The 115,343-nt window shown below is 52.8% G+C and carries 111 protein-coding genes and 1 tRNA gene (2 of these 112 only partly in view); 91 read left to right on the top strand and 21 right to left on the bottom strand.

Going from position 1 to position 115,343, the window contains the following annotated elements; all coding sequences use genetic code 11:
- From MKY96_RS15480 to MKY96_RS15465, 4 genes are all read left to right on the top strand, one after another.
- On the top strand, positions 1-443 hold the 3' portion of the coding sequence (locus tag MKY96_RS15480; protein WP_340941449.1) for a hypothetical protein. It extends 106 nt beyond the left edge of the window; 443 of the gene's 549 nt are visible here — the last part of the coding sequence; its start codon lies beyond the left edge, outside the window; its stop codon occupies positions 441-443.
- A 268-nt stretch (positions 444-711) separates the two neighbouring features.
- Positions 712-1,017 (top strand): hypothetical protein, encoded by a 306-nt coding sequence (locus tag MKY96_RS15475; protein WP_340941448.1) that lies wholly within the window; start codon positions 712-714, stop codon positions 1,015-1,017.
- Between the two features lie 76 nt (positions 1,018-1,093).
- On the top strand, positions 1,094-1,453 hold the full coding sequence (locus MKY96_RS15470) for an Imm8 family immunity protein (RefSeq protein WP_340941446.1): 360 nt from the start codon (positions 1,094-1,096) through the stop codon (positions 1,451-1,453).
- Between the two features lie 25 nt (positions 1,454-1,478).
- Complete coding sequence (locus MKY96_RS15465; protein ID WP_340941445.1) at positions 1,479-1,655, top strand: hypothetical protein; 177 nt, start codon at positions 1,479-1,481, stop codon at positions 1,653-1,655.
- Between the two features lie 112 nt (positions 1,656-1,767).
- On the opposite strand, the gene MKY96_RS15460 is transcribed toward MKY96_RS15465, so the two are convergent.
- A complete protein-coding gene (locus MKY96_RS15460; RefSeq protein ID WP_076086938.1) occupies positions 1,768-2,961 on the bottom strand; it encodes an IS256 family transposase in 1,194 nt (397 codons plus the stop codon).
- Positions 2,962-3,305: 344 nt separating this feature from the next.
- Here MKY96_RS15460 and MKY96_RS15455 point away from each other — a divergent pair, with 344 nt between their 5' ends.
- The 12 genes from MKY96_RS15455 to MKY96_RS15400 all read left to right on the top strand — a co-directional run bounded on the left by MKY96_RS15455 (position 3,306) and on the right by MKY96_RS15400 (position 12,578).
- Positions 3,306-3,512, top strand: a complete 207-nt coding sequence (locus tag MKY96_RS15455; RefSeq protein WP_340941444.1) for a hypothetical protein — start codon at positions 3,306-3,308, stop codon at positions 3,510-3,512.
- A gap of 72 nt (positions 3,513-3,584) precedes the next feature.
- A complete protein-coding gene (locus MKY96_RS15450) occupies positions 3,585-3,818 on the top strand; it encodes a hypothetical protein (RefSeq protein ID WP_340941443.1) in 234 nt (77 codons plus the stop codon).
- Between the two features lie 37 nt (positions 3,819-3,855).
- Positions 3,856-4,065, top strand: a complete 210-nt coding sequence (locus MKY96_RS15445; protein WP_340941442.1) for a hypothetical protein — start codon at positions 3,856-3,858, stop codon at positions 4,063-4,065.
- A 38-nt stretch (positions 4,066-4,103) separates the two neighbouring features.
- The gene (locus tag MKY96_RS15440) at positions 4,104-4,370 is read left to right on the top strand and encodes a hypothetical protein (protein ID WP_340941441.1); all 267 of its coding nucleotides are present in this window, start codon (positions 4,104-4,106) and stop codon (positions 4,368-4,370) included.
- Positions 4,371-4,494: 124 nt separating this feature from the next.
- Positions 4,495-4,701 (top strand): hypothetical protein, encoded by a 207-nt coding sequence (locus MKY96_RS15435; protein ID WP_340941439.1) that lies wholly within the window; start codon positions 4,495-4,497, stop codon positions 4,699-4,701.
- A 114-nt stretch (positions 4,702-4,815) separates the two neighbouring features.
- Positions 4,816-5,025 (top strand): hypothetical protein, encoded by a 210-nt coding sequence (locus MKY96_RS15430; protein ID WP_340941438.1) that lies wholly within the window; start codon positions 4,816-4,818, stop codon positions 5,023-5,025.
- Between the two features lie 228 nt (positions 5,026-5,253).
- The gene (locus MKY96_RS15425; RefSeq protein ID WP_340941437.1) at positions 5,254-5,778 is read left to right on the top strand and encodes a hypothetical protein; all 525 of its coding nucleotides are present in this window, start codon (positions 5,254-5,256) and stop codon (positions 5,776-5,778) included.
- Positions 5,779-5,792: 14 nt separating this feature from the next.
- The gene (locus MKY96_RS15420; RefSeq protein WP_340941436.1) at positions 5,793-6,020 is read left to right on the top strand and encodes a hypothetical protein; all 228 of its coding nucleotides are present in this window, start codon (positions 5,793-5,795) and stop codon (positions 6,018-6,020) included.
- Positions 6,021-6,219: 199 nt separating this feature from the next.
- Positions 6,220-9,597 (top strand): X2-like carbohydrate binding domain-containing protein, encoded by a 3,378-nt coding sequence (locus tag MKY96_RS15415; protein WP_340941435.1) that lies wholly within the window; start codon positions 6,220-6,222, stop codon positions 9,595-9,597.
- Between the two features lie 177 nt (positions 9,598-9,774).
- Positions 9,775-10,368 carry a sigma-70 family RNA polymerase sigma factor gene (locus MKY96_RS15410; protein WP_340941434.1) on the top strand — a complete coding sequence of 198 codons (594 nt, stop codon included), beginning with the start codon at positions 9,775-9,777 and terminating at the stop codon, positions 10,366-10,368.
- Entirely contained in the window at positions 10,347-11,333 is a 987-nt protein-coding gene (locus MKY96_RS15405; RefSeq protein ID WP_340941432.1) for a hypothetical protein, read from the top strand. Before MKY96_RS15410 ends, MKY96_RS15405 begins: the two co-directional genes overlap by 22 nt.
- Before the next feature lie 555 nt (positions 11,334-11,888).
- Positions 11,889-12,578, top strand: a complete 690-nt coding sequence (locus MKY96_RS15400) for a hypothetical protein (RefSeq protein ID WP_340941431.1) — start codon at positions 11,889-11,891, stop codon at positions 12,576-12,578.
- 268 nt (positions 12,579-12,846) lie between these two features.
- On the opposite strand, the gene MKY96_RS15395 is transcribed toward MKY96_RS15400, so the two are convergent.
- Entirely contained in the window at positions 12,847-13,464 is a 618-nt protein-coding gene (locus MKY96_RS15395; protein ID WP_340941429.1) for a nitroreductase family protein, read from the bottom strand.
- Between the two features lie 323 nt (positions 13,465-13,787).
- On the opposite strand from MKY96_RS15395, the gene MKY96_RS15390 reads away from it, so the two are divergent.
- The 10 genes from MKY96_RS15390 to MKY96_RS15345 all read left to right on the top strand — a co-directional run bounded on the left by MKY96_RS15390 (position 13,788) and on the right by MKY96_RS15345 (position 22,853).
- The gene (locus MKY96_RS15390) at positions 13,788-14,225 is read left to right on the top strand and encodes a DUF1641 domain-containing protein (protein ID WP_340941428.1); all 438 of its coding nucleotides are present in this window, start codon (positions 13,788-13,790) and stop codon (positions 14,223-14,225) included.
- A 31-nt stretch (positions 14,226-14,256) separates the two neighbouring features.
- A complete protein-coding gene (locus MKY96_RS15385; protein WP_340941426.1) occupies positions 14,257-15,435 on the top strand; it encodes an NAD(P)/FAD-dependent oxidoreductase in 1,179 nt (392 codons plus the stop codon).
- A 164-nt stretch (positions 15,436-15,599) separates the two neighbouring features.
- On the top strand, positions 15,600-16,229 hold the full coding sequence (locus tag MKY96_RS15380) for an SGNH/GDSL hydrolase family protein (RefSeq protein ID WP_340941425.1): 630 nt from the start codon (positions 15,600-15,602) through the stop codon (positions 16,227-16,229).
- Positions 16,230-16,325: 96 nt separating this feature from the next.
- The gene (map, locus tag MKY96_RS15375; protein ID WP_340941423.1) at positions 16,326-17,072 is read left to right on the top strand and encodes a type I methionyl aminopeptidase; all 747 of its coding nucleotides are present in this window, start codon (positions 16,326-16,328) and stop codon (positions 17,070-17,072) included.
- 235 nt (positions 17,073-17,307) lie between these two features.
- Positions 17,308-17,556 (top strand): carboxymuconolactone decarboxylase family protein, encoded by a 249-nt coding sequence (locus MKY96_RS15370; RefSeq protein ID WP_340941420.1) that lies wholly within the window; start codon positions 17,308-17,310, stop codon positions 17,554-17,556.
- A gap of 146 nt (positions 17,557-17,702) precedes the next feature.
- Complete coding sequence (locus MKY96_RS15365; protein WP_036695058.1) at positions 17,703-18,125, top strand: Rrf2 family transcriptional regulator; 423 nt, start codon at positions 17,703-17,705, stop codon at positions 18,123-18,125.
- A 339-nt stretch (positions 18,126-18,464) separates the two neighbouring features.
- A complete protein-coding gene (locus tag MKY96_RS15360; RefSeq protein ID WP_340941418.1) occupies positions 18,465-18,860 on the top strand; it encodes a hypothetical protein in 396 nt (131 codons plus the stop codon).
- A 30-nt stretch (positions 18,861-18,890) separates the two neighbouring features.
- Entirely contained in the window at positions 18,891-19,556 is a 666-nt protein-coding gene (locus tag MKY96_RS15355; RefSeq protein ID WP_340941416.1) for a DUF4085 family protein, read from the top strand.
- Between the two features lie 219 nt (positions 19,557-19,775).
- Positions 19,776-20,642 (top strand): VOC family protein, encoded by an 867-nt coding sequence (locus MKY96_RS15350; protein WP_340941415.1) that lies wholly within the window; start codon positions 19,776-19,778, stop codon positions 20,640-20,642.
- A 180-nt stretch (positions 20,643-20,822) separates the two neighbouring features.
- Positions 20,823-22,853 carry a Na+/H+ antiporter gene (locus MKY96_RS15345; protein WP_340941413.1) on the top strand — a complete coding sequence of 677 codons (2,031 nt, stop codon included), beginning with the start codon at positions 20,823-20,825 and terminating at the stop codon, positions 22,851-22,853.
- Between the two features lie 112 nt (positions 22,854-22,965).
- Here MKY96_RS15345 and MKY96_RS15340 read toward each other — a convergent pair whose 3' ends face one another.
- The 4 genes from MKY96_RS15340 to MKY96_RS15325 form a co-directional block, all read right to left on the bottom strand.
- The gene (locus MKY96_RS15340) at positions 22,966-23,403 is read right to left on the bottom strand and encodes a threonine/serine exporter family protein (protein WP_340941411.1); all 438 of its coding nucleotides are present in this window, start codon (positions 23,401-23,403) and stop codon (positions 22,966-22,968) included.
- Between the two features lie 27 nt (positions 23,404-23,430).
- Positions 23,431-24,198: a threonine/serine exporter family protein gene (locus tag MKY96_RS15335; protein ID WP_081751313.1), complete on the bottom strand. Its 768-nt coding sequence runs from the start codon at positions 24,196-24,198 to the stop codon at positions 23,431-23,433.
- A gap of 99 nt (positions 24,199-24,297) precedes the next feature.
- Positions 24,298-24,879, bottom strand: a complete 582-nt coding sequence (locus MKY96_RS15330) for a YitT family protein (protein WP_076074206.1) — start codon at positions 24,877-24,879, stop codon at positions 24,298-24,300.
- A gap of 134 nt (positions 24,880-25,013) precedes the next feature.
- Complete coding sequence (locus MKY96_RS15325) at positions 25,014-25,886, bottom strand: helix-turn-helix transcriptional regulator (RefSeq protein ID WP_340941408.1); 873 nt, start codon at positions 25,884-25,886, stop codon at positions 25,014-25,016.
- A 169-nt stretch (positions 25,887-26,055) separates the two neighbouring features.
- Between MKY96_RS15325 and MKY96_RS15320 the strand changes: the two genes are divergently transcribed.
- On the top strand, positions 26,056-28,056 hold the full coding sequence (locus MKY96_RS15320) for a glycoside hydrolase family 127 protein (RefSeq protein ID WP_340941406.1): 2,001 nt from the start codon (positions 26,056-26,058) through the stop codon (positions 28,054-28,056).
- A 92-nt stretch (positions 28,057-28,148) separates the two neighbouring features.
- Here the strand turns inward: MKY96_RS15320 and MKY96_RS15315 are convergent, their stop codons facing one another.
- Both MKY96_RS15315 and MKY96_RS15310 read right to left on the bottom strand, forming a co-directional pair.
- Positions 28,149-30,584: a GH36-type glycosyl hydrolase domain-containing protein gene (locus tag MKY96_RS15315; protein WP_340941405.1), complete on the bottom strand. Its 2,436-nt coding sequence runs from the start codon at positions 30,582-30,584 to the stop codon at positions 28,149-28,151.
- A 115-nt stretch (positions 30,585-30,699) separates the two neighbouring features.
- On the bottom strand, positions 30,700-31,755 hold the full coding sequence (locus MKY96_RS15310) for a LacI family DNA-binding transcriptional regulator (protein WP_340941404.1): 1,056 nt from the start codon (positions 31,753-31,755) through the stop codon (positions 30,700-30,702).
- Positions 31,756-32,016: 261 nt separating this feature from the next.
- Between MKY96_RS15310 and MKY96_RS15305 the strand changes: the two genes are divergently transcribed.
- The 7 genes from MKY96_RS15305 to MKY96_RS15275 all read left to right on the top strand — a co-directional run bounded on the left by MKY96_RS15305 (position 32,017) and on the right by MKY96_RS15275 (position 41,292).
- Entirely contained in the window at positions 32,017-33,825 is a 1,809-nt protein-coding gene (locus MKY96_RS15305) for a sensor histidine kinase (protein ID WP_340941403.1), read from the top strand.
- Positions 33,800-35,437, top strand: coding sequence for a response regulator transcription factor (locus tag MKY96_RS15300; protein ID WP_340941402.1), 1,638 nt, complete (start codon positions 33,800-33,802; stop codon positions 35,435-35,437). Before MKY96_RS15305 ends, MKY96_RS15300 begins: the two co-directional genes overlap by 26 nt.
- Positions 35,438-35,501: 64 nt before the next feature.
- The gene (locus MKY96_RS15295) at positions 35,502-36,416 is read left to right on the top strand and encodes a carbohydrate ABC transporter permease (protein WP_340941401.1); all 915 of its coding nucleotides are present in this window, start codon (positions 35,502-35,504) and stop codon (positions 36,414-36,416) included.
- 3 nt (positions 36,417-36,419) lie between these two features.
- Positions 36,420-37,259: a carbohydrate ABC transporter permease gene (locus MKY96_RS15290; protein WP_340941400.1), complete on the top strand. Its 840-nt coding sequence runs from the start codon at positions 36,420-36,422 to the stop codon at positions 37,257-37,259.
- A 30-nt stretch (positions 37,260-37,289) separates the two neighbouring features.
- Entirely contained in the window at positions 37,290-38,615 is a 1,326-nt protein-coding gene (locus MKY96_RS15285) for an ABC transporter substrate-binding protein (RefSeq protein WP_340941398.1), read from the top strand.
- A gap of 78 nt (positions 38,616-38,693) precedes the next feature.
- A complete protein-coding gene (locus tag MKY96_RS15280; RefSeq protein ID WP_340941397.1) occupies positions 38,694-40,343 on the top strand; it encodes an MGH1-like glycoside hydrolase domain-containing protein in 1,650 nt (549 codons plus the stop codon).
- A 40-nt stretch (positions 40,344-40,383) separates the two neighbouring features.
- Positions 40,384-41,292, top strand: coding sequence for a glycoside hydrolase family 43 protein (locus tag MKY96_RS15275; protein ID WP_340941396.1), 909 nt, complete (start codon positions 40,384-40,386; stop codon positions 41,290-41,292).
- Between the two features lie 113 nt (positions 41,293-41,405).
- On the opposite strand, the gene MKY96_RS15270 is transcribed toward MKY96_RS15275, so the two are convergent.
- Positions 41,406-42,680 (bottom strand): hypothetical protein, encoded by a 1,275-nt coding sequence (locus tag MKY96_RS15270; RefSeq protein ID WP_340941395.1) that lies wholly within the window; start codon positions 42,678-42,680, stop codon positions 41,406-41,408.
- 245 nt (positions 42,681-42,925) lie between these two features.
- On the opposite strand from MKY96_RS15270, the gene MKY96_RS15265 reads away from it, so the two are divergent.
- The 7 genes from MKY96_RS15265 (at position 42,926) to MKY96_RS15235 (ending at position 46,424) form a co-directional block, all read left to right on the top strand.
- The gene (locus tag MKY96_RS15265; protein WP_340941393.1) at positions 42,926-43,060 is read left to right on the top strand and encodes a hypothetical protein; all 135 of its coding nucleotides are present in this window, start codon (positions 42,926-42,928) and stop codon (positions 43,058-43,060) included.
- 83 nt (positions 43,061-43,143) lie between these two features.
- Positions 43,144-43,815 carry a stalk domain-containing protein gene (locus MKY96_RS15260; protein WP_340941392.1) on the top strand — a complete coding sequence of 224 codons (672 nt, stop codon included), beginning with the start codon at positions 43,144-43,146 and terminating at the stop codon, positions 43,813-43,815.
- 186 nt (positions 43,816-44,001) lie between these two features.
- Positions 44,002-44,547, top strand: a complete 546-nt coding sequence (locus tag MKY96_RS15255) for a hypothetical protein (RefSeq protein ID WP_340941391.1) — start codon at positions 44,002-44,004, stop codon at positions 44,545-44,547.
- 309 nt (positions 44,548-44,856) lie between these two features.
- A complete protein-coding gene (locus MKY96_RS15250; RefSeq protein ID WP_143803504.1) occupies positions 44,857-45,354 on the top strand; it encodes a hypothetical protein in 498 nt (165 codons plus the stop codon).
- Positions 45,347-45,874 (top strand): accessory gene regulator ArgB-like protein, encoded by a 528-nt coding sequence (locus MKY96_RS15245; protein ID WP_340941390.1) that lies wholly within the window; start codon positions 45,347-45,349, stop codon positions 45,872-45,874. Before MKY96_RS15250 ends, MKY96_RS15245 begins: the two co-directional genes overlap by 8 nt.
- 2 nt (positions 45,875-45,876) lie before the next feature.
- Positions 45,877-46,011, top strand: coding sequence for a cyclic lactone autoinducer peptide (locus MKY96_RS15240; RefSeq protein WP_081751311.1), 135 nt, complete (start codon positions 45,877-45,879; stop codon positions 46,009-46,011).
- Positions 46,012-46,028: 17 nt separating this feature from the next.
- Complete coding sequence (locus MKY96_RS15235; protein WP_340941388.1) at positions 46,029-46,424, top strand: LytTR family transcriptional regulator DNA-binding domain-containing protein; 396 nt, start codon at positions 46,029-46,031, stop codon at positions 46,422-46,424.
- A gap of 89 nt (positions 46,425-46,513) precedes the next feature.
- On the opposite strand, the gene MKY96_RS15230 is transcribed toward MKY96_RS15235, so the two are convergent.
- The gene (locus MKY96_RS15230) at positions 46,514-47,044 is read right to left on the bottom strand and encodes a GNAT family N-acetyltransferase (protein ID WP_340941387.1); all 531 of its coding nucleotides are present in this window, start codon (positions 47,042-47,044) and stop codon (positions 46,514-46,516) included.
- A 196-nt stretch (positions 47,045-47,240) separates the two neighbouring features.
- Between MKY96_RS15230 and MKY96_RS15225 the strand changes: the two genes are divergently transcribed.
- The 6 genes from MKY96_RS15225 to MKY96_RS15200 all read left to right on the top strand — a co-directional run bounded on the left by MKY96_RS15225 (position 47,241) and on the right by MKY96_RS15200 (position 52,386).
- Complete coding sequence (locus MKY96_RS15225) at positions 47,241-47,783, top strand: hypothetical protein (protein WP_340941386.1); 543 nt, start codon at positions 47,241-47,243, stop codon at positions 47,781-47,783.
- Between the two features lie 146 nt (positions 47,784-47,929).
- On the top strand, positions 47,930-48,799 hold the full coding sequence (locus MKY96_RS15220) for an Rpn family recombination-promoting nuclease/putative transposase (protein ID WP_445671485.1): 870 nt from the start codon (positions 47,930-47,932) through the stop codon (positions 48,797-48,799).
- Between the two features lie 904 nt (positions 48,800-49,703).
- Positions 49,704-49,775, top strand: a tRNA-Val gene (locus tag MKY96_RS15215).
- A 237-nt stretch (positions 49,776-50,012) separates the two neighbouring features.
- Positions 50,013-50,435 carry an NUDIX hydrolase gene (locus MKY96_RS15210; RefSeq protein ID WP_340941385.1) on the top strand — a complete coding sequence of 141 codons (423 nt, stop codon included), beginning with the start codon at positions 50,013-50,015 and terminating at the stop codon, positions 50,433-50,435.
- Positions 50,436-50,467: 32 nt separating this feature from the next.
- A complete protein-coding gene (locus MKY96_RS15205; protein ID WP_340941384.1) occupies positions 50,468-51,277 on the top strand; it encodes a helix-turn-helix transcriptional regulator in 810 nt (269 codons plus the stop codon).
- A 155-nt stretch (positions 51,278-51,432) separates the two neighbouring features.
- A complete protein-coding gene (locus tag MKY96_RS15200) occupies positions 51,433-52,386 on the top strand; it encodes an aldo/keto reductase (RefSeq protein ID WP_340941383.1) in 954 nt (317 codons plus the stop codon).
- Positions 52,387-52,427: 41 nt separating this feature from the next.
- Here the strand turns inward: MKY96_RS15200 and metG are convergent, their stop codons facing one another.
- Positions 52,428-54,146 carry a methionine--tRNA ligase gene (gene metG / locus MKY96_RS15195; RefSeq protein ID WP_340941382.1) on the bottom strand — a complete coding sequence of 573 codons (1,719 nt, stop codon included), beginning with the start codon at positions 54,144-54,146 and terminating at the stop codon, positions 52,428-52,430.
- 505 nt (positions 54,147-54,651) lie between these two features.
- Here metG and MKY96_RS15190 point away from each other — a divergent pair.
- From MKY96_RS15190 to MKY96_RS15165, 6 genes are all read left to right on the top strand, one after another.
- A complete protein-coding gene (locus MKY96_RS15190) occupies positions 54,652-55,728 on the top strand; it encodes a site-2 protease family protein (protein WP_340941381.1) in 1,077 nt (358 codons plus the stop codon).
- 70 nt (positions 55,729-55,798) lie between these two features.
- Entirely contained in the window at positions 55,799-56,014 is a 216-nt protein-coding gene (locus MKY96_RS15185) for a hypothetical protein (RefSeq protein WP_340941380.1), read from the top strand.
- A 123-nt stretch (positions 56,015-56,137) separates the two neighbouring features.
- Complete coding sequence (locus MKY96_RS15180; RefSeq protein ID WP_076074267.1) at positions 56,138-56,581, top strand: GNAT family N-acetyltransferase; 444 nt, start codon at positions 56,138-56,140, stop codon at positions 56,579-56,581.
- Positions 56,582-56,672: 91 nt separating this feature from the next.
- Positions 56,673-56,909 (top strand): DUF3892 domain-containing protein, encoded by a 237-nt coding sequence (locus MKY96_RS15175; RefSeq protein WP_036695032.1) that lies wholly within the window; start codon positions 56,673-56,675, stop codon positions 56,907-56,909.
- Between the two features lie 258 nt (positions 56,910-57,167).
- The gene (locus MKY96_RS15170; RefSeq protein WP_340941378.1) at positions 57,168-57,722 is read left to right on the top strand and encodes a copper amine oxidase; all 555 of its coding nucleotides are present in this window, start codon (positions 57,168-57,170) and stop codon (positions 57,720-57,722) included.
- A gap of 83 nt (positions 57,723-57,805) precedes the next feature.
- On the top strand, positions 57,806-58,129 hold the full coding sequence (locus MKY96_RS15165) for a DUF1292 domain-containing protein (protein ID WP_019911532.1): 324 nt from the start codon (positions 57,806-57,808) through the stop codon (positions 58,127-58,129).
- Between the two features lie 77 nt (positions 58,130-58,206).
- Here MKY96_RS15165 and MKY96_RS15160 read toward each other — a convergent pair whose 3' ends face one another.
- Positions 58,207-59,682, bottom strand: coding sequence for an aminotransferase class I/II-fold pyridoxal phosphate-dependent enzyme (locus MKY96_RS15160; RefSeq protein WP_036729506.1), 1,476 nt, complete (start codon positions 59,680-59,682; stop codon positions 58,207-58,209).
- Positions 59,683-59,826: 144 nt separating this feature from the next.
- On the opposite strand from MKY96_RS15160, the gene MKY96_RS15155 reads away from it, so the two are divergent.
- The 4 genes from MKY96_RS15155 to MKY96_RS15140 all read left to right on the top strand — a co-directional run bounded on the left by MKY96_RS15155 (position 59,827) and on the right by MKY96_RS15140 (position 64,418).
- A complete protein-coding gene (locus MKY96_RS15155) occupies positions 59,827-61,116 on the top strand; it encodes an MFS transporter (protein WP_340941377.1) in 1,290 nt (429 codons plus the stop codon).
- A gap of 329 nt (positions 61,117-61,445) precedes the next feature.
- Entirely contained in the window at positions 61,446-62,042 is a 597-nt protein-coding gene (locus MKY96_RS15150; RefSeq protein ID WP_340941376.1) for a hypothetical protein, read from the top strand.
- Between the two features lie 264 nt (positions 62,043-62,306).
- Positions 62,307-63,719, top strand: a complete 1,413-nt coding sequence (gndA, locus tag MKY96_RS15145) for an NADP-dependent phosphogluconate dehydrogenase (RefSeq protein WP_340941375.1) — start codon at positions 62,307-62,309, stop codon at positions 63,717-63,719.
- A 192-nt stretch (positions 63,720-63,911) separates the two neighbouring features.
- The gene (locus MKY96_RS15140; protein WP_340941374.1) at positions 63,912-64,418 is read left to right on the top strand and encodes a shikimate kinase; all 507 of its coding nucleotides are present in this window, start codon (positions 63,912-63,914) and stop codon (positions 64,416-64,418) included.
- A gap of 42 nt (positions 64,419-64,460) precedes the next feature.
- On the opposite strand, the gene MKY96_RS15135 is transcribed toward MKY96_RS15140, so the two are convergent.
- Positions 64,461-64,766, bottom strand: coding sequence for a rhodanese-like domain-containing protein (locus MKY96_RS15135; protein ID WP_340941373.1), 306 nt, complete (start codon positions 64,764-64,766; stop codon positions 64,461-64,463).
- 126 nt (positions 64,767-64,892) lie between these two features.
- Here MKY96_RS15135 and aroA point away from each other — a divergent pair, with 126 nt between their 5' ends.
- From aroA to MKY96_RS15095, 8 genes are all read left to right on the top strand, one after another.
- Positions 64,893-66,185, top strand: a complete 1,293-nt coding sequence (aroA, locus tag MKY96_RS15130) for a 3-phosphoshikimate 1-carboxyvinyltransferase (protein WP_340941372.1) — start codon at positions 64,893-64,895, stop codon at positions 66,183-66,185.
- Complete coding sequence (locus MKY96_RS15125; protein WP_340941371.1) at positions 66,173-66,760, top strand: GNAT family N-acetyltransferase; 588 nt, start codon at positions 66,173-66,175, stop codon at positions 66,758-66,760. The genes aroA and MKY96_RS15125 overlap by 13 nt, the downstream gene beginning before the upstream one ends.
- A gap of 149 nt (positions 66,761-66,909) precedes the next feature.
- Entirely contained in the window at positions 66,910-67,344 is a 435-nt protein-coding gene (locus MKY96_RS15120) for a CoA-binding protein (protein WP_340941369.1), read from the top strand.
- Positions 67,345-67,556: 212 nt separating this feature from the next.
- The gene (locus MKY96_RS15115) at positions 67,557-68,228 is read left to right on the top strand and encodes a hypothetical protein (protein WP_340941368.1); all 672 of its coding nucleotides are present in this window, start codon (positions 67,557-67,559) and stop codon (positions 68,226-68,228) included.
- A gap of 453 nt (positions 68,229-68,681) precedes the next feature.
- Positions 68,682-70,568 (top strand): glucose PTS transporter subunit IIA, encoded by a 1,887-nt coding sequence (locus MKY96_RS15110; protein WP_036729487.1) that lies wholly within the window; start codon positions 68,682-68,684, stop codon positions 70,566-70,568.
- Positions 70,565-72,331: a phosphoenolpyruvate--protein phosphotransferase gene (ptsP, locus tag MKY96_RS15105; RefSeq protein WP_340941367.1), complete on the top strand. Its 1,767-nt coding sequence runs from the start codon at positions 70,565-70,567 to the stop codon at positions 72,329-72,331. The genes MKY96_RS15110 and ptsP overlap by 4 nt, the downstream gene beginning before the upstream one ends.
- Before the next feature lie 213 nt (positions 72,332-72,544).
- Complete coding sequence (locus MKY96_RS15100) at positions 72,545-73,069, top strand: sigma-70 family RNA polymerase sigma factor (protein ID WP_340941366.1); 525 nt, start codon at positions 72,545-72,547, stop codon at positions 73,067-73,069.
- A gap of 1 nt (position 73,070) precedes the next feature.
- A complete protein-coding gene (locus MKY96_RS15095; RefSeq protein ID WP_340941365.1) occupies positions 73,071-74,477 on the top strand; it encodes a DUF4179 domain-containing protein in 1,407 nt (468 codons plus the stop codon).
- Between the two features lie 84 nt (positions 74,478-74,561).
- Here the strand turns inward: MKY96_RS15095 and MKY96_RS15090 are convergent, their stop codons facing one another.
- Complete coding sequence (locus tag MKY96_RS15090) at positions 74,562-75,086, bottom strand: type 1 glutamine amidotransferase domain-containing protein (RefSeq protein ID WP_340941364.1); 525 nt, start codon at positions 75,084-75,086, stop codon at positions 74,562-74,564.
- Positions 75,087-75,318: 232 nt separating this feature from the next.
- Between MKY96_RS15090 and MKY96_RS15085 the strand changes: the two genes are divergently transcribed.
- The 3 genes from MKY96_RS15085 (at position 75,319) to MKY96_RS15075 (ending at position 77,876) form a co-directional block, all read left to right on the top strand.
- Positions 75,319-75,756 (top strand): hypothetical protein, encoded by a 438-nt coding sequence (locus MKY96_RS15085; protein ID WP_340941363.1) that lies wholly within the window; start codon positions 75,319-75,321, stop codon positions 75,754-75,756.
- 319 nt (positions 75,757-76,075) lie between these two features.
- Positions 76,076-77,086: a catabolite control protein A gene (gene ccpA / locus MKY96_RS15080; protein WP_036695017.1), complete on the top strand. Its 1,011-nt coding sequence runs from the start codon at positions 76,076-76,078 to the stop codon at positions 77,084-77,086.
- Positions 77,087-77,180: 94 nt separating this feature from the next.
- Positions 77,181-77,876, top strand: coding sequence for a 5'-methylthioadenosine/adenosylhomocysteine nucleosidase (locus MKY96_RS15075; protein WP_340941362.1), 696 nt, complete (start codon positions 77,181-77,183; stop codon positions 77,874-77,876).
- Positions 77,877-77,897: 21 nt separating this feature from the next.
- Here MKY96_RS15075 and MKY96_RS15070 read toward each other — a convergent pair whose 3' ends face one another.
- Positions 77,898-78,530 (bottom strand): GNAT family N-acetyltransferase, encoded by a 633-nt coding sequence (locus MKY96_RS15070; RefSeq protein WP_340941360.1) that lies wholly within the window; start codon positions 78,528-78,530, stop codon positions 77,898-77,900.
- Positions 78,531-78,690: 160 nt separating this feature from the next.
- Between MKY96_RS15070 and acsA the strand changes: the two genes are divergently transcribed.
- Complete coding sequence (gene acsA / locus MKY96_RS15065) at positions 78,691-80,415, top strand: acetate--CoA ligase (protein WP_340941358.1); 1,725 nt, start codon at positions 78,691-78,693, stop codon at positions 80,413-80,415.
- Positions 80,416-80,510: 95 nt separating this feature from the next.
- On the opposite strand, the gene MKY96_RS15060 is transcribed toward acsA, so the two are convergent.
- Complete coding sequence (locus MKY96_RS15060; protein WP_340941357.1) at positions 80,511-83,456, bottom strand: transglycosylase domain-containing protein; 2,946 nt, start codon at positions 83,454-83,456, stop codon at positions 80,511-80,513.
- 380 nt (positions 83,457-83,836) lie between these two features.
- Between MKY96_RS15060 and MKY96_RS15055 the strand changes: the two genes are divergently transcribed.
- Complete coding sequence (locus MKY96_RS15055; protein WP_340938697.1) at positions 83,837-84,967, top strand: IS4 family transposase; 1,131 nt, start codon at positions 83,837-83,839, stop codon at positions 84,965-84,967.
- A 407-nt stretch (positions 84,968-85,374) separates the two neighbouring features.
- On the opposite strand, the gene rpsD is transcribed toward MKY96_RS15055, so the two are convergent.
- The gene (rpsD, locus tag MKY96_RS15050; protein ID WP_340941356.1) at positions 85,375-85,974 is read right to left on the bottom strand and encodes a 30S ribosomal protein S4; all 600 of its coding nucleotides are present in this window, start codon (positions 85,972-85,974) and stop codon (positions 85,375-85,377) included.
- A gap of 473 nt (positions 85,975-86,447) precedes the next feature.
- On the opposite strand from rpsD, the gene MKY96_RS15045 reads away from it, so the two are divergent.
- The 5 genes from MKY96_RS15045 (at position 86,448) to MKY96_RS15025 (ending at position 91,597) form a co-directional block, all read left to right on the top strand.
- A complete protein-coding gene (locus MKY96_RS15045; RefSeq protein ID WP_340941355.1) occupies positions 86,448-88,454 on the top strand; it encodes a sensor domain-containing diguanylate cyclase in 2,007 nt (668 codons plus the stop codon).
- A gap of 200 nt (positions 88,455-88,654) precedes the next feature.
- A complete protein-coding gene (locus MKY96_RS15040) occupies positions 88,655-89,518 on the top strand; it encodes a hypothetical protein (protein WP_340941354.1) in 864 nt (287 codons plus the stop codon).
- Positions 89,519-89,615: 97 nt separating this feature from the next.
- On the top strand, positions 89,616-90,731 hold the full coding sequence (locus MKY96_RS15035) for an aminopeptidase (RefSeq protein WP_340941353.1): 1,116 nt from the start codon (positions 89,616-89,618) through the stop codon (positions 90,729-90,731).
- A gap of 139 nt (positions 90,732-90,870) precedes the next feature.
- Complete coding sequence (locus MKY96_RS15030) at positions 90,871-91,113, top strand: HPr family phosphocarrier protein (RefSeq protein WP_036695008.1); 243 nt, start codon at positions 90,871-90,873, stop codon at positions 91,111-91,113.
- 181 nt (positions 91,114-91,294) lie between these two features.
- The gene (locus MKY96_RS15025) at positions 91,295-91,597 is read left to right on the top strand and encodes a YlaN family protein (RefSeq protein WP_036695007.1); all 303 of its coding nucleotides are present in this window, start codon (positions 91,295-91,297) and stop codon (positions 91,595-91,597) included.
- A gap of 158 nt (positions 91,598-91,755) precedes the next feature.
- Here the strand turns inward: MKY96_RS15025 and cax are convergent, their stop codons facing one another.
- Entirely contained in the window at positions 91,756-92,826 is a 1,071-nt protein-coding gene (cax, locus tag MKY96_RS15020; RefSeq protein ID WP_076074340.1) for a calcium/proton exchanger, read from the bottom strand.
- 154 nt (positions 92,827-92,980) lie between these two features.
- Between cax and MKY96_RS15015 the strand changes: the two genes are divergently transcribed.
- On the top strand, positions 92,981-93,346 hold the full coding sequence (locus MKY96_RS15015; protein ID WP_036695005.1) for an Asp23/Gls24 family envelope stress response protein: 366 nt from the start codon (positions 92,981-92,983) through the stop codon (positions 93,344-93,346).
- A 101-nt stretch (positions 93,347-93,447) separates the two neighbouring features.
- On the opposite strand, the gene ftsW is transcribed toward MKY96_RS15015, so the two are convergent.
- Both ftsW and MKY96_RS15005 read right to left on the bottom strand, forming a co-directional pair.
- Complete coding sequence (ftsW, locus tag MKY96_RS15010; RefSeq protein WP_340941352.1) at positions 93,448-94,716, bottom strand: putative lipid II flippase FtsW; 1,269 nt, start codon at positions 94,714-94,716, stop codon at positions 93,448-93,450.
- Positions 94,713-95,060 carry a YugN family protein gene (locus MKY96_RS15005; protein ID WP_076074345.1) on the bottom strand — a complete coding sequence of 116 codons (348 nt, stop codon included), beginning with the start codon at positions 95,058-95,060 and terminating at the stop codon, positions 94,713-94,715. The genes ftsW and MKY96_RS15005 overlap by 4 nt, the downstream gene beginning before the upstream one ends.
- 240 nt (positions 95,061-95,300) lie before the next feature.
- On the opposite strand from MKY96_RS15005, the gene MKY96_RS15000 reads away from it, so the two are divergent.
- The 10 genes from MKY96_RS15000 (at position 95,301) to MKY96_RS14955 (ending at position 105,876) form a co-directional block, all read left to right on the top strand.
- The gene (locus tag MKY96_RS15000; protein WP_340941351.1) at positions 95,301-96,482 is read left to right on the top strand and encodes an amidohydrolase; all 1,182 of its coding nucleotides are present in this window, start codon (positions 95,301-95,303) and stop codon (positions 96,480-96,482) included.
- 185 nt (positions 96,483-96,667) lie between these two features.
- Positions 96,668-98,380, top strand: coding sequence for a DNA repair helicase XPB (locus tag MKY96_RS14995; protein ID WP_340941350.1), 1,713 nt, complete (start codon positions 96,668-96,670; stop codon positions 98,378-98,380).
- On the top strand, positions 98,380-100,602 hold the full coding sequence (locus MKY96_RS14990) for a helicase-associated domain-containing protein (RefSeq protein WP_340941349.1): 2,223 nt from the start codon (positions 98,380-98,382) through the stop codon (positions 100,600-100,602). Before MKY96_RS14995 ends, MKY96_RS14990 begins: the two co-directional genes overlap by 1 nt.
- Positions 100,603-100,648: 46 nt before the next feature.
- Positions 100,649-101,086, top strand: a complete 438-nt coding sequence (locus MKY96_RS14985) for a YlbF family regulator (RefSeq protein ID WP_340941348.1) — start codon at positions 100,649-100,651, stop codon at positions 101,084-101,086.
- A gap of 42 nt (positions 101,087-101,128) precedes the next feature.
- On the top strand, positions 101,129-101,392 hold the full coding sequence (locus tag MKY96_RS14980) for a YlbG family protein (RefSeq protein ID WP_036694997.1): 264 nt from the start codon (positions 101,129-101,131) through the stop codon (positions 101,390-101,392).
- Positions 101,393-101,456: 64 nt separating this feature from the next.
- Positions 101,457-101,942 carry a MarR family transcriptional regulator gene (locus tag MKY96_RS14975; RefSeq protein ID WP_340941346.1) on the top strand — a complete coding sequence of 162 codons (486 nt, stop codon included), beginning with the start codon at positions 101,457-101,459 and terminating at the stop codon, positions 101,940-101,942.
- A gap of 159 nt (positions 101,943-102,101) precedes the next feature.
- On the top strand, positions 102,102-103,343 hold the full coding sequence (locus tag MKY96_RS14970) for an MFS transporter (protein ID WP_340941344.1): 1,242 nt from the start codon (positions 102,102-102,104) through the stop codon (positions 103,341-103,343).
- Between the two features lie 170 nt (positions 103,344-103,513).
- Positions 103,514-103,900 (top strand): hypothetical protein, encoded by a 387-nt coding sequence (locus MKY96_RS14965; RefSeq protein WP_340941342.1) that lies wholly within the window; start codon positions 103,514-103,516, stop codon positions 103,898-103,900.
- Between the two features lie 92 nt (positions 103,901-103,992).
- Positions 103,993-104,892, top strand: coding sequence for a selenium metabolism-associated LysR family transcriptional regulator (locus MKY96_RS14960; protein ID WP_036729432.1), 900 nt, complete (start codon positions 103,993-103,995; stop codon positions 104,890-104,892).
- Positions 104,893-104,964: 72 nt separating this feature from the next.
- Positions 104,965-105,876 (top strand): PHP domain-containing protein, encoded by a 912-nt coding sequence (locus MKY96_RS14955; protein ID WP_340941340.1) that lies wholly within the window; start codon positions 104,965-104,967, stop codon positions 105,874-105,876.
- 461 nt (positions 105,877-106,337) lie between these two features.
- Here MKY96_RS14955 and MKY96_RS14950 read toward each other — a convergent pair whose 3' ends face one another.
- Positions 106,338-108,224 carry an Rqc2 family fibronectin-binding protein gene (locus MKY96_RS14950; RefSeq protein WP_340941339.1) on the bottom strand — a complete coding sequence of 629 codons (1,887 nt, stop codon included), beginning with the start codon at positions 108,222-108,224 and terminating at the stop codon, positions 106,338-106,340.
- A 191-nt stretch (positions 108,225-108,415) separates the two neighbouring features.
- Between MKY96_RS14950 and MKY96_RS14945 the strand changes: the two genes are divergently transcribed.
- From MKY96_RS14945 to MKY96_RS14925, 5 genes are all read left to right on the top strand, one after another.
- Positions 108,416-111,226: a calcium-translocating P-type ATPase, SERCA-type gene (locus MKY96_RS14945; protein ID WP_340941338.1), complete on the top strand. Its 2,811-nt coding sequence runs from the start codon at positions 108,416-108,418 to the stop codon at positions 111,224-111,226.
- Between the two features lie 115 nt (positions 111,227-111,341).
- A complete protein-coding gene (dapF, locus tag MKY96_RS14940; protein WP_340941337.1) occupies positions 111,342-112,178 on the top strand; it encodes a diaminopimelate epimerase in 837 nt (278 codons plus the stop codon).
- Positions 112,179-112,335: 157 nt separating this feature from the next.
- Complete coding sequence (locus MKY96_RS14935) at positions 112,336-114,003, top strand: spore germination protein (RefSeq protein WP_340941336.1); 1,668 nt, start codon at positions 112,336-112,338, stop codon at positions 114,001-114,003.
- The gene (locus MKY96_RS14930) at positions 113,993-115,198 is read left to right on the top strand and encodes a Ger(x)C family spore germination protein (protein ID WP_340941334.1); all 1,206 of its coding nucleotides are present in this window, start codon (positions 113,993-113,995) and stop codon (positions 115,196-115,198) included. Before MKY96_RS14935 ends, MKY96_RS14930 begins: the two co-directional genes overlap by 11 nt.
- A 40-nt stretch (positions 115,199-115,238) precedes the next feature.
- Positions 115,239-115,343: the 5' end (the start) of a GerAB/ArcD/ProY family transporter gene (locus MKY96_RS14925; RefSeq protein WP_340941333.1), read on the top strand. 996 nt of this gene lie beyond the right edge of the window; 105 of the gene's 1,101 nt are visible here — the first part of the coding sequence; the start codon lies at positions 115,239-115,241; the stop codon falls past the right edge of the window.

Genomic DNA, 115,343 nt, shown 5'->3' with positions numbered 1-115,343 from the left:
ATGTTTTTCCTAAACAACTAACTGAACTAGAAGCGCAGGGAGTTGATTTTTCAATATTATATTTAGAACATGAGGATCAAATATTGATGTTTTTTCAGAAAATATATGAATTAAACAAAAGTTCTATTTATGTTAAGTCAACTCGAATTATTAATACTAGCGATGGCTATCTAATTCAAAAAGGTTTTACCAAAGATGATATTGAATTTATTGAAAAATTCCTTTGTTACGAAAATAAATTATTACAGTTGAACCATTTTGAAGAATTAGCAAGAATTATAACACTATCTACACGGGAAGTTGTATTTTCAAATTTTTATACAGAAGATACAGCCATTCAAGGGAACTTTGATCTCTCATTTCCAGTGTATTTTCTTTCAGAACAATCAAAAAAACTTTTAAATGAGTATGCATCAGAAGTTAATTTATATATAAGGTGGTGAAACACAATGAGGCTTTAACTCCGTATTGCGGTTTCTTATAGGAAAGGGCTGAACTCATATTTTCCAAATGAAGTTAACATTCAAGAAGCGAAGTTCAGTGGGGATTCTAATTTGTATATGTAAGGCGGTTGAAATTTCTTGCAGTAGTCGCACTGAATGGGTGCCTGAACCCAGTTCTATAGTTATGACTAAGGCTGAAGTTTCAAATATGTGATATCTAAATCGTAAAACTTCGGAAATTAAAGAATTAATAAGGAGTGTTTTTATATTGGTGTTCGAAGAAATAGATTTTTATCCCGGCAATGTTACATACGAAGACTTTAATATCGATATCAGCAAACCGCTTGATTATGATGATGATGGATTAAAGGAAGATATGTTTAAAGTACAATATCCTTACAATTATATCTTAGACATTGGATGGTATGATGGAGTTCATAAATTCATTATTTATGTTATTAAAGATTTCGATTGGGATAATCCAGTAATAAGAAAACAATGTGATTTAGTGCATCTCCGTCACAATACTGAAATTTGTGCGCTTTTTATTAGAGAGTTATTATCAAAGAAATAATCATTTCATTTCGATTTATAGTCAGATTGCTAATAGCTCTTCACATCAAGTTTACATAAGAGATGGAGGTGTGGATGTGGTTACCCCAGTACTTAAAGGTATAGATATGATTGAAAATCAATATGGATTAAAAGGTACGGCTTATATTGCGGAAGAAGACGATAGGGGTTCGGATTGCTTTCACTTTCAAGTCTTGACTCCAGAATTAGTGTTAAACAGTCTGCGTGAAAATAAGATACTAAGTGGGAGAGGGATTTTCATAGTTCAAAATTACTCGGAGGAGTTGCTTGTGTCAGAGATAAATAAAATACTCCAAGATTGTATTCGTCCTACATGGGATGAAGCGGCAATAGCTATTAACCGTTATCTGAACTGGGAATACGACAATATTCGTTACATTACGGAAAGGGAGATATTATCGAGCCTTGAGATTTAATTCAATACAAGGAGTGATTTAGTATATGGATACAGATAAGTTGAAAGAATTTGAGATGAAATATGATTGTTTCCCAAAAGCTATTGATTGTTTTTGGAAGTATGTTAACTCATGGAAAGCTGATGAACCCAATGAGTTCTATGAAGCTTTTACGACTTTCAATATTTCAAAAATAATATTAGAGAAAGAGAAAATTTGGTAGCGTCAAGAAGTTTGTGTAAATGAGTAGAAGTACCTCCCCGGGGTTACGGGTTGGGGGTGTAGTGTTTCTGGGGGGAGGGGGAACCCCGACCCCCAGAAACTGGATTCATTAGTTACTCTTCTTCGGCTGTCGGCAACGAAGGGTAGCGGGCTTCATAGAGCTGGCTGAGCTTCTTTTTCACCGTGTCCACCCCAAAGCCAGGGGTGACTCGCTGCCCAAACCTTTCGTTGTAGCCTAACATCTCCAGATACACGATTTTTTCTGCCGCATCCATGTTGGTCAGACTATTCATCGGCTTCAGGCGTTTACGGATTTCCTTGTTCATTCGCTCGATGGGATTGGACGTGTAAATCGCTTTACGCATCGGTTCCGGGTACTTGTAGAACGTCAGTAACGTCGAAAGCTGCTCCTCCCAAGACCGCATTTCCTTCGGGTATAACGCATTCCACTTCGCTTTCACCGTGTCAAAGTTCGCCCGGGCCACGACCTCATCCGGCGCATCATACACGGTCTTCAGGGCTTTAATCACATCGGTTTTGTGCTCCACCCGGATTTTGGGTAACGTGGCTCGTACTTTGTGCACCACACAATGCTGCACATCCGCCTGCGGGTAGGTTTCTTTAAAGGCCGCATCTAGCCCCGGCAGTCCGTCAAATACACCTAGCAGCACTTCCTGGGCCCCGCGTGCGTACAGATCTTTGAGCACCTCCCGCCAGCCATTCGAGCTCTCTTGACCCCCCACGTAGAACCCCAGGATTTGACGCTGACCTTCTTCGTCGATTCCCATGGCAAAATAGACGACTTCGCCCCGGACCGTGCCCCGTTTCAGCTTCACGTACAGCCCATCCAGGTAAATCACAGAGTAGCGCTTGCTCAGCGGACGTTTCTGCCACTGGTGAATGTCCTCCAGCACCGTAGCGGTGATGTTACTGATGGTGGTGGGCGAGTAATGGCTGCCGAACATGCTTTCAATAAACCGGGCCACATCTCGGGTACCCATGCCGGATTTATACATCTGGATCACCGCCTCCTCCAGCCAGCCCTCCCGCCGCTGGTACGGTTCAAACATCTGAGTTTGAAAGAGACCCTGGCGGTCCCGGGGAACCTGAAGATCCTCAATATGGCCGTATCTCGTGTGCAGATCCCGTGTATAGTATCCGTTACGGCTATTGCTGGCACCGGCTTCTTCACTCGCCATAAACCCTTGGATTTCGGCACGCAGGAGCGATTCCATATTCTCTTTCATGAAGTCTTTAACAAGTTTTTCAAATAGATTATTTAGCATATGTTCGGGTACAATAGTCATCGAGTAGGGCTCCTTCTTGGTGTTGTGGTAAACCCGAGGATACCCTACTTTTTTGGTGCCTGGCTAGGCTCCAAATTGTGGTACACAACTTACTTTACGCCATCGAAAATTTCCCTTGTTATAAATTATAGGTTTGATAATCCAATTGAATATGTAAATACTACAATAAAAGTAATTTTTATGGGGAGATCTTTCGCTGAATATTATCTTCTTCAAAATTTGAATGGAGAAATTATAGATGATGGATTAAGTTTTATATAAAGGGAAAAGAGTATCAGATAAGTGGCTACGAGTTAAATTATACTGAATGTTTGAAATAGACATTATATAGGAGGGAGCTTTTCATGGAAAAACAAGAAATATTTATGGAGGGTTATTTGGATAGACCTATTCAGATAACATTTCTGGATAACTTATATGTAACGGGTACATATGTAGATTATCATTATTCTAATAATGTTATAGTCATAATGCCTGAAGATAAAGGTGAAGACGCACGTCTTTTCATTCCGCTAAGTGCAATAAAATCTATATCCCCTTGGCTTTATTAATAAACACACACTTAATTGATAATTAAGTCTCCAATATAAAAATTCGCATGGAAAAGATTAGGGGGCCTAAGAATGGGTAAGCTAGAAATATTTATGAAAGGGTATTTAAATGGAGGAATAAAAATTACATTCTTGGATAATTTGTTTGTAATAGGTGCATATATTAATTACGATTATAATAATAATGTAATTGTTATATTACCAATGGGAGGACCTGTTGATAGGGAGCTTTTCATTCCATTAAGTGCAATAAAAACTATAGGACCCTGTTCTATCAATACATATGATTGTTTGGAAGATGATTAATTTGAGTCAGAAATGAAAAAAACTTTAGGAGGCCATTATGGAACAAGAAGTGATTTTTATGAATGAGTATTTATATAAAGGTATTAAGATAACATTTCTTGATAATTTACATGTAATAGGAATGTATATGAATTATTACTCTTTCAACAACACTATAGTGATAATGCCTGAGGAAGATCATGATGATACACGCTTGTTAATTCCGTTAAGTGCCGTAAAAACCATTGAGCCATGGCCGATTGATTAGTGAGCATCTAAGATGAGCGATTATGAATAGAAGAGCAAATGGAAAATTTCAGTTATGCAATAACAGAAGAAGCGCAAGAATTTTGTGAAGGCATTGTGATGGAGATGATTCAATTATTTAATATAAGCGAGGAAGAGACATGGGGTAGAGTGAATGATTTCTGGAAAAGACCTTTTAATGAAGAATACGACATTAGATATCATGAGGCATCTAACTACTGGGCAAATACCATATATTTTGGTCCGGAAACTAACTGGTGGAAGAGAGAAGGTGATCCAACATTAAGGCCAATACCATATCCATAACAGAATTAATATTAAAAGTGCAGTGCCTTGTATAGTATTTGAGGCACTTTTTGCAATTCTATTCGAGCTTTTAAAAAATTATTGCAGGTTGGTCATGTTCAGTTTTACCTTAGGAGGGGTTTTCATGGAAATGCAAGAGGTATTTATGAAAGGTTACTTAAATAAACTTATCCGGATAACTTTTCTTGATAACTTACATGTAATAGGAACCTATGTAAATTATTATTATTCTAACAACGTTATTGTTATAGTGCCTGAAGGTGAAGATAGTGATGCCCGTCTTTTTATTCCGCTAAGTGCAATAAAGACCATCTCTCGTTGCCTGTATTAATCAATTTTACTTTACTGATGATTAAGTGAGAGCCGACAATTATATATACTTGTACACTGATTTTTCGTTAGCTGCTTTGAGATGAAGGTTACTTATAATATTAGGAGGAGTATTATGGGAAAACAAGAGGTCTTTATGGAGGGTTATTTAGATAAATATATTAAGATAACATTTCTTGATAATTTACATGTAATAGGAATGTATCTTAGTTATTATTCATTCAACAATACTATTGTTATTATGCCAGAGGAAGATCATGATGATACACGCCTGTTAATTCCGTTAAGGGCAGTAAAAACCATTGAGCCATGGCCGATTGATTAGTTTTCATCTAGGTTGAATAAATTGGTTAGACCACGTGTGAGCTTAAACACTCCATGTGGTCTTAATCATTTCTTTAAATCTTGACTAGTGACCGATAATGATTGCTGTGTTGTGAGACGGTTATTTTAACAGAACTATTTTGTAAAAATAAAGTCTATCGCCTATGAGAGTATTTAAAGTCATTTTGATATAAACATATAATAGCATGATTTAGCTAGTAGATATTTATTGAGCGAGGTGATCCCGATAGCCGCCAACTTCAACATCGTCCTATATTCCCGGAACCTTATTGACCCGGATAAATTGTTGAGCATTGTGCGAGACAAGGGTTTAGAACCTGTTATCAATCATATCGAATCAATAAGAAATTGGGAATATGAAGATGCAAGAACTCACACGATTCAGGGAATGCTGGCAGCCCCTTTTGCTGCTCTTCTTGAGGAAGGACGAATTATTTGGATACAGGGAGAGGCCAAACTGAACAGGTTTGTAGTGCTTTTGAGCAAGTCGGAAGAAGTGTATGAAACAAGAATTTCAATCGATACCCGCCATATAGATTACCTGGATGATACGCTGAACGAACGTAACAAACCCTTCTATGATGCACTTTCAAACCTGTTGTTATCTTCCGGACTGGTGAATGATTTCCTTGTTGCCGCATTAGGTGTGGAAGTGGTGGTGGACTACCATATCGACCCAAACAAGATGATGCGCAATAGCCACAATGTGCTGAAGTGGGTATTTAAACCATAAAGGAGGCCCCCCAAATGTCCCTATCCCGACAACAACTAATCGCTCTCGTAACCAAGATCGTGAACGCCGAAGGAACAGAGGCGGAGTTGGATCAATCTCTCGAGACTGTTATGAGCAACGTGCCTCATCCGCAGGTGAGTGACCTCATCTTCTGGAATGAGCCGGAGCTGACGCCGGAGGAGATTGTTGATGCTGCGCTGGGTTATCAGCCGATTGTATTGCCGCCCCCAATGGAGAACTAGCTCTGAACTGCCTTGCGATTAAAGATCGCGAGGTTTTTTCAATTACAGACCGCCCCAATCCCCAATTTCGTCAAGTGTGAAAATGGTGCGCTAATTGCTGACAAAATTCCCGCATAATCAACCATTTTCTCTCACAGCAAGGGCGAAACCTGCTCTATAATGGAAGCGTTACCAAAGTATGCTTGGGGAGGTAAGGATCATGAGTCGAAAACGTATCCGAAGACTGGGAACACTCGTCCTGCTGGCAGCGATGTCAGGCTCTTTGTTTAACGTTTCTCCCGCAGTAACCCATGCCGCAGCCAGTGAAGATTACAGCTGGAATAGTGTGGTTACCGGTGCGGGCGGCGGTTTTGTGCCGGGGATTATTTTCAACCAGAGTGAACCGAATCTGATCTACGCGCGGACGGATATAGGCGGGGCTTACCGCTGGAACGAGGCGGACGGGAGCTGGATTCCGCTGACTGACACGGTCGGCTGGGCAGATTGGAACAAGAACGGCGTAGACGCGCTGGCTACCGACCCGGTGGATCCGGACAAGGTGTATATGGCAACCGGGACGTACACGAATTCATGGGACGGCAATGGTCAAATTATGCGTTCCAGCGACCGTGGGGATACCTGGCAATCTACGCCGCTACCGTTCAAGGTTGGCGGCAATATGCCTGGACGTTCAGCCGGGGAACGGCTGGTCATTGACCCGAATAAGAACAGCATCCTGTTCTTCGGGGCGCGGAGCGGCAACGGCCTGTGGAAGAGCGTGGATTCCGGGGTAACCTGGTCCAAGGTCACCTCTTTTACGAACGTAGGGACGTACGTCCAGGATCCGGGGAATGAGTATCAGAGTGATATCGTGGGCTTGTCCTGGGTTACTTTTGATAAAAGCACGGGCTCTGCCGGACAAGCTACCCAGACGATCTATGTCGGAGTCGCGGATACCGCCAAAAGTGTGTTCCGCAGCACAGATGGAGGTGCAACCTGGTCAGCGCTGCCTGGACAGCCGGTAGGCTTGCTTCCGCATCATGGGGAGCTGTCGGCAACCGGCGAACTGTACATTACCTATAGTGACGGGGTCGGGCCGTATGACGGACGCAAAGGCGAAGTCTGGAAATTTAACACAACCAGCGGCGTCTGGAAAAACATCAGCCCGACTACAGGAGCCGACAACTTCTACGGCTTCGGGGGGCTTGCGCTGGATGCCCAGCATCCGAATACGCTTATGGTCGCCAGCCTCAATGCCTGGTGGCCGGACGAGGTGATCTTCCGCAGCAAGGACGGCGGGGAGACCTGGAGCCGGATCTGGGATTGGGGCTTTTATCCGGAGCGCAACTATAAGTTCGAGATGGACATCACGGCGGCCCCTTGGCTTGATCATGGACTCTCATCGACATCACTTGATCCTGCGCCTAAGCTGGGCTGGATGATGGGCGATCTTGAGATTGACCCGTTCAACTCGGACCGGATGATGTATGGCACCGGCGCTACGATCTACGGTACGAATAACTTGGGAGCCTGGGACACCGGCGGCAAGGTTAAGATATCCGTGATGGCCAAAGGGGTAGAAGAGACCGCAGTGCTCGGGCTGATCAGCCCGCCAACGGGTGCCCACCTGATTACCGCGCTTGGCGATGTATCCGGCTTCCGGTATGAGGATCTGACAGCGGCACCAGTCAAGTTCCAGACCAGCCCTTCCTGGGCCAGCACGAACAGTATCGATTATGCGGAGCTGGACCCGGCCTATGTTGTCCGTGTCGGCGGTGTGGACAAAGAGAAATATCCGAACGGTAAGTCGATTGGGATCTCGAATGACAACGGCAAAAACTGGTACATGCCGAATGCAGAACCCTCCAAAGGCGGCAGCACCACAGTAGGCCAGGGTCAGGTAGCTGTATCTGCCAGTGGGAATGCGCTGCTGTGGAGCACCTTGGATATCGGGGTCTTTTACTCCAAGTCAGGCGGCAACTCCTGGACGGCGAGCAGCGGAATTCCTGCCGGAGCGAAGATAGCTTCCGACCGGGTGAATCCGAATAAATTCTATGGCTTCTATGAGGGCAAGCTCTATGTCAGTACAGATAGCGGAGCCACCTTCACAGCTACGGCTGCGACCGGCTTGCCTGCCAATAACGTAAACGGGCTGCAACCGAACCAGGCGCAAGTGAGCCTGAAGGCCATGCCGGGCGTGGAAGGCGATATCTGGTTTGCCGGAGGACACCCGCTGGATAAGTACGGCATCTGGCATTCTACCAACTCAGGTGCCAGCTTCACGAAGCTGAGTAATGTGGAAGAAGCGGACCTGATCGGGTTCGGTAAGGCCGCACCGGGTGAGAATTACATGGCACTCTATACGGTAGCCCAGATTGATGGCGTTAGAGGAGTCTTCCGTTCGGATGACGCCGGAGCCAGCTGGGTGCGGATTAATGATGATAATCATCAGTATGCCAGAATTAATATGGCGATTACAGGCGATCCGCGGATCTATGGACGCGTCTATCTCGGGACCAACGGACGCGGGACCTTATATGCTGATCCGGTGAATCCTCCGGCAGCAGGCTCCGTTATCACGCCGGTCACGGCCAGCTTCGATAAGAAGACAGCGAATCAGAACGACATCGAAGTGACGATGACCTTGAACGGGAATACCTTGGATTCCATTACCAATGGTGCTTCTGTATTATCCGCTGGAACGGATTATACAGTCAGCGGTTCCACAGTGACGATCCATAAGGCTTATCTGGCGGCACAGGCTGTGGGAACAACCACCCTAAGCTTCCATTTCAGTGCCGGAGCGGCTAAGACCTTAACGGTTACGGTAGCGGATACGACAACAACGGCTAATGATTCAACCATCACACCGGTCACGGCCAGCTTCGACAAGAAGACAGGGAACCAGAACGACATCGAAATAGCGATGACCTTGAACGGGAATACTTTAGCTTCTATTAAAAATGGTTCGGCGGCGTTAACCGCCGGAACGGATTATACGGTGAGCGGATCGGCTGTGACGATCCGCAAAGCTTATCTGGCGGCACAGCCGTTGGGGACAACCACGCTGAGCTTCCAGTTCAGCGCCGGAGCCCCGAAGACGCTGACGGTTACAATAGCCGATACAACTGCACCGGTGAATGGCGGTCTGAAGGTCCAGATGTTCAACAGCAGCACGGCCGCTGCTGTCAATGCCCTCAGCCCGCGCATCAAGCTGGTGAATACCGGGACGGCTGCGCTATCCCTCGCCGATGTGAAGCTCAGATATTATTACACCAGTGACGGCGAGCAGGCGCAGAATTTCTTCTGTGACTGGTCGCAGGCAGGGAGTGCCAATGTGACAGGGTCGTTCGTGAAGCTTCCGGCACCATTGAGCGGAGCGGATCATTATCTGGAGCTGGGCTTCACAGCTGCAGCAGGCACGCTTGCTCCGGGAGCCAGTATCGATATCCAGATGCGGGCGTCCAAGGTAGACTGGACCAATTATAACCAGTCCGATGACTATTCCTTCAATTCTACAGGCACAGCTCCTGCGGATTGGGCCAAGCTTCCAGCCTATATCTCCGGCAGTCTGGTATGGGGCAATGAGCCCTTGTAAGCTGTAATTCATATCCGGGCAGTTTCCGGCAGCAGTAGAATCACCGGTTGCACATGATGAAATTCATGGGCAGCCGGTTTTTGATATGTCAGGATGTAATAAATTGCATACCAAGGGAACCTTCTACCGCTAGCGGACCAATATAGAGTGTAAGCAAGATAGAGAGGGGAGAGGAAGATGACAGAAGAAGAGCTTGGGGAATGTCTGCAAAGGCTGGAACAAGGAGATAAAGAGGCCTTCACCTTACTACATAACACCATTAGGCAGCAGGTGTACGGAACCGTCAGTCTGCTGGTGAACCGGCAGGCTGATGTGGCTGATGTAGTCAATGAAATCTACATCGAGCTATTCCGCTGCTTGCCGCAGTATGACGGCAAACGGCCTTTCGGAGCCTGGCTGAACGGTATGATCGTCAGGCAATGCAGCAACTGGAACCGCAAAAGCTGGCGCAGGCTGCGGCTCATGAACCGCAGCCGGGAGCATGCATCTGAGAGTCTGTATCCGGGGGCGGACGCGCAGCTTCTGGTCCAGGAACAGCAGGGAGAGCTGATGCAGCTGGTCAGCGGACTGCCGCCTAAGCTCCGCAGCGTAATTGTCCTGCGTTACTATGGGGAGTGCAGCTATGATGAGATTGCCTCAGCCTTGGGCATACCGCTGGGGACAGCTAAGTCCAGGCATCATAAAGCGCTGCGTAAGCTGCGGCAGCATTCGGCATTTACAGCGGACGATGAGATGAAGGAGGAATGGACATGTCTGTCGAGAGTCAACTGAAGCAGGAGTTCAACAGGTATAAACAACATACAACGATGCCGGAGCCGCTGGAGCAGCGGTTAGCGGCGGGCTTTGAGCAATTTCATCAGCCGCAGCAAAGGGGAAATAACGGTCGGCCGGTACGTGTACGCGGGACAGCCCGGATCGCCCTGGTACTCTGCGGACTGATGCTCTTCGGAGGTGTGGTCTATGGCGCGGAGCGGTTGTGGAAGGTTACTTATGGTGCAACCGGACTGGAAGTGAACATTCAACAGGACGCTAATGAGTCTGCAGCCTTTGCCAGCCAGACCCGGCGGGTGATTGCAGACATTCAGTCTCAGCTGGCCGTAAATGAATCGGCTATGCTGTTAATTGCCAGGACAAACGGAATGAAAGAGCTCCGTATGATTAACCGTCCGCAGATATTCAAGGATATCGAGAGCTGGAGGAAGGCTATAGAGCCTGTCGCTGGTAAGCTGAGCGTGCCGGGCAGATTGCCGGAAGGATATCATTTTGCCGAAGGAAGATCCGACAGTACGGTGGGCATTACCGATGACTCCTGGGTTAAAAAATACACCAATGTTCTAACCAAACGGCTGAAGCCCGGTGAGCATTATGCCTGGATTAAGAGCTTCAATGTACCCAACCAGCTGGCTGGGACGGTAAGTCCTGAGCTGGTATATCAAGGTCCTAAGGGCGAGAATGATTTCATCTCCGTTACCTATTCCCCGCTTACACCGTGGGCACAGCTAACATCTGATGTTTGGACGGATACAAAGGTTGAGCATCTGAAGGTAAATTCTGAGGAAGCCCTGTATGTGGAGGATCACCAGGCCTATGAGAATAACAGCAATGGCTATTATGCTTATATCCGCTGGATTGAGCTGCGGGAGAACGAGGAGAGAAATATAATGCATGAGGTAGGGACCGGATCGCCTGAAGTCACCAGAGAGATGCTGCTAAAAGTGGCGGAAGGCCTGCGTTAACCTAGAGCGGCGGTAAGACCGTGCAGACACATATAAACCTCTATCGTTGATCAGTACATCAACAATAGAGGTTTATATTGTTACCACTATACCCATGTTAGTCTCAGACTCCTTATCCTATCCTTTGTACTCAGCCGGGTAGAAATGGTCCGAGGTGGCAGTATATTTGCCTATCCTGCACATTCAAACTGCTCTCAACTGATCCGCTTACCACGATAGGATGGGATTGTGAAGCCTGTGAGCTTTAAGAAGCTCATACCGTTTCGTGCAGGGACTCACTTCAGGCGGGAATGCCAGGATCAAAGATATAGTCTCAGTCACAAGGAGGAGCGCTGCTTAAGATTAGCTGCCAGAGATTCTGCCCTGGCTTATGTTCTTCCTGCAGTGTCTGTTTCCTTGAGCTGATACCTGAATTATACCGTCCGTGCGGGGAATAGTAAAAAGCCAAAATTTTTTAATTTGTACTCCCAACTTGGAAAAAGGTATTGTAAGCGCTATTATTCTGCGTTTTCCTTAGAATCTGCCGAATTCAAATCCCACTGCCTTTGCTGTATAATGAAAAGGATGGTTTCAATGCTGCGCAGACTCCGGCAGCTTTGCCTGGAGGGAAAGGATACGGAAATGAGCTTGTATGGGGTGAAGCTTGAGGAACTCGGCAGCGGGCTGCTGAAGTCCTTTTTGGAGGATAATTATATATGTGCAGGTTATCCCGGTACGGGTGATCTGGAGAAGCATAGCAGAGAAGAGATCAGCAGCAAGTTAGCTGCCGCCGGCTATCGCGGGAGGGAACTGGAGGGGGCAACACATACCTTAGACATCTTCGTCAATGCGATGCAGGATGGGGATTACGTGCTGATCGCCGATGAAGAGTGGGTATATCTCGGGGATCTTGGCGATTACTTCTATGATACCCGGCACAGCGGCCCAGAGGATAGTACAGCCCACCGGCGCGGTGTCACCTGGCTGAAGAGTCTGCCCCTCGCAGCGGTTAATCCGGCTGTAACAGAGCTGCTTGCTTCTGAGAGCAGAATAACTGCCTATTCAGGAGTGCTGCCCGCAGCCCGAATGGATCTGTGGCTTGGGAATCAGGCAGGGGATGGCGGGAGTAACGCCGGGGCCTGTTCCGTTCAGGTGGATGAAGCTACAGTAGCGCACGCGCTGGATGTTCTGAAGGCGGCCCTGCACAGCACGGATGTGGAGCGGCAGGAGCGTGCGGCTGTGGCGATTTTGCAGTTTGCCCGGTGAGTGTGGGATGAAGAATACGGCAGGATGATATAAATAAGGGTCTTCCGGTTTATTAGCCGGAGGACCCTTTTTTAAATATTGAAATTTATATGCTTCCCGCTTAAACAGTGGAGAGAACGGACTGATTGTGGAAAAGCGGCAGCGGTCGCCTTGGTCTCCGGATTTTCACCGTATAGGGAATGAAAAAAATCTGGAGAGCACAGCGATTGGAACAACGGTCCGTTCGCGGAGCGTCCACCCAAGTGAACACGTACATCCTTACTCCATATTAGATAAATTCAACAAATTCATTAACCGGCTTGCGGTAGCCGCGCGGTCTGATCTTGTGCTGGTTATCCTTGCCGATCGTAATCAGCATTACCGGAACCATATGGTCGCCGAAACCGAGAGTAGCCTTCACAGCCTCCGGATCGAAGCCGATCATCGGGCAGGTATCCCAGCCCTTATCCTTGGCAATCAGCATGAACTGCATCGCCGACAGAGAAGCGTTGCGGATGGCTTCATCCCGCTGGAATGCATCGTTCCCGGTATAAGCATCGTTGATGGATTGAATGGTTTGCTCGTATGCATCCTCGCTCATCGCTCCCAGCAGCTTAAGCCCGCTATAGATTTCTGGAGCCTGCAGGTAGGCATTCTTGTCACCCAGCACGACAATAACAGCAGAAGCAGTGTGGATCTTGTATTGGCCATACGCGTCCTTGCGGATGGCTTCCTTCACGCTGTCATCGCTGATCACCTTGTAATGGGTGTGCTGAAGATTATAAGCCGAGGGAGCCAGACGGGCGAGGGAGAACATCTCTTCGAGCTCACTCTGCGGGATGGTAACACCTTCCACGAAATTATTAGCCGATCTGCGGGCCTGCACCAATTCGGAAAAAGTACTCATAAGTCTTTACCTCCATCTAATATGTATGCTGCTTAGTAATAATCAATTGCTGATATTAATTAATAAACTTACATTTAGTTACTTGCTTAAGATATCACGACCATCTGTATACGTCAATGATTAAAAACATAATAATTTGTAAATTTAACCTGATTAAACGGCTGACTTCAACAAAACCGATGAGGAAGTGATAATAATCACAAAAATAGGTTGCAAAGGCAAAAAGATTGTGACAATAATAACAAATAGAGTGTTATAATAGTCACATAGTTTCACCTGGATGTCATTAAGTAAGAATACGATTTGTAAAAGGAGACTTCGATATGTCACAAACCGTTACCCAAAATCTTCCTGAACAAGAAATACCAGAAGCAGCTCTTCCCAAAGAGGATGTGCTGAAAGAGCTCTTGAAGCCGGAGGTTCAACAATCTCTGATGGTACTGGTCGAGCAGCTGCCGCAGATCACACAAATGGTTAGTGTATTGTCCAAATCACTAGATTTTGTGCAGTCGGTTGCCACGGATGAAGTACTTAAGAATGATACAGTCGGTGCGATTAAGGAAATGGCGGGTCCTGTGGTGGGCACTGCCAAGAATCTGGCGGCTACAGTCATTGAAGCGAAAGACCGCGCGGAAGCAAGCAGCGAAACAGTCAGCCTGTTCGGCATGATGAAGATGATTAAGGACCCGCAGGTACAGAAGGCTCTCCGGTTCATGAATGCCTATCTGCAGGTCAGCGGTGAACGTCAATCGGGCAAATAAGCCCGTAATACTTAATGATGGAGGAATGATCATGTCAAAACATATAGTGATTCTAGGTGCAGGCTACGGCGGCCTGCTTAGTGCCTTAACCGTTCGTAAATATATGAGCAAAGCGGAAGCCAAAATAACAGTAGTCAATCAGTATCCGACACATCAGATTATTACGGAATTGCACCGGCTTGCAGCGGGCAGTGCGTCTGAACAGGCGGTTGCCATGCCGCTGGCGAAGCTGTTCGCCGGTAAAGATATTGATCTGAAAATCGCCAAGGTCAATTCGTTCTCCCCGGAGAACAAGCAGGTTATTCTCTCGGACGGCGTCATGCTGACCTATGATGCTCTCGTTGTCGGTCTGGGCAGCACCACCGCATACTTTGGTATTCCGGGACTTGAAGAATACAGCATGGTGCTGAAATCAGCAGCAGATGCGCTGCGGATTCGCCGTCATATTGAAGACCGGATTCGTGACTATTCCAAAACCCGCAACGCAGCAGATGCTACGATTCTGATCGGCGGCGGCGGGCTGACTGGCGTAGAGCTCGTAGGCGAAATTGCCGATATTCTGCCTAAGCTGACGAAGCAATATGGAGTGAATCCTGCTGAGATCAAGCTTCTGCTCGTGGAAGCGGGTCCGAAGATTCTCCCCGTCCTGCCGGATCATCTGATTGAGCGCGCTACGGCTAGCCTGGAGAAGCGCGGGGTGCAGTTCCTGACGGGTCTTCCGGTTACGAAGGTATCCGACAATATGATTGATCTGAAGGATGGGCAGCAGATTGTGGCGAACACCTTCGTCTGGACCGGCGGGGTACAGGGCAATCCGCTGGTTGGCGAATCCGGTCTTGAAGTCAACCGTGGCCGGGCCACGGTGAATGAGTTCCTGCAGTCCACTTCACACCCTAATGTATTTATAGCCGGAGACAGCGCTGTTGTCTTTGCACCGGATGGCCGTCCTTATCCGCCAACGGCACAGATCGCCTGGCAGATGGGTGAGCTGATTGGCTACAATCTGTTCGCATATCTTAATGATAAACCGCAGGAGGCCTTCAGCCCGGTCAATTCCGGCACACTCGCCAGCCTCGGACGCAAAGACGGGGTAGCCATTGTCGGCGGTAACTCCACTCCGCTGAAGGGTCTGCCGGCCACGCTGATGAAGGAAGCCAGCAACATCCGTTACCTGACTCATATCCATGGCTTGTTCAGTCTGGCCTATTAATCATTTATCCTAAGATCCCCCTGAGGCTGCCATGTGGCAACCTAAGGGGGATTTCTATTAAATAGAAGGAATAATTTTCAATGAAAACGTGTCCGCAGGAAAGCTGATTTGCTATAATGATCATGTTTACATACTACAGATGTTTTCATAGGAGGATTTCAGGCATGCCATTTCAAAAGAACGATATCATCCTGTTCCAGGGGGATAGTATCACGGATTGTGGACGCAATTACGCCGATGCTTCATCGCTTGGTGTAGGTTACGCGCTGATGGCGGGCGCCCGTCTTGGCCTTCAGTATGCGGAGAAGAATCTTACGTTCCTGAACCGCGGAATCAGCGGCAACCGGGCGGTCGATCTGCAGGAGCGCTGGGAGAGGGATTGTCTTGCGCTGAAGCCAACCTGGGTGTCTATCTATATAGGCATAAATGATACCTGGCGGTGGTATGATTCCGGGCAGGAGACTACTGCGGCTGAATTCGAGTTGTCCTACCGTGATCTGATTGAACGGACCAGGGAGCATCTGGATGCCAAGCTGGTGCTGGTGGAGCCGTTCGTATTGCCGGTGCCGGAAGACCGCAAGGGCTGGCGTCAGGATCTGGACCCCAAAATCCACGTGGTCCGTGAGCTGGCCCGTGAATACGGCGCTGTACTGGTGCCGCTGGACGGCTTGTTCGCAGCAGCATCCGTTAAGGCTGAACCTGCCTTCTGGGCGGGGGATGGCGTGCACCCTTCGCCTGCCGGACATGCCTTAATCGCCGAAGCCTGGATGAAGGCTGTAGGTGCAATAAGCTAAGAGGTACGTTCATTTCACTCTGCGTAGCAAGGCTGTTATACTTGTAGGATACATACTCAAGGTGAAGCTTTGATAACGAGAGGAATGTGAGCAGGGATGACGAGCGAGACGCTCCAGGATATGCAAGGACTGAAAGCGGCGGGTGCAGTGGTAGGCCACACCATCGCCGAGATGAAGAAAAGTGTAGTTCCCGGAATGACGACTGCGGAGCTGGATGAAGTGGGGGCGAAGATTCTGAGCCGTTTTGGCGCCAAATCTGCTCCAAAGGTAACCTACAACTTCCCCGGAACGACCTGTATCAGTGTCAATGAAGAGGTAGCCCATGGAATTCCGGGACAACGTGTAATTCAGGCCGGAGATCTGATCAATATCGATGTCTCCGCCGAGCTGAACGGTTATTTTGGCGATGCCGGGGTATCGTTTCAACTGCCGCCTTATAATGAGAAGCTGGTCCACCTCTGCCGGAGTACGGAAGAGACCATGATGAGTGTGATTAATCATCTCCGGGCGGGCATGAAGGTGAACGAGATCGGCCGGGTTATGGAGTCGGAAGCACGGAAGCGCGGCTATAAAGTCGTGCGTAACCTGTGCAGCCACGGCATCGGCAAAGCGTTGCATGAGAAGCCGTTTGAGATTCTGCCCTTCTATAATCCGCGTGTAACGACGGTGCTGAAAGAAGGACAGGTCATTACCATCGAGCCGTTTCTGTCCACAGGCGCTGATTTTGTAGAGCAGCAGCCGGATGGCTGGACACTCAGCGTGGCCGACAACAGCCGCGTGGCCCAGTTTGAGCATACGATTGTGGTCACCAAGGGCAAGCCGATTATTTTGACTAGTGCGTGAAGTTAGATAAGACGCAGCGGCCGGAAGTCCAAATGTTCACCGCAGCGACGACCCAGCTTAGAGTTTGAACCTTAAGTGCATCTTATATATAGGAATATTTAACAGTTGTAATGTATGCATTACGCAAGAAACCCTCATACTAAAGATGATGTTATGATATGGAATGCAAGAATCTGTTTCCAGAATCGGAGGGTTAATTAAAGTGGATAATGTACCGCAAGTCAGTCATGCCTTTATGACATTTATGAAGGAAGCGCCGGAGCAGCAAAAGGCCCTTGGCGAAATTGTGAAAAAGCTGGATGCCGCAAGCAGCCTGGATGCCAAAACCGAGGAGATTGCCTATATCTCCGTACTCGCGGCGGTACGGCTGGAGAGCGGGCTGCCCTTTCATGTCAAGCATGCCAAAGCGCTCGGCGCAACCCGTGATGAGATCATCAGCGCAGTGCTGCTGCCCCTTCCGGCAGTGGGCAATGTGGTGATTTAGGCCTTGCCGGTGGCATTGCAGGCGTATGACAGTGAGTAGTGTTCTGTTGACTGCAAACTCCCCACGGGATTGACAATTGCTCTAAATGTAACTATTATAGTTGCATCTGGCGGAAGCATTCCGGCTAGTGTGAAGGAGTGATTGTTATGAACATTAGCACGCGGTTTGCGGTTGCTATTCATATTCTAACCTTAATTGACAGCAACAAAGACGGCAAAAGCACCTCCGAGTGGATTGCCGGCAGCGTGAATACGAACCCCGTAGTGATTCGCCGCCTTACGGGTATGCTGAATAAGGCAGGACTTGTGGAGGTTCGTCCCGGTGTGGCCGGAGCGAAGCTTGCCCGCAGTGCAGCTGATATTACGCTGCTGCAGATTTATAAGGCGGTGAATGCCGTGGAAGAGGACTCCCTGTTCTCTGTCCATGAGCATCCGAACCCGGAGTGTCCCGTAGGCAAGAACATTGCAGGGGCTATTGTTCCAGTGTTCTCTCTTGCTCAGAAGGCGATGGAGAATGTGCTGCAGGAGGTCACCCTGGATCAGATCGTACATCAGATTCCAGTGGCTTGAGACAGGAATCTGATGTACGTAAATTTAAGGAAACCTTCAGCCCCGTTTTATGTTTTTTTAAGGTTCGGGGAGTATAGTGAAGTTCTCCACCCCCCAGTGGAACCATTTGTGGAAGACCCCGCCGTGCCTCGGCAGGGTCTTTCTTTTTCCTGAGTGTATTCTGGCATTTTCATTAAACCTTTATGTGTTTTTCATCTGGCCTTAAGCTTCGCTCAGTATAGTAAACACATGACCCCCTTACAATAGACTTTGGCCCTGCCGGTTGCCCGGCGGGGCCACTTTTTTGAAGAGTAGGTGCTTGGGAATAACTTTACACATACATATAAGGAGATTTTGCCCATGAAGAACAATTATACCATCCTGGGAGCTGCTCTGATTCTGGGCCTGTGTCTGGTTACCAGCAGTTTCGTGATCGGCGATCGGATTAGAGCGGGTTATGAGTTACAGCACCAGACACCTGCCGGAGCGCAGACGGAAAGCCAAGCTGAGGACCATCCGTTGATGACACTTGCAGAGACTGCGCAGTTCCTGCGTCTGAGTGAAGATCAGGTGAAGAATATTATGAAGGCGGAGAATGCAATGTTGCGTAATGACGGACCCTTCGAGGGGACGAAGCTCCCGTATCTCAAAGTAGATAGCGAGTTACTGTTCAGCAAGCAGCAGTTAACCGTCTGGATTCTGGCCGCTTCGCAGGAACATAGGGTATACGCGGGGGAGAAGCTAGCCGGGAATTAAGGATCGCTACAGAGTGGAGGAAGCTTCAGAATGAAATTTTTTACTATACCCTGGTATGAAGAAATGCAGGTTCGGGGGTTCATGGTCTTCCCGGAGACGGAGCAGGACTGGCTGGAGGATGTGGCCTGGCATGTGGCGGAAGGGATCAGCTATGAGGAGCGGGCCAAGGATTTTCTGGAATATATGAAAAAAGATCTGCTGAAATATCTTCCCGGGTACTTCCACGCTTCGATACATGACGGAACCATAAATTCCACCTATCCTGCGCCTGAGTTCAAGGAACGGGCGTTACAGTGGAGTAGGGAGTATGACGAACGGCTGCAAGCTAATTTCAGAGAATACCGCAAAGGGTATGAAGCTATTAAGGATAACCTCCCGGCCAATGCCGTACAATTAGTAGAGAATAATCTGCATGATGCCAGAGTAATCTCTTATGCCATGCCTGCAGCAGGTGTGCTGGAGATGATTCTGGACTGCGGCGGGGCGATGCATTACCAGTGTGAGATTAAGCTAACCTTCAGCGGTGTGAGCGGACTGCACTTGCCGGAACCGCTTGAGAAGAAATATTGGCTGTATGACGAGATCTATGCTGTTGAGCAGGGGTTCGAGCTACGGGTTCTGATGGATTCCCCGCCAAGTGAACTAAGAATTACTGCACAGGATGTATCAATAGAGATCCTTGGTGAATCTCAATAACGAAATGACTGCTTCGGAGTCTGGCCTGTCGGCCGGGCTTTTTTGTTGGACATGATGTGTATTGTAAAAGTAATTGACAAACATATAGAGTGCAACTATACTTAAGTAAGTTAATGTGTAACGGAAATTGAAATTGCCTTTGCATGGACATGACAGGAACAGTCAACACTAACCGTTATTATGTGGATTTGGTATATATTTATTTCAGGAGGGATTCCTATGACAGCAACAGCTATATTACCGCAAGCACTGGAAATTGGACTTGTACAGATTCGTGTAAGTCATTTGGAGCGCTCGCTCAGCTTTTATCAGAATGTGATCGGACTGAAAATCCTGCGGCAGCAAGGGCGCACGGTGGAGCTGACGGCGGACGGCCAGCAGGTGCTGCTGGTTCTGCGGGAGATTGAGCAGGCTCAGGTGCTGCGCCGGAACTCGGTGGCCGGACTGTACCATTTTGCGATTCTGCTGCCGGACCGGCCTTCTCTGGGACTGGTGCTGCGCAATCTGATCGACTCCGGCATATCGGTGGGCCAAGGGGATCATCTGGTCAGTGAAGCCCTGTATATTGAGGACCCTGATCATAACGGAATTGAGCTGTACCGCGACCGGCCCCGTGACACCTGGAAGTATGAAGCAACAGGCAACGTGGTCATGACCACCGATCCGGTGGATGTGGACGGTCTGCTGGCTGCATCGGAGGGCCTGAGCTGGACCGGGCTGCCTGCCGGCACTGTAATGGGTCATGTTCACTTCCATGTGGGCGATCTGGCAGAGGCCAAGAAATTCTACGTGGATGCGCTTGGATTCGCGGTGACTGCCCATTACGGCGATGCGGCCATGTTCATTTCGGCTGGGGGTTATCATCATCATATGGGACTGAATACCTGGGCTGGCAAGGGGGCTCCGGCGGCTCCGGCGAATGCGGCGGGCATCGATTATTTTACACTGCTGCTCCCGGACATTCAGGATGTGCATGAAATCGCTGAACGTGTGAAGCGTGCCGGATACCATGTGGAAGAAGAGGGCGGTATCATCACTCTAAGGGACCCGTGGAATATAGGCATACAGCTGCTAGTGAAACGCTAAAATAACAGGGTGGACAGCATCGAGTTACTATTTACTGCTAGACCAGCGGCGGAAGCCGTGAATGATAAGGCAACGGAAGGTACGGGCGGAGATTGTAATTTCCGCTGTGCCTTCCGTTTGTTGACGTTAGCCGGGTCACTGCCATATTATAATTGATTATCAGACGGGGAGATGATGGACTTGGAGACTTTTCTGGCTGTGCTGTTGATGCTTGGATTAATCGCCGTATCGAATATATTGAACCGCTTCATTCCGTTTGTCCCGGTTCCCCTGATTCAGATCGGACTAGGAATCATTGCTGCACTCATTCCGACGGGAATACATATGCACTTCGAGCCTGAGCTGTTTTTTGTATTATTCATTGCTCCGCTGCTCTTCAATGACGGGCGGCGGACGCCGCGCGGTGAGCTGTGGAACCTTAGGGCACCGATTCTGCTGCTGGCACTGGGACTTGTATTTGTCACGGTATTTGTGGCGGGCTATGCGATTAACTGGATGATTCCCTCGATTCCGCTGGCAGCGTCCTTCGCACTGGCGGCTATTCTGTCTCCTACCGATGCGGTAGCGGTAAGCGCACTGGCTGGACGGGTTCATCTTCCCAAAAGCATCCACCGGATTCTCGAAGGAGAATCGCTGATGAACGATGCCTCCGGCCTGGTCGCCTTTAAATTTGCAATTGCAGCCATGGTTACCGGAGTGTTCTCTCTGCCTAAGGCCTCGCTTAGCTTTGTGCTGATTGCTGCAGGAGGACTGCTGCTTGGTGCAGTGCTGTCATTCCTGCTGATCCGGCTCAGCGTGTTCATCCGCAGGTTCGGCATGGAGGATGTGACGATCCATGTTCTGCTGCAGATCCTTACCCCGTTCATTATATATTTGATCAGCGAGGAGATCGGGGTCTCAGGCATCCTGGCCGTTGTGGCAGGAGGTGTCATGTACGCCATTGAGAAGGACCGGGCAGTCTCTCCGCAATATAAGCTTCAACTGGTATCCGCCAGTACCTGGTCAGTGCTGCTGCTGGTGCTGAACGGGCTGGTCTTCCTGATTCTCGGCGTGTCCGTTCCGGATGTGGTCGAGGTGATTTACCGGGATCAGACGCTGAACAACTTCATGGTTGCCGGCTATGTTCTGGCGATCACGGCGCTGCTGATTGTGCTGCGGTTTCTGTGGGTCTATGGTTACTCCTTATGGGAGAGCAAGCGGCTGAAGGCAGAGAAGGCTCCGCTGAAGTCACAGATTATTACCTCGATCTCAGGGGTGAGGGGAGCGGTTACCCTTGCGGGTGCCTTCTCCATTCCGCTGGTGCTTGGGGACGGGGTGACACCCTTTCCGGAGCGGGATCTCATTATTGCGCTGGCGGCAGGAGTGATTCTGATGTCGCTGGTCATCGCCAGCATCTTCCTTCCGCTGCTTGCGGACAGTGAAGAGACCGTAGTTCAGAGCGCCGGAGCTGTGCACGGGAATACGGAGCTGGCGGCCAGAAATGTGGTCATTGATGCCGGGATGTCGATGCTGCGCAGCCTGGTCTCTGAGAGCACGGAGCGCTCAACACAGCCTGTGCTGCTGGAATTCACAGATAAGGTTGACCGGCTGTGTGCTGCAAGACCGGATCATGACCCGGCCCATGAGCAGTTCCTCCGTCTGGGTGTCGAGGCACGCAAGAGTGCGCTCGAGGCCGAACGCACGGAGCTGCGGCGGATCATGGAGAACGGGGCGCTGCCGGAGCCTGTTGCCCTGAAGATGGAGGAGCTGCTGGACCATACGGAGTCTCTGCTGTGCAAACGGCTGAATACCCAGATTAAATTCTCTTTAACGGAAATTCAGCGGCTGTTCTCTGGACTGTTCTCAGGTAAGCTCAGCGGGGCAGAGGGACAGCTCGCCCTGCAGAATGCCGAAAGTGCGCGGACGGCGAAGATTGCGATGTGCCAGGCGGCAGTATCCGCCGTTAGTGCAGGAATGAGTGATGAGAACCGGCTCGCCTCACAGAAGGTCATCGACAAGTACGAACGGCTGGAATCCAGGCTGGAGCAGGGGGAAGGCTGGAGCAATGACGGCGTACTGGATGATGACAAGCTGGAGCTGAAGCTGCAGGCGATTCAGGAGCAGCGGAATACCGTGCAGGAGATGTATCAGAACGGGGCAATTAATCTTAAGATTGCCGGCAGGCTGCGGCGGTTCGTCGACCAGCTCGAAACCTCAATCTGGGAGGATTAGACTGTTAGGGCGCCGGTGTTGCAATATATTTTACCTGATACAATAGACAAAGCCCGCTTGCGCAGGGACCCGGGGTCCTTGCTGCAAGCGGGCTTGTCTGGGGAATGGAGCGTTACGGTTGTTTGGGCAATTTCTTGATACGCAAAACCATCTGCCCGAGCACCTCGCTTAGCACCAGACCGGCCGCAATGGCTCCGGACAGCAGGAGCGCCTGAACCCCATACTGGATGCCGAGGTTATTATCATTCTCCACGAACCTCCGCATGGCATCATACGCAAGACCGCCCGGTACAAGCGGGATGATGCCGCCGACACTGAAGATAATGACCGGCATCTTGAAGGAACGCGCAAAAAACTGGCTGATCAGTCCGACCACAACGGTAGCACCAAAGGTTGCGACGACAGTATCGGAACTGTAATCCAGCAGCAGGTACAGCATCCAGCCGATCATTCCGGCGAAGCCGCATTGCAGCAGCGCGCGCACCGGTGCATTGAATAGAATGCAGAAGGTTGAGGCAGCGATGAAACTGGTGATCAATTGCAAAATCATGGCAGGAAGACCTCTTTCAAGTGGGTGTTAAAAAATGGACAGGACCAGCCCGATGCCGGTCCCGATGGCGAACGCAGTCAGAAAGGCGTCGGCCCCTTTGGAGATGCCGGATACCAGATGCCCGGCCATCAGGTCACGGACCGCATTGGTGATGAGCAGCCCCGGTACGAGCGGCATTACACAGCCGATGATAATCTTGTCCATCTCCCGTCCCACGCCGAGCTTGACGGAGAAGAAGGCCAGCAGGCCGATAATGAAGGAAGCAATGAATTCCGCGAAGAAGCGAAACTGCACCAGACGATGAAGATAAGTGGCCGCTGCGAAGCCTGTACCGGAGATCAGCAGCGACGGCAGAGCATCCTGCAGGCTGCCCTTGAACATGACCGTGAAGCAGGCTCCGGTCAAGGCTGCCGCTGCGATCTGTACCCATACCGGGTAAGCATGCGCGGCGTCATCGACCACGCCGAGACGCTCACGCGCTTCGGCGGCTGTCAGCTGGCGTTCGGTCAGCCGCCGGGAGATGTCATTGACCTCGGATACCTTTTGCAGGTCTGTCGTCCGTTCGGCGATCCGGAACAGCTTTACCGGCTCGGTCCGGCTGGTGGTGAACATAATGACCGTCGGCGTGACATAGCTATGCGCACCGGGGAAGCCGAGTGCCGCCGCCATCCGGCTCATGGTATCCTCCACACGGTAGGTCTCTGCACCGCTCTGCAGCATGATCTTGCCTGCCAGCAGGCACAGATCGACAATGTCGTGTATGGAAGTGTTGCTATTCGTGCTTGTACTATCCAACTTCGCTAATCCTCCCCGGGAATGTTATCTATTCGATTGTCGCCTGAAAGTCTGAAAATTTCAACCTTTATTCCATAGCATCCGGCAAATTCCGGGTTTTTACTCTTCCAGTGTGCATAATCCCGTAGCCACACCTCCTGAAACAATCGTCAGAATCGAATGGAAAAAGGTCTCCTTGGAGATGAGAATACCGCCAGCTCCGATGATCAGGAAGTCCGTCAGGAAGATGATCAGGCCGACATTCAGCGGAAGGTAGCGTTGGATGAATCTGGCGAGGAGGTCGGTCCCGCCTGTACTGGCTTTGAACCGCAGCATCAGCCCGAGTCCGGTGCCCATCAGGAAGCCGCCGATAATGGCGCTTGAGATGGAGCCCAGCTCAATGTAGTACAGGAAGTAATACTGGAGCGGAAAGAGCAGCTCGATCAGCAGGGAGGAAGCCAGCAGACCGAGAATGCTGTTGTAGAAGATCTCCCGTTGCCGGAACCAGGCCAGCAGGAAGATAGGCAGACTGCATAGCATAATGCAGAGTCCGATTTTGGCACCGGAGATATAATTAATAATGAGGGCAATGCCGATAATTCCTCCATCGAGGATTTTATAGGGGACCAGGAAGAAGTTCGTTCCTGTTGCAATCAGCAGGCTGGCCAGCAGAATAATAACATAGCTTGGGAAGGATCGCATAGTCAACATCTCCGGAATTGAGGCATGTCTTAATCTTTATGCGCCCATCTGGAAAAAAATAGCTAAAAAATCTGCGCTGTCCGAATCAATTGACCATGAACCTTGTCCCGGTGTCCGCTCTAGTGCATTCATGCTCAGCGGGAAAAACGCTTGCGGAAGCGCAGCGGAGAGATTCCAACCTTGCGGCTGAAACGCCGGGAGAAGTAAGCCGCACTCTCGAAGCCGGTGCGCTCTGCGATTCCTCCGACCGGGATCTCTGTCTTAAGCAGCAGCAGCTTGGCCTGCTCCAGCCGGTAATCGGTCAGGTACTCCATGGGCGTAAGCCCGTAGACACGCTTCATGCAGCGGGCCAGGTAGTTGTAGTGAAAATGCAGGGCGTCCGCCAGTGAGGTGTTCGTGACCTCTTCCGCATAATGATTCCGCAGATAGGCCTCCGTCAGCTCGGCAATCTCATCCGTCTGGCTTCCGGCCGTATCCTGCCGGGCCAGATCCATCGTCCGCAGCATCTCCTCGAAGATGCGCTGCTGCTGCCATACAGCACTTGAGCGCCTGCCCTGGTTCAGCTGCAGCAGCTGTCCGGCCTGTCCGCTTCGGGCGAAGGGGGCGGGGAGCGGTCCGAACTGGGGAATACGGATGGTATAGGGATGGGTAAGGAACTGCCGGAAATGTCCCTCCCGGTCTGCATACACCGGCTCACCCGCAGATTCCGTCCACTCTCCTACCGTGTGAAAATGAACCCAGGTAAAGATCGTCTCAGCCTCACACGGCCGGACAGAATAATGGTAGCGGTCAGGCAGCAGCAGCAGGGTATGCCCGGCGCCTACCGCCCATTCTGTATGCTCCTCTCCAAGGTACAGACATCCCTGCTCCACGATAATCAGATCGAATTTGCCCATACGGCTGCGGTTCGGATGCTGGTCTCCGGGCAAATATACGGTTCGGCCACACTCCAGGAAGTAAGGGAAGGGCGGCGCAGCGAGATGAATATAGGAAGGATTAAATGTCATTAGAGTCTCCTTAACATAGGCTTATTTTCTGGTCCAGCTTCGCTAAATGTTAGATAGAAGTTGTGTGAAATAGTACAAAAACAGAGTTGCTTATGATTCTGTTTTTGTTCCATTGTACCGTCTATAATGGCAATTAGCGAGGAAGATATGCTGAGGAGGAGATACAATAATGAGCGAATTTGCAGGTACAGAGATCGGTACAACCGTTCAACCAGGGCAACCGGATCAACCGGGTTATCCAGAGCTGTCAGGCCAGAGAGCATCCGTTCAGGATGAGTTCTGGGAACGGTACATCCGGCTGGTGCAGGATACGGTTATTCCTTATCAATATGAGGCGCTGCATGACCGGGTGGCAGGGGCTGAACCGAGCCATGCTATTGCCAATTTTGAAATCGCTGCCGGAAGAAGAGAGGGCAAGTTCGGGGGCATGGTCTTCCAGGACAGCGATGTTGCCAAGTGGCTGGAGGCGGTGGGGTATTCACTCCGCATCCGGCGTGACCCGGAACTGGAGCGCCAGGCGGACGAAGTGATCGATCTGGTGGGTGAAGCGCAGCAGGCTGACGGATACCTGAATACTTATTTCACCGTCAAGGAGCCGGGGAAGCGCTGGACGAATCTCCAGGACTGCCACGAGCTGTATTGTGCCGGTCATTTCATCGAAGCGGCGGTGGCTTATTATGAAGCGACCGGCAAGGACAAGCTGCTGAATGTTATGCGCCGGATGGCCGACCATATCGACTCCGTGTTCGGACCGGAGGAAGGGAAGCTGAAGGGCTATGACGGTCATCAAGAGATTGAACTGGCACTGGTGAAGCTGCACCGGCTGACAGGGGAAGAGAAGTATCTGAAGCTCAGCCTGTTCTTCATTGACCAGCGCGGGCAGGAGCCGAACTTCCTGCGCCGGGAGTGGGAGAACCGGGGCCGGGTCTCGCATTGGTCGGGCCGGACAGATCACCTGGACACAGCCTATAATCAAGCCCATATTCCGGTCCGTGAGCAGACGGTGGCCGTAGGCCACTCCGTCCGCGCCGTCTATATGTATACGGCCATGGCCGATCTGGCCCGGCTGACCGGAGATGAAGCACTGCGCGAAGCCTGCGTGCGCCTGTGGAACAATATGACGGAGAGGCAGATGTATATCACCGGCGGAATTGGGTCCACACATCACGGCGAAGCGTTCACCTTTGATTATGATCTGCCTAACGATACGGTCTATGCGGAGACCTGCGCTTCTATCGGGCTGATCTTTTTTGCCAGACGCATGCTGGAATTGGCTCCCGAAGCCCGCTATGCCGATGTGATGGAACGGGCGCTCTATAATAATGTGCTCGGCTCGATGGCGCAGGACGGCAAGCATTATTTCTACGTCAATCCGCTGGAGGTCTGGCCACAGGCCTGCACCTGCAATCCCGGCAAACAGCATGTGAAGGCGCAGCGCCAGGGCTGGTTCGGCTGTGCCTGCTGCCCGCCGAATGTGGCGCGTCTGCTGGCCTCATTGAACCAGTATATTTACACTGTACACAGCGATACACTCTATACGAACCTGTATATCGGAAGTGAGCTTAAGACCACTCTGGGAGGAACAGAGGTGAAGGTCACTCAGTCCAGTAAGCTTCCATGGGAGGGTACGGTCACGCTGAAGGTTGATCCGGCGGAGGCCGGAGAGTTCGCTATCGCCCTGCGTATTCCATCGTGGAGTGCTGCCGGGAAGATCCGGGTGAATGGGGAGCCGGTTCCTGTTGCTGAAGTTGTGGAGCGGGGCTACGCGGTGATCCGCAGGGAGTGGCAGGCCGGTGACACTGTCGAGCTGATTCTTCCGATGGAAGCGCACCGCCTATATGCTCATCCGAATCTGCGGGAGAATGCCGGGAAGACGGTGATCCAGCGCGGGCCGCTGGTCTATTGTCTGGAATCTGCGGATAACGGCGAGCCGCTAAGCTCAATATCTCTAAGCAAGGAGGGCAGGTTCACGGAAGCTTACGATGAAGAGCTGCTTGGCGGAGCGGTAGTAATCCGGGCGGCGGGCTACAGGGTGGAGGAGCAGAGCTGGAGCGGCGGACTCTACGGCAGCACCAGGACGGCGGTACAGCCGGTGGAAGTAACGGCAATTCCGTATTATCTGTGGGGCAACCGGGGCAGCGGAGAGATGAAGGTGTGGATACCGGAGTAATCCCGGCGGCCGCCTGTCCATGAACGAACAACCCGGTTGTACCGCCTAAGCGGACAACCGGGTTGTTATGCTTTTATAGGAGTGCCAGGTTATTAGCCGAGAGTGACGACAACCTGGTGTACTGCACCGTCGCCCACAGGAGCGATAATATTGCCTTCCACGGCAGCGCCGTCGAGGGTCAGGCTGGCTACACCTTTGGAGACATGGTTCGGGTTTTGGATCGAGATCACATAAGTGTCGCCACGGAAGACGCGGGTAATCTCGAAGCCGTCCCATTCTGCTGGGATACAAGGGTCAACCTTGAGCCCGGCGAAGTCCGCCTGAATTCCCAGGATAGACTGCGTGATCGCTACATAGTTCCATGCCGCTGTACCCGTCAGCCAGGAGTTTTTCGCTTCCCCGTGACGTACGGCATCTTTACCGGCGATCATCTGGGAGTACACGTAAGGCTCCATCCGGTGCACTTCGCTGATGTCCTCCAGGTAGGCCGGAGCGATTTTTCGGTAAATGTCAAAAGCTCTGTCGCCATGTCCAAGGACCGTCTCCGCAATCATAATCCACGGGTTGTTATGGCAGAAGATTCCGGCATTCTCTTTGTAGCCCGGAGGGTACGTGGAGATTTCACCCAGGTTCAGATAGTACTTGGAATACGGAGGCTGCTGCAAAACGATACCATAGTCCGTATCCAGACGTTCCTGCACGGAAGTCAGGGCGCGGGCTGCTTCACCGTTCTCTACACCGATTCCAGCCATTACGCACATGCCCTGCGGCTCAATGAAGATCTGGCCTTCTTCGTTCTCCTTGCTGCCGATCTTGTCGCCATAATGGTCATAAGCGCGCAGGAACCAGTCGCCGTCGAAGCCGTGGGACAACGTGATGGCACTCATGTTCTCGATCTTGGCAACAGCATCAGCGGCTACATCATCCAATCCGCGCATCCGGCAGATCTCGGCATAGTCCGGTCCAACGAAGACGAACAGACCTGCGATGAATACAGATTCCGCTACGCCGCCAGCGATATTCTCCGTGGTCTGGAACGATTCGCCCGGCTCGGTGGAGAAGCAGTTCAGGTTCAGACAGTCATTCCAGTCCGCGCGTCCGATCAGCGGCAGGCCGTGAGGCCCGAGGTTGTTCGTGACATGCTCGAAGCTCAGCTTCAGATGCTCGAACAGGGTTGCTGTGTGATCCGGATTGCTGTCAAAAGGAACCTGCTCATCAAGGATCGAATAATCGCCGGTCTCCTTAATATAGGCTGCTGTACCCGAGATCAGCCATAGCGGATCGTCGTTGAAGCCGGAGCCGACTTCATTGTTGCCCTTCTTGGTTAGCGGCTGGTACTGGTGATACGCACTGCCGTCAGGGAACTGGGTAGCGGCGATATCAAGAATCCGTTCTCTGGCACGCTCAGGAATCTGGTGGACGAAGCCGAGCAAGTCCTGGTTGGAGTCGCGGAAGCCCATACCCCGGCCAATCCCGGATTCGAAGTACGATGCGGAACGGGACATGTTGAAGGTCACCATACACTGGTACGGATTCCAGATGTTCACCATCCGGTTCAGCTTGTCGTCCCCGCTCTTGATCTGGTATTTGGACAGCAGGTTATCCCAGTGCGCAGCCAGAACGGCAAGGGCGGCATCCACCTGGGCATCAGTAGCGAACTGATCGATGACAGCCTGGGCCGGCTTTTTGTTAATAACGTTCAGAGCTTCCCATTTCTCATCCTCAGGGTTCTCGATGTAGCCGAGCACGAAGATGAAGCTTTGGGCTTCGCCCGGCTCCAGCGTGATGTCAAGTGCGTGGGAGCCGATCGGCGACCAGCCGCTGGCGACAGAGTTAGTAGGCTCACCGGCAGCAACCGCCTGCGGAGCATCCAGGCCATTGTACATGCCCACGAACGATTCGCGGTCCGTATCGAAGCCGGCAATTTCCTTATTTACAGAATAGAAGGCGTAGTGGTTTCTGCGCTCGCGGTATTCTGTTTTGTGATAAATGACGGAATCCTTCACTTCTACTTCGCCGGTGCTGAGGTTACGCTGGAAGTTGGTCATATCATCGTTGGCATTCCACAGGCAGAACTCGGCAAAAGAGAACAGCTTCACGGTCTTTTTCACATCGCCTGTGTTCTTAACAACCAGACGGTGAACTTCCGCATTGTGGCCCATCGGTACAAAAGCAAGCTGATTCACGGAAATGCCGTTACGCTCTCCTGTAATAGAAGTGTAGCCAAGGCCGTGGCGGCATTCGTAGAAGTCGAGGTCCCGCTTCACCGGCATCCAGCCCGGCGTCCAGAAGTCCCCGCCATCGTACAGGTAGTAGTAGCGGCCGCCGGTATCCAGCGGAATATTGTTATACCGGTAACGGGTAAGTCTTCTCATCCGCGCATCGCGGTAGAAGGTATAGCCCCCGGCAGTATTAGAGATGAGGCCGAAGAACTGCTCGTTGCCGAGGTAGTTAATCCAGGGATAAGGGGTTTTGGGGGTGTTGATTACATACTCTTTACGGGTGTCGTCAAAAGTTCCGAATTTCATGAGAGACAAGTCTCCTTTCGATTGTGAACGCGCGTTTACAGGGCGGGGAAAAAAGTCCCTCGGGGCAAGGGATTTTTCTGAATCGGTCTGTATCAGTCTAAATCGGAGTAAAGCTCTACTTCTTCGGCGGCTGACAGGAATCTCTGGTGATCAGACGCGCCGGGAAGCTGATGGTGCTGAAGGTCGGCTGCTGTGAATCGCACAGCTCAATGACCTTCTCGACAGCGGCTTTGGACATTTCATAAATCGGCAGACGGACGGAGGTTAGCTTGGGATGAATCCGCGCAGCAAGCTGCACATCGTCGAACCCCGCAATGGAGATATCCTCCGGCACGGAAATGCCATGCTCCGAGAACGCTTCCATCGCCGAGATAGCCATATCGTCATTGGAAGAGAAGAAGGCGGTCGGTAGCGGGCCGCCGGAATCCAGCAGCTTCTTCACTTCCTGATAGGCAGTCTCCTTGAGAAAATCACCCTGAAGGACGAAGTCCTTCTGCAGGGCAAGTCCATGGCGCTTCAGCGTATTCTCGTATGCCATGTAGCGCTCCCGCCCGGAATAAGTATTCATCCGTCCGCAGATCATGCCGATCTCCTGATGGCCGAGACCGATTAAGTACTCAATCGCTTCCACTGTACCTTCATAATCCTTGGAATTCACAATAGCGAGATGATTGCGGTCCAGATGCTCTGACATAATCTCGGAAATGTCATAATCGATCAGCACCAGCGGAGCGCTGAGACCGACCATTTCCCGTACAATCCCGATATCCTTCTGGGTGCCGACAATGATGCCGCCGTCAATCCGTTTCTGCAGGAAGGCCTGCTTGACCTTCAGGAAGTCGTCGGGAGAATAGACGGTGTGAATCAGAACATAACAGCCGCGGGCATTCGACGTATCTACCACAGCATCGACGAACGGGGCAAAGTAATTATTCTGATAGATCCGCGTCGCATTCTCCTTCTCGTTCATGCTGATGGCAAACAGCCCGATCGTGTCGGTCTTCTTGCCGGCCAGCGCCCGGGCGAAGCTGTTCGGCTCGTACTGATGCTGTTCAATTACCTTCAGCACCTTGGCCCGGGTCTCTTCAGGGACATTGGAATAGTTGTTGATCACACGGGATACGGTGCTTCGCGAAACCCCGGCTAGCTTGGCAATATCTTCGCTTCGCATAATGTACCCCCTCTAATGTAAACGCGCGTTTATGAACTTATTGTAGAATAAATCTGCCCAGCGGTCAATCGTCCGCCGCAACATTTTTGCCATGCAATAAGAGCGGTTTCACTTGCCGGATTCTCCGATCTGCGTTACAACTAGAGGCATCAGTCAAATAGAGACAGGAGAAAGGACACCGCTCATGATAAGACAAATGATGAGACAAACACCGGCTTCACAGATCTGCGGGGAGAAGGAGGGCTTGCTATCTTTTACTCGTTGAAAAACCGCCTGATCGCATTCTTCGTTGTGCTGCTTGTCTTGTCCTTCGGCACGATGTCGCTGCTGCTGTTCAATCAGGCGCGCTCGATTATCCGCTCTTATATCGAAACGTCGGCACTGGAGAAGATGGACGAATACGGGTCCTTTATTCATATGGCGCTCCAGCAGAGCTATGACTTGTCCTCTCTGGTCTATAACAGCGATATCACCCAGAAGTGGGATGCGATACTTACCCATCCGGCTTCCACCGAAGGGCAGAGGATGCTGGCCAGCATCAACATGAGCAAGTTCCTGACCCAGACGACGAATAATTATTCAATCGTCTCCTCGGTCAACATCTACCGCAAGGAGGGATTGCGGATCGGGGCAGAGAATCAGGTGGTGGCAGATAGCTCGTTCAGGCAGGAGGACTGGTACCGCAACTTCATCGAACACAGCAATCACTGGGTTCCGGCCCATACCGATGAGGCGGAGATCAAGGGGGCGAGACCGTACGAGGTGGTGAGCCTGCTGCTGCCCATCGGGATCTTCGAGCCGTCGCTGGCGAGGAATGTGATGAAGGTCAACATCAAGGCGGACTTCCTGCTGGAGCCGCTGAACCGTATACATCTTGGTGAAAGCGGTACCATCTTCCTGCTGAACGAGCAGGGCAGTCCCATTCTCTCCCAGCAGGAGTACAGCACGCATCCGGAAGCGGCGAAGGAGGTGGAGCGGGTGCGGGCAGCACGGGACGCGCAGGGGGTAGTATATCTGAAGGATAAGCAGGGAGCATCCCACATTCTGGTCTACAAAAAGCTGGCCATCACCAACTGGCTGCTGGTCGGCTTCGTCTCGGAGCAGGACCTGTACGCCAATCTGTTCAAGCTCCGAAACAGCATTATAGTGTTTGCTTCACTGATGCTGGCGGCCGCCTTTGCACTGGCCTACTGGATCTCATCGGGCATTACGAGGCCGCTCTCGCGGCTGGTCTCCGCCATGCGCCATGTGCAGAAGGGCGACTTCGCCCAAGCCGAGCGGCTGACCCTGCCGGAGCGCAGAATCCAGAGCGAGGTGGACTATGCCACCGTCACCTTCCGCAATATGGTCAAGCAGCTATCGCATCTGATCCGCACCGAGTTTGAACAGAAGCTCCTGCGCCAGCAGGCTGAATACAAGGCGCTCCTGATGCAGATCAATCCGCATTTTCTGTTCAATACGCTGGAGCTGATGAGCAGCCTGGCGATCCAGCAGCGGACGAAGGAGACGGTCACGGTCATAGAATCGCTGGGTAAAATGCTCAGGTTCTCGCTGCGGATCAGCGAGGATCTGATCCCGCTGCGCGAGGAGCTGAAGGTCGTGCGCTATTACATGTCCATCCTGGAGGTCCGCTTCGGTGCGGGGCTGGATCTGCGGCTGGACGAGGAGGAGGCGCCTTACGATCTGGAGATCGTCAAGTTCCTGCTGCAGCCGCTGATTGAGAATGCAGTGAAGTACAGCTTCATTCACCAGGCTAAGGCCAAGGTACGGATTACCGTCAGAGCGGACAAGGACCGGCTGGTTCTCTCCGTCGCGGACAACGGAATCGGAATGGACCCGGAGCTGCTGCGCGAGCTGAAGGATCAGGCGATGCACCAGCAGCCGGAGCAGTTATTGCAGAGCATGACCCATCAGATTGGACTGCGCAATGTACTGGCCAGATGCCGGCTGTATTACGGAGGGCTCTTCACCCTAAGCATAGAATCAGGCAAGGAGGCGGGCACCTGCATCACGCTGGGCCTGCCCCTTCAGAGGAGGAATGACCATGTACCGCGTATTGATCGTGGATGATGAGCCGGAGATCCGCCAGGGCCTGCGGCTCAAGGCTGACTTTGCAGCGCTGGGCCTCAGTGTAACCGGAGAGGCGGGCAACGGCATGGAGGCGATGGAACGGCTGGCAAGCCAGGCGGTCGACATTGTCATTACGGATATGAACATGCCGGTGATGAACGGCGTATCGTTCCTCGACGATTGCCGCAGGCTCTACCCGGAGCTGAAGCTGGTAGTCATTACAGGCTATGAAGATTTCCATTATGCCAAGGCAGCGATCCGCAATCAGGCGCGTGATTATCTGCTCAAGCCGGTGGCCGCCGATGAGCTGACGGCCGTGCTTCAGAAGCTGAAGGACGAGCTGGATCAGGAGCGCAATGACCGTGACCGGCAGGCGGTGAATGAGTGGCGGCTGTCCCAGTACTACAAGGAGATGAAGGAGCATTTCCTGGTGCAGCTTGTCAAAGAGGAAGTGGAGCCGGTCCATGCGCTGAAGGAGCGCGCTGCGCTGTTCGAGCTGGATGGATGGGACCTGACGGAGGTGCGGTTCGTAACGGCCGGACTCCGTGAGCGTGCGGGGGAGGCGGCGGTGCCGGAGCCTGGGCACGGCAAAGGTTCAGCGCTGCCGGAGCGTACGCCGGGCAAGCTGAGGCTGCCGTTCGAGCTGCTGACCAGGGAATTCGCGGGCAGCTCCGGGGAGCGATGCCAGGTGCTGCGGGACCCGAGCTATCCGGGGCTGGTCCACTTCATCCTCCAGGATGCGCTCACTGATATAGACCGCTTCTGTACAGAGCTGGCGGAATGCGTCGCCGTCCATCTGGGCTTCAAGCCGGTGATCGGCTACAGCGGCGGCAAGCTTGGATTCCTCCGCTGGAAGGAAGGCTGCCTGGAATCTCTGCTGGCCTGGAACCTCTCGGAGAATGCGGCCCAGCCGCCGGCCGAAGGAAGAAGCGAGCCGGGACTGGCGCTTACGGAGGAATTGACACGGACCCTGCGCAGGCTTCTGATTCAGGGGGAGTGGGACGCCTTCGGGCAGAGCATCCGCCATGAGCTGCAGCAGGCGTTCTCCCAGTCCCGCTCCTGCCTGGTGAAGCTGATCTTCCAGCTCTGCCTGCTTGTGGACGGGGCGGGTGCAGAGGCCGCAGACGGAGACATTCAGGCCCAGGAGCTATGGCTCTATCCCGAGATGGTCCACAAGCTGGATTCGGTGGACAAGGCCGGGCAATTCCTGCTGGAGCGGGCGGCCTCTGTGTACCGCACGATGCAGGAGGCCGGCGATGCCGAGGATTCGGTCATCCGCACAGCGACGCAATATATCGACAGCAACTACATGTATGATCTTAACCTGACCCAGCTTGCCAGACGGTTCAATTACAATTCCTCCTATTTCTCGGAGCTGTTCAAGGCCAAGGTGGGCCGGAGCTTCATGGTCTACCTGACCGACATCCGCATGGCCCAGGCCACGCATCTGCTGTTGACGACAACGCTTAACCTGTGGGATATCGCCGAGCTGACCGGCTTCTCGAATGCCAGCTACTTCAGCTCCAAGTTCAAAAAAATGTATGGAACCTCCCCGTCGGACTTCCGCCAGCATCCACCTGAAAAATTCAGTAGTCAACAGCCGAAGAAATAGCATTCAACCAAGCTGCGTTGCTTTCTATAATGAGCCTATATCCACGAAGAAGGAGAAGGCGCATATGAAGACAGCACACAGATCGGCGATGTGGAGAAGGAGCGGTACCGCTTACCTGTTCCTGCTTCCCTGGCTGATCGGCTTTTTCGGACTGACACTCGGACCTATGCTGGGCTCCTTGTATCTGTCCCTGACCAAGTACGACCTGCTCAATGCCCCGCAGTGGCTGGGACTGAACAATTACAGGCACATCTTCACGGCAGACGAATACTTCTACAAGTCTCTTACCGTGACGTTCAAGTACGTGCTATTCTCGGTTCCGCTCAAAATGGCCTTTGCCCTCCTGGTCGCCATCGTCCTGAACAAAGGCATCCGGGCGCTGGGCATCTACAGAACGGTGTATTACATTCCGTCCCTGCTGGGAGGAAGTGTGGCAATCGCCATCGTCTGGCGGCAGATTTTCGACGGGGAAGGGCTGATTAATCACTTCCTGGCCTGGTTCGGGATCGAAGGCCCGTCCTGGATTGCCCATCCCAGCTATATTCTCTCGACCATCGTCACGTTGTCCGTCTGGCAGTTCGGCTCCGCGATGGTCATCTTCCTGGCCGGCATTAAGCAGATTCCTGCGGACCTGTACGAAGCGGCGCAGGTGGACGGAGCCGGGAAGCTGCGCCAGTTCGGCCGGATTACGCTGCCGATGCTCTCCCCGGTGATCTTTTTTAACCTGGTCATGGGGATTATCAATTCCTTTCAGGTGTTCACTCCGGGATATGTCATTGGGGACGGGCGCGGCGGTCCGGTGAATTCCACCCTGTTCTACACGCTGTATCTGTATCTCAAAGGCTTCTCCTTCTTCGATATGGGGTATGCCGCCGCTCTGGCCTGGATCATGCTGATCATCATCGGCCTGTTCACCTCCATAGTGTTCGTGACCTCCAAATTCTGGGTGTTCTACGGCGACGGAAAGGACGGGCGATAATTCATGACAGACGGCAAAATGATCTTTAGGCTCGGCAAGCATGGCGTCATTATTCTGTTCGGGCTGCTGATGCTGTATCCGGTGCTGTGGCTGCTGTCCAGCTCCTTCAAGCCGAATGCGCTGATCTTCTCGGAACCGGGGCTGTGGCCGGGGAGATTTACGCTGGAGAACTACGTGAACGGATGGAAGGGGCTGCAGGGCATCTCGTTTAGCCGCTTCTTCCTCAATTCTGCCACGATCTCTGTACTGTCGGTCATCGGGAACATACTGACCTGCTCGCTGGCGGCTTACGCGTTCGCCCGGCTGGAGTTCCGCTTCAAAAGTGTGCTGTTTGCCTGCATGCTGGTGACCATTATGCTGCCTTACCATGTCGTGCTGATTCCGCAATATATTATTTTCAGCAAGCTGGAGTGGGTCAACACCTATTTGCCGCTGATCGTGCCGAAATGGCTGGCGCATGACTCGTTCTTCATTCTGCTGATGATCCAGTTCATCCGCGGCATCCCGAAGGAGCTGGACGAGAGTGCCACGATTGACGGCTGCGGCCAGGGCCAGTTGTACTTCCGGATCATTATTCCGCTGCTGGTTCCGGCGCTGATTACAACGGCGATCTTCACCTTCATCTGGTCGTGGGATGATTTCTTCAGCCAGATGATCTACCTCAGCCGGATCAATCTGTTCACCGTGCAACTGGGCATACGCTCGCTCTATGATCCTTCGGGCTCCTCCGATTGGGGCGCGCTGCTGGCGATGTCGGTGCTGTCACTGGTGCCGATTATGACGATCTTCATGCTCTTCCAAAAGCATTTCCTGGAGGGCATCGCTACGACGGGCCTGAAATGAGCAAGCGATTACAATTATTCTTGGGGGGATATGTTTATGAAGAAAAGCTTAGGTCTTACGCTGAGTGTCCTGCTGATGGCAGCCACAACTGCCTGCTCGGGCGGCAATAACGGCAAGCCTGCGGCGGCCGGCAACTCCGGCGGTGCGGGAGCTTCTGCGGATCAGGTGGAGCTGCGGATTATGTGGTGGGGCGACCAGAAGCGCGCAGATAAGACGAACGAGGCGCTGCGGGCCTTCGAGTCGAAGCACCCGAACATTAAGGTGGTCGGGGAGTTTGCTCCGAACTCCGGGTATTTCGACAAGCTTAACACCCAGCTCGCTTCGGGCACAGCGCCTGATGTGTTTTTCCTGGGAGGGAACGTAACTGATTACGCCGCGAAAGGTGTGCTGCTGGACTTACAGCCCTATGTCGGCCAAGAGCTGGATCTGACGGATATGGACCAGACGATGGTGGAGTACGGAACGCTGGGAGGCAAGCTGGTGCATATCTCAGCCGGGGCGAATGCCCGGGGGATGGTACTCAATACGGAGCTGTTCAAGAAGGCTGGAATGGAGGTTCCGGCAGACGGCTGGAGCTGGGAGGATTACGCCCGCATCAGCAAGGAAATCTCCGGTAAGCTGGGCAAGGGTTATTACGGCACCTACAACTTTACCGTTGAGGGGATGGACATCTATATGAAGCAGCGCGGCAAGCAGGTCTATGATATGGAGAAGGACGCGCTGGGCTTCGGGCAGCAGGATGCAGAGGAGTGGTTCAACTACTGGCACGGGATCACTAAGAACGGCGGAATGGTCACTCCATCCCTTCAGGTATCCAATCCTCCGGGAGACACAAGTAAATCCCTGGTCGTTACCGGCAAGGTGGCGATGAGCCTGATTCCGTCCAACCAGTTCGCTGCTCATCAGAATCTGACTCAGGATAAGCTGACCATGATTCAGGTGCCGCGCGGGCCGAAGGGAACGGGGGTTGTCTTTGAATCCAGTCAAGGGTTGTCCGGTTATGCCAAGACTAAGCATCCGAAGGAGGTCGCGGAGCTGATGAACTTCTGGATCAATGATCCCGATGCCGCGCAGATTCTGGGCAGTGACCGCGGCGTGCCGGTTACCTCCAAGATGCGTGACCTGCTGATGAAGGAGGCTACGCCGCTGGAACAGACCGTGTACGACTTCACAAGCCGTGTATCCGAAGCGACGAAGAAGGAGCCGTTTGCCGTCAGCTATAACCCGCCGAATTTCACCGAATTCACCAAGCTGGCGGAGACCGCTGTACAGGAGATCGGTTTTGAGCAAAAGGATGTCAAGCAAGGGGTAGAGGATTTCTATACAGGCGCGACGCAGTTATTCGGAGCCCAGTAGTCATATCCCGGAAGCGGGCTGCCCCCGGCAGTCTGCTTCTCTGTCTGGAGAGCAACTAAAGTTACAGGAGGGAAAGGAATGACGGGTAGTGTACTGGAGAGACTGCGGAGGATAGCGGTGGACGACCGGATTAGAGGGCTTAAGAAAGCGGCGGACCGGGATTCGCTGGAGGAGTGGAAGCAATCGGGCGTGGCCTTCGCGGCTTCATCGGAGAACATGGAGAATGTCTATTACTCTGCGCTGCACAAGCTGCTGGACTGTATCGTGCCGATGGACGGAGGAGGACTAGTGCTGCATGAAGGAGGGGTCTATCTCGGGAGCTGGCTGGAGAGCACGGGCACGATCAGCGCTGAACGGCTGTCGCGCTTCATGCCGGGGGTGGCGGGAGCGACCTTCCGGCTGTTCGCCGACCAGCAGCGGCAGGATGGGCTGATGCCCTACAAGGTGACGCCTGCGGGACCTGCCTACCGGCAGATTCAGATGGTGACGCCGCTGGCCCGCAGCGTCTGGAATCATTATCTGGAGAACGGGCGGGACAAGAGCTTCCTTCGCTCCATGTATCAGGCGATGGGCCGGTTCGACCATTGGCTGCATATGCACCGCAACACCAGAGGGACCGGCTGCGTCGAAGCCTTCTGCACGTTCGATACCGGACATGACCTCTCCCCGCGCTTCTGGCATGTCCCCGACACGCCCCATCTGGAGGATGCGGGACAATATAACCCGGATTCGCCGCTGCTGCCTTTTCTGGCCCCGGATTTAACGGCCAATGTCTACTGCCAGCGGCTCTACCTGTCCAAGATAGCGGTGGAGCTTGGCGGGAGCGGGGACGAATGGCGTGCCCGGGCAGCGGCGAGCAGCCACAGCCTGTTCAGCCATTGCTATGACGAAGAGGATGAGTTCTTCTATGACCGGGATCGCGGAGGCCGGTTCGTCCGTGTACAATCGGATGTTCTGCTGCGTGTGCTGGCCTGCGAGGTGGGGGACGGGGTGTTTTTTGCGTCAGCCCTCCGCCGTTACCTGCTCAATACCGGCAAGTTCTTCGCCAAATATCCCTTCACCTCCATTGCGATGGACGATCCCAGGTTCGACCCTTTCTCCAGCTATAACACCTGGGGAGGCTCGTCGAACTTCCTCAGCCTCATCCGTGCGCCGCATGCCTTCGAGCAGCACGGGCGTTATGTCGAGCTGACCTGGGTCATCCTGCCGATCCTCGCAGCGTTCTCGCGGATGACCCGATTCGGGCAGACGTTAAGCCCATGGACCGGGGAAGAGGGATATACGGAGACCTATTCACCGGCGATTCTCTGCCTGCTGGACTATATGGAGCGGCTATGCGGGATCGTGCCGGTAGCCGGAGAGGAGCTATGGTTCACCGGCCTGCTTCCCTATGACATGGATCATGGCCACGAGGTGGCCCATGAGACCGGATACCGTCGGATCGTGGACGGCACGGTCTTCGAGCTGGTTACTACGCGTGAGCGGTCTGTAATCTACCGTAATGAAGAGGAGTACCTGACCTTTCCATATGGTGTGCGTGTGGTCCTGGGCCGGGGCGGACAACTGCTGAAGCTGATCGGCATGAGTGTCCGCCAGATCGAAGGGAGTCTGTGCTATGAGGGCCAGACGCTCCCGTTCACCATCAAGGGCAACGAGCAACTGGAATATGCGGACGGCGGCTTCGTGAGCGTCAGCGATATTGGAGTGGTACTGCCGGAGTACAGGTAACTAAGCATGCAGAGTGTGCGGGAAGAAAGGAGAGATGTACATGATAAATAACAAAAACCTGCAAATCAGAGATCCGTATGTGCTTCCGCTGGCCGGACAGGAACAGGAGCAGGAGCAGGGCACCTACTATTTATATGGCAGCACGGACAGCAATATCTGGGGCCCGGGCACGGGGTTCAACGCCTACACCGGCACAGATCTGGAGCACTGGGACGGCCCGTTCCCGGTCTTCCGGCCGGAGCCGGATTTCTATGCGGAGCGGAATTTCTGGGCACCGGAGGTCTATGGTTATGGCGGCAATTACATCATGTTCGCCACCTTCCGGCGCAAGGACAATGATCTGCTGGGCACCGCCGTTCTGATCTCGCTGCATCCGCTGGGCCCGTTCATCCCGCATAGTGAGGGGCCGGTGACTCCGCGGGAGTGGAGTTCACTGGACGGAACGCTGTATGTGGACCGGAAAGGCCAGCCGTGGATGGTGTTCTGCCATGAATGGCAACAGACCGGGGACGGCGAGGTCTGCGCCATGCGGCTAACAGAGGACCTGCGGAGTGCCGCTGGGGAACCTGTTGTTCTGTTCCGGGCATCGGAAGCTCCATGGACAACACCGTTTAGATCGGAGCGGTATGCGGATCAGCTCAATTATGTAACGGATGGGCCATTCCTGTTCCGGTCAAGCGACGACGATGCGCTATATCTGCTGTGGGCCAGCTTCATTAATAATACCTACGCGCTGGGTATCGCCCGTTCCGGGAGCGGAGAGATTACCGGACCCTGGCTTCATCAGGAGGAAGCGCTCTACCGGCAGGACGGCGGCCATGCCATGGTGTTCCGCGCCTTCGGCGGTCAGCTGATGCTGGCCATCCACACGCCGAATCAGACACCGGAGGAGCGTCCGCTGTTTGTGGAGCTGGAGGAGCAGGACGGTGAGATGAGGGTGAAGGCGTAGGCACTTACGCGGGCAGGCGGGCAGGGGGAGGCTAATCTCTGCCTTTAAAAGAAAACGATTGCCCTCCTTTAAAGAGTGGCAATCGTTTTGGGGTGCGGTTAACCTAAGGAAGCTTATTCGATATCAATGCTCCATTGTCCGTCTGCTTCCACGGAAAAGACATAAATTCCGTCGGATTCGATTTTTTCCGCTGTGGAGCCGGAGTAGTTACCAATTTCATTAACCAGCAAGAGGCTATCATTCACTTTGACGGCAAAATTGGATTCACCCGTGTGCTTGGATGTGAACCGGGTCAGCTTGCTTTGCAGCCTTGCAAACACAACATCGTTCCCCTTACCGGATAATTTAACCGGTGCGCTCTTGACGTTCTCGGGGATGCTCTGCTTAATATCTGCTTTCCACGAGCCATCCGACTCCACCTTCAGCATATATTTCCCGCCGTCAGGAATCACAGCTAGTGATTTTCCTTTGTAAGGCCCAATTTCATTCACGAGCATTTTTTTGGTATCTCCTGTTTCATCGTACATATAGATCACAAAGTTAGAATCCCCGTTGTCTGTTGCCTCCAATATAGCGATCCCGCTGTTCAGATGGAAGAACTCTGTAGCCTGGTCCTTTTTCCCTTTGAGATGTATGACTTCGTCCTTTGCTGGCGCTGGCGTAGCGTTTGCCGTTGCTGAACTAGGTAAGCCTTGGTATAACGGCAGCAGTTCAGCGTATAGCTTCTCAACAGTAGCCTGGTCATCCTCTTGAATGGCAAGGGCCATTTCCTTGAATTTGCTTTGATTTTCCTTATTTATAAACTCCAGACTATTGAGAATAACTGCTAATACTTCATCTCTAAGTTCTTGGGTGAGGTTCTTTTCCAGATAGCTTTTGGCTAAATTAAGTGATCTGGCTCCTAGCTCCTGGTTTGCTTCATCAAAGGTGTTAATAGTATCCCCGCCAGAGGGTACATCCGTTTCATCGGGTGTAGGTGTGGAATCTGGATAGCGGGCGGCAACGGAAGCAGGTAGAACTCCACCAATTTTTGTGAAAAGCTTCTTTACATTTTGTACATCATTTTTCTCAATAGAGTCAGCAATCTCCAGATAAGTGAAGGTATCCTCTTTATCCTCCCGGGCCTTAATCCGGATGTTATTGGCGATTTCTTTGGACGACTCAATATTCCATGAATTAGTACCGAAGTTCTCTAGGTATTCCTGCGTCTTGTCTTTCACTGAGAAGTTCTTCAGCTCTGGCGCTGGAGTAGGAGAAGCAGTCGGAGCAGCAGAAGGAGTAGCCGTGGCAGCTTGAGTACTCTCATTAGACCCGCCACATCCGTTCAATATCACAGGTGAAGCTAAAAGAGCAAAAGCTAAAGTCATTTTGGATAATTTTCCGTACATGAGTAATTTCCCCCAAATGTTTAATCATACTTAGCCAGTATATCAAAATTGGATTATTTCTACAGTGAAATTTAATAGAACTTTGCATTCCTTACACAATCGTGCCAAACTTGATATGATTAGGATATAGACTTTTATCATGTTGAATTAGGGGGATGTAAGCTGTGTATATGACAGGTTTTGGGTCCTTGCTCGCTGGAGGGTTCAGTATTTTTGCTCTTTTACTATGGTTGACTTGTCTGGGAATGGGGATATATTTATTTGTGCTGGTGGTGAAGCTTGCCCGCAGGGGAATCATTGCGCTGGATTTGTACAATCACTCCAAAAATCTGGAGATACGCGAACGTTACGAAGCGGTTCACCGGAGAGACGATGTCTGAATGATTGCATCTGATGGCAGGATTGATTATACTCCGAATATGGAATATTCAAATTTGTTATATCTGGAGAGGAGTTTGAGCGAATGAAGAAGAAGATGACTGCTGCGCTGACTGCATTTGCCGTACTGGGAGGAATGGGCACGGGCGTGTATGCCGGGGCCAACCTGCAGGAAATCAAGGCTTTTCTGAATCCAAGCATCAAATTCAAGATGAACGGCCAGCCGGTGCAGCTTAAGAATGGCAGCGGTGCAGTGATTGCCCCGATTTCCTATAAGGACACAACGTATCTGCCGGTCCGTTCCGTATCCGATCTGCTGGGGGTTACCGTTAAGTTCGATGCCGCAACAAACACCATTTCTCTCGGGGAGCAGACGGCAGGTGTGTCGATTGCTACAGGCTTTGATAATATGTATCACACCAAGGACCCGGGTAAGACCGTGTACAAGGATAAGGATTACAAGGATGTATTCTTCGATGACGCCAGCAGCGACCGCGGCAGTTCCTTCATGCTGCAACCTGACAAAAAGTATCAGAAGCTCTATCTCCAGATAGCCGCGATCGGCGGGGAGATCAAAGACTTCAGTATTCAAGACGCGGACACCAACACGGTGCTGAAGAAGCAGACCATTGACCCGGCCAGCGGACTCACGACCATCGAAGTGGATATTGCCGGAGTCAGCAGCCTGTATCTCACTGGCGACGTGAAGAAGGGAACCTCGGTCTTCGTCCCGCTTACGACATCGTATTATAAATAATTTCTGAACTTATACATCATTCACGAATGCCCCGGGAGCCTTGGTTTCCGGGCTTTTTCTGTCTGCATTAGTTGTTTGGATGAAGGCAGAAATGGGTATTATCCGGTAAGCCGGTGAATCTAACCGGCCGTGTAATTGTTCAATGAATTCATGAGGAGTGAGCAGATGTATACCAAAAAACTAATAATGTCCTTATCCTTGACGTTGTCCCTATTGGCCCTCAGTGCCTGCGGTAATGCTGAGGATAAGCCGTCCACCGAATCGATGCAGACCACTGCACCGACAGCAGAGAGTGTCCAGACTCCTGAGCCGACAACAGAGGCTGAGCAGACTCCAGCACCTACGGTAGAGCCGGAGCAGACGCCTGAGGCGACAGCCGGAAGCAACGAGACGGCTGCCGGATCTGCGGACCTGCCGAAATATCTGCCGGAGGATTTCCCGATGCCAGAGAATGTAACAGAGACCATTCTTTCGAATGCGGAGGAGAATGAGGGCAAGAAGACGGCATTGCTGATTTTTAGAACAACGGATAGTATGGAATCGGTAACGAAGCTCTATGATGATTATCTGGCTTCCAAGCTGGGCGATCAGTCCGTGAAGACTATCGATCCCAAGAACCTGATCATTCAAGGCAAGACCAAGGACGATAAACAGAGCTGGTCAATCATTGGCGGTCCGCTTGCGTCCCAGGAGGGAACCGTGGAGGTTAACGTCATTTGGTCTGAAATTTAATACGGACAGCCAAGCTGCTGTACCCAGAGGAACATCCGTTGAGGCTCGATTCAGAGCGGCCAACGGATGTTTTTTTTGATTTGATAAAAAGTGTCGAATTTTGTAATTAAGTAGTATACGTCAGGTGCGGCGGGGATATATAATTAATTTTGTAAACGAAAATTAGTCAGGCGGTGTTATGGTTTGTCGTGGGAACCTGTAGGCTTTATGTTTTTCTCAACGATAGAGACGCTTGCGCTCTATTATCTGATTATGTCTCTCTATAGATTCAAGTGGAGATGGTACATCTGGCAGGCTTTATTTGTCATCTTGCTGAACAATCTGCAAAGCTATCTGTTACGCAATGAACTGGGCATGTCGAATGTTGCACCACTTGTTTTAATCTTGATTTTTATCTTCTTCTTTGCTGCGGTGGTGAGGATGCCGCTCATTCTATCCATCATCGCAACAATATCAGGATTTGCTATTTTTGCCGGGATTCAGACGCTGCTCACCCTGCTCATGTTCGGATCTATATCGAATATTGGTAGTACCGCGAACGGATATTTTCTGCAGGTAGCGACTGCGGCAGCGGTGTTCGGTATTTTTGGGCTTCTGTACCGCAAAGGTAAGGGCTTCACGTTCGACTTGGATAAACTCCGCTTTAAGATAGAAGATATCCTGCTGTCTCTGCTGATTTTCGGCTTCGTAATAGGGATTTCAGTGCTACTCTACTATAATGATATTCTGCTAAATGCCTTGATTTTCCTGGTGATGACTGTATTCCTTCTATATTATTCCACCCGGAGGGAGCGGGAAGATGCTTGAATTCATGTCCGGCAAGCTGGCATTTACGATTAAAAATATCGTACCTGAACACCCGGCATCCTACGCTGTCCTGAAATTTGCTATTAGCGTAGTGCTTAATGTGGTGTTTATTATTGGGCTGACGCTGGCAGCATCCCTTTTGACGGGCCGGACAAGTGAAGCTCTGCAGATTCTGATCTCCTTTGCCGTATTACGTCAGGTGTCGGGCGGGGTCCATCTCAGATCCGGTATTGCCTGTGTCTTGTTTACGGTAAGCTTGTTCACGGTCCTATCCTTTGTGGAGGTTAGTTCCCTTTACGTTATGCTAATGAATGGAACTAGTCTGTTAATAGTTTTATGGCTGGCGCCCATTGGAATTGAACGACAGACCCGGATTCCGAGGCGGCACTGGCCTAAGCTGAGAATCGTGGCGATACTGCTTGTTGGTGCCAATATCGTTGTAGGATCACCTGTTATCGCAGCCAGTTTTTTGGCTCAATCCATCAGTCTGATTATAGCTAGAAGGGAGGTGAACATCTGACAATGAGAGCTTTGCAGCGCAAAGTAGTGTATAAGCTTGCTTCTGGTTTGTCCGCCTTGGCTGCCCTTATCGTGTTGGTTACAGCAAGTGTATTATACATTAATCAACCGGAGGTTCCTGAAGAGTTACTTAAATAACATTGGAGTTGATCCCTTTGAGCACGATATCTGTTACTAGAGACACAGAGGGAAACACTGGTGTATTCTCACTCGATATTGCAAAAATAACGTTTATGGAATTTGAACGGACTATCTATCGGATCATTGTCCATACGTACGATCAGACCTTTTATACAGTAGGTACGCTGAAATATTGGCTTAATACCCTGGCCAGTTCAGGATATCACTTCGTTCTAGCAGATAGAAACACGTTAATTCAGGTTTCTAATATTATCCAGCTGGATAAGACGTTTCATATTGCTTATTTTGGGGAAGACCACAGAGGAGTCGAGCAAAAGTGTTTTCTGTCAGAGAAGGGCTACAAACAAATTCTAAAATACGTAAAAACATCCGCATCGGATGTTAAATTAGTGGAGCTGCCCCAGTGGTAGCTTATTTTTTTGGAGGTTTGTATATAAAATAAGGCTGACCCAGCGCAGTTCATTTTGTAGCGCCCGGGTCAGCCTTTGTTCGGATTATCCTAATCTGTAGCTAATCTGGAATACATACACAGATCAATGAAGCTTCCTTTGGACCGCTCACTCTGCCTCAATATTCCTTCCAGCGAAAAGTTTAATTTCTGCAGTACCTTAATAGAATTGATATTAGCAGGCTGGGCCTTTGCTTCTATTCTATTGAAGCCCAGCGTATCAAACGCATAATCTATTAGTGCGCGAAGGGCTTCAGGCACATATCCTTTTCCCCAGCACTCGCGGCTAAGGTCATAACCGATCTCTGTCTTGGCATTGTCATAGTCCAGCGTATTGAAACCACAGGAGCCGATAATCCGGCCGGATTCTGCTTCCGTGATGGAATAGCGGAGCGCCTGATTCTCAGTGGCTAGCTTACCCAGCAGCTCAATCATTTCCACGGCCTGACTCTCATCCGTGAAGCTGCTGATATTCATGAACCGGGTGACTTCAGGATCGGACCAGATCGGGAACAGGCTGGCTGAATCGGCGGTGCGCATTTGTCTTAATACTAATCTTTCGGTTTGTAATTCTGTAATCATCAATAAGTTACCTCCATTAAATATATATGGTATTGGTGAGGTGCAACTATTGATATCTGCGCATAGTTCAGTCCTTTCCGTGTGTAAGCTGCCTCTATTATATAGAATACAGGGGAGAATGTTAATCAGGGACGCGCCTGTTTCGTATTCCTCCTGACATGGTAAACTTTAGATAAAAACATCTTGGGAGGGTATTATGAGAAAAACGTTACTGGTAGTATTGTTCTTGTTCGTATTGACAGCTTGTGGGGATTCCAAAGACGGGGTAACCACTAAAGACTTAGCCATCCAAAAGGTGAACGATCATAAAGCCATTGTTGAGTATGGTATGAGCCGCGCGGAAGCAGAAGAGGTATTGGGCAAAGGAGAAGATAAGGATATTGCGAATTCAGTCATGTACAGCCCTGGCGTAAGAATTATGTACCGTGAGGATAAAGTGGCAGGGATTACTCTGGCAAAGGAATCGAAAGATATGTATGAAACCACAGGCGGTTTTAAAATTGGCATGTCCAAAGATGATTTCAAGCAAATCTATGGCGATCAATATCTGAAGGATATGGAGAGGAACCTGGACTATGCTTACGATTCAGTCAACAAACGTTATTTGCAGGAAAAAGAATGGGTAGCGAAAGCTGAAGATGACACGAAAATATATGTAATATCAGCCATGTTCAACGGTAGGGGTGAAGCAGACGCCGTTGTATTGGTGGATAAGCGAATGGCGATCACGTTTAGGTAAAGGGGGAGGGCTGACGATCAAGCATGTGCTAGTATGTTTCTTTGAGCTTTGGGGACAGAATAGCAATATAGGGACCTTAAAGGCTGGCTTTGTCTACAACGAGTAGTTCTGCCATGATATAATCAATGTATATGATTGGAGTGATAATCGTGGAATTACTCGACGCACGGAATGACTTTATCTTCAAGAAAATTTTCGGCAGTGAGAATAACAAGGATGTCCTGCTGGCCTTCCTCAACAGTACCTTTATGGAGGCAGGCGAACCCCCGCTGACAGAGATTGTATTAATGAATCCGTACACTGATAAGGATGCTCCAGCGGATAAACAGTCTATTCTGGACATCAAGGCCAAGACGGCTGAGGGCAAACGGATCAACATCGAAATGCAATTGTTCAATCCATACAATATGGAGAAGCGGACACTGTTCTACTGGAGCGAGATGTATTACCACCAGATTCAAAAAGGCGACGATTACAGTCAATTGAAGAAGTGTGTGACGATCAATATACTGAACTATTCCTGTCTTCCTAATGACCGCCATCATAATGTGTTTCGCCTTCGGGAAGATCACACCGGGATACCTCTTAACAATGATCTTGAGATCCATGTGATGGAATTAACAAAGCTTGAGGAGCAGGCCGTTCCATTAACTGGTGGTCTGATCAACTGGCTGTTATTCCTGAAGGGTGTTGAACAACCAAATTGGGAGGTGCTGACCATGAATGAACCGATGTTGAAAAAAGCAATGGATACGCTGGAGTTCCTGAGTCAGGATGCCGCTACACGTATGGAATATGATGCCCGGATGAAGTATTTGCGGGATGAGGCGTCACGAATGAATGGTGCTAAGGCTGAGGGGCGAGCTGAGGGACGAGCAGAAGGTGAGCGAAATAAGGCAGAGGCAATGGTGCGTGAACTTCTTGCTCTTGGAGTGGAGACCTCAATTATTGTTAGAGCCTCAGGTCTCTCAGAGCAAGAAGTTTTAAGCTTGAAATCACAAATGGGTAGACACTGACCATGAATGAACCGATGAGAAAAATATGTTGAGGATTGGGCTTGAAGTTAGGTTATTGCACAAGTTTCTGGTCTTTCAGAGCAAGCAATGATAACGAAAAATGAAGGGGCTGTCCCAAAGTAGATATTCTACTGACAAGTCAGATTCTCAGATTCCTCAAAAAAAGCAGGGATTATCCCATTATTGGGAAATTTCTGCTATAGGGACGGTTGTTTTTAAAAAAAGGCGATTTCTTTTTATGTTTTTGAAAGAATGAAATGGGTATCCTGCTTAAACAGCGGAGCGTCCATCCATGTGCTTACGTTAATCCTACTTAAAAGCTGCGGGCTATCCCTTTTGGGACAGCCCTTTTGTTTCATTAAATGCGCCCAGGTGAGAGGACGGGGGCTTGGCGCCCCCTCCCAATGGATTATAATTATTTCAATTACTTTAATAAGCTCTAGCTGTTACCCCATAATTATATTCATATCCATAGCCGCCATTATCGGATAGCACCCTAACGACATAAGCACCAACTGGCCCGGCGGGACCTTCTTTATAAACTTGATACCCATTACTTGCTTGGGTATGTCCCTTGAAATATACAGAACCATTAGACTGAGCTGATGAATCTGCGGTGTTAGATGCAAAGGACGTAACAGGTAGGCAAGCTAATGCCAGCACGATAGATGAAACTATGTAACATTTTTAAACGACGTAAAAAATACCAATAATATTTTTATGGAAATAAATTTCCATATATCAATCATAAACAATATCTCTTAAAAGGTCAATTTAGATTATATATTTAAAATGCTAGAGTCTCCTCCCATGCGAGGCATTAGGGGAAGATAAGCATTTCCCGTAATGTTATAAAAATATCTTGCCATTCCTTTACGTTCTGTGTTATTATAAATCTCGTTGCAGGACGGTAGCTCAGCGGGAGAGCACTATCTTGACAGGGTAGGGGTCATGGGTTCGAACCCCATCCGTCCTATATGCAGAAAGCCTTGATATTCAAGGCTTTCTTTCTTTTTATAAACAAAGAATAACAAACTGAGAAGCTATTGACGTTCGGCAGCAGATGACTTTACGTGTCTAATGCAATGTTGTGGCTTCTTTTTTATGTACATTTAAAGAGTGACAAAAACCCACGACACCCCAACCATAGTATATTACAATATTGGCGCTTGTCTGGAAGTTCTTTAACCAACATAAAAGGTGGAATTCTATCATGATCGTAACATTGCATGAAGCGGAGTGCCCTGGAGTGAGTCTCCAGTATGTAGTGATTTTTATGAAGCAAGGGAAGGATTGGGTGCTGGTGCGGCACCGTGAGCGGTCTACATGGGAATTTGCCGGCGGGCATATTGAGGCGGGCGAGAGTCCCGGGGAAGCTGCGGTAAGAGAGCTGTACGAAGAGACGGGTGCTGAAGAATACGAGCTGCATCCGCTATGCATCTATTCAGTCAGAAGTAGTGAACTGGCAGAGAGCTACGGGATGTTGTATTATGCAGATGTCAAAAGGTTCGGAAATTTGCCCCCGTACGAAATGGCTGAGCTTCGGAGCTTCAGCGAGCTGCCGCAGGCGGTGACATACCCTGGGATTTACCCCACGCTATATGCGAGAGTATGTGAACATGTGAAGTATCTGTGAATCAATTGTAATGCTGAAAGGAGTCCCAACTCATGAGTTACGAGATTACGAGGTTTAGGCGTCTTGGCGACTACCTGAGATCACGCCGGGAACGTCTGCAGCCTGAAGCTGTAGGGATCAAGGAAACGAACAGTCAGCGCAGAACTCCAGGGCTGCGGCGGGAGGAGGTTGCAGTTCTGGCTGGTCTCAGCAGCACCTATTATACTTGGCTGGAGCAGGGCAGGGAGGTTACCGCCTCCAGAGAGGTCATGGAGAGTCTCAGTCAGGCGCTGCGGTTGTCGGCAGATGAGCACAAGCATCTGTTCGAGCTATGGAATCCGGGCTTGCCGGATACACTTGCTTCTATAGATACAGCCAGTCCGGAGCTGAATCCGCAGTGGCGGGATATTATCCGCCAATTGACTTATCCGTCTTTTATTACGAATGAGCGGTCTGAGGTACTGGCCTGGAATGATAGGGCGAGTGAAGTCCTTAGTGATTTCGGAAGTCTGCCTGCTCCAGAGCGCATTATGCTGCGTCTTCTGTTCCTGGACCTGGAGCTGCGCCGCCGGATGCTGAATTGGGAGGAGTTCGCTCTCTATTCAGTAGGGGTGTACAGAACCTATTATGACATGAACCTGCACGATCCCTGGTACAAGGAGATGGTCGATCAGCTCTTGGAGGACAGTGCGGATTTCGCTGAGATGTGGAAGCAGCACAATATACTGGGCAAAAAGGTTAACCGTGTGGTCATAGAGAGTCTGGGCACGAGCCAGCCTGTAGTCTACGATATCAATTCTATGGCGAATCTGGCAGATCACCCGGGTGTGCATATTTGTATCTATACCCCTGTCATAACCTAGCAGAGGATCATCTGAAGGCGCATTTTTACAGGTATGTTGCCGCTCCCTGGTAATGATCTTACTAGCATGAACGTACTGTGGCTGCTCCACGGCAGGACGGTTAGAATAAGGTCATGTTCATAAGATCTATTACAGGGACAAGAGGAGGCAACCATATGCACTCAAGAACACTTGGGAACGAAGGGCTGATCGTATCGGCTCTGGGACTCGGAACGATGATGATGCCGGATAACGAAGAGTCGGTACGAACCATTCATGGCGCGCTTGATCTGGGCGTAACTCTGCTGGACACAGCGGATATCTATGGAGCCTTCGAGCAGCAGCGCTTCGGCGGCAATGAACGGCTTCTCGGGCGGGCGCTTAAGGGCCGGAGAGATCAGGCTGTGATTGCGACCAAATTCGGCATTACACATACTCAGGGACCCAAGGGAGACCCGGCCTATATCAAAAAATCCGTAGATGCCAGCCTCTATCAACTCGGCACAGATTATATCGATCTGTACTATCAGCACCGTCCGGATCTGAACATCCCTGTTGAGGAAACCGCCGGTACACTGGCTGACCTCGTCAAGGAAGGGAAGATCCGCTATATCGGCTTATCCGAAGCTTCGCCTGATTTGATCCGCCGGGCACATGCGGTGCATCCGTTGACTGCCCTGCAGACCGAGTATTCGCTCTGGAGCCGGGAGGTGGAGGATGAGATTCTGCCGCTGGTCAAGGAGCTGGGCATCGGCTTCGTTCCTTATAGCCCGTTGGGCCGCGGTTTTCTGACTGGACAGATCAAGAGCTTCGAGGATCTGCCGGAGGATGATTACCGCCGCCATTACCCGCGGTTCCAGGGAGAGAACTTCGCCCGGAACCTGGAGGTCGTCTCGCTGATCGGGCAGATGGCAGCCGAGAAGGGCTGCGTCCCGGCACAGCTTGCGCTGGCCTGGCTCCTTGCGCAAGGGGAGCAGATCGTGCCGATTCCCGGCACCAAGCGGCTGGAGCGGGTGCAAGAGAACCTCGGAGCGCTTGAGGTTACACTGACGGCTGCGGATCTCGCCCGGATTGAGCGGATATCCCCGCAAGGTATTGCAGCCGGAGCACGTTACCCCGGCCAGAACTAAGTCATCACACAGAGCGGACAGCCGCTGTGTATTCATCAATATTAAGACCCCGGAGCGTTCTTGCCTTCGCCGCTTGCTTTCGTAAGCGGTATGAGAGGCGGGACGCTTTTGTCTTTCATCCGCTCTATTTCCTCCTCTATGCGCTCTACATCTATCCGCTCAAACAGTAATTCAAGCTCCAATATAGGCTGCTCTGCAAGGACGGATACCGGATGCCATACAGGCTGTTCTATGGACAGGAAGCCCCTGATCTTCTCGCAGGAGAAGGGGAGGAACGGGTTCAGCAGGTTAGACAGATTGGCAATAATCTGAACACAGGTATACAGCGTGTTAGCCCCGGCCGCAGGATCATGCTTGATCTGGAGCCACGGCTGCTGCTCGTCGAAATATTTGTTGGCCTGGCGGATATGCAAGAAGATGAATTCCAGGGCTTCCTTGAAATGTCCGGCTTGGGTCAGCCTGCCTGTCTCATTATACAGCTGCTCCAGACTGCTAACCCATGCTTCGTCCAAGACTCCTTCTGGTACTCTGCCACTCCAGAACTTATTTACGAATACGAGGCTGCGGTTAACGAAATTGCCGAACGCGCCCAGCAGCTCGCTGTTATGGCTGTAGATGAACTCTCTCCAGGAGAAGTCGGCATCCCGCTTCTCGGGACCGTTCGCAGTCAGGAAATAACGGACCGAGTCAGGGTCATACCGGCTGAGAATATCCGGCACCCAGACCGCCCAATTGCGGCTGGTGGAGAATTTCTGCCCTTCCAGGGTCAGATACTCCGAAGAGAAGATCCGGTCCGGCAGATGCAGCTCCTCAGCTCCCAGCAGGATAGCGGGCCAGATCAGGCTGTGAAAAGGAATATTGTCCTTCCCGTGCACATAGTAAGCAGTTATAGGCGGCTGTCCATGGTTATCCTGCCCGGCTGGCACGCACCAGAAGTCCTCCCAGCGGCCCCCCGTCTCCGCCGACCACTGCTTGCTGGCAGACAGATAGCCGCTAACGGCTTCGATCCAGACATAGATTTTTTTGTCTGCGAAGCCGTCAACAGGAACATCCACACCCCAGTCCAGATCCCGTGTTGCCGCGCGGTCCTGCAGGCCTTCCTGCAGATATCTGCGGGTTAGACGGACGGCATTGTCTCTCCAGCCCTGCGCGGAATCAGCATATTCTGTGAGTGCTTGCTGGAAGCTGGACAGCGACAGATAGTAATGCTGAGTAGAGCGCAGCACAGGCGTAGAGCCGCAGAGGGCGCATGTGCGCTCCAGCAGATCCACCGGATCGAGAATCGTTGAACAGTAATCGCACTGGTCTCCCCGGGCCTGCTGCCCGCATACCGGGCAGAGGCCATGGACATAACGGTCCGGCAAGAAGCGCTGGTCCAGCTCACAATAGCACTGGAGACCGGGTTTCTGGTACAGATACCCGTGATCCAGCAGCTTAAGGAACAGTTCCTGCACCGTTTTGGAGTGATGTGCCTGATCGGTCCGGGTATAGAGGTCATAAGTGAAGCCCAAGGCGCGGAAGCAATCGGCGAACTCCTCATGATACCGGCTGGCGAATTCACCCGGGGTTACACCCTCCTGCGCCGCCTGTACAGCAACAGGGGTGCCGTGACAATCACTGCCGGATACATAGAGTACAGCGTCACCTTTGGCACGGTGATAGCGGGCCAGAATATCTCCCGGAAGAATGCTGGCGAGTCTGCCCAGGTGCAGGGAGCCGTTGGCATAAGGCCAAGCCCCTCCAATAAAAATGTTAGTCATCTTGTTATCCTCCTCAAGTATTGTGGAACGCAAAAAAGGCACTCATCCCCCAAAAGGGACGAGAGCCTGTGCTCACGTGTTACCACCCAAATTCATCAATGCCTTACGGCATCCACCTCTTCAGGTACGTCCGCAGATAAAAGCGGGTATACCCTAGCATGGTAACGGATGCGGGTTCCGGCGCAGCCTACGACCCGTTCATGCCGGGGTTCGGTGCACAGCTCTGAGACCATATTCCCGAGGGTTTTCTTTGCTCCTTTTCACCATCCGGAGCTCTCTGTGGAAGAATTGCCAGGGTACTCTTTCTCTTCGTAGCTATTGTGGTTATCCTAATTACTGGATATCATATACGCAGGCCGGGAGATTTGTCAACATCATAAGTCTATTTGCAATCCACTGCACTCCTGTGCGACAGTAGAGAGTAAGAGCTAACGGGAAGCAGAGGAGTGCCTGGTCCGTGGGCTGGAAGACAAGCGACATAGTGATCAAAAGGAGATTGAGACTATTGCAGGAAAACAAACAGGAGAAAAAAAGCTCGGGGGCATGGGGGTGGCTGGGCAGCGGGGCAGTACTGCTACTCCTTAAGGGAAAGGCTATTATCTCTCTGCTTAAGCTGGGGAAAATCGCAGGTCCGCTGATCTCCATGATGGTATCCATCTGGGCTTATGCCCTGATCTCGCCATGGCAATTCGCGGTGGGCTTCGTTGCCTTAATGTTCGTTCATGAGATCGGCCATGTGATCGCTGCCAAGCGGATTGGGCTGCCGGTGAGCGCGCCGCTGTTCATTCCTTTTATGGGCGCCCTGATTACGATGAAGCGGCAGCCGCTGGATGCCAGACAGGAAGCTTATGTAGCTTTTGGCGGCCCTATACTCGGGAGTATTGGTGCGGTTGTAGTATTCGGAGCGGCTTATTATTATCATAGTCCTTTGTTATACTCGCTGGCATACGTCGGGTTCTTGCTTAACTTGATTAACCTGCTGCCGATCCATCCGCTGGATGGGGGGCGAATTGCCACGGCGGTAACACGCTGGTTATGGCTGGTAGGGCTCATTGGCGGCCTGGCTGTAATTATTTATCTGAAATCCATCCTGTTCGGCGTAATCTGGGTAATGTTCGCTTATGATATGTATAAGAAGTACATCAGCCGGCGGACGAAGAATCAGATGCATACTGTGCTCAAAAGCTTCCTGATCCCCATCGGGGATCTGCAGGAGCAAGGATATCTGATCCCCGGCCCCGAGCATAAGCGGGAGCTGCCGTTCACCACCTACAGTGATTTGAACCGCCAGCAGTTTGTCGGCGTACGCTGGGATAACCTGGATTACTATGGAACGACGACCATGCCGGTGCAGTCGCTGATCGGAAAAGTCAAAGTCGTGCAGCTCGATCAGCTGTATGTGGATGCCAGCCTGCAGATGAAGATGACCTGTGAGATCAGCTTCACGGTATATGACAATGATAAGTACTATGAAGTACCGGCTGCTACCCGCTGGAGATATGGGGCCGCGTATTTTGCCCTTGCCGGAGTTCTTGGGGGTATGATGTATCTTGTCCATGTAGTTGGCAATGTAAATCTGTAAAGCTTCGTTTATGAACCTCCCGATTCGTCAAAGCTGTAAAGAGCCGAGAAGGATGAGGAGGTTAACAACAATGCGGTTGGCAAGAGGATGTCTCTTATGGATTGGAGCATGTCTCCTTCTGGGAATCGCCGGATGTACGGCAGGCAAGGAAATTCCTGAATATACGGATGTTCACAACATGACCGGATTGGACGGAAGTCTGAATTCACGGGATAGCCTGACCTCGCCGGTTCTGCGGGATGTGTATGACCGCTCGATTCCCGAGGAGGTCTATGAGTCTCCGTAAGTAAGGTGGTCGGAGGTTCCCTGTCCACGGGCCTTGCCCTGAAGCTCTCAGGCTCTATACAGGATATTAATAATTCTGTATAATGCTCCATATTGATTGGAGCTATAGAGAGGAGCCAGGGAGATGGCAGTGGAAATCGTACATGTTACTACAGAGGAGCAGCTTCAAATGGCGCTGGAGATCCGCAAGAAGGTGTTTGTGGAAGAACAGAAGGTGCCGGTAGAAGAGGAGATCGATGAATATGATGCCATCAGTGAGCATGTGCATCATTTCCTGCTCATGGAGGGCGGGCAGCCGGCTGCAACCGGCCGGCTGATCTATTATAAAGCGGACACTGCCAAGATGCAGCGGATTGCCGTTCAGGAGGCCTTCCGCGCTAAGGGATGCGGACGTATCCTGCTGCTGGCTATGGAAGAGCGGGCACGTGAGCTGGGTCTGCAGGCTTCCATTCTGGATGCCCAGTGTCAAGCAGAACCCTTTTACAGCAAGCTCGGCTATGAAGTAATCTCCAAGGAGCCCTTCTATGATGCAGGGATTCTGCATGTAAGAATGAGTAAAGCCCTGTAATCTGCCGGGTACATACTCTTCCGCTGCGATGGACAAGCTAGAATCGGGCCAGGATAGCTGGCTAACTCTAGTGCGAAGGAGACGATCCTAAGTGATGAATCAAGAACGGGAACGCTTTATTGCCGCCAAACGTAACGGTGACGGGGACCTGACCGGGTTCCAGACCTCCTCCGGACGCGTGCTGGATTATCAGCAGGCACTTCAGGAGGTTCAGTCCGGCAGCATCGCAGGGGTCAATGTATTTAAGGGCAAAGACGGCGAAATGTATATCCGCGGCGATGCAGATGGAGATCCTACGAACAATCTGGATCAGCTTCCGCAATTTTAGCCGGGCATAGATAACAGGGGGAACGGCCGGACAGGCGTCTTACAGGCGCTGAAGTCCGGCCGTTTCTATGTGTTAAGGGGGACTCCGGCTTCTCTGAAAATACTTCGTTTAGGGTCTGCTGTACATGCCGAAACCGGTTGCTGAAGGGCTTGTTTTTCTTTTCTTCTGCAAAAAGAAATAAATCCCTGAATTCTGCGCAACTTGTCGAAGTCTTAGCAGTATACATTAACAGCATGAATTATTTGGAGGGGCTTTACAATGAGATGGAGAAAAATTGCTCTGTGCACGGTTGTGTTTTTCATGATGGGAAGCTCCTATTTGTTCGCGGACGCTGTGAACCAGAAGATCAAAGTATGGAGCAATGGAAAGGAAATAGCCGATGGCGGCTATTTGATTGACGGCAAGACCTATATTCCCGCCAGGGAGGCCGGGGGTGTCGTCAACTGGGACGGCTCGGGCAGAGTGACGATCCTCAAGCCGAATGTTCATATCGTCCTGTTTAAAGGCGACACGGTATTCGGCAATGTCAACACAGGCAAGCTGAAGATGAAGATTCTGACGCAGGTGGACAGCCTGAAGGACAGCATCGCTGCCGTGAAGGTGGCAATCACCGATCCTGCCGGGAATGTGAAGGATATTCTCGAGGATGCCGTCGGCTCCAAGAATGAGGATTTCTGGTTCTCCACACCGGAGTTCACCTATGATTTCAAGGAACCGGGCAAATATAGCGTAGGCTTCTTCATGAAGGCGTCGAAGAACGGAGATTACGTTCTTGTGTCCGAGAAGGTAGTTACGGCTTCATCCAAAAATTAAGTCCCTCCTGCAAATTGACCTGTCCTTATCTTACGTGTTACGATACCAAATGTAGGATAATTCAATTAAAGTGAGGTATTACAATGAGCGATCACAAACATGAGCATGGCCATGAACATGGTGAAGCATGCGGTTGCGGACATGATCACGACCATGAGCACGAGGAGTTTGTGCTGACCTTGACGAACGAGCAGGGCGAAGATGTAGAAATGGTACTGGTGGAAACGTTCGACGTAGGCGAGAAGTTGTACGCCCTGCTGCTTGAGCGCGAGAATCCGGAAGCAGACGGAATCATCCTTCGTATGGAAGAAGAAGACGAGGAAATGGTTCTGTACAACATTGAAGATGAAGCTGAATGGAAAGCTGTTGAAGAAGCTTATAACGAGCTGCTTGCCCAGCAAGAATAGATTTCAGGCATTCATGCAAAACCCCGATACTCTATACGTATCGGGGTTTTGTATGTCGCACTGCTATAGGACAAGCCTTAGGAGATCGGCTCCGCTTCGACAATGACTTTTATATTGGTAATGCTGCGGTCCTCGGGTCCTTTGACAGGCAATCCGATTTCTACATGGTCAATGATATAGTCGATATTATCCTGGGTAATAACTTCTCCAGGGAGAAGAATAGGAATTCCCGGCGGATAGACGTAGATGAATTCTGCAATAATGTAGCCGGCAGACTCCCGGAAGGGAATCAGCTGCGTATCCGCATAGAAGGCATCTCTCGGGATTAGGGCCAGCTGCGGAATATTCGGCACCTGTACCTTAAGCTCATAGATCTCACCCTTGCTGTAATGGATCGCTGAGAGCACCTGCAGCGCCGCAAGCAGCTTATCTACAGATTCCTTAGTATCTCCAGGGGTAATCAGGCAAAGAATATTATACATGTCGCTGAGTTCAACTTCGATGTTGTACTTCTGCCGGAGCCAGTTCTCGGTCTCGTAACCGGTAATACCCAGGTGCCTTACATGAATGTTCAGCTTCGTCGGATCATGATTGAAGGTGGCTTCTGTTCCGAGAATTTCTTTGCCGAAGCTGTACAGCCCCTCGATCTCGTTGATCGAATTGCGGGCATAATTGGACAAGGCGATGGTTCTCGCCGCCATCTCATGGCCGTTCAGGGCAAGGTTGCGTCTGGAGGTATCCAGAGAGGCAAGCAGAATATATGAGGTTGAAGTGGTGGTCAGCATGCTGAGAATGGTCTGTACCCGCTGTGGGTTGACAAGACCCGTCTTGGCATTGAGGTTCAGTACCGAGCTCTGCGTCATGGAGCCGCCCAGCTTATGCACACTGGTTGCTGCCATATCTGCACCGGCCTGCATGGCCGATACCGGTAAGTCCTCATGAAAATGAATCAGTACTCCATGTGCCTCGTCCACAAGTACGGGAACCCCGTAACTGTGGGCCAGGTCGACAATCGAACGGAGGTCAGCGCATACGCCGAAATACGTCGGATTGATAACGAGGACACCCTTGGCATCCGGATGGCGCCTTAAAGCCCGTTCCAGCGAGCTGGTGGTTATGCCGTGGTCTATCCCAAGATTCTCATCCTGTACAGGAGAGACGAAAATAGGCTTGGCTCCGGAGAAAATAATGGCCGACATTACCGATTTGTGAATATTGCGCGGCACAATAATTTTGTCTCCTTCTGAGCAGACAGAGAGGATCATAGTCATGATGGCATTGCTCGTGCCTTGTACACTGAAATACGTGTAATCGGCGCCGAAAGCCTCAGCAGCCAGCTTCTGAGCTTCAAGAATAACCCCGGTGGGCTGATGAAGATCATCAAGCGGTGCAATATTGATCAAATCTATGGATAGAGCGTTATCGCCGATAAACTCACGGAATTCGGCATCGGTCCCTAGCCCCTTCTTATGTCCCGGAATATGGAATTGAACTGGATTTCCGGCGGCATGCTTTTTGAGAGCAGTGAAGAGGGGAGTAGCTTGTTGATTCATTTAATGCTGTCACAACCTTTCGCGAAGAGTGGTTTTTTGATTTCGCTGAAGCAAAAGGCGTCCCCGGAGGGACAGAATACCTATTTCTACTTGAGCAAGCATCAGTATAACAAATCAATCAACATAATACTAGGATGTGATGAAATGTCTGGCAAAGCAGCGGAACGTATGCATATCAGTTTAGCCTCACCGTTCATATTAAAAATGTGGATCATTATTTTCCTGGTCGAATTCGTCAAAGGATCGCTGCTGGTAGCTCTGCTGCCGGTCTATATGGAGAATATTCTGGGCCTCTCCGTAACGGTGGTCGGGTTCGCCTTCGCGCTGCAGTATCTCGGGGATAACCTGTTCCGCAGCCCGTTCGGCTGGGTCATGGAGCGGATCGGCTACCGCTGGACGATGACAGGAGCGCTGCTGCTGCTCTTGGTGGCAGTCGGGCTGATTATCTATGCCAAAGATGCCGTAAGCTTGTCCCTCGCCTGTCTGATTCTGGGGATCGGCACCTCGCCGCTGTGGCCTTGTACGATGACAGGCATCACCGAGCTGGCAGGCTCTACCCGGAGCGGCAGCAGCGGCGCAGCCATGGGGGCAGTGGAGATGGCCTCACTGGCCGGAACCGGCGTCGGTCCGATTATCGTCAACTTCATGATGGATCATGGCGGACAGGGCTACCGGACGGTCTTCCTGGTGCTGATGGGCTTCGCTGCTGCTGTAGTAGCCGTGGCGTTGTTCCTGCCCTCGAAGATCGGCGGTCATGCGCCGCGCGTTGTCCGAGAGATATCGGCGGAGGGGCCACCGGTGACGCGTAAGCCGGTAAGGCCCCTGGAGAGTCTGAAGCGGACCTGGCAGCAGGTCACCTCCTCCCTGAAGGTAAGCCGCCTGCTGTTCCCGGCATTGTTCCTGCAGGCTTTTGCGATCGGGCTTATGACCCCGGTGGTCACCTTGTTCGCACGTTCGGAGCTGCATGTCACCCCCAACCAGTTCAGCCTGCTGCTGATTGCCGGGGGTGGGATTACCGTGCTAACCCTTATACCCGCCGGAAAGCTGGTCGATAAGGTCGGCACCTCCATCTTCCTCAATATCGGCTTCCTGCTGGCAGCCTGCTCCATGGCCTTCTTCTCACAGGTCCGCTGGCTGCCGCTGGCCTTCGTGGCGGTAGCTCTGGTCGGGATCAGCTATGCGCTGATTCTCCCGGCGTGGAACGCCTTCCTGGCCAAGCAGGTGCCGGAGGGCGAGCGCGGGACCGTCTGGGGACTCTTCCTGACGCTGCAGGGCTCAGGGATGGTTGCCGGTCCGGTGGTATCAGGCAAGCTGTGGGATACGGTCAGCCACGGTGCTCCTTTTCTGGCCAGCGCGGGAGTAATGGTTGTGTTATTCGGGCTGCATCTGCTGATCGTCCACCGGACGAAGCTGAAGCACGGCACGGCGCACTGAGTAGAGCGGGCACAGGGGGAGTAAGCCGGTGTGGAAATGCAATAAGCCGTAGACTGCCTGAAAAGGAGGCGGAATGCGGCTTTATTGCTGTTTTTGCGTATAAAAGGGCTGGTCCAACTCTCCTAAAACGGGTTCCAGCGTTTGGAAAAGGCCAAAAACGGGTAAAAATAGTCAATAAACCAAGTTACCGCTACATAATATGAAGTATAAAATAAGTGTAAGCCACACAAAGAATCAAGGTGCAAGCGGAGGTCCGGCAGTCTGTTCTACTCTTAGGTTAGGCCATGAAGCTGACTATTGCTTAAATCAAGCCGTTAGGGGGGAGTGCCGTGAACAAAAACGATGAAGTGGAGTACTGCAATCTGGAGCTGCGGTTCGACAGAGAGCATATCCAGGATCTAATCAAGGACCTGATCAAGGAAGGTTATTCCCTGTACTGGAGTGAGAACGAGAGTGTTTTTCTTATTTCGGTGCGCACCGGCCGCAAGCTTGTGAAGCTGCGCTTCCAGCGGATTAAGGACGGCTTCAAGCTGGTGGGAGACTACATGATCCGTGATGCGCGCCTGTCAGAATGGATGGAGAAGCTGATTGGGGATATGAGAGGTCATGCCGTTGTCAAGCGCTTCCGCGACCGTCAGATCATTATAGAGAATATTTTATTCGGTGAAGTCATCCGCCTGGTGGAGATTTCCGGTTATCAGCAGCGTGTGCTGTACCAGAAGGGGCCGCTGCTGTCGGATCAGGAGCTGACGAAGCTGTTCTACTCCATAGAGGGCGAAGAGCGGATCCGTGACCGCAGGCTTGCCGTGGATGAACAGCTCGACTTGCTGAATGAAGCTATGCGTGAGCGCGATACCGAAGCGGTGGCGGCCAGCACAGCGAGACTTGAGCAATTGACCAGGGAGCTGGCAGCGCTGGAGTGGTAGTACGCAGAGTGAATAATTGCGATTAAGGGCATCCCATAGCGGGGTGTCCTTTTATTGTGCCTTTCTGGAGGAGGGGGTTCACTTCTGCGGACAAAACCGTTAAAATAGTCATTGTGAGCAATTTCCCTGATGGATCGAAGTTTGTCAATGAAATTGATCTCTCTTTCGCAGGCAGAACTTTGCTGTCTCTGACAAAGGGTGGTATTCTTATACTGCGAGAAATGGATTTCACAAAAATACAGGGTGCAAAGGGTGGAGAACCAGATGTCAAAACAACAAATCGGCGTTATTGGCTTGGCGGTAATGGGCAAAAATTTGGCTCTTAACATCGAGAGCAAAGGCTTCAGCGTATCCGTGTTTAACCGTTCCCCGGAGAAGACACAGGATCTGGTCGCAGAAGCAGCAGGCAAGAACCTGGTGGGCACGTTCTCCGTTGAAGAGTTCGTACAATCACTGGAAGTACCGCGCAAGATTCTGATCATGGTTCAGGCTGGCAAGGCAACCGATGCTACCATTGAGCAGCTTCTGCCGTACTTGGATCAAGGCGATATCATCATCGATGGCGGTAACGCTTATTTCCCTGACACGGTACGCCGCAGCAAATATCTTGAAGACAAAGGCTTCCGCTTCGTCGGCACCGGCGTGTCCGGCGGTGAAGAAGGCGCACTCAAGGGCCCTTCCATTATGCCAGGCGGTCAAGAAAGCGCGTATAAGCTGGTTGAACCTATCCTTACGGCGATTTCAGCCCACGTGGGCGGAGAGCCTTGCTGTACATATATCGGGCCGGACGGTGCAGGACACTATGTCAAAATGGTGCATAACGGCATCGAGTACGGTGACATGCAGCTGATTGGCGAAGCCTACCACCTGCTCAAGGACGTCCTGGGTCTGGATGCCAAGGAGCTGCACAGCACCTTCGCAGAGTGGAATAACGGCGAGCTGGACAGCTATCTGATCGAGATTACGAAGGATATCTTCGCCCAGTATGACGAAGAGACCGGCAAGCCGATGGTGGACGTCATCCTTGATGCTGCCGGACAAAAGGGTACCGGCAAGTGGACAAGCCAAAGCTCGCTGGATCTCGGCGTGCCGCTGTCCATGATTACCGAATCCGTCTTCTCCCGCTTCCTGTCTGCTATGAAGGAAGAACGCGTTGAAGCCAGCAAGGTGCTGAGCGGCCCTGCTACGGCTCCATTCGACGGTGACAAGGCTGAATTCATCGAGAACGTGCGTAAAGCGTTGTTCGCCAGCAAGATCGTATCGTACGCCCAGGGCTTCGCCCAGCTGCGTGTGGCTTCTGACGAATACGGCTGGAATCTGAAATACGGCGAGCTGGCCAAGATCTGGCGCGGCGGCTGCATCATCCGTTCCCGGTTCCTGCAGAACATTACGGATGCATATGAGAACAATGCAGAGCTGAAGAACCTCCTGCTTGATCCGTTCTTTAAGGATGTTATGGACAACTACCAGTCGGCATGGCGCAAGGTTATCGCGTCGGCTGTAACTCTGGGTATTCCGGTTCCGGGATTCTCAAGCGCCCTTGCATACTACGACAGCTACCGTACAGAACGTCTTCCGGCGAACCTGCTGCAAGCCCAGCGCGATTACTTCGGCGCTCACACCTTCAAACGTGTGGACAAAGAAGGCGTGTTCCACCACAACTGGCTGGCAGAGTAACAGGCAGCGTTCAGCTTATTGCTTAGGAACCCGAGATGCTCTCCGCTTCATGCGGAGGGATTTCGGGTTTTTTGCATCCATGAGGCATAGCCATGGCAGGCACAGCCCGCCTGAAAATGAAGGCTGCCGGGCATTGTGCAAACTTTTCACCCTGTGTTATGATATGACAAATGTCGCGGCTTGGAGGTTGTTATGGACGATCGAAATATCATTCTCGTCGGGATGATGGCTACGGGGAAATCCACAGTAGGCGCCATTCTGGCCGAGGAGCTTGACTATGAACTGGTTGATCTGGATGCAGTGATTACCGGGAGAGAAGGCCGCAGTATTGCGGATATCTTCGCAGAAGGCGGAGAGCAGGCATTCCGGAGCATTGAATCAGCGGTACTTCAGGAAATGCTGCAGGGAGAGCGCAGAGTAATCTCTACAGGCGGAGGGGCGGTGCTTGCACCGGGGAATGCCGAAGCCATGCTGGAGCATGGATTCGTAGTGGCCCTTACAGCCTCGGAGGATACCATTATTGAACGGGTCAGCGGGGATGAGAACCGGCCGCTGCTCGCCGGCAATGCGGCAAACCGGGTCCGTTCCATTATGGAACAGCGCAGGGAAGCTTACCGTTTCGCGCATTGCACGGTCGATACAACGGAGCTGAATGTGGCTGAGGTCTCGCAATACATTTTACTGCGTCACCGCGCTTGAGCTTTTATGTGTGTTGGCGCTTAGCATCAGGATGATGTTCAATTACGCTTCGGTATCATCCCATTCGATCATGCCGCCGCTAAGATTAGAGCCCTGAATGCCGAATTGCTGCAGATATTCACAGACCCGCTGGCTGCGGTTGCCGGAACGGCAAATGAAGATGATCTCCGTATCTGACGGAAGCTTGTCCGTCTGCTGCGGGATCTGGCCCATCGGGATATGCTGCGCACCGGGAATCATGCCGAAGGCAACCTCATCCTCTTCACGGACGTCGATCAGTACAAGCTCTTCGCCGGCAGCGAGCCGTTTACGCAGCTCCTGCGGTGTAATTTGCGGAATTTCATTCATGATAGTACCCTCTTTTCTGCCTGAATGGGAATGGACTTTCTTCACGCAATGATAACACAACTGCGGATTACCCTGTCAAACAGGACCGTACATACAGACTATATATGATGAAGGAGCGCTTATACTATGGACGTTATTGTTAGGCCTACGCCGACGCTGCAAGGAGAATTCGGAGCCCTGTCCTCCAAAAACTACACCACGCGCTACCTGCTGGTAGCCGCTCTCTCTGAAGGAGTCAGCACGATCTTCCATCCTGCCCACAGCGAGGACAGCGACGCGATCCGCAGATGTATCGCCGATCTAGGCGCAGTCCTGACCGAAGATGATGAGAAAATCGTAGTGCAGGGGTTCGGCCGCCATCCCCGTGACGTCAAGGAGCTGAATGTCGGGAATGCCGGCGCAGTCCTCCGGTTCCTGATGGCGGTGGCCGCGCTTAGCCCGGAGGTTACCTTCGTGAATACGTATCCTGATTCTCTGGGCAAGCGGCCGCATGACGACCTGATTCTGGCACTTGGCCAGCTCGGCGTGGAAGTAGAGCATAATAACGGAAGACTGCCGATTACGATCCGCGGCGGCAAGCCGCAGGGCGGACGGATTACCGTCTCCGGCGCCGTCAGCTCGCAGTATCTCAGCGCACTTTTATTCCTGACCCCGCTGCTTGAAGAAGACAGTGAGATCATCGTGCTGGATGATCTGAAATCCAAGGTGGTCATCGGGCAGACGCTGGAGGTGCTGGAGCAGGCAGAGATTATCGTACATGCGGCGGACGATTATATGTCCTTCAAGGTGCCAGGACGCCAGAGCTATGCTGCCAAGACCTATACGGTGCAAGGCGATTATCCGGGATCAGCCGCAGTGCTTGCGGCCGCAGCGGTGACGAAGTCGGATGTGACCATTCACCGGCTGGCTGAGAGAAGCAAGCAGGGGGAGCGGGCCATTGTTGATGTGCTGCGGATGATGGAGGTGCCGCTCACCCATGAGAACGGAACAGTGCATGTGCAGGGGAACGGTATCCTGAAGGCGGTGGAGTTCGACGGCGATGCGGCAACTGATGCGGTCCTGGCTATGGTGGCCGCGGCGGTTTTTGCCGAAGGGACCTCACGCTTCTATAATGTGGAGAATCTGCGCTACAAGGAATGCGACCGCATCACGGACTATCTGGCAGAGCTGACCCGGGCCGGTGCGAAGGTCGAGGAACGCCGGGACGAGATCATTGTGCATGGCACACCGGAAGGCGTGGAAGGCGGCGTAACGATTAATGCCCACTATGACCACCGTGTTATTATGGCGCTTACTGTAGTTGGTCTGCGGGCCCGCCAGCCACTGCTCATCAAGGATGCCCATCATGTGGCGAAGTCCTATCCGCAGTATTTCGATCATCTGCGCTTGCTGGGTGCGGATGTGGAATGGGTGAAGTGACGAGGACAGGCCACTTAAGCATAGCTCCGCTTACCCGGGACGATGTTATCTCCGTAACGAATCTTTACAGGCTTTCGATTACGGCTGCTTTTGAAGGTGAGGGACTGGGTCACTTGGACAGTGACATTCAGCAGGAGATCGAGTCCAAGATACGGATGGTTAACGCTTCCCTGAGTCCGCAGAATGCAGATACCTATTTCTGGGTGGCCAAAATGGACGGGAAGGTCGCCGGCACCATCTCTTATGCACCTTGCGGGCCGGATATCCGGGTCTGTACAGGAAACAAGCTTGATGCTGTAGGTGAGCTGGGCAGTCTATATGTTCTGCCGGATTATCAGGGGCAAGGGATTGCTTCGGCCCTGATTGCGGAACTGATGATATTTCTCAGACAACAGGGGATTACCGAGTTCTGCCTGGATAGCGGCTATAGACGGGCGCAAACCAAGTGGCTGCAGAAGTTCGGAACGCCCTATGCAGCAGTGCAGGATTACTGGGGACCGGATTCCGTTCATATGGTATGGCTATGCAGCGTGAGGGACCCAGAGGACCCAGAGGACTCATTGAGCCAGAGATGAATTAACTGGGGACGCAAGCTGATGAGAATTTGGAACTTCTGGCGCAGCGCTGTATGATGTAGTTGTTGCTGAAAATGATAAAACTGTGACTTAAGCGGCAGTAATGCAGCGGAGGGCATGGACGAAATCAGACGGAAGGGGAAAAAGACATGAGCTTTGAGAACCCGAGCAGGGAAGAGATCGGCGAGATTCTGGCTGCGGCAGGCAATATTGCCGTAGTTGGCCTATCCGACAAAACAGACCGCACCTCTTATATGGTAGCCGGTGCTATGCAGAGTCGGGGCTACCGGATTATTCCGGTGAATCCGTCGGTAGATGGTGAGATCCTGGGCGAGAAATGCTACCATACGCTGGCGGAGATTCCTGAGCCGGTGGATATTGTGAATGTGTTCCGCCGCAGTGAATACTGCGCGGCTGTGGCGCAGGAGGCTGCTGATATCGGCGCACGCGTGCTCTGGCTGCAGCAGGGTATCATTAGTCAGGAGGCGGCGGACATCGCCGCTGCCCATGACATGATCGCGATCATGGACCGCTGCATCAAGGTGGAGGAAGCGATCACGATGAAGGGCCGGAGCCGGGGCTAAGACGGGACTAAGATGGGACTAAGATGGGACGGCTGCATCGGGAGCATATTCCCGGTGGACTGAAAGGTCTCGGGCGGAAGCAGAAGTGTTTTTGCCACACTGGATTTCAACCAATATCATGGGTATAATTTGAGCAAGACGAAGAACGTCCTTTACTCCATTTTAAATGGGGAAAGGGCGTTTTTTGTATTTTCAGGGAGGGGGAAGGAGATATGGAATTTGAGGTGGCGCACAGCAGCTTTATAGAGGCACATACGAATGGAAGAACGGGGGAACGCCGGGGGAGGCTGCTGCGCGGACATAACTATGCGGAGAAGCTGTTTCTGTTGAATGTATGGTGGCCGTTATTTGAGTCACTGGAGCAGCTGCACCCGGAATATGAGGTGTATGACTGGAACCGGAAGTCGCAGTTTCTGGATTTTGCCTTTCTGCCGCAGAATGGAACACGCTTCGGAATCGAATGTGACGGTTATCAGAGCCATATTAAGGATATGGACCGGGAGAAGTTCAACTATGCGCTGAACCGGGATACCTTCCTGACCGGTATGGGCTGGAAAATGCTCCACTTCTCGTTCGACGACATCCAGCAGCGTCCCGAAGTGTGCCGGATGCTGCTGCAGCTGGCGCTGGCGCCGTATTTGGCGCGGAGCAGGAGTGGTGGGGAGCTACTGTGGTCTGGAGAAAAAGACGTGTTACGTTTAGCTTGGCAGATTGGCAGACCACTTAGGCCGAAGGATGTTACAGACTATTTTCAGATCAACTATAGAACGGCGCGCAAGCTGTTGAGCGTTCTGAGCGAGAAAGGACTGCTCCAGCCTGTGGCTGGCGGAAGAGGGATAAGATCCTATGTACTTAGACCCATGCATCAGGATCAGAGTTGGTGAGAAAACGGGACATCATTGTTTAAAAGGATTTGAATAGTCGCAGCCGCACCAGTGTGAATGTATTTTGTACATTAGAATTTAGTCTAAACCCGCGATTTCGAGCTTCTGTTGCATTTTATACAGTAGAATTTTGATTTATGGTTGGTTATGATGTAATTCTGAGAATTCTAATGTACGAAATACAATAGATCGTGGATATGAGCGGAATTTCGGTCAATCTGTTGTACAAAATACAATCACCGCTCTATTGGTAGGCTGTCTATGCTCATGCTACACTTTAGCGGGTGCGAAGGGTGCGAAGGGTGCGAAGGGTGCGAAGGGTGCGAAGGGTGCGAAGGGTGCTGACGGTGCCGTCTTCGTAGCGCGCTTCACCTCCGGTTCATCGTCAGATTCTTTTGACAAAAACTGCTGTAACGCTTACCATTCAATATAGAAAGAAAGGAGAGGGTCGCCTTGAATTGGCTCGGATCTTTGCAGCAGTTGGGCAGAGCCATTATGCTTCCTACCATGGTGCTTCCGGCGGCAGCGATTCTGCTGAGTCTGGGCAGCTTACCGTGGTCTGCATGGGGACTTTCTTCGGTATCCGAAGTGACGACGTACGCGGGGCAAGGAATATTCTATTTCATGCCTTATTTGTTTGCTGTCGGTGTGGCGTGGGGGTTGTCCAATCAGGCCGGACCGGCCGGACTGGCCGCACTCGCAGGGATGTTCACTTATGACCGGATTGTGTCCAACATGGGAGACGGGGCTGTACAGCCTGCAACATTAATTGGGATTATCCTGGGGATTGTAGCCGGTGTAGCACATAACCGGTTTAAGAATATCAAGCTGCCGGAGGCGATCCAGTTTTTTGGCGGGTCGCGTTTTGTTTTGCTGTTCATGGGCTTATTCTCGGCGCTGTTCGCCTGGGTCATGCTCGGAGTGTCCCCGCTCCTGCAGGAGCTGCTTAATGAGCTGTTCAGGGTAGTGCAGGTGACCGGTGGCTATGGAGTGTTTGTTTACGGGGTGCTGTATAGGGTACTCACGGCCTTTGGCCTGCACCATATTCTTAATAATGTGTTCTGGTTCCAATTGGGCTCCTTTACGACGCCTGACGGCAGTGCAGTCGTACAGGGGGATTTGCCGCGCTTTTTTGCCGGTGATCCTACAGCGGGTGTGTTCATGGCCGGACTGTTCCCGATTATGATGTTCGCCCTGCCCGCAATTGCCTTTGCAATCATTCAGGAAGCGCGCGAGGACCTCAAGCCCAAGATCAAGAAGACTTTTTTGCGTGCAGCTTTAGTGTGCTTTTTGACCGGTGTGTCGGAGCAGATCGAATTCGCCTTCCTGTTCGCGTCGCCGTATTTGTTTGCGCTGCATGTGGTCATGTCCGGGCTTGCGATGGTGCTGACCTACTCGCTCGGAATTCATCACGGCTTCTCCTATTCGGCGGGGACCATCGACTTCTTCCTCAACATGCATCTGTCCCAGCGGGCCTGGCTGCTGATTCCAATCGGGATCGGCTATGGCATTGTCTATTATAACGTGTTCCGCTGGGCGATCCGCCGGTTCCAGATTCCTACGCCGGGCCGTGAGGAAGGCTCGGAGCTGGGCGACTGGGCGGGCAATATCCCGTATCAGGCTCCGCTGATTCTGGAGGCGCTGGGCGGTAAGGAGAACATTGTGCAGGTGCAGGCCTGTATCACCCGGCTGAGATTAACGGTGCATAACGACCGCTTCATAGATACAGGGGCGCTTAAGGGGCTGGGCTCCGCAGGCATTATCAAGCTGGGCGGCGGCAACGTGCAGGTCGTCTTCGGGACCTATTCGGAGCTGATCCGCGAGGAGATTGACAAGCTGATGCTGCGCGATCTGCCGCAGGTGCTGTTCAGTGCGCCGATCCAGGGGCGGATGATGCCGATTGAAGAGGTGCCGGATCATATTTTTGCCGCGAAGCTGGTGGGGGATGGAGTGGCCTTTGTCCCGGAAAAGGGAGAGCTGGTCTCGCCCGTATTCGGCAAGGTGATGCACGTATACCCTACGATGCACGCAGTGGGTATTGCTACGCCTGAAGGGCTTGAGGTGCTCATGCATATCGGGATCGACACTTCGCAGCTTAAAGGGCCGTTTGAGGCGCTTGTACAGGAAGGGGACAGCGTGGAGCCGGGGCAGCTGCTGGTCAAGTTTGATCTGGCCTTCTTGAAGGAGCATGCCGCTTCGCTGGCGACACCGATGGTGATTACCAACCCGGACCGGGTCAAATCCTGGAGCTACGCGCCATTCAAAAACGTGAAAAAGGGGCAGTCTTCCGTCATGTCCGTGGTACTACATGAAAGCAATGTTGGAGGGATCGAAGCATGATACAAGGCGTAGGCGCCGCAGCAGGTGTTGCCATTGGGAAGGCCTTTGTCTTGCCGAACTGGGAATGGAGTCTGCCGGACACTCAGGTGAATCCGGTGGATCTGGCTAAGGAGTTCGAACGGTTGTACGAAGGCATTCGGACCTCCAAGGACGAAATCGAGTTTATCAAAAAAGAATTCCGCGAGGTCGTCGGACCGGAGGAATCGAGCATTTTCGATGCTCATCTGGCGATCCTGGATGATCCGGTGTTCATGAGCGAAATCCGCGGCATTATCGAACGCCAATACAAGGCAGCCGAGGTGGCGGTCAAGGAAGCGATCGACCACTTCGTGGCGATGTTCGATTTGCTCGACGATGAATATATGAAAGAACGTGCGGTGGATATCAAGGATGTCGGCAACCGCCTGCTGAAGCATCTCCTGGGTGCGCCGGAGGTTACTCTGCCGTCGGATACCCAGCCGTACATTCTGGTGGCGAAGGAGCTGTCCCCCTCACAGCTGGCGCATTTGAATCCGGCCTATGTGCTGGGCATCGTGACGATGATGGGCGGCAAAACCTCGCATTCCTCCATCATGGCCCGTGCGCTCGGCATTCCGCTGGTGGCAGGCCTGGAGAACAAGATCCTGACTCCTATCCAGACAGGGGACATGCTGGTGCTCGATGGGGAGACCGGGGCGGTCATGATTCATCCAGATGAATCCACACTGCTGGACTTCAACACCAGACGTGCGAAGCAGCAGCGGAAGCGGGAGCAATTGGAGCTGCTAGCAACCGTCGAAGCGGTGACGAAGGACGGTGTGTCTCTGCGGCTGGCCGGCAATATCAGTTCCGTGAAGGAGCTCAACATGGCACTGAAATACGGGGCCGAGGGAGTGGGACTGTTCCGTACAGAGTTTCTGTACATGGACCGTAGTACATTTCCGACAGAGGATGAACAGTTCGAAGTCTATAAGCTGGTTGCGGAAAAAGTCGGCAAGGAGACCGTAGTCATCCGTACGCTTGATATCGGGGGAGACAAGCATCTGGATTACTTCCAGCTGCCGGAGGAGCAGAACCCGTTCCTCGGCTACCGCGCCATCCGAATCAGCCTGGACCGCAAGGACATGTTCAAAACCCAGATTACAGCCATTCTGCGGGCCAGTCATTACGGCAATGTCCGGATGATGTTCCCGATGATCTCTTCTGTCGAAGAGGTGCAGGCGGCCAAAGCGGTGCTGAACGAGGTGAAGAGCGAGCTCGACAGCCGGGGGGTACCGTATAACCGCCACATGAAGGTAGGTATAATGATCGAGGTTCCGGCCGCAGTGATGATTGCCGACCTGCTGGCGGAGGAAGTGGACTTCTTCAGTATCGGCACGAATGATCTGGTGCAGTATGTACTGGCTGTGGACCGGATGAACGAGCAGATTGCCCATATGTATCATCCGTACCATCCGGGAGTGCTGCGTATGATCCGCATGACGGTGGATGCGGCACGCAGCGTAGGTATCGATGTCAGTGTATGCGGCGAGATGGCCGCAGACGAGCGCTCACTGCCGCTCTGGCTGGAGCTGGGGATCAATGTGCTGAGCATGTCACCGCAAGCCTTGCTGAAGGTGAAGCACCGCACACTGAACACACTGGCTTCTGAAGCCAGGGAGATTGCGAAGGTCTGCTTCCGCAACCGCACCAGCTCCGAGACAGAGGAGCAGCTTACTGCTTTTATCGGACGGAGCGGATTCCCGCTGGGCGCCGGCGGTGATTCCAAAGAGAAGACATCATAGCCGGGTAACGGCTGAACGTTATCGGGTTTTCAAGGACAAGCAGTAAGAATATCTAAATTAAGTCCGGGTGAGGGTCAAGGGGGCCACACACCGGACTTTTTGTTTTGAGATCTGAGGGAACAGGCCTGCCCTGCAAAAAAAGTAAAACCGTTTGGGCTGCGGGACAGTCAGTATATACAGAAGTCAAAAAAAGAAAGGGGAGACTAAGCCTGGATGGAGCATACGTGGGAAGGCGAGCAGGTGCGCCACTTGAATGAACAGGAGCAGTTGTTTATCAACCGGGTACTGGAGCAGAAGAAAATACTCTACAGTATTGCGTACAGCTACTTGCGCAGCGAGGCGGAGGCACTCGAGATGGTTCAGGAAACTACATACCGGGCCTGGGTGAAGCGCAGGAGCCTGAAGGATGAGGACCGGTTCGCACCCTGGCTGACCCGGATTCTGATCAACTGCTGCAAGGACGAACTGAAGCGGAGGAAGAGGCTGGCTACTCCCGTTCGGGAACAGGCAAGTGCTGGACTGCAGGAGATGACCAGTGACCGTAAGCTGGATATGGAACAGGCCCTGGAAGCAGTGAAGCCGAAATACCGTCAGGTGCTTGTGCTGAAGTACTACCGGGATATGACGCTGACAGAAATTGCCGGGGTGCTGGGCAAGCCGGAAGGAACGGTCAAGACCTGGCTGAACAAGGGACTTAAGCAGTTACGTGACAAAATGAGAATCAAAGGGGGACTATAGCATGGTCAAGACAGAAGAAGAGCTGCTGAAGGAGTACTACCACAGTCTGTCGGCAGAAGCAGATGAGGTTGCAGAGATGAAGCTGAATACGGCAATCCGTAAAGGCATAACGCGTTCACGCAGAAGCTCTATGTCATTAAGGAAGCGTTATGCTCTGGCTACAGCGGCGGCAGTACTTGGGCTTGTGCTGTTATTCTCCTTTCCCCGGGCGGGTGAGGTGTTGAAGACCCAAGGGGCAGCTCCCGATCAGGCAGCAATATATCAGAGCTATGGACCCTTTGAAAAGTACATTCCAGCTGCGATGACCACAAACGCTGTATCTTCGGCAATCGAGGCTGGCCTTGTACAGCGCATTACGGGTGTTACTGTGGAGCAGAATGGATTTGTCCTGACTGTAGACGGAATTGCTGCAGATCAGAAGGGGATTATCATTTTGTATTCCTTGCAGAATAAGACTGATGAGAAGGCCAAAGTAGCACATATTCAGTTAACATCAGCTGTTTCAAATCCTTTGCATACATCCCTGGGGCCTGAGAACTCAATTTCCCCAAATCGTACAACCTATGGTTATGAAGTAAGGCAGTGGGAGAGTGACGGAGGCGCTCTTCCGGATCAATTTACACTGGAATTGGAGCTTGGTAAGTACAAACAGTTCATGCCAGCTTCAGCAGATAGCTCTCTTGCTAAATTGTCTGTAGCTCTTCCGCTGGACAGGGAGCAGATTGCTAAGGCAGGAGAAACCGTACATGTAGACAAAACACTGGAAATAGACGGTCAGAAAATTGAAATTAATGAGGTCTATCTGGCCGCCTCCGGCATTTATCTGGATTATACCTCCGACCCGCTGAACTCCAAACAGATCTTCTCCATGTACAAACCGGGGCTCTTAGCAGGCGGTAGCGGTGATTTTACGTATCTGGCTTTACGCGCTGCCAGCTTTACGGACAGTGGGGGCAGACTGATATTTGCCAACGACAAGAGCTCGGCACAATCGCTCCAGCTGCAAATCAATGGAATTCTGGCGCTGGATAAGCAGGCAACCCAATTAATTATCGATACCGACAAGCAACAAATTATCAAGGCTCCGGACCACAATCTGCAAATGTCTGTTCACAACACGGAGAGGGGCTCCACGATGGTGCTGGAATATGATTCTCAGGCACAGAGTAACAGTATTTACAATACCTTAATGCTGGGGCAAACATTCACCGATGGAGCAGGTACAGTCCATTCAGCAGACAAGTTTGAGTTCGATATTCCGCAGCGCACTGAGCGGGAGAATGCGAAGTCAATCCCAACCATGTACTACCGTGGTCTGGGCAGCAATAAATACCCGCAGCCGCTGACGTTCACTATTGAGGCGTATCCAGCCCTGATCAAAGAGAAGCTATCAGTCCCTATCCGCTAATCTCCTTTAAAAGCGGCAACAAGCCCTGAACCCTGTCAGACGACAGGGCAGGGCTTGTTGTTTATACTAGATATTAACTGCCTGTTATTCCCCGGCCAGCGCATCGCAGAACGCTTTGCCGTAAGGCGGCAGGTCCGGCGGGCGGCGGGCGGAGATGATATGGCCGTCCCGGACGAGCGGCTCGTCCTTCCAGATGGCTCCGGCGTTCTCCATATCGTCACGGATGCCCGGCGTGGAGGTGACCGTTACGCCTTCGAGAATTTTGGCGGAGATTAAGACCCAGCCGGCATGGCAGATCTGGCCAATCGGCTTCTTCGCAGTATTGAAATCCTGCACCAGCTGCAGCACTGCGCTGTAGCGGCGGATTTTGTCGGGTGCCCAGCCTCCGGGAACAAGGATGCCGTCATAATCGGCAGCCTTCAGCTCGTCCCAGCTGTATTCAGCGGTGGCAGGTACGCCATATTTACCGACATACGTCTTGCCCTTCTCAAGGCCTGCCAGATGTACCTCAGCCCCTTCCTCACGCACGCGGTATACGGGATACCACAGCTCAAGATCTTCAAATTCATCGTCCACCAGCGCAATGACTTTTTTACCTGATAGTCTCATTCTGTACAGCTCCCTTCGGTTCAACTCATTGATATCTATGTCATTCTATCAAAAGAGACACATGAAGTCACTTTTCGATATGGAAATTCCTACGACTATTGCCAATTAAAACATGATATGCAAACTTGCAGGGATTCAGGGGAATGAGGTCGAATACTAGAAAGAGAAAAGCCAAAACTATGCGTTTTTAAAAGATCATTCTGAGGTGTGGGAGATGTATAAGGAACAATTAATGAAGAAGTCTTGTGGCTGCGGCGGGATCATGACCATACATATGCATACGCTGATTTATAGTGCGAAGATCAAAATTACGAATGTCCCTGTATATACCTGCGGGCAATGTGCCCGTTATGAGCCCTTGCCGGTTATTAAGCGTGACCTGGGCCTGCTGATCCGGGAGCTTGGAGAGCGCCCAGTGGGCAATCTGCATCTGTCCTTTGCGGACCGTAATGAGTGGGCCAGTGTGCTGAAGGATACCTTTGCTGCGGGCTTGTTTGCCGGCGGCTTGCCGGAGCTGGAGGAGGCTATCCGCAAGGCTATGCAGAGCCGGATTGATCTGCTGCTGGATGTATACCGCACGGCGGCGGATCTGTCCGATAAGAAGTGGATGGAAGAGATCGGCCTGCGGCTCTCCCAGTTGACGGCTCATTCGGCAGAAAGTGCCAAATAAAGGAGCATTTTTTGACATTTTGAAAAAAAGTCTGCAAAAACAATGAAAAACTTTCAATGAATGTTGGATTTTTCACGCGCTTTTTGATACGATAGAGAAAGCATACAGAATTCTTGAAATTTTAAGGGCTTTCCACTGGAAGCTATTGGAGAATCAGGAATTGGCGGAAGGCGTCAAAGCCGCGCCAGGACTGGCGTTTCAACCTTTGAAAGAAATTTTGAAAGGAAAATGAAGCGTTATCATTGCACAATTGTACAAAGTGTCGTATCATAATTTTAATTAGTCGAACGATAAAATTTATCGCAATGGAGAGAGTAATTTGACGGTAACCATTTACGATGTAGCTCGAGAAGCAGGCGTATCTATGGCTACGGTATCACGGGTTGTGAATAATAACCCCAACGTGAAACCGCAGACCCGGAAGAAGGTTTTTGAAGCGATTGAGCGTTTGGGCTATCGTCCGAATGCGGTGGCGAGAGGTCTCGCCAGCAAGAAAACGACAACCGTAGGGGTTGTTATCCCTGATATCTCAAACTCGATTTTTGCGGAAATTGCACGCGGGATTGAAGATATTGCCAATATGTATCACTACAACATTATTCTCTGTAACGCTGACAAGCGTAAAGAGAAAGAGATTCGTGTCATTAACACACTGCTCGAGAAGCAGGTGGACGGGCTGCTGTTCATGGGCGGAACCGTTACGGAAGAGCATATTCAAGCGTTCCAGACCTCTGCTGTGCCTATCGTGCTCTGTGCGACCCGCGATGAGAAGGGAACGTATCCTTCCGTGGATATCGACCACGAGACGGCTGCATTTGATGCAGTGAATACGCTGATCCGCCACGGACACCGCGAGATCGCAATGATCAGCGGTACGCTGCAGGACCCTGCGAACGGATATGCCCGGTTCCACGGCTACAAGAAGGCGCTGGAAGCGGCAGGTATCGAGTATCAGGAGGATCTGGTGCGCATTGGTAACTATCGTTACGAATCCGGTGTCGAAGCCATGAAGTACTTCCTGGGTCTGAAGAAGAAGCCGACAGCTATCTTTGCTGCTACCGATGAGATGGCGATTGGTGCCATTCACAGCATTCAGGATGAAGGCCTCAAAGTGCCGGATGACTTCTCAATTATCAGTGTTGACAACATCCGGATGGCTTCAATGGTTCGTCCGCTCCTCACTACTGTAGCACAGCCGATGTATGATCTCGGTGCTGTAGCGATGAGACTGCTGACGAAGCTGATGAAGAAGGAGACGGTTGAGAATCCGCGGGTTATTTTGCCGCATGAGACCATTCTTCGTCTGTCTGTCAATCATGTCAACAAATAAGACTTGTATATTCAGCATGTGAATATAGGTTTCATAAGAAGCTCCTTCGGGAGCTTTTTATGTTTGCAGGCAGAAAGTTCAAGGGGGATATGAAATGAGCGGAGTGCTGGGGCTGATTGGCGCAATGGATGAAGAAATCAAGCTGCTGCTGGAAGAGATGGATAATCGGCAGACCACGGTGAAGGCCGGAATTACCTTTTATGCAGGGATAGTGTTCGGGAAGGCAGCTGTAGTCTGCAAATCAGGGGTAGGGAAGGTGAACGCCGCAGTAACCACACAGATTCTGCTGGACAGCTTCGATGTAGAGCAGGTGCTGTTCACCGGAGTGGCCGGGGCGCTGCACCCTGAGCTGAACATCGGGGATATTGTTATTTCGTCATCCTGTATTCAGCATGATATGGATGCTACAGCGCTCGGCTTTGCCAGAGGAGTGATCCCATATCAGGAGATCTCCGCCTTCCAGGCAGATCCGCTGCTGGTGAAGTTAGCAGAAGAGGCCTGTCTAGAGCTGGAGCAGAAGTCTGTAACAGGCATTGTGCTGTCCGGGGATCAATTCATTGCCAGCAGGGCGTCAGTAGCTATGCTGCGTGAGCAGCTGGACGGGGCCTGTGCGGAGATGGAGGGTGCGGCGGTCGCTCAAGTCTGCCATATGAACGGGATACCTTTTGTAATCGTACGTTCCATGTCGGACAAAGCAGACGGCTCAGCCCATGTGAATTACAGTGAGTTCACCGTCACTGCCTCGCAGCATTCGCATGCCATTCTGGAGCATATGCTTAAGGCTATGTAACCTGCAGGCAGGCCGCCTGAATTAATACATAAACCGCTGTCTGAAGCGCACCCGGTCGAAGGTCTCGCGGGAGGACAGCGGCACTTCCCGGCCCATACGCACCATGAGGCAATTGGCCGGATGCGAGCAGATCTCCGGGTCATCGGTAGCATACCACACCATATCTACCGTCTTCATCAGCTTCTCCATCATCTGGCGGTACTCCCATACATTAAGACCGCTCCCCTTGAGGTCCCAGTGCCAATAATATTCGGTTGTGAATACGATGCAGTTCTCCAGTTGTCCCTCTTCAAAAGCGCTTGAAACCAGCAGCTTCGCAAGTCCGCTCCCGCGGTACTCGTCAGCTACTTCGATGGCTCCCAGCTCAATCAGATCCTCCATCCCGCCCTGAGACCATAACTCCAGTTCATCCGGATAATGAAAAGTAACATAGCCCACGATAACGTCTGAGACCACTGCTGCTACGATGCGTCCCTCGGGTAAGCCCGATATCTCTATCAAGGCTTCGAGCTGCTCCTGCGGCTTACGGAAGGCGTCCAGATCGCGGTGCATGCTTAAGGTCTGAAGCTTTTCGGGAGATAGGGGGCCACGGACACAAATCAGCCGGCCTTGATACTCTATGGTATGGGATACAGGGATTTTATGGTGCTCCATGCTTGGGCTCCCTTCCGGTTCACTATAATATGGAATGTAACCGCTTCCTGTGATATACTGATTCCGACACGGAATATTCACATTTAGAGCATTGACGGAATTAATAGAATTAGAGGGTACCCTTAAAGCTTAAAGCAAACCAGTAGGGGAGGCAAGAGTAATGGGGCAAGTTCAAGGCGAAATTTTGCCGGGCCGGGTGCAGCACTCGAATATGGAGGATTATTCCCGGGCAGTTGAAGAATTCCGGTGGGAGGATGTCGAGCGCAGCTTCTCCTGGCATGGGACCGGCAAGGTGAATATGGCACATGAAGCTGTAGACCGTCATGTCGAGGAGGGGCGGGGGGCTGCTACAGCGCTGATCTACAGTGATGCGGTGCGCGAGGAGCGGTACACCTTCGCCGACTTACAGGAGCGGTCGAATAAGTTCGGTAATGTACTACGCAAATATGGAATCGGTAAAGGCGACAGGGTGTTCATCTTCATGCCGCGTACCCCGGAGCTGTATTTCAGCCTGCTTGGCATTCTGAAGACGGGAGCAGTGGCAGGTCCGCTGTTCGAGGCATTCATGGAGACGGCGGTCAAGGACCGTCTGGAGGACAGCGGAGCGGTGGCGCTGGTGACCACACCGGAGCTGCTGCACCGGGTGAAGCGGGAGCAGCTCCCCGGATTGCGCCATATCTTTGTCGTCGGAGCCTCTGCTGATGAGGATTCCGGACTGTTGAGCTATGAAACGGAAATGGCCGAAGCCTCTGCCGAGCTGGAACCGGAGTGGCTGAGTCTTGAGGATGGTCTGATTATGCATTATACCTCCGGCTCCACCGGGAAGCCCAAAGGCATCTACCATGTGCAGAGAGCCATGATCCAGCAATATTATACAGGCAGGGTAGTCCTGGACCTGCGCCCGGAAGATGTGTACTGGTGCACGGCCGATCCGGGTTGGGTGACCGGAACCTCTTACGGGATTTTTGCCCCTTGGCTGAATGGAGTAGCCAATGTAGTCCGGGGAGGCCGCTTCAGCCCTCTGGATTGGTATAAGACGATTGAGCGCTTCGGGGTGAACGTATGGTACAGTGCGCCTACGGCTTTCCGGATGCTGATGGGGGCTGGCAAGGAGACGCTGGAGGGGATTGATCTCAGCAGTCTGCGTCATGTGCTGTCAGTCGGCGAGCCGCTGAACCCGGAGGTCGTGCGCTGGGGCGACAAAATCTATCAGCAGCGGATTCATGATACGTGGTGGATGACCGAGACGGGAGCGCAGCTCATCTGCAACTACCCGGGAATGGACATCAAGCCAGGCTCCATGGGCCGGCCGCTGCCGGGGATCGAAGCAGCTATCCTTGATGACCGCGGCAACGTACTGCCGCCTTATGCTATGGGCAATCTGGCCATTCGCACCCCCTGGCCGTCCATGATGGCCAAGGTGTGGAATAACCAGGCTAAATACGATGAATACTTCCGAATTCCCGGATGGTATATCTCGGGGGATTCTGCGTACATGGATGAGGACGGCTATTTCTGGTTTCAGGGCCGGATTGATGATGTGATCAATTCCTCCGGGGAGCGGATCGGACCCTTTGAGGTCGAGAGCAAGCTGGTGGAGCATCCGGCTGTAGCGGAGGCTGGGGTAATCGGCAAGCCGGATGTCATGCGCGGAGAGATCATCAAGGCCTTCATCTCGCTGCGGGATGGATACAGTCCAACCGCAGAGCTGAAGGAAGAGATCGCAGCATTTGTCAAAGCGGGCCTGTCTGCCCATGCTGCACCGCGCGAAATCGAGTTCAAGGATAAGCTGCCCAAGACCCGGTCCGGCAAAATTATGCGCCGTGTACTGAAGGCCTGGGAGCTGCATCTTCCGGCAGGCGATCTGTCTACGATCGAAGACTAGGCAGATCCGGAGTGTTGCAATCTATTGAAAAAGCCCGTTCCCCGGGATAAGGGGAACGGGCTTTTGAAGCTTATACTGAAGTCTGTCTGGTGAGCTTAACGGCCGGTATTGCCTGTTGCGTTAGTAGCGGTACTGCCTCCGGCATTGCCGCCCGTATTCCCGCTGTTTCCGCCGGCTCCATTACCGCTTGACGGAGTTGCAGGATCCACAGCAGGCGGCTGAACAATGATCATGCCCGGGTCCTCTGTACTGTCCGGGATGATTCCGGCGTCCGGTGTCGGCTCAGCGTCCGGCGTCTGTTCCGGAGTTGGTGTAGGCTCAGGTGTAGGCTTAATGCCGCCAGCCACACTACCGGAAGCAGTCTCATGTCCGGCTACGTCCACGGCAGCCACATAGAAGGTAGCATTAGCGCCTGCCGGAGTACCCGGCCTGAATACGGTGCTCTCTCCAGCTGCGAGAACGGCCTGCTTCTGGAAAGATCCGCCGTTCAGGGAACGGTAGAGGCGGTAGCCGACAACATCCGGCGAACCGCTTGGAGTGAAGGTAACTACAGCCTTGCCTGTACTGTAGGAGACCATGACTTCACCGGGAGCACTTGGCCCGTTGCCGTCATCGACCCGCGGATCGACCTCAGTCGGATAGTCGGTTTTGGCATCCTGCGGCATGTAGTACGATAGTGACTCATGCGATTTCATCGCCGGGAAGGCGGCCAGCAGCTCTTTGACCAGCTCCTGAATCGGCTTCTCGCGCTTGACGACGATCTTTTCCTTCAAGAAATCCTCAGGAGTTCCTTCGAGAGGGATGTAGTTCACCCCGTTATAAGTGATGTATCTGGCATTGGAGATTCCGTCGTCGCTCTCCTTAGGAACAAATTTCGTGTTGAACAGATCCGTTGTGAATCTATCCGTCAGCTTGGAAGGCTTCTTGCCGCTGTATGCCGAGACGGTCGCCTTGACAATGCCCTCCGGCTGGGCAAATTCCTTCGTGGTGAACAGTTCGGGACGCTTGTCAATCACTGTATTCATAACCTTGGTCCACAGGGTCTGCGCCTGACGCTTCTGCGTATCCCCCTGCAGGGTATTGACCTGCTCTTTGTAGCCCACCCAAATTCCAAGGGTGACATCCGGGGAATAGCCCATGAACCAGACATCCCCGTAGTTCTGGGTGGAGCCGGTTTTGCCGACAATCGGAACTTCCTTGAAATGCTTGTAGTTCCTCTTCACTGTAGTTGCTGTTCCGTCAGTAATTACGGTACGCAGCATATCCGTCATCAGATAAGCGGTCTGCTTGGAGAAGACCTGTTCCGGGTTAACTTTATGCTGGTAGACGATTTTGCCCTGACTGTCCACGATCTTCTCGATCATATAAGCATCATTGAAGGCACCGCCGTTACCGATGGAGGAGTAGGCGTTGGTCAGCTCTTCCACGGATACCCCGTAACGCAGCCCCCCGATAACCCCGGTCTGAGCGCTATAGTCATTGTCCTGGATGGTGGTAATCCCCAGCTTCTTGGAGAAGGCCCAGGCCTTCTCAATTCCCACCTTGTCATTGAACAGCTTCAAGGCCGGAAGGTTCAGGGATTTGTTCAGGGCATAACGGGCGGTAACCAGACCCTGATAACGGTTGTTGGCGTTCTTGGGAATGTGGTAGCCTTTGCCTCCGTCCTTCATGACAATCGGCGCATCATCCAGAATGCCGGCAGGCTGAATGAGCCCTGCATCCAGTGCAGGCAGGTACGCTGCGATCGGCTTCATGGTGGAGCCGGGCTGGCGGATCATCTGAGTGGCGTAGTTCATCTGCTCGATGTTGAAATCGCGTCCTTCAATCATGCCGAGAATCGCGCCGGTCTTATTGTTAATCATCATGCCGGCTGTCTGTTCCTTGCCTCTAGCCTTGCTGTCCTTGGTGAAATTACTGCTGTCATCCGAGACACTGTGCATCGCACTGTACACTTTCTTATCTATGGTGGTGTACACCCGATAGCCGCCGGTCATCAGCTGCTGGCGTGCTTCCTCCAGAAGCTGGGCGGAATCGGCAGCAGCAGCAGCCGCCTTGTCTGACGTACCTTGGTTCAGCTTCAGCAGAATCTCGGACGCTTTGCGTTCGGTCTCCATCATGAGATAAGGGAAGGTGGCATAGGCCTTCTTCGTATGCGGTGCAAGGGAGCTCTTGATATCGAAGAGCAGCGCCTCATCGTACTGGGAAGTGGTAATCTTGTTCTCCTCCAGCATCCGCCGTAAGACCAGCTTCTGGCGGTCCATCGCCCGGCCGAAGGCCGTCTCGTTGAATTCCCCTATGCCGTTGAACGCAGAGTACTTGGAGGGGAGCTGGGGCAAGCCGGCGAGATACGCCGCCTGGGCCACATTCAGCTTCTCCAGATCATCCAGGCCGAAGATGCCTTTGGCGGCAGCCTTAATACCGAATACATTATAGCCGTTGGAACCGTTCCCGAAAGGAACCTTATTTAAATAAGCCGTTAAAATTTCCTGCTTGGACAAGAAACGTTCCAGCCGCAGGGACAGCAGAATTTCCTTCACCTTGCGGTCTTCCGTGCGGTCCAGGTTCAGGAACACGCGCCGTGCAAGCTGCTGGGTAAGGGTGCTGCCCCCGGTCTGAACGGATTCATTCAGTACCTTTTGCTTGACGGCCCGCAGGGTGCCGCTGAAATCCACCCCTTTATGATTGTAGAAATTATTGTCCTCTATAGCGAGAACGGCATCAATCACAAGCTGCGGAATATCGTTGAATTCAATAAGTCTGCGGTCTTCTTCTGTGCGGAGCTGGCCAATCGGCTGTCCGTCACTGAAATAGGCAAAGCCGGTAATGGCGTTCAGCCCAACCTGCTGCTGGATTAGTTCTTCGGGCCGGACCGGGTCGTCCTTCACTATTGAAGTGACGTAGCCGGCTACAGCGCCGCCGGCGAACAGGCAGCCGAGTATACCGAGTATGAACATCCACTTCACAACTGAACCGAACCTGCGGAGCCAGGATCTGCGCGGTGGACGCTGTTTTGCGGTCTTCTTTTTCTTCTCCTCAACCATCGACGATAATCCTCCTTTTAACGGAACTATTATAGCACAATTTGGCGATTTTGAATGCGCTTCTGCCGGAGAGGATTTTTTTGCAGTTGACACGCGCTGTATTTTCAACAGGAGAGTAAGGATGGAATATTTACTTTTGAGACAGCCACATGAAGCTTCAAAAATAACTCAGGTACTTTGCAGGGGGCCCAAAACATATAAATCAGAACTAAATCACCCTGCGGGTGAACGGTGCTAATGCCTCTCTCATCGGCCGCTTTTAAGGAGCAGTAATGTTGCACTTTTTGCAAGCGTGTTGATTTCCCAAAAAAAGGGACAAAAAGGCCGCCATTTCGGGTAATGGTAAGTACGACCAAACCAAACCGAAATGAGGCGACCTCATGAATAAATATACCCCATTCTTAGCCGTTTTCAAACAAGTACTAACACCGGAAGAAGTCCAAATGGTGACCGGACAGACCGAGGACTACGAGGATACAGCAACCAAAATGACCGTCGAGTTGCTGCTCGATTACTTTGTCCAAGCCTGTTACCACAAATGGGACGGCTTCCGGCAAAGTGCCCGCTTAGGCCCAAGCGTTGACTTGCCCGAGATTCATTACTCCACGTTTTCCGGCAAGGCCGGTGAAGTCCCTTACGACATCTTCAAACGTATCTTTCAAATGCTCGTCCAGAAATGTAACCGGCAAACCCGGCGGCACCTGAATCTGCCTAAAGATCTTCTGCTTATTGACTCTACGACGATTACGGCGGCAAACTCCCACATGTCTTGGGCTCCGTATAAAAAATTCAGAGGAGGCATTAAGCTGCATGTCGCTTTTTCGCATGGGCAGCGTTCTCCCGTGAAAGTGGTCGAATCGATTGCCCGGCGCAATGACGCTCCATTTGGAGAAGTCTTGGCCGATAAGGACTACCTTTTAGTCCAGGATCGAGCGTATGGAAAAATCGGTCGATTGGATCAATATGTGCAGCAAGGTCAGTCCTTTGTGATTCGTCTGAAAGACAATCTCCATTTGGTGATGCCGCGAAAGCTTCAGCGACCGGCGGAGGGAGACACCAAAATTGTACGCGATATCACCTGTTATATTGGTCAAGGGAAATGCCAGTCCGCCCAGCGCCACCGCGTCGTTGAATTTGAAAATGACCGGGGTGAAGTCGTACGGGTCGTGACCGATTTGAGAAAAGAGTCCGCTCATGTGATCGCTGAAATCTACAAGGCCCGCTGGCAAATTGAAGTCTTTTTCCGCTGGATTAAACAGCATCTGAATGTGCCCTGTCTATTCGGAACGACCGAAAATGCGGTATATAGCCAGTTATATGTGGCCTTTTGTGTCTATGTGCTTTTAAAGTGCCTATACGATACCGTTCAACCTAAAGTCCCAACCTTTGCTCAATTGACCTTTTGGGAATTTATGCAGTATTGGCGTATGTTTAATCTTCCGCTGGAGTGGCAGGTTCAGTTTAATCTGCTCAGGCGTAAAGGTCATCCTGGCATTTTGTCCCTCCCATAATATGGGGAATCAACACGCCTGCACTTTTTGCAGGATTTCTCTATACCTTTTACGGGTTGAAGTACAATGTTGCATGATTTGCACAAATTTCGGTGTTTAGAGCAAGTTAGCGCTGAATTTGTTGCATTTCGTGCAAGATTTCAGCATAGACCGCTTCTTTGGGGCAGTAATGTTGCACTTTTGGCAGGATTCCTCTTAAAATATTACTGGCTGTGATGCATGTGGCCCTTCCCTCCGCGCAGCGGCATCCTGAAAATACGTCTGGGACTGCGATAAACACACGGCCTACGCGGTGCACCCAGTCCAATATGTTCGGTTTCCTGTTAAAATATGTTGAATAAATGAGCAAAAAAAAGCCCCCGGATAGAAATCCGGGAGCTTTGATCAGATTCCGCTGTAAGCGAATCTTAACGGTTGTAGAATTCGACGATTTGCTTCTCATCGATATCCTGGGACAGCTCGGCACGTTCCGGCAGACGAAGGAATTTACCTTCGAATGATCCGTCAGCATATTCCAGGTAGCCTGGAAGGTGGGAGCGGTTGTCGAGAGCTTCTTTGATTGAAGCCATAGCGCGGCTTCTTTCGCGGAGTCCGATAACGTCGCCAATGCTTACACGGTAAGAAGCGATGTCGACTTTTTTGCCGTTAACGGTTACGTGGCCGTGGGATACCAACTGGCGTGCGCCTGCACGGGAGTTAGCGAATCCAAGACGGTAAACCAGGTTGTCCAGGCGGCTTTCGAGCAGGAACATGAAGTTTTCGCCCGCAATACCCTGGAGCTTTTGTGCCTTAGTGAAAAGAGTTTTAAACTGCTTTTCGCCCAGGCCGTACATGTGGCGCAGTTTTTGTTTTTCCAAAAGCTGCATTCCGTAGTTACTTACTTTTCTGCGTTGGTTAGCGCCGTGCTGTCCTGGTGGGAAAGGGCGTTTCAGGTCTTTGCCTGTACCGCTAAGGGAAATGCCCAGACGGCGGCTGAGTTTGAATTTAGGTCCGGTGTAACGTGCCATATTATAGTAGACTCCTTTTAATGAAAAAATGTATTGTAGGGCCTATTTGCGCCGCAATTCGTATCCGTGAAAGCGTTAAATGGTTTCACACTGCCGAGGGAAGTTCAGCCGCTGCCCTGGCAGTAACGAAATGCGTAGAGGGTGACACAACGTTACGCCCAATAAGACTTGTTACAGTCTTGTTCAACAATAAATATTATATGAAAATGACAGTCAAAGTCAAGCGCAACTTAAAAGAGTTTTTGTCTATGTTTGTCGTTAGTTCTTTGGTCCTAAAAAAAATCCCGGTTTTGCGGAAAATATAATGCAATACCTCAAGAAAGGGAGTAAAATATAACTAATTGGATGTTATCGGAAAACTGTGATTTCAAATATCCTGACTATATTTACGCTGGATTGGTAATGTCTCTACTATAGAATCAGGGGGCGTACTCGGGTCTGGCCTGATTGAAGATGCAAAGGAGGTCCTCTTTATGTCAGAGCAGGAGGCATACGGCCATAAGGATCGGGACAGCCGTATGCTGTTACAGGACATGAGGCAATCCGGCGGAGAAGATGTAGATCCCGCCGCCTGGCTGAAAGAGACGGATATCGTGTCTCACGATTTCCCCTACGCCGCCAGCTTGATTGCCGAGAGCTTCAGGGAATGGCAAGGACAGGGAGTCCCCTCCTTCGCGAAGGCCTGGAGCTGGTGTGTGCTGAATTATGAAGGTAATTGGATTGAGCCCGGCTCTGAATTCCGGCAGGGGCGCTGGAGAGCAGAGTGGGAAGAAGCGGCGGGAATCTGCCTGCAGACAGGCGGGATGTATGCCGCCGAGGTTCTGGAGGAAGGACAAGCCTATTCACTTCTGGCTTTGCCGGTATTTACGCGCGGGCACCGGGAAATCTTTGCCGTGCTTGGCTGCAGAATGCCTGCTGAGCAGTACGAGTCGGGCGGGAAGCATACGGCTGAAGCCATGTCGATGCATTTCCAGACCTGCTTTTATCACCGGTTTGAGCATGTGTTTGTCTCGGATCTTGCGGGAATTCATCTGCATGCCGAGCGTGAGGGCAGCCGCCGTTCGCTGCTTTTTCAGATTGTCCAGCGCATGCATGACAACATTGATGTAGATGCCGTGCTGACGGAGGTCATTGACAGTATCGCTGCGATGTATCCGGGGGCGCGGCTTGATTTGTTCATGTCCCAGGACCACCGCAGCACGCATCCTCAGGTCAAGCCGCTTCCGCTGACATGGGCAGGCAATGATGTCTGTGACCGTGCCTTCAAGGATGGGCGGGTCACGCTTCATGCCGGGCGTGATGAGAACGGGACTGTTGAGGTAGGGCTTCCGCTCGGCGGCAAGCAGGGGGTATACGGTGTGTTTCATATGATTATGGACAAGGCGTCCTTCCATGAGCTGGATCTTAGCTTCCTGACCATGGTCGCGGATACCGCCGGTACCGCCTTTGAGAATGCGAAGCTGTATGAACGCTCCAACCAGCTGATCAGGGAGCTGCGCATGAGCAATGAGCTTACCCAGCGGCTGAATCAGAGCCTCAGGCTCGGCGATATTTTCCAGTTTGCCTTTGAAGAGCTGCTGGCAATGTTCGAGGCGGATTATTGCTGTATCCTCCATAAGAATGAAGAGCGCGGCGGGCTTGAGGTCATCGCCTGCAATTATCTGCCGCTGCTGGGTGAAATATTGGATGGCAGTCAGGGACTCGGCGGTAAGGTCTATGCTACGGGAGAGCCGCTGCTGGTCTCCGATTACAAGTATGCTGCGGGGCAGACCTCGACGCTGATGGATGCTACCGGCTCACAGTCGCTGATCGCTACTCCGCTGAATGTGGGGGGAGAGGTGCGGGGAGCCATTATGCTGGCGCATAAGCAGGCCCACTTCTTCTCCTATGACAGCTACCGTCTGCTGCAGGCGATGGCCGGTCATATCGGGCTGGCTGTCGGAAATGCGAGGCTTCATGCCGAGGTGCACCGCCTGGCGAACCGGGATACGCTGACCGGACTTTTTGCCCGCCACTATCTGGATGAAGAGATTAAGCAGCGGCAGTCGAGTGATTTTTGCGGAACCCTGATTGTGGTGGACATTGACCAGTTCAAGATGGTGAACGATACCTATGGACATCAGAAGGGGGACAAAATCCTGAAGCAGGTCAGCGACATCGTGAAGACCTCAATCCGCCAGGGGGATGTCGCCGCCAGATGGGGCGGGGAAGAGCTTGCAGTCTATCTGCCTCAGCTTGGGGTGCAGCAGGCCGTATTCGTAGGGGAGCGTATCCGCAAGCGTGTGATGGGAGAGACAGAGCCGCGTGTGACCGTGTCCTGCGGGGTCGCCGAGTGGAGCTGGACCGATGACCGGGTCAGTGTGGAATCTCTCTTTTACCGGGCGGATATGGCGCTCTACGAGGCCAAGAACAACGGGCGCAACCAGGTTGTGATCGATAACAAAACCGTAGAGAATAATTTGAAGAATCCTTGGGCTTAGGCCTTAAGGATTTTTCTTTTGTGCAAATATAAGAACTTATATGTTCCGGGGTCCCCGCAAAGTACCTGAATGGACATCGAAGTCAAAGCCCCGCTAAATGGGCGTGTTTTGCGTCATCCGGCGTATAAGCCCTGCATTCAGGGAGACCCTAGGTAGAATGCAGGTACACTCTACTTTCTTGCGGAAAGGGCTTGATGGCCATGATGAACTTACGATGCGTCCGCACGGGAATTCTTGCCCTGCTGATGCTCTCCAGCCTTGCATTCAGCGGATGCACGGGTATGAAGGACAAACCGGCTGCGGAGGATTTGAATCTGGTAATGGCGGGGATGGATGGCACTGACGGGGTGTCCTTTGAAGGAGCGGCTGCCCTGCTGATCGACGGGAAAACGATCCCGGAATCCTCGCTCTACTATGGGGGAAAGGTAGCGGATCATAACCGGGTCAGCCTCTATTCGCTCCTGCCGGACGGCGGACATCCCGCTTCTGCGGCGGAGTCCGGTCCGCGTTCTCTGGAGCAGGGCTCGGGAGATGCGCCCGTCTACTATACCCGGATGGTGAAGGAGGACGGAAAATGGACGATGAAGCAGGCCTCTCCGGCCTTGGGCGGCAGTAATCCCCTGGAGGCACTGAATCCGCTGCGTCAGCTGGAGGAGCTGGAGAAGATGGGCAAGAAGGTGACGGAGGAAGCGGGCAGCGCCAGAGGGACACGGGTCCTGCGGATTGAATTAACGGCAGAGGAGGCGCGCAGACAGCTCTCGGCAGAGCTTGCGCAGAAGATGCAGGCAATTAAGCCGGCTGCCAGAATAGGCGCTGCTGCGCCTGCTGACACTCAGGCTAAGGCACTTGCGGCAAAGAGTGCACTGTGGGAACAGAAGCAGACAGAGCTGCAGCAGAGGCTGAACCAGGCGGATATCCGCACGGTATATTATCTTAAGGTTGACCCGAAGCGGAATCTGCCCACCCGGCTGACTTCGAACCGCACCCTAACCTATCCCGGCAAGGCTGGTGCGACCACGGAAGAAGCCTACATTACGCAGGTGGATTTCTATGGTTATAAGTGAACGGTTCCCTTCCCGAAGATGGCTTGCGCTCTATGATAGGCGTGCTACAATATAACGGTATGTTTATTTTCAGCAAGAGGAAGGAAGAGAGAGACAGATGAATGATCCCCGGATTCAAAAGCTTGCGGCGAACCTTGTAGGTTACTCCGTAAACGTACAGCCCGGCGAGAATGTGCTCGTCGAAATGATCGGCAGTGAACGAGATTTGATCAAAGCCGTTGTGGAGGAAGTGGGGAAGGCCGGAGGCCGTGCATTTGTGCAGCTGACCGACCGCACTGTTCTGCGCAGTATGCTCAAATATGCAACACCTGAAGGCATCAAGACCTGGGCGGAGATCGACCTGAACCGGATGAAGCAGATGGACTGCTATATCGGCATCCGTGCCGGTGAGAATGTCAATGATCTGTCCGATGTGCCGGAAGAGAACATGAAGCTCTACAATTCCCTGTATTCCCACCCGGTACATAGCGAGCAGCGCGTCAAGCACACCAAATGGGTGGTGCTGCGTTATCCTAACGCCAGTATGGCTCAGCTCGCCAACACGAGCACTGAGGCCTTCGAGGACTTTTACTTCGAGGTCTGCAATCTGGATTATGCCAAAATGGATAAGGCCCAGGATTCACTGGCTGAGCTTATGCGCAGAACCGACAAGGTGCGTATATCCGGGCCCGGAACAGACCTTACATTCTCCATCAAGGGAATCGGGGCGGAGAAATGCTCCGGCCAGAAAAATATCCCGGACGGAGAAGTGTACAGCGCGCCTGTCAGGGATTCCGTGAATGGAACGATCAGCTATAATGCCGCATCGATCTATAACGGGGTGACCTTCGAGAATGTGAAGTTTACGTTCGAGAACGGCCGGATCACAGAGGCTTCCAGCAATGATACCGCGCGGCTGAATGAAATTCTGGATTCCGACGACGGAGCGCGCCATATCGGTGAGTTCGCCATCGGCTTCAACCCTTATATTCTGCATCCGATGAAGGATATTCTGTTCGATGAGAAAATTGCCGGCAGTCTGCACTTCACACCGGGCCAGGCGTATGATGTGACGGACAACGGCAACCGTTCGTCCATTCACTGGGACCTCGTGCTGATTCAGCGTCCTGATTACGGCGGCGGCGAAATTTACTTCGACGATGTGCTGATCCGTAAGGACGGAATTTTTGTGGTGCCGGAGCTGGAAGGTCTGAATCCGGAGAACCTGAAATAAAATGGTATAAAAGCGGGATTCCAAAAGCACGTAAAGGCCGGTTTCCAAGAAACACCTTGCGTGAGTAAGCGGATTCAATGTATCATGGAATTGGTAACAAGTGAACATAAGTATATAATCAAGTTGCGGAGGGATTCCTATGTCCAACAATGCGGCAATCGTGGATATTGCACAGACAGCAAGCCAATTTAATTCATCTATCGTTCTTCAAGCGGACAACAAGTACATTGATGTTAAGAGCATCCTGGGCTTGTTCACCACCCTGGTATCCAGCCAAAGCTATGAGCTGCATGTACATGGCACAGATGCCGAGGAAGCTAAGAAAGCCATGAGTGAAGTTTTCGCCAAACACAATTTGAATTTTACAGTAGTAGCAGAGTAATTCCAGTTTCTTCTCAGACGTCCGGCCTTACGGCTGGGCGTCTTTGCTGTGGAACCAGGCGGTTTTGCAGGAACTTCAGGAATAACCCAAACTGAAATCTTGTATTAGGTCCTAATTTCGACTAATATTAAGAATAATAAGCAATCGCTGCTGTAACTTTTGGACATGGGGGGGAAAATGCATGACTTCATCGGATTTGCAGGAACAGCTCAATATCAAAGCAATCAATCTTCTTCAAGAAGATGCCGATAAAATTCAGAAGCTCATTGAAGTACAGATGGAGAATTTGGCAACCCGTTACTGCCCTCTCTATGAGGAAGTGCTGGATACCCAGATGTACGGCTTCTCCAGAGAGGTCGATTTTGCGGTCAGAGCGGGGCTGGTGCCGGAGCTTACAGGCAAGCAGGTGCTAAGCAAGCTGGAACGCAACTTGGCGGTACTATATGAGGCACTGAACAAGAAAGCTGAAGAACGGGAGATGTAAGGACCCGGTCATCAAGTGGAAACGGCTTTGCCGTCCTTTTACAGGACGGTACCGTTTCAGCATATAATTCTTATATTTTCAGCAAAACGCACACGACAGACCCGGGGGTCGATCATGTGCGTTTTTTTTAAATGGAGCTATAGGGCCTCAGAAGGGCTTCAGACCAGATAGAACGATACACCGAGAATCAAATAGACCGCCAGCAGCAGCAGGCCTTCGTACCAGTTGGTTGCGCCATCCTGAATAATTGATTTGGCGATGAACACAGATACGGCAATCGCTACAATCTCAATCGTGGTGAAGACAATCGACATGGTGTTGCCCATGAAGTAACTGGCGAAGATCAGCACAGGGGCGACGAACAAGGCAATCTGCAGACTGCTGCCTACGGCGATCTCGACTGCGGCTCCGATCTTGTTCTTCATGGCGAGCATAATGGCAGCGCTGTGTTCTGCGGCGTTACCGATAATCGCTACAAGGAATGCGCCCACGAACAGCTCACTGAAGCCGAAGCGTTCGGTGAGAGTCTCCAGCGTTCCGACCAGCCACTCACTGACGAAGGCGACCATGACTGTGGCAAGGACCAGATAGAGGATTGAACGGTTCCGGGACCAGACCGGAGCATGCTCATTCGGCAGCTCTTCCGCAGTATCGTCCGTAACATCCGCCAGGTACTTCTTGTGTGTGATCATGGAGAAGACCAGCCAGGCGAGGTAGGCGGCAATCAGGAGGCCGGCGACGACAAGGCTAAGCACATTGGTGTCTTTCTCGGTGATGGAATGCGTGTTGAAGAACATGGCGGGGACGAACAGGGCGATAACCGCAACGATCATCAGTGAGCCGTTCAGACCGGCGAGGGTGACATTGAAGTTCTGAACCTTGAACTTCATGCCCCCGGCAAAAATACTGAGTCCGAGGACGAGCAGCAGGTTGCCGATGATGGAGCCGGTCAGACTTGCTTTGACCATGTCAAACAGTCCTTCCTTGACCAGAAAGAAGGCGATGATCAGCTCGGCCGCATTGCCGAAGGTTGCGTTCAGGAACCCTCCAAGCCGCTGTCCGGCATAGTGGGCTACGCTCTCGGTGGCCCGGCCGAGGAAACCGGCCACGAAGATGACCGATACGGCAGACAATATGAACTGAAGGGTATGATCCCAGTTCGCGTAATGCCCTATGGCGCTGAGGATGAAGCTGATGACCAGCAGCGCCGGTGAGATCCATTTTTTCAAAGGTAAGCACTCTCCAGTCTCTATATGTAGGTTGAATTCATAATCAATATACCCAAATTGTTCCTGCCTGTAAACGGGGGTGAGAGAAAGTCATTTGCTTTTTAGGCCGCTTTGGAATTACAATAATTGATAATGAGAGTAGGGGGGATATGGCATGGCAGAACAGCTTCAACTGGAATTGGGAAATATACGGATATCGAATGACGTTGTCTCAAAAATTGCCGGCCTGGCCGCGCTTGAGACTCCCGGAATTGCAGCCATGTCTGGCGGTTTGTCAGAGGGCTGGGCAAAGCGCCTGAGCGGCAAGAACGTGCAGAAGGGTGTTACTGTCGAAGTTGGCCAATTGGAAGCTGCAGTAGACTTACGCATCATCGTACTGTACGAGACGCCGATTCATGAAGTGTGCCGCATGCTTCAGCAGAATGTCCGCGAGGCTGTGGAGAGTATGACCGGGCTTCACATCGTAGAGGTTAACGTTAAGGTCGAAGGCGTAGCCTTCAAGAACGACGAGATTTCTTAAGCACAATTATATTAGGCATCCATGCAAAAGGCAGTCCGGAATTTATTCCGGACTGCCTTTCTACTTGTTGGCTCAACCCTCATTTGTATGTAGGTAGCCTATTAGCGTGCGCGGGTGCCAGCGCTTCTGTTGTTGCGTACCTGTCTGACTGTAGTCACAGACTTCACAACTTCCTCCTTGGCCGGACGGTTGGTCTCCCGTGAGATGCTGAGCATGATCCCCATGCAGAGCATGGTGACGAGCAGCGAGGAGCCGCCGTAGCTGATGAAGGGCAGTGTAACCCCTGTAAGCGGAATCGTATTGGTCACACCGCCGATATTGATGAAGGCCTGAATGGCGATGAGCCCCATGATTCCGATGCCGACCAGGGTGCCGAAGGGATCGGTACACCGCAGTGCAATCAGAATTCCTCTCCAGATGAAATACAGGTAGAGCAGCAGGAACAAGGCGGTTCCCACGAAGCCGAGCTCCTCACCGATGACGGAAAATATAAAATCGGTGTAAGGATAAGGCAGGTAGTGAAGCTTTTGGATACTCTTACCAAACCCGGAGCCTTGTGTTCCGCCTTCGCCCAGGGCGATCAGGGATTGCATGATATGATAGCCGTTGCCCGAGGCGTCTTTCTCCGGATCAAGGAAGGCTTCAATACGGCCCTGACGGTAATCCTGCTTAATCTCAGCCTTCTCGGTGTGCGGCGACAGGGAGTCAATGGCAGTCTTGGCTCCCCAGACGAGAGCCACGCCCAGAATCAACAGGCCAATTGAGCCCATAATGTGCTTCATACTGGCGCCGCCGGCATAGATGATCAGTCCGCTGGTGGCGACAAGAATCATACAGGAGCCTAAATCCGGCTGAAGCATAATCAGTCCGGCTACGATGCCGACGATAATCATGACAGGGATATACCCTGTCCGCAAATCGCGCAGGCGCTCGCCTTTTTTGGTGATCAGGGCTGCCAGATACAGAATGATGGAGATCTTGGCCAGCTCGGTAGGCTGAATGCCAAGAGTTCCGATACTCATCCAGCTCTTGGCGCCGTTAATCCCCTCGGTGGTGGCTACGAACAGCAGCAGTACAAGTGTAATCACGAAGATCGGGGCATACCATTTCTTGAATTTGCTGTAGTGGATATTCATGACAACGAACATGATGAAGCTGCCCAGCACAGCCCAGATCAGTTGTTTTTTGACGAAGAAAAATGCATTATTGCTGTATTTCTCACTGGCAAGGGTTAAGCTGGAACTGGAGCTGAACACCATCAGCAGGCCGAAGCCCACGAACAGCAGGGTGAGAATAAGCAGCTGGAAATCGGGCGTTCCTCTTTTGGGCGGGTTGGCTTTGGCGGCCGTCTTTCCCTTCGCGGCACTCAAACTTCCAGCAGCGCTTTCAATTCATTAATATGCTTCCGGGCTACCTCAAGCACCGGCTGAGGCACCGGAGATTCATATTCCAGCCCGTGGGGGAATGTGGCCTTGCCCAGATAGACAGCTTCAATCGCCAGTACCGCGTCCGCCTTCTCCAGCTTCCCCTCCACAGCACGGGTATTAATACGCAGGAAGTATTCGCCGCCGTCCTTGCGGTCTTCGATCTTGCAGTCATAAGTCGCGCGGTAGTATTCCCATTGCCATCTGATGAATCCTGCCTTGGAGGCACTCTCGTCGAGATAAAGAAGGTCGCTCTTCAATCCTTCGAGGCCCGTGTTCTCAAATATCATAGCGCACAACTCCCCTTAATGAAGTATAATGATTCATTTGTAATTAAAATTTGTTATTGTTCTTCCTCATGATAGTCTGTTTCCCGGGGTTGTGCAAGGTAGAACGGGCGGATTAATACCCACTTTTTTGCGTTTCTGCTACAATAAAAGAAAGTTGGCAGGCTGCGGAGCGGACAGAGCTCAAGGGCTTGCCCCGCAGGCTTATCCGCAGGATGCTGTCAGAGAAGGGAATGGAGAGTTATGGAGAGGTTAGAGATCAAGGAGCTGCTCCCGGAAATGATCAAATGGCGCCGCCATCTGCACCGTCATCCGGAGCTGTCCTATCAGGAGAAGGAGACCTCCGCTTATGTCGGGGCAAGGCTCACGGAGCTGGGAATTGAGGTCCGGCGGAGTGCAGCAGGCTACGGATTGACAGGCATACTTAAGGGCCGGGAGACTGGAAGAACGGTAGTCCTGCGTGCAGATATGGATGCGTTGAATATTACGGAGGAGAGCGGCCGGGAATATGCTTCCCAGCATCCCGGGGTTATGCATGCCTGCGGGCATGACGGGCATACCGCCATGCTGCTGGCTGCGGCGGCGTATTACAGCTCCCGCCGGGAGGAACTGAGGGGGGAGATCCGCTTTCTGTTCCAGCCGGCGGAAGAGGTCTGTCCCGGCGGTGCAGTGGACATGATTGCGGAAGGCGTGCTTGCGGGGGCGGATGCTGTCTACGGGCTGCATCTGTGGACGCCGTTCCCGCTCGGGACGGTAGGCAGTGCGCCGGGGCCGCTGATGGCTTCGGCCGATGAGTTCTTCATTGATCTGACCGGCCGGGGCGGACATGGCGGTATGCCCCACCGCACAGCAGACAGCATTGTGGCCGGTGCGGCGCTGGTTACCGGGCTGCAGACGATTGTCAGCCGCAACGTGGATCCGCTGCGCCCTGCTGTGGTCAGCGTGGGAACGATGCAAGCCGGTTCCGCCCAGAACATCATTGCCGAGCGCTGCCGGATTACCGGGACGGTGCGGGCCTTTGATGAAGAGACGCGGCATCTGATCCGCCGCCGCATTGAAGAGTTGGCGGCGTCCATAGCCGCAGCCTATGGTACGGAGGCGAAGGTGGATTATCTGATGGGGTACCCCCCGCTGGTGAATGACATTGCTGAGTATGAACGCTTCGCCCGTGTTGCCCCTGAGGCGCTGGGTACAGATGCCCATGTGATGCTCATGGAGAAGATTATGCCGGCGGAGGACTTTTCCTATTATGTTCAGGAGATTCCCGGCTGCTTCATCTTCGTCGGTGCGGGCAATGCGGCCAAGGATGCCGTCTATCCGCATCATCACAGCAAATTTGATTTCGATGAGGATGCCATGCTCTATGGCGTGAAGCTGCTGGTCGCTATGGCCGACTCCTGTCTGAATGAGTCCTTGTCCGTATAAATGTTACCGCTCCAGGAAAAACTACTCTTAAATGCCATGGTAACGTGGACAGGAGGGTTCATTCTTGACAGCGGCAGCAGCCGCATTAATAGAATGACGAATGGCTCATATCCGTTAGGGCGGAGGTGGGCTTTTTCGTTGTAGGGACAAATGTGAACCACTATAGCACACAAGGAGGGAATAGGATGAGCGGAGCAGGGGCGGGGCCATGTATCACACGGAATGACCGGACCATTCTGCTGGAATGCGGACATCCGGGATTTGAGGAGGCACGGGCGGTTCTAAGCGGATTCGCCGAGCTTGTTAAAAGTCCTCCAGCCTACCACACTTACCGGCTCACACCGTTGTCCTTATGGAATGCAGCAGCCGGGGGACAGACAGCGGCAGAGGTCATTGAAGGATTGCGCAGGCTGTCCAGGTGGGGCATTCCTTCCGAGGTCGAGGGGGAGATGGAGCTGCTGATGTCCCGTTACGGAAGCTTGCATCTGCACGCGGATGAGAGTGATCCGCAGCTGGTTACGCTAACCGCTGACCGGGCGAGTGTGCTGGATGAACTGGATGACTCTCAGAAGCTGAAGGAGCTGGGCCTGCGCCGGACCGGGGAGCTGCATAGCCATTGTCCGAAGATGAACCGGGGTCTGCTGAAGCAGGAGATGACCAGACTGGGTTATCCGGTTCTTGACTATGCCGGGTACCGGGACGGGCAGAAGCTGAAGATAGCCTGGCGGGAAACTCTTGGGGAAATGGGTGAAGAGAGCAGCGCCGGATTCAGGCTTCGGGATTATCAACTGGAGGCTGTCCGCCAGTTCCAGGGAACCGGCGGACATGGCGGCAGCGGTGTGGTCGTGCTGCCCTGCGGGGCAGGCAAAACAGTTGTCGGCCTTGCGGTGCTGGAGCAGCTGCAGTGCGAGACACTGATCCTTACTTCGAGCACGACTTCTGTAGAACAGTGGCGCGGGGAACTGCTGCTGCGGACCACGCTGAGCGCAGATGAGGTCGGGGAGTACACGGGAGAGCACCGGGAGGTGCGGCCTGTAACCGTTGCAACCTATCAGATGCTGACCCACAGGCGCTCCAAGGGAGGAGCGTTTGTCCACATGAATCTGTTCCATGAACGAAACTGGGGGCTGATTATCTATGACGAGGTCCATCTGCTTCCGGCACCTGTTTTCCGGGCGACCGCAGATATTCAGGCTACGCGGCGGCTGGGGCTGACGGCAACGCTGGTCCGGGAGGACGGGCGGGAGGGGGATGTGTTCTCCCTGATCGGCCCGAGATACTACGACCTGCCCTGGAAAGTGCTGGAGCGGCAGGGATGGATTGCCACTGTCGATTGCATCGAGGTCATCGTTCCGATGAACCAGAAGCTGCGGCAGCAATATGTGTATGCCGGTGCGAAGGAGCAGTTCCGGCTGGCGGCAGGTAATCAGGCTAAGGCGCAGGCCGCAGCGCAGATTGCTGCGGCGCATCCCGCAGCGTCGATTCTAGTGATCGGCCAGTACCTCGACCAGCTGGAGCAGATGGCGCTTGCGCTTGCGGCCCCTCTGATCACGGGCAAGACTCCGCAGAAGGAGCGGAATGCGCTCTACGCTGCGTTCAATGAAGGCAAGCTGACGGTGCTGATTGTCTCCAAGGTTGCGAACTTTGCTGTGAATCTGCCGGATGCCTCGGTGGCAATTGAGGTATCCGGCGCCTTCGGCTCCCGGCAGGAGGAGGCTCAGCGGCTGGGCCGCATCCTTCGTCCGAAGCCGGGGGATAACCGGGCGTATTTCTACACGCTGGTCACAGGAGACAGCCGGGAGCAGGACTTCGCCCTGCGCCGCCGGATGTTCCTGACAGAGCAAGGCTACGAATACGGGGTCCGGATGCTGGACCCGGCGGAAGGAGCTGTTCTCTGATGGAACTGGAACCGGCAGATGATATCAGCAGGCTGTCTGCGGATGCTTGTGAAGTGCTGCTGCGGATAGCGGCAGAGCATGCGGCTTCGCCATGTACAGCGGATTCTGTAGAGCGGCTGCGGCCTGAATTCCTGTGTAGAGCCGAGCAGTTGCTGGCCCTGGAGGAACTGCTTCACACCGGGATGCTGGAGCTGCGTCAGAAGGTGTGGGGGGAGCGGCTGTATCAGATTCCGCAGCAGCAGTATCCCTTGATCCTGCGGAGCTTCTGGACGGGCTGCCCGCAGGTACGGGTGGCGGGGGCAGTCCGGGTTGAGCATGCAGCGTGTTCAGAACTGGCAGGGGAGATCTTTCAGGGACTGCTGTTCATAGCCCAGGAAGGCCTGCCTCTGACCTCTAAGGGAGTGATACATAAGAAGCAGCTTGGCCGGTTAGCCGGAAGGTTGTCCATACCGAGGGAGTATCTGGCTCTGCTTGAGTGCTCTGCCGGTCACCAGAGCTATCCGCTGCGGGTTACATTAATGATTGATTTGCTGAGCACACTGGGGCTGATTACCCGCGGCAGCAGCGGGTATGGATTAGACAGAACGATGCTGCAACGCTGGCTGGCTCTTACCGCACAAGAGATGACGGATACGCTCTACGCCTTGGGAATCAGCCGTTACGGCACTCCGCTGCCTGAGGAGCAGCATTTCAGACATTTGCTCTCGGCAGCAGAGTTTAAGGCGGACGAGTGGTTTGCGGTAGAGCCTGTTCTAAGCTGGATGAGAGAGAATGGTCTCGCCGGGGAGAGGCCTGTACCGGGGGCGGCAGGGACAGGCTCAGACTCAGGGCTTAAGCAGGCGTCACATGCCTGGATTCGTCTTCTGGCCGCCTTCGGCTGGTGTGAGCTGGGGTCTTCAGCAGAAGGGGCGGAGTGCTTCCGCTGGAAGGCAATGAAGCCGCAGCTGACCAGACATAGCCTGGGACTAACTCCGCAGCATCAAGAGGGTGCAGAAGAAGCAGACAGTGACCGGGAAACAGACAGCAGCAGTCCAAGCACAGCAGAAAGCACCCGAGCGACAGCTGTCAGCGGCACCGAATCACCAGATAGAGTCCAAGGAACAGACAGTATCCCGGAAGCAGGTAGTAGCAACCCAAGCATATCGGCCAGCAGCCAAGCAATCCTGGAAAGCGCCGCCGAAGCTCAAGATACCGTCCTCAGCCCGCAGAGACCCGTAGCAGCTGAAGCCGCACGTAGCCCGCTGCCGCAAGCATCAGCTTCCGCGTCCCCCGGCTTCATTGTTCAGCCGGATTTCGAGGTGCTGGTTCCGCCGGAGGTCCCTTATACGGTCCGCTGGACCTTGGCCGGGTGTGCGGAGCTGCTGCATCACGAGGATCTCTGGAGCTTCCGGCTGACCCGTGAGCGGCTGGAAGCCGCAGCGGACCAGGGCTTCGCTCCGGGTGAAGTGATCTCCTGGCTGAACGCCCATGCCGCCGGAGGATTGCCGGAGCAGGTTGAGCTGGCGCTTCGCCAGTGGGCCAGAGCGATCGGGCGGACCGAACTGGCGGAGGTGCTTCTGCTGTCCTGCACCGGAGAGCAGGAGGGCGAGATAATCGCCGCCCATCCCCGGCTGCAGGACATTGTTACCCGTATCGGCCCGCTCCACTTCATCGTCCGGCCGGAGGCTGCCGGGCAGCTGCGCAAGGAGCTGGCAGCCGCCGGTCTGGCGCCGTCCGTAGGGGCAGGGGACCTGAACGGGGCTGCGGGCCAGCAGCGGCTGTTCGAGCTGTCTGGGCCGGACGAACCAGCGCTGCGTTACGTGCTTCCTGCCGCACCCGGGGAACGGGGCCTGCTGGGAACGGGCCCGTCCCTTAAGCTCCTGCCGCTGGACAGGGGCGGCCCCCCGATGCTGGAGCTGCCGGGTGAGGAGGCCGTGCCGCAGATGTGGTTCAATCAGTGGAGGCAGTATCATGTCACTACAGCGCAAAAGGTAATGGAGCAGGCCCTAAGCTGGGGAATCAAGGTCCGGCTCTCCTGCCGGGGCAAGGCGGCGGATTTCATTCCTGAGCGGATCAGCGGACGTCCATGGAAGGTACGGGGCATTCTGCTGCTCCCGGGAACGGAGACCGCAGAGGAGACGGAGCTTGCAGCGGAGGACTGGCAGGAAATTCAGCTGCTGCATCCGCTTAAGCACAGAAATTCTTCTTCTGCTGAGGCGGGCGGATATGTTATGATAAGGTAGTCTATCGCTGCGGTAGAACATTAAATGCAGAAAAGAGTTGAAGTTCATGAGCGTAGCGGAATTAAATACGGTCGATATGGCCGAAGTGCTGACATACGCCTATGAATTAGGCGATATGATTAATCAATCCGCAGAAGTGTCGGATTACCTATACTGGAAGGGACAGGTGGATAACCATCCCGAAATCCAGGCCATCATCAAGCGGCTGCAAGGCAAGAAGGAGCTGTTTGAGGAGACACAGCGGTTTGGTCATTTTCACCCGAACTATCACTCGGCCAAGGATGAGGTTGAGGCTGTAGAGCGGGAGCTGGAGCAGTTCGAAGCGGTGGTCCGCTTCAAGAATGCGGAGAAGACGCTGGATGATATTCTTCATTCCATGTCTGAGGCGATCGCATTCTCGGTCTCGGACAGTATTAAGGTTCCCAGCAATGATCCGTCCCCCAAAGGCGGATGCGGCAGCGGCGGCAAATGCTCCTGTGGATAAGCTGACCCGCGAGGAGATAGAGAAAGAGAGGCGGATGAGCTTATGTTTGCGGAACGGACAGGTTATATTGTATGGGTTAGCGACGTCAAGGCGGCGCGCAACCTGGAGAAGTACGGCACATTGCACTACGTTTCCCGTAAAATGCACTATGCGGTAATGTACGTCAATGCGGAGCGCGCCGAGGAAGTCATGAAGAATGTCCGCAGACTTTCTTATGTGCGCAAGATTGAACGTTCGTACCGCAATGAACTGAAGACAGAATATACCAGCAACGGACCGGACAAGTCCAAGTACTACGGTCTGTAGTTCAGGGATAAAGGTTATTTAGACAGACGCCGCTGGCGTCTGTTTTTTTAGAGGGGGACCAGCAATGAACCAAGAGGAACAGGTCTTAACCGCTTTCCGGGAATTATTCAATAAGATGAGCTGGCTGAACAAGTCGAAGATGGAGATCAGTCTTAAGGGCAATAAACCCTCGGAGGTGCACTGTATTGAATACATCGGACGACATGCAGACGTCAACGTGACCAAGCTTGCAGAGGCCTTGTACATGACCAGAGGGGCGATCAGCAAGATTACACGGAAGCTCCTGCACAAGGGGCTTATCGAGAGCTACCAGAAGCCGGACAATCAGAAGGAAATCTATTTCAGGCTTACCGGTCAAGGGGAGGCTGTGTATCAGATCCATGACGAATTGCACCGTGAGTTCCGGGAGCGGGACAGACCCGTGTTTGAGCAGGTGACCGATAGCCAGTATGCCGGTATGCTCAGCTTCATGGAGAAGTACAACAGGCATTTGGATGAAGAGATTAAGAAGCAGGAGCTGGGGCTGGAGAACAGCACGGAAGAAGATTAATTTCCTCTCTATACTTCAGCAGAATAGTTGAGGCAGAGTTACTTTCACCCGGAAGGGTGTTTTTTTACGCTAAAAATTATGTTTCCTTGGAATCAAAAATGTGCTAGTATGATATTGTTTCTTAGGAAACAAATCATAAACTCCAAGGAGAGAAGATACATGTCCACATCCAGACCCGCTCAAAATCAAGATCAACCCTCTGAACCAACAGTAGATAAGCACGCGCTTATATTCGGTCTAATCTCTGTATTTTTATGCGGAATAGGCTTCAGCATTATAGCTCCTGTGGTTCCATTCCTCGTCCAACCTTACATTAGCGATCCCGGAAAACAAGCGGTGATGATTACCCTGCTGACCTCAGTGTATGCGGCCTGCCTGTTCTGTGCGGCGCCTGTGCTGGGTGCGCTGAGTGATAAATACGGACGGCGTCCTTTGCTTCTGCTATGCCTGCTGGGTTCTGCTGCCGGTTACTTCATATTTGGCCTTGGAGGGGCTTTATGGGTGCTGTTCGCCGGGCGGATTATTGAAGGGATCACAGGCGGGAGCATCGGTACAATCTTCGCTTATTTTGCAGACATTCTTCCACCGGAGCAACGGACCAAGTACTTTGGCTGGGTGAGCGCGGTGGTAGGGGCCGGTACTATTATTGGTCCGTCGATGGGCGGGCTGCTGGCCAAGTTCGGGTATTCGGTGCCCATGTATGTTGGCGCAGCGGTAACGTTACTGAATGCGGGTTATGGCTTCCTGTTCATGCCGGAGAGTCTGGAGAAAAGTAAAAGACTGAAGGCAATCTCCTTAGTCAGGCTGAACCCCTTCTCGCAGCTTGCGAACCTCCTGTCCATGAAGAACCTCAATAGACTGTTTGTCTCCGCCTTCCTGCTGTGGATACCGAATGGATCATTCCAGGCTATTTTTTCACAGTTCACATTGGATAATTTCAGCTGGAAGCCGGTGATCATCGGATTGATGTTCTCCATCATGGGCTTGCAGGATATCCTGTCCCAAGGATTCATTATGCCGAAGCTCCTGAAAAGATACAGTGACAGGCAAATTGCCCTCCTCGGAATGGGCTCGGAAATTGTTGGCTACGTCCTGTTTGCGTTGTCGGCCTTGTTCGCCTTTTATCCTCTTTTTATCGCAGGGATGTTTATCTTCGGCTTCGGAGATTCAGTCTTCGGGCCTTCGTTCAACGGAATGCTGTCCAAATCTGCCGCAGCGGGCGAGCAGGGACGGGTTCAAGGGGGCAGCCAATCGATTCAGGCGCTGGCGAGAATGATCGGACCGCTGATTGGCGGGCAGCTCTATGTATCGCTTGGAGCGGCTGCACCGGCATTTATGGGGGTGATCCTCATTGGAGCGGCGATCCCTGTGCTCTATACGATTAACCGGGCGGACAGCTGACGTTTCGCATTGCAAGACTGCCGGGGATGGCGGTATGCTTGAACAACGGCCGTCAATGCGGTAAGATTGACAACAATAAGAGCATGCCAAGACCCTTTTTACGTGGAGTGTGATGACTATTGCAGGGCAAGGGGATGGACTGGTGGGGGGTGCACGAACCCTTCCACATCATGCTGAATAACTACGGGATTGCCGACATCGTGCTGACCCGGCATGCCAAGAGCCGTTATGCGGACCGGGTAGCTGCTGAGGACAGCGGAAATGTGGAGGTGACCGCCTGGATCTGGCAGGCCCTGAAGCAGAACCGGCTGAGGCCTTACTCGAGCAGTGATTATAATGCCTATCTGATCGATAATGATACGGTGATCGTGGTTGATTTCAGGCAGCTTGAGGGCGTCACGGCCCTCTCCGGAGAGCCTCTGTATGTCATGGTAATCGTGTCTTTTCTGGGCAAAATATCGGTGACTCCGCAGCTCCGGGATCTCAAGAGATACTATTCCTGGCTGCGTCATTCCCGGCGTATGAAGCTGTCCAAGAAACGCCGCAGGCGCAAGTAGGATACTTGAAATGAGGGAGGCATGCGGCTTAGGGCTGCGTGCCTTTTTGCTCTACACTCTACAACTGTAATTAGCGAAGGAGTCAGTAACGTATGAATTTTCATCAGCTTCATATTTTCTATACCGTGTCCGAACGGGGCAGCTTCTCGGCGGCGGCGCAGACACTGCATATGACCCAGCCTGCGGTGACGATGCAGATTCAGGCGCTGGAGGATTATTTCGGAACCAAGCTGTTCGACCGCTCCACCAAAAAAATCATACTCACCGAGGCCGGCCTGACGCTGATGCCGTTCGCGGTGCGCAGCATGCAGCTGATGCGCGAGACGGACCAGGCGATGTCGGCCTTCACCCACATGCTGGAGGGCCGTCTGATGCTCGGAGCCAGCCTGACCATCGGTGAATATGTGCTTCCCCGCCTGCTGGGGCCTTTCGGCAAGGAATATCCGAATATCTCGATTATGATGAAGGTGATGAACACTTCACAGATTATGGATGAGATTCATAAGCATCAGCTGAATTTCGGGCTGATTGAAGCGCCGGTCTCCCACCCGGACATGGTGATTGAGCCGGTAATGGGCGATGAGCTGAAGCTGATCGTGCCCCATGAGCATCCGCTGGCCGGTCAGGCGGAAGTGACGCTGGCGCAGGCGCTCGCCTATCCGTTCGTGCTGCGCGAACGCGGCTCGGGTACACGGCGGGTGATGGAGGAGCAGCTTGAGGCTAACGGGCTTGACCCTGCGGCGATGCAGATTGTGATGGAGCTGGGCAGTACCGGTGCGGTGAAGTCGGCAGTAGAGGCAGGGCTGGGGATTACGATTATCTCGACCTCCTCGGTCAAGCATGAAGTAGCGCTCGGCCTGCTGAAGATTGTCAATCTGACGGATGCCTCCTTCAAACGGCAATTCTACGCCATTCATCTGAAATCGACCTTGCTGCCGATCTCGGCGGTAACCTTCCTAAGCTTCCTGCGCCAGCATGCCGGCGGACAGTAACGGATATGCATAGCTGGCTGCGTGTAGCTGCATAAAAGCATGTAAACTTACTTGAAAGAACGGAGGAATTCCATGACAGACCCTACAAGTCATATCGGGCAATCAGAGGCGGAGTTCGCTACAGCGGGTCTTGCTGATACTGCCGGCAGATGCGACCTGCACACCCATACCCAGGCCTCGGACGGCATGCAGCCGCCGGCAGAGAATGTGCGGCTTGGTTACGAGGCCGGTTTGGCAGCGGTAGCCATTACCGATCATGATACGGTCAGCGGAGTAGCGGAAGCACTGGAAGCAGGCAAGCGTTACGGGATTACTGTAGTTCCCGGTGTAGAGATCAGCACACGGCAGAGCGGCAAGGAGATTCATGTCCTCGGTTACTATATCGACATAGAACAGGAACTGCTGTTGTCCCGCCTGGAGGAGCAGCGGGGTATCCGGCTCGGGCGTAATGAAGCAATTCTGGAGAAGCTGCGCGGGCTGGGCATTGCGATCACCCTGGAGCAGGTAGTGTCAGGGCTTGGCCGGGAGCTGAAGCCTGATGAGAGCATCGGCCGCCCGCACATCGCAGATGAGCTGGTGCGGCTGGGTGCAGCCGAAGATATGCGGGATGCCTTCGACAAGTATCTGGGCGAAGGTGCAGCGGCCTATGTCTCGCCTCCGCGCATTACCCCGGAGACGGCCTGCCAGTGGATTCGTGAAGCAGGAGGTGCAGCGGTGTTGGCCCATCCGGGAATCTACGGGGATGATGCGCTGGTGCGCAGAATCGTGGAGGAATGTGATTTGGACGGCATCGAGGTGTATCATTCCGATCATGGCCCGGCAGAGCATGAGCGCTACCTTGCACTGGCTGCGGAATTCGGCCTGCGGGTAACCGGCGGCTCGGATTTCCATGGTGCGCGGCAGGGCGTTGTTTTCCACGGGGATCTCGGCAGTGTGAGTGTGCCTGCCGCTGTGCTGGAGCAGCTTAAGGCTGCCAGAGGCTGAACGCAGGACACAGTAAAGAGCGCAGGATACAAAAACACAAAACGCCAGACACCAGACACAAGATACAAGACACAAGACACTAAAAACCTCCGACCCTTAGCGCAGGCGCTACAGGACGGAGGTTTTTTGGTAAGAGCAATCCTTACTGTTAGTAGAGCACATGATCAGTAGGAGTAAACCACCTGCTATTATATGCTGTTTATCGCATACATTTGGCCCGTGCGCCTTTCGCGAGCCGATTGTATGCTGTTTTCCGCACACATTTGGTCCACGCGCCTTTCGCGAGCCGATTGTATGCTGTTTTCCGCATACATTTGGCCCGTGCGCCTTTCGCGAGCCGATTGTATGCTGTTTTCCGCATACATTTGGCCCGTACGCCTTTCGCGAGCCGATTGTATGCTGTTTTCCACATACAATGTGCCAGTTACCTTCGCACCAGCCCAATGTGTTCGGTTTTTCGCTTAACTACGCAGCACATTCGGCAGCTGCTTGATCCGCTCTTCATCGGGCGTGACGAAGAGTGTCCGCTGATGATCGTAGATGACGAAGCCCGGCTTGGCTCCGCTCGGCTTGCGCACGTAACGGATGAGCGTACAGTCCACCGGCACACTGCTGGATTGCTTGGCCTGGCTGTAATAGGCTGCGAGCTGGGCGGCTTCCTCCAGGGTGGCATCGCCGAATTCCTCGCTGCGGATCACCACATGCGAGCCGGGAATATCCTTGGTATGCAGCCAGGTATCGTTCGGCGCAGCGAGCCGGTTGGTGACATACTCGTTTTGCAGATTGTTTTTGCCGACATAGATGTCAACCCCTTCAGAGGAAGTGAACACCTGCAGCGTAGGTCTGGCCGGCTTCTTTTTCTTCTTGCCTTTTTTGCTGCGGTCACGTAAGTAGCCTTGGCTGACCAGCTCCTCGCGGATCTCCTCAATGTCATTCAGTGAGGCATGGGCTAATTGCTGGAGCAGCAGTTCCATATAGGCAATCTCTTCGTGCGTCTTCTTGACCTGCTCGCCGATCACCCGCAGGCTGTTCTTGTACTTGTTATATTTTTTGAAATACCGCTGTGCATTGTCCGTAGGGCTTAGCAGCGGGTCGAGCGGAACGGTAATCTCCGCCTGATTCTCATCATAGTAGTTTACTAGCTTTGCTTCCTTGTCGCCTTTGTTCACGGTGTGCAGGGAAGCGAACAGCAGCTCGCCCCAGATCCGGAATTGGTCCGCATCCTCGGCTTCGTTCAGATCCTTTTGCAGGTTGGCCAGCTTCTTGATGTTCTTGCTGCGCTCGTTGCTGAGGAAGCGGATCAGGTCGCTAACCCGCTGCTTAACCGTGTCTTTCTCCGCCTTGTCCCCGTAATAATCCTCCAGGCACAAGCTTATGGAGCTGTAATGCTTCACATTCCCGCTCATGAGCTTCAGCGGAATGGCTGAGAAGACAGGCTTGCCCTTGGCATTCCAACCGGTGACAGGAGCGAATTCCTGCTTGCTGACCGGCTCCATGACGGAATGGAAGGCTTCCCAGAGCTGTTCGGGCTTATCCATCCCGCTGCGGAAGTCCTCAGCTTCTCCGCCTATCTCCTTGTACCGGTGGAGGATCTCTCCGGCGATCAGCGGACTCAGGCCGCTGAAGGCGTGGACCAGCCAGCCGGCCGGATCGGCTGAAGGGGCCGGGCCGCCGGAGCCGTCAGCCTGCGGAGCCTCAAGTGAGGCCAGCAGTCCGGCGATCTCGCCCTCGATCATATCCTCCTCCGGCTCCTGAGGATGCTCAGCGGCGTAGCGGGCCGCTTCCTCTGCCGAGGCTATCAGGGTAAGGAAATCTGGCTGGCTGATCTGCAGCGGATTCAGCTTATGCTGCTGCGGCGGCTGGGTATAAGCCGCTCCCGGCATAACGACCCGGTAGCTGCTGATGGATGGGGTGACATGATGAATGCCGTCGATAATCGTCCCCGTGGCCAGCTCGGTCAGAATGATGTTGCTGTGGCGTCCCATCAGCTCGATGATGATTTTTTTGGCGGAGACATCTCCCAGCTCATCCCGGGTTCTGATGGTGATATGAATAATTCGTTCAAGCCCTACCTGGGTAATGCTCTCGATGGTGCCGCCTTCACAATGTTTGCGCATCAGCATGCAGAACATCGGCGCTTCCGCCGGGTTGATGCTGCTTCTCTCGGTCAGGTGCAGCCGGGGGTAGGTCGGGTTCGCCGACAGCAGCAGCTTGCCGCCGCCGCCCGCACCTCGCAGCGTGAAGATGAGGTCATGTGTACTGGGTTGATATATTTTGCCGACGCGTGCACCGATGAAGGGTTGAAGCTCATGCACGATCGCTTGGGTAACAATGCCGTCTAATGCCATGATAAGGTTCTCCTGTCGCCTGATAATAAAGTACTCCCTCTATGATGCCATACTTTTACCGGTTCGCGCAAAAGGAGAAACCCAGATACGGTGATATTTTGGGACGACCATGAATACACTTGGACATGAACAGGTGGAAAAGCTGTGCGCCGCCGGAAGTCAAGAAACGACCGGGAGGGGAAAGATTAGTTATGGAACAAAAAAGCTGGCACCGGCTCGGTGCAGAGGAGCTGCAGGAGATGTTCGGCGTTCAGCCGGGAACGGGGCTAAGCGCCGAGGACGCCGCCGCAAGACGCAAAGAGAGCGGGTACAATGAGCTGTCTGAGGGCAAAAGGGTATCGCCTTTTACACTGCTGCTCAATCAGTTCAAGGATTTCATGGTACTGGTGCTGATGGGGGCGACACTGGTATCCGGCCTGCTCGGCGAATACTTGGACGCCATTACGATTATTGCGATTATTCTGCTGAACGGGGTACTCGGCTTCGTGCAGGAGTTCCGCGCCGAGCGTTCGTTAAGAGCGCTGAAGCAGCTCTCCGCGCCTACGGCCAAAGTGATGCGCGGCGGCAAGCAGGAGGTGCTTCCGGCCAGAATGCTGGTTCCCGGAGATATCGTCCTGCTGGAGAGCGGGGACCGGATACCGGCAGATGTCCGCTGGCTACAGTGCAGCAGCATCTATGCCGAAGAGTCGGCGCTGACAGGGGAGTCGCTGCCGGTCTCCAAGCATGCCTCGGCGATCTATGCTGAAGACATTCCGCTAGGTGATCAGAAGAATATCGGCTTCATGGGTACGATGGTGACCCGGGGAACCGGCCGGGCGGTGGTTATCCGCACCGGTATGGCTACCGAGATGGGCAAGATTGCTGATCTGATTCAGAACACCGAATCCCAGGAGACCCCGCTGCAGCACCGTCTGGAGCAGCTCGGCAAGATTCTGATCTACGTCTCATTGGGACTGACCATTGTTGTGGTCCTGGCAGGAATTATGCATGGTCAGCCGGCAACGGCGATGTTCCTGGCCGGGGTAAGTCTGGCAGTGGCAGCTATTCCCGAAGGACTTCCGGCCATTGTGACGATTGCGCTTGCGCTGGGTGTACAGCGGATGATCAAGCGCAAGGCGATTGTCCGCAAGCTGCCTTCGGTAGAGACGCTGGGCTGTGCCTCCGTCATCTGCTCGGATAAGACAGGAACCCTGACACAGAACAAAATGACAGTCACCCAGCTCTGGAATGCCGGACGGACCCTTGAGGTATCAGGGGAAGGCTATGCTCCGGTAGGCAGTGTGCTGCAGAAGGGCCGGCCCGTTGATCTGAAGAATGACCAGAGTCTGCGGCGTATGCTTCAGGTGGGCGCATTATGCAGCAATGCAGAGATTTATGAGAGCTTCCCCGACACGCGCAGCAAAAAGAAAGGCAAAGGCGCAGAGGCCGATAAAGGGGCTAACGCCCAGCCGGTCTGGGAACTGAAGGGCGATCCTACGGAAGGTGCATTGGTCGCTTTGTCTGCCAAAATGGGACTAACTGCCCAGGCGCTTGCCGTAACCTATACCCGTGAGACGGAGTTTCCGTTCGATTCCGAACGTAAGCTGATGTCGGTGGTTGTGAATCACCCCGGCGGCCGGATGATTTGCACCAAAGGCGCACCTGACGTGCTCCTGAATTGCTGCACGTATATGCTGTGGGAGGGCGGAGTCGTGCCCTGCACGCCGACCTTGCGCCAGAAGGTGCTGGATGCCAATGAACAGATGGCTTCCGGCGCGCTGCGTGTGCTCGGGATGGCTTACCGCGATCTGCGGAGCGGAGAAACGGCCGGCAGCGAGAAGGAAGCGGAAAGCCAGCTTGTCTTCGTGGGTCTGGCCGGGATGATCGATCCGCCGCGCAAGGAAGTACGCGATGCAATCAGCGTAACCCGCCGGGCAGGCATCAAGACAGTGATGATTACCGGCGACCATGGGACGACGGCAGAGGCGATTGCCCATCAGCTCGGCATTCTGCAGCGCGGCGGCAGGGTTCTGACGGGGAGCGAGCTTACCCGGATGGACGATGACGCGCTGGATAAGGTCTCCGACAGCGTGTTCGTCTACGCCCGGGTATCGCCGGAGCATAAGCTGCGGATTGTCAAGTCGCTGCAGCGCCACGGCCATGTCGTTGCGATGACCGGCGATGGGGTGAACGATGCGCCTGCGATCAAGGCTGCCGACATCGGGATCTCGATGGGGATTACCGGCACGGATGTGACGAAGGAGGCTTCGGCTCTGGTCCTGGGGGACGATAACTTCTCGACCATTGTGGCTGCCATTGAAGAGGGACGGAATATCTATGAGAATATCCGCAAGTTCATCCGGTATCTGCTGGCTTCGAATGTCGGCGAGATTCTGACCATGTTCTTCGCCATGATGCTCGGGCTGCCGCTGCCGCTGGTTCCGATCCAGATTCTGTGGGTCAATCTGGTTACAGACGGCTTGCCCGCAATGGCGCTGGGCGTAGACCAGCCGGAGAAGGATCTGATGGAGCACAAGCCGCGCGGGGCGAAGGAGAATATCTTTGCCCGGCGTCTGGGCTGGAAGATTGTCAGCCGCGGGCTGCTGATCGGCCTCTGTACCCTGGCTGCCTTCTGGCTGACGCTGCGGATTGATCCAGGCAGTGCGCAGCAGTTGATCCGCGCGCAGTCGGTTGCTTTTGCCACCCTTGTGATGGCCCAGCTCATTCATGTATTCGACTGCCGCAGCTCGCGCTCGGTCTTCTACCGGAATCCGTTCCAGAACAGATATCTGGTGCTGGCCGTCCTGTCTTCTGTCATCTTAATGCTGGCTGTAATGTATCTCCCTGTGCTTCAGCCGGTGTTCAAGACCGTTCCGCTCAGCTTCCGTGAATGGTGCCTGGTGCTAGTCATGGCCGGAATCCCGACCTTCCTGATGGGAGCGGGCAGCGTCTGGGGCGGCAAGAAGAACCGCAGCCGCAGCGGCGGACGGCAGATGATAAAAAGTACAAAGTTTTCAGCATAAAATCAATAGCCTCACTCCACTCCTATAAGGTATGCTGGTTTCACTGAGAAGCTTGGTTTATGATGAACCAGGAATGTGGAAACAGCTGATCTTACTTATAGGAGTGGACCTGACAATGGAATTTACTAAAATGCACGGTTTGGGCAATGATTTTATCATCGTATTCGGCGAGGATGAGCTGCCGGGCAATGCCCCGGAGCTGGCAGTTACGCTGTGCAACCGGTTCTTCGGCATCGGCGCAGACGGACTGGTGTACATTCTTCCTTCGCAGCGCGGCGATTACATGATGCGTATCATGAACTCCGATGGCTCCGAGGCTGAGCAATGCGGCAATGCGATCCGCTGTGTATCCAAATATGTATATGAGCAGGGTCTGGTGGAATCGGAGCAGATAGTCATTGAGACGATTGGCGCCGGAGAACAGAAGGTCTCCCTGAAGGTGAAGGACGGGATCGTGGAGAGCGTAACGGTGGATATGGGCGAGCCGGTTCTGTCCGGACCGCAGATTCCTGTAGCGATCGACGCAGAGCCTGTGCTGGACCAGCCGATTGAAGCGGACGGCACAGCGTTCCGGTTCACCGCAGTCTCCATGGGGAATCCGCATGCAGTCATTTATGTGGACGATGCGGTATCGTTCGATCTCGCAACCTGGGGACCGAAGCTTGAGGTTCATCCGCTCTTCCCGCGTAAAGTAAACGTAGAGTTCGCCACCGTCGTCAACCGCGGTCACGTGGACATGCGCGTCTGGGAACGCGGTGCCGGTCCTACTCTGGCCTGCGGAACAGGCGCCTGCGCGACGCTGGTCTCCTCCGTGCTGAACGGAGTGACGGACCGCTCGGCGGTTATCAGCCTGAAGGGCGGCGACTTGTTCATCGAATGGAACGAGGACGATAATCATGTGTATATGACCGGCCCTGCGCAGGTGGTATATACCGGCTCAGTCGATATCTGATTCCCATATAACTATTTGCAATCCCCTGCATACCAGATGCAGGGGATTTGTTGTGTTGTTTAAGAGGAACAGGACGAGTGTGGGATAACAGCCGAATAATGGCAGGCATATCCGCGAATAATAGAACTCTGCATAGAATCAGGGAGGAGGAGCGGAGATGAAATCAGGGTCCAGCCGAAAAGCACAGAATGCGGGAGCAGATACTGCACCGGGACCGGGACAACCTGAGGGTGGAGTTGCCCTGGGCCTCGCGGATACGGTCGCCCAAAGTCTGCTCCATATTCAGACGGAGCTTGGCGGCAGTCCGGATCTCCTGATCCGCAGAATCCAGATCGGGGGAGAACGCCGGCTGGAAGCGGCTGCTGTTCATCTGAGCGGGCTGGCGGACTCAGCCTCCGTGAATGAATTCGTGCTGGGCTCGCTGCTGAATCATACGGAGGAGCTGTTGCTCGATAGTACGGCTGGCGGCGCTGACAGTCCTCGGGAGCAAGCTTCGCTCCCGCAGCAGATCCTTAGCCGTGCTATGGCGATAGGTGATGCGGAGCTCCAGGAGAATTGGAAGGAAATCATGCTTGCTATTCTCTCCGGGGACACAGCGATTCTGCTGGAGGGCTGCCGGTCAGCGATTCTGTGCGGAACCAGGGGCGGGGAGCAGCGGGCGGTCAGTGAGCCTTCCTCCCAGCTCGTGGTCAGGGGGCCGAAGGACGGGTTCGTCGAGTCGGTGGCCACGAACATCTCGCTGATCCGCCGCAGAATCAAATCCGCCAAGCTGCGCCTGGAGGTCTTGAAGCTCGGCTCCGAGACCCATACCCATGTGGCGCTGATGTACATGAAAGGGATTGCGGGGGAGGATCTGATCCGCGAAGCCAGAGAGCGTCTGAACAAAATTGCCTTGAATGAGATTCTTGAATCCGGGTACATTGAGGAATTAATCCAGGACAAGACGTTCACACCGTTCCCGACCATCTACAACACGGAACGGCCGGATGTGGCTGCAGGTAATCTGCTCGAAGGCCGGGTGGTTATTATTGTGGACGGCACGCCGTTTGTGCTGATTCTTCCGGCGGTGTTTACGCAGTTTTTTCAATCTGCAGAGGATTATTCCCAGCGGTTCGACATTGCCATATTGATGCGGCTGGTCCGTTATTTGAGCTTCATCGTTCTGATTCTGGGCCCTTCGGTCTACCTCGCGCTGACCACCTATCATTATGAGATGATACCGACGACGCTGCTGATTAATCTGCTCTCCCAGCGGGAGAATGTACCCTTCCCGGCATTTGTGGAGCTGCTCTTGATGGAGACGGCCTTTGAGATTCTGCGTGAAGCCGGGGTGCGCATGCCGCGCGCCATCGGGCAGACGGTCTCTGTGGTCGGTGCGCTTATTCTGGGCACGGCGGTGGTAGAGGCCGGAATTATTACCCCCATCATGGTCATCGTAGTGGCGTTAACCGGGATCGCCAGCTTTGCCCTTCCTGCGTATAACATGGCGATTGCCGGGAGAATTATAAGATTTGCTTTTCTGGTCCTGGCCAGTATATTCGGCTTCTATGGAATTACGCTGGGCATGATTCTGCTTGTAGCACATATGAACAGCCTGAGATCCTTCGGTGTTCCTTATCTTTTCCCCTTCGTGCCGCTCTCCATTAAAGGGCAGAAGGACACCTTGCTCAGACTTCCGCTCTGGCTGAACGGCGCAGACAAGCCGCCGGCACAGATGCGCGAGGAAATGCCGGACTACATGCTGCTAACGACCGGTCATGAGGAGCAGCTCCCCCCGTTAATCCGCAAGAATAGCAGGACTGAGGAGGAGAACCGTGAGGAATAGAATCTTAGGCGGCATAGGTGTACTGTTTGTCCTTCCAATGCTGCTGCTTACCGGCTGCTGGGACAGTGTTGAACTCAACCGGCGGGCGATTGTCTCGGGGGTAGCGATCGACAAGGGCGACTCTGAGGCTGAGCGGTACAAGCTGTCCTTTCAAGTGATTGTGGCGGAGGAAATCTCCGGAGAGAAGAGCAGAGGTATATCGCCGGTTGCGCTGTACACAGGAACAGGCCGCACGATGTTCGAGGCACTGGCAGACGCTTCCCGCCAGACGGCACGCTTCCTCTCCCTAGGCCATGTGCGGGTGCTGGTGATCTCGGAGGCGTTCGCCCGCGAAGGCATCAAGGACCTTCTGGATGTGCTGGAGCGGGAGAGCGATACCCGGCTGAACAGCCTGATCTTCATCTCCAAGGGACAGCCTGCGCGTGAGATCATGTCCACAATGACCGTGTTCAGCAAAATCCCGGCCAATGATCTGGTAGAGAAGCTGGAGACGACCTCCAAGCAGTTCGGCTATAACTTCCGGATGGCCGTGGATGATGTGATCCGGGGGATTCAGATCAGAGGAGGCGGTCCGGTGATCAACGGGGTATACACCAGAGGAGAGTGGACTCCGTCATCGGGCAGCAATGAGAGCCTGAAGAATATCGAACCCCGGTCGATCCTGAGAGTCTCCTCCCTTGCGGCGTTCAAGGATGACAAGCTGAAGGGCTGGCTTACGGGTGACGCTGCTCTCGGTACCGTTCTTTTGCATAATCGGATCAAAGAATTCCCGGTTCTGCTCAAGCAGCAGGAGGGCGGCTATCTCTCCTTCAACATCTATCAGTCCCAGGTATCGCTTGCAGTCAATTCGTCTGACCCGGAGCATACTGTCTTTACGGTCAAGATCACGCAGCAGGCTGCGCTCAAGGAAGCTCCGTATCCGCTCGATCTTACCTCGCCTAAAGTGCTCGAAGAGCTGTCAGACCGGCTTATAAAAGAAAGCGTGAAGCATATCCAAGCAGCTATAAGTACCGCCAAAGAATTGGGCAGCGATTATCTCGGCTTTGGACGGGCATTGCAGCGGAAGGACCCGCGCGGCTGGAAGAAGGTCAGGGACCACTGGGAGGACGTATTCGCAGACTGTGAAATCCGGTTCGATGCGGATGTGGTCATCCGGCATACGGATATGCGCAGCAACTCTTTTCAGATTCATTAAGTCTGCCGGTAGGGTAACCGGGTGAGGAGGTCCACAGAATATGGGTAAGGTCAAAATCGGACTCGTCGAATTCTTCAGCCTGACGGTGCTGTTCGAGCTGGGCACGGCGCTGGTGGTTAATCTGGGAATGGGGGCAGGCCGGGAT

It is taken from the genome of Paenibacillus sp. FSL R7-0302 (assembly GCF_038006885.1).
Taxonomy (GTDB): domain Bacteria; phylum Bacillota; class Bacilli; order Paenibacillales; family Paenibacillaceae; genus Paenibacillus_AQ.
This window is presented reverse-complemented; position numbering and strand designations above follow the sequence as displayed.

What these genes read in the sequence shown, in the direction of transcription:
- MKY96_RS15465 (WP_340941445.1), top strand. Translation starts at nt 1,479, where the DNA reads ATGGATACAGATAAGTTGAAAGAATTTGAGATGAAATATGATTGTTTC.
- MKY96_RS15460 (WP_076086938.1), bottom strand. Translation starts at nt 2,961, where the DNA reads ATGACTATTGTACCCGAACATATGCTAAATAATCTATTTGAAAAACTT.
- MKY96_RS15455 (WP_340941444.1), top strand. Translation starts at nt 3,306, where the DNA reads ATGGAAAAACAAGAAATATTTATGGAGGGTTATTTGGATAGACCTATT.
- MKY96_RS15450 (WP_340941443.1), top strand. Translation starts at nt 3,585, where the DNA reads ATGGGTAAGCTAGAAATATTTATGAAAGGGTATTTAAATGGAGGAATA.
- MKY96_RS15445 (WP_340941442.1), top strand. Translation starts at nt 3,856, where the DNA reads ATGGAACAAGAAGTGATTTTTATGAATGAGTATTTATATAAAGGTATT.
- MKY96_RS15440 (WP_340941441.1), top strand. Translation starts at nt 4,104, where the DNA reads ATGGAAAATTTCAGTTATGCAATAACAGAAGAAGCGCAAGAATTTTGT.
- MKY96_RS15435 (WP_340941439.1), top strand. Translation starts at nt 4,495, where the DNA reads ATGGAAATGCAAGAGGTATTTATGAAAGGTTACTTAAATAAACTTATC.
- MKY96_RS15430 (WP_340941438.1), top strand. Translation starts at nt 4,816, where the DNA reads ATGGGAAAACAAGAGGTCTTTATGGAGGGTTATTTAGATAAATATATT.
- MKY96_RS15420 (WP_340941436.1), top strand. Translation starts at nt 5,793, where the DNA reads ATGTCCCTATCCCGACAACAACTAATCGCTCTCGTAACCAAGATCGTG.
- MKY96_RS15415 (WP_340941435.1), top strand. Translation starts at nt 6,220, where the DNA reads ATGAGTCGAAAACGTATCCGAAGACTGGGAACACTCGTCCTGCTGGCA.
- MKY96_RS15410 (WP_340941434.1), top strand. Translation starts at nt 9,775, where the DNA reads ATGACAGAAGAAGAGCTTGGGGAATGTCTGCAAAGGCTGGAACAAGGA.
- MKY96_RS15405 (WP_340941432.1), top strand. Translation starts at nt 10,347, where the DNA reads ATGTCTGTCGAGAGTCAACTGAAGCAGGAGTTCAACAGGTATAAACAA.
- MKY96_RS15400 (WP_340941431.1), top strand. Translation starts at nt 11,889, where the DNA reads ATGAAAAGGATGGTTTCAATGCTGCGCAGACTCCGGCAGCTTTGCCTG.
- MKY96_RS15395 (WP_340941429.1), bottom strand. Translation starts at nt 13,464, where the DNA reads ATGAGTACTTTTTCCGAATTGGTGCAGGCCCGCAGATCGGCTAATAAT.
- MKY96_RS15390 (WP_340941428.1), top strand. Translation starts at nt 13,788, where the DNA reads ATGTCACAAACCGTTACCCAAAATCTTCCTGAACAAGAAATACCAGAA.
- MKY96_RS15385 (WP_340941426.1), top strand. Translation starts at nt 14,257, where the DNA reads ATGTCAAAACATATAGTGATTCTAGGTGCAGGCTACGGCGGCCTGCTT.
- MKY96_RS15380 (WP_340941425.1), top strand. Translation starts at nt 15,600, where the DNA reads ATGCCATTTCAAAAGAACGATATCATCCTGTTCCAGGGGGATAGTATC.
- map (WP_340941423.1), top strand. Translation starts at nt 16,326, where the DNA reads ATGACGAGCGAGACGCTCCAGGATATGCAAGGACTGAAAGCGGCGGGT.
- MKY96_RS15370 (WP_340941420.1), top strand. Translation starts at nt 17,308, where the DNA reads ATGACATTTATGAAGGAAGCGCCGGAGCAGCAAAAGGCCCTTGGCGAA.
- MKY96_RS15365 (WP_036695058.1), top strand. Translation starts at nt 17,703, where the DNA reads ATGAACATTAGCACGCGGTTTGCGGTTGCTATTCATATTCTAACCTTA.
- MKY96_RS15360 (WP_340941418.1), top strand. Translation starts at nt 18,465, where the DNA reads ATGAAGAACAATTATACCATCCTGGGAGCTGCTCTGATTCTGGGCCTG.
- MKY96_RS15355 (WP_340941416.1), top strand. Translation starts at nt 18,891, where the DNA reads ATGAAATTTTTTACTATACCCTGGTATGAAGAAATGCAGGTTCGGGGG.
- MKY96_RS15350 (WP_340941415.1), top strand. Translation starts at nt 19,776, where the DNA reads ATGACAGCAACAGCTATATTACCGCAAGCACTGGAAATTGGACTTGTA.
- MKY96_RS15340 (WP_340941411.1), bottom strand. Translation starts at nt 23,403, where the DNA reads ATGATTTTGCAATTGATCACCAGTTTCATCGCTGCCTCAACCTTCTGC.
- MKY96_RS15330 (WP_076074206.1), bottom strand. Translation starts at nt 24,879, where the DNA reads ATGCGATCCTTCCCAAGCTATGTTATTATTCTGCTGGCCAGCCTGCTG.
- MKY96_RS15325 (WP_340941408.1), bottom strand. Translation starts at nt 25,886, where the DNA reads ATGACATTTAATCCTTCCTATATTCATCTCGCTGCGCCGCCCTTCCCT.
- MKY96_RS15320 (WP_340941406.1), top strand. Translation starts at nt 26,056, where the DNA reads ATGAGCGAATTTGCAGGTACAGAGATCGGTACAACCGTTCAACCAGGG.
- MKY96_RS15315 (WP_340941405.1), bottom strand. Translation starts at nt 30,584, where the DNA reads ATGAAATTCGGAACTTTTGACGACACCCGTAAAGAGTATGTAATCAAC.
- MKY96_RS15310 (WP_340941404.1), bottom strand. Translation starts at nt 31,755, where the DNA reads ATGCGAAGCGAAGATATTGCCAAGCTAGCCGGGGTTTCGCGAAGCACC.
- MKY96_RS15300 (WP_340941402.1), top strand. Translation starts at nt 33,800, where the DNA reads ATGTACCGCGTATTGATCGTGGATGATGAGCCGGAGATCCGCCAGGGC.
- MKY96_RS15295 (WP_340941401.1), top strand. Translation starts at nt 35,502, where the DNA reads ATGAAGACAGCACACAGATCGGCGATGTGGAGAAGGAGCGGTACCGCT.
- MKY96_RS15290 (WP_340941400.1), top strand. Translation starts at nt 36,420, where the DNA reads ATGACAGACGGCAAAATGATCTTTAGGCTCGGCAAGCATGGCGTCATT.
- MKY96_RS15285 (WP_340941398.1), top strand. Translation starts at nt 37,290, where the DNA reads ATGTTTATGAAGAAAAGCTTAGGTCTTACGCTGAGTGTCCTGCTGATG.
- MKY96_RS15280 (WP_340941397.1), top strand. Translation starts at nt 38,694, where the DNA reads ATGACGGGTAGTGTACTGGAGAGACTGCGGAGGATAGCGGTGGACGAC.
- MKY96_RS15275 (WP_340941396.1), top strand. Translation starts at nt 40,384, where the DNA reads ATGATAAATAACAAAAACCTGCAAATCAGAGATCCGTATGTGCTTCCG.
- MKY96_RS15270 (WP_340941395.1), bottom strand. Translation starts at nt 42,680, where the DNA reads ATGTACGGAAAATTATCCAAAATGACTTTAGCTTTTGCTCTTTTAGCT.
- MKY96_RS15265 (WP_340941393.1), top strand. Translation starts at nt 42,926, where the DNA reads ATGGGGATATATTTATTTGTGCTGGTGGTGAAGCTTGCCCGCAGGGGA.
- MKY96_RS15260 (WP_340941392.1), top strand. Translation starts at nt 43,144, where the DNA reads ATGAAGAAGAAGATGACTGCTGCGCTGACTGCATTTGCCGTACTGGGA.
- MKY96_RS15255 (WP_340941391.1), top strand. Translation starts at nt 44,002, where the DNA reads ATGTCCTTATCCTTGACGTTGTCCCTATTGGCCCTCAGTGCCTGCGGT.
- MKY96_RS15245 (WP_340941390.1), top strand. Translation starts at nt 45,347, where the DNA reads ATGCTTGAATTCATGTCCGGCAAGCTGGCATTTACGATTAAAAATATC.
- MKY96_RS15240 (WP_081751311.1), top strand. Translation starts at nt 45,877, where the DNA reads ATGAGAGCTTTGCAGCGCAAAGTAGTGTATAAGCTTGCTTCTGGTTTG.
- MKY96_RS15230 (WP_340941387.1), bottom strand. Translation starts at nt 47,044, where the DNA reads ATGATTACAGAATTACAAACCGAAAGATTAGTATTAAGACAAATGCGC.
- MKY96_RS15225 (WP_340941386.1), top strand. Translation starts at nt 47,241, where the DNA reads ATGAGAAAAACGTTACTGGTAGTATTGTTCTTGTTCGTATTGACAGCT.
- MKY96_RS15210 (WP_340941385.1), top strand. Translation starts at nt 50,013, where the DNA reads ATGATCGTAACATTGCATGAAGCGGAGTGCCCTGGAGTGAGTCTCCAG.
- MKY96_RS15205 (WP_340941384.1), top strand. Translation starts at nt 50,468, where the DNA reads ATGAGTTACGAGATTACGAGGTTTAGGCGTCTTGGCGACTACCTGAGA.
- MKY96_RS15200 (WP_340941383.1), top strand. Translation starts at nt 51,433, where the DNA reads ATGCACTCAAGAACACTTGGGAACGAAGGGCTGATCGTATCGGCTCTG.
- metG (WP_340941382.1), bottom strand. Translation starts at nt 54,146, where the DNA reads ATGACTAACATTTTTATTGGAGGGGCTTGGCCTTATGCCAACGGCTCC.
- MKY96_RS15185 (WP_340941380.1), top strand. Translation starts at nt 55,799, where the DNA reads ATGCGGTTGGCAAGAGGATGTCTCTTATGGATTGGAGCATGTCTCCTT.
- MKY96_RS15180 (WP_076074267.1), top strand. Translation starts at nt 56,138, where the DNA reads ATGGCAGTGGAAATCGTACATGTTACTACAGAGGAGCAGCTTCAAATG.
- MKY96_RS15170 (WP_340941378.1), top strand. Translation starts at nt 57,168, where the DNA reads ATGAGATGGAGAAAAATTGCTCTGTGCACGGTTGTGTTTTTCATGATG.
- MKY96_RS15165 (WP_019911532.1), top strand. Translation starts at nt 57,806, where the DNA reads ATGAGCGATCACAAACATGAGCATGGCCATGAACATGGTGAAGCATGC.
- MKY96_RS15160 (WP_036729506.1), bottom strand. Translation starts at nt 59,682, where the DNA reads ATGAATCAACAAGCTACTCCCCTCTTCACTGCTCTCAAAAAGCATGCC.
- MKY96_RS15155 (WP_340941377.1), top strand. Translation starts at nt 59,827, where the DNA reads ATGTCTGGCAAAGCAGCGGAACGTATGCATATCAGTTTAGCCTCACCG.
- gndA (WP_340941375.1), top strand. Translation starts at nt 62,307, where the DNA reads ATGTCAAAACAACAAATCGGCGTTATTGGCTTGGCGGTAATGGGCAAA.
- MKY96_RS15140 (WP_340941374.1), top strand. Translation starts at nt 63,912, where the DNA reads ATGGACGATCGAAATATCATTCTCGTCGGGATGATGGCTACGGGGAAA.
- MKY96_RS15135 (WP_340941373.1), bottom strand. Translation starts at nt 64,766, where the DNA reads ATGAATGAAATTCCGCAAATTACACCGCAGGAGCTGCGTAAACGGCTC.
- aroA (WP_340941372.1), top strand. Translation starts at nt 64,893, where the DNA reads ATGGACGTTATTGTTAGGCCTACGCCGACGCTGCAAGGAGAATTCGGA.
- MKY96_RS15125 (WP_340941371.1), top strand. Translation starts at nt 66,173, where the DNA reads ATGGGTGAAGTGACGAGGACAGGCCACTTAAGCATAGCTCCGCTTACC.
- MKY96_RS15120 (WP_340941369.1), top strand. Translation starts at nt 66,910, where the DNA reads ATGAGCTTTGAGAACCCGAGCAGGGAAGAGATCGGCGAGATTCTGGCT.
- MKY96_RS15115 (WP_340941368.1), top strand. Translation starts at nt 67,557, where the DNA reads ATGGAATTTGAGGTGGCGCACAGCAGCTTTATAGAGGCACATACGAAT.
- ptsP (WP_340941367.1), top strand. Translation starts at nt 70,565, where the DNA reads ATGATACAAGGCGTAGGCGCCGCAGCAGGTGTTGCCATTGGGAAGGCC.
- MKY96_RS15100 (WP_340941366.1), top strand. Translation starts at nt 72,545, where the DNA reads ATGGAGCATACGTGGGAAGGCGAGCAGGTGCGCCACTTGAATGAACAG.
- MKY96_RS15095 (WP_340941365.1), top strand. Translation starts at nt 73,071, where the DNA reads ATGGTCAAGACAGAAGAAGAGCTGCTGAAGGAGTACTACCACAGTCTG.
- MKY96_RS15090 (WP_340941364.1), bottom strand. Translation starts at nt 75,086, where the DNA reads ATGAGACTATCAGGTAAAAAAGTCATTGCGCTGGTGGACGATGAATTT.
- MKY96_RS15085 (WP_340941363.1), top strand. Translation starts at nt 75,319, where the DNA reads ATGAAGAAGTCTTGTGGCTGCGGCGGGATCATGACCATACATATGCAT.
- MKY96_RS15075 (WP_340941362.1), top strand. Translation starts at nt 77,181, where the DNA reads ATGAGCGGAGTGCTGGGGCTGATTGGCGCAATGGATGAAGAAATCAAG.
- MKY96_RS15070 (WP_340941360.1), bottom strand. Translation starts at nt 78,530, where the DNA reads ATGGAGCACCATAAAATCCCTGTATCCCATACCATAGAGTATCAAGGC.
- acsA (WP_340941358.1), top strand. Translation starts at nt 78,691, where the DNA reads ATGGGGCAAGTTCAAGGCGAAATTTTGCCGGGCCGGGTGCAGCACTCG.
- MKY96_RS15060 (WP_340941357.1), bottom strand. Translation starts at nt 83,456, where the DNA reads ATGGTTGAGGAGAAGAAAAAGAAGACCGCAAAACAGCGTCCACCGCGC.
- MKY96_RS15055 (WP_340938697.1), top strand. Translation starts at nt 83,837, where the DNA reads ATGAATAAATATACCCCATTCTTAGCCGTTTTCAAACAAGTACTAACA.
- rpsD (WP_340941356.1), bottom strand. Translation starts at nt 85,974, where the DNA reads ATGGCACGTTACACCGGACCTAAATTCAAACTCAGCCGCCGTCTGGGC.
- MKY96_RS15045 (WP_340941355.1), top strand. Translation starts at nt 86,448, where the DNA reads ATGTCAGAGCAGGAGGCATACGGCCATAAGGATCGGGACAGCCGTATG.
- MKY96_RS15040 (WP_340941354.1), top strand. Translation starts at nt 88,655, where the DNA reads ATGATGAACTTACGATGCGTCCGCACGGGAATTCTTGCCCTGCTGATG.
- MKY96_RS15035 (WP_340941353.1), top strand. Translation starts at nt 89,616, where the DNA reads ATGAATGATCCCCGGATTCAAAAGCTTGCGGCGAACCTTGTAGGTTAC.
- MKY96_RS15030 (WP_036695008.1), top strand. Translation starts at nt 90,871, where the DNA reads ATGTCCAACAATGCGGCAATCGTGGATATTGCACAGACAGCAAGCCAA.
- MKY96_RS15025 (WP_036695007.1), top strand. Translation starts at nt 91,295, where the DNA reads ATGACTTCATCGGATTTGCAGGAACAGCTCAATATCAAAGCAATCAAT.
- MKY96_RS15015 (WP_036695005.1), top strand. Translation starts at nt 92,981, where the DNA reads ATGGCAGAACAGCTTCAACTGGAATTGGGAAATATACGGATATCGAAT.
- MKY96_RS15005 (WP_076074345.1), bottom strand. Translation starts at nt 95,060, where the DNA reads ATGATATTTGAGAACACGGGCCTCGAAGGATTGAAGAGCGACCTTCTT.
- MKY96_RS15000 (WP_340941351.1), top strand. Translation starts at nt 95,301, where the DNA reads ATGGAGAGGTTAGAGATCAAGGAGCTGCTCCCGGAAATGATCAAATGG.
- MKY96_RS14995 (WP_340941350.1), top strand. Translation starts at nt 96,668, where the DNA reads ATGAGCGGAGCAGGGGCGGGGCCATGTATCACACGGAATGACCGGACC.
- MKY96_RS14990 (WP_340941349.1), top strand. Translation starts at nt 98,380, where the DNA reads ATGGAACTGGAACCGGCAGATGATATCAGCAGGCTGTCTGCGGATGCT.
- MKY96_RS14985 (WP_340941348.1), top strand. Translation starts at nt 100,649, where the DNA reads ATGAGCGTAGCGGAATTAAATACGGTCGATATGGCCGAAGTGCTGACA.
- MKY96_RS14980 (WP_036694997.1), top strand. Translation starts at nt 101,129, where the DNA reads ATGTTTGCGGAACGGACAGGTTATATTGTATGGGTTAGCGACGTCAAG.
- MKY96_RS14975 (WP_340941346.1), top strand. Translation starts at nt 101,457, where the DNA reads ATGAACCAAGAGGAACAGGTCTTAACCGCTTTCCGGGAATTATTCAAT.
- MKY96_RS14970 (WP_340941344.1), top strand. Translation starts at nt 102,102, where the DNA reads ATGTCCACATCCAGACCCGCTCAAAATCAAGATCAACCCTCTGAACCA.
- MKY96_RS14965 (WP_340941342.1), top strand. Translation starts at nt 103,514, where the DNA reads ATGCTGAATAACTACGGGATTGCCGACATCGTGCTGACCCGGCATGCC.
- MKY96_RS14960 (WP_036729432.1), top strand. Translation starts at nt 103,993, where the DNA reads ATGAATTTTCATCAGCTTCATATTTTCTATACCGTGTCCGAACGGGGC.
- MKY96_RS14955 (WP_340941340.1), top strand. Translation starts at nt 104,965, where the DNA reads ATGACAGACCCTACAAGTCATATCGGGCAATCAGAGGCGGAGTTCGCT.
- MKY96_RS14950 (WP_340941339.1), bottom strand. Translation starts at nt 108,224, where the DNA reads ATGGCATTAGACGGCATTGTTACCCAAGCGATCGTGCATGAGCTTCAA.
- MKY96_RS14945 (WP_340941338.1), top strand. Translation starts at nt 108,416, where the DNA reads ATGGAACAAAAAAGCTGGCACCGGCTCGGTGCAGAGGAGCTGCAGGAG.
- dapF (WP_340941337.1), top strand. Translation starts at nt 111,342, where the DNA reads ATGGAATTTACTAAAATGCACGGTTTGGGCAATGATTTTATCATCGTA.
- MKY96_RS14935 (WP_340941336.1), top strand. Translation starts at nt 112,336, where the DNA reads ATGAAATCAGGGTCCAGCCGAAAAGCACAGAATGCGGGAGCAGATACT.